Here is a 115,343-nt window from a genome sequence, read left to right on the forward strand (position 1 = left end):
CCAACTGCTCCACCCCGCAATATATTTTTGAACAAAATTGCTTTTTTCTTTTGAAAAAACAAGATTATGATCCTTCCGAATTGGAGTACAAAGATATATTTTGTTTCTTTGTAATCCTAATAAAATTTAGAAAAATGTCACACAAAGCAGGATTCGTAAGTATCATCGGAAAGCCAAATGCTGGTAAGTCCACCCTAATGAACGCTTTAGTGGGTGAAAAAATGTCTATCATTACACCCAAAGCGCAAACGACAAGACACCGCATTATCGGTATTGTAAACGATGAAGACCACCAAATTGTGTTTTCGGACACCCCTGGTGTTATCAAACCAAACTATTCTTTGCAAGAATCAATGATGAATTTTGTCCAAGGATCGTTGATCGATGCAGACATTATTTTATTTGTGACAGATATCCACGAAAAATACGATGAGAACGATGTCCTGGAGAAATTGCGTAAAACAAATTCCCCTGTTGCCGTGCTTATCAACAAAATTGATAAATCTTCGGAAGAAGAGGTCAAGGCTAAGATTGAATTTTGGCAGGAAAAATTAAATCCAGATACCGTTTTTGCGATTTCAGCAAAATTAAATCATAATGTCGCCGCCGTGATGCACTACATCAAGGACAAGTTACCGATTCACGAAGCCTATTATGAGAAAGATGAGCTAACGGATAAATCCATGCGTTTCTTCGTCTCTGAGATGATCCGTGAAAAAGTATTCAAACTATACGATAAGGAAATCCCCTACAGTACAGAGGTAATCGTCACATCATACAAAGAAGAAGCAAATATCACACGTATTGCTGCCGAAATTATTGTAGAGCGCGACTCTCAAAAAAATATTATCATCGGAAAAGCAGGTGCCATGATCAAAAAAGTCGGTACCTATGCCCGCCAGGATATTGAAGAGTTTATCGATGGAAAAGTATTCCTCGAACTTTTTGTTAAGGTGATTCCTGACTGGAGAAGTAAAAAGAACTACCTTAAACGTTTTGGTTACGATGATTAATTCGCTTTGAAAAGTTCGTACGGAGACCTTTTTTACAGACCTCTACTGCACGAACTATTCTTCTTTTAAATTTTTACGTTGCAAAATATTCACGAAGTGCTTTAATCTGTTTCAGATTAAGCACTTTTTTTAGTTCTTCATCGGAGGCTTCCTTCACTTTTTTTACCGATTTAAACTCAGTTAACACTTTCTCAACCGTTGTTTTTCCAATACCCGGAACATTTTCCAGCTCTGAAACGAAGGTTTTGCGGCTCCGTTGATTTCTGTGGAAGGTGATTCCGAAACGGTGTGCTTCATCCCGGAGATGTTGAATGACCTTGAGGGTTTCAGACTTCTTATCCAGATAAAGTGGATATTGATCACCCGGATAGAATAGCTCCTCCAGTCTTTTGGCAATGCCGATGACCGTGACTTTCCGTTCTATCCCCAACAAGCGCAGACTCTTTAAGGCTGCGCCCAGCTGCCCCTTTCCCCCATCGATAATGATCAATTGCGGCAAAGGCTGATCTTCATCCAATAATCGCCTATAGCGTCTAAAAACAGCCTCCTCCATCGTGGCAAAATCATTGGGACCCTCCACGGTTTTCACATTAAAGTGGCGGTAATCTTTCTTCGAAGGTTTTGCATCCTTAAAGACAACAATAGCCGATACGGGATAATTCCCCTGAATATTCGAGTTATCGAAACATTCAATATGTTGCGGGAGCACATTCATGCGCAGATCTTTTTGCATCTGCTTTAAGATGCGCTCCGTCCGAATATCCGGATTAAGCTTTTCATATTGCAACAGACGCTCTTTTCTAAAAAATGCCACGTTCTTTTGGGAAAGTTCCAGCAATTTTTTCTTTTCGCCCAACTTCGGAATCGTAAATCGAATCCGTTCGTTCTCTTCAATATCCAATTCAAAAGGTACGATAATTTCCCGCGAGAGGCTTTTGAAGCGCTCCCGAATCTCCGGTATCGCCAAGGCCAAAAGCTCCTGTTCACTCTCGTCCAAACGCCTTTTCATTTCGAGGGTCTGTGTCTGAATAATAACACCATTCATGACTTTCAGGTAATTGACAAAAGCGTAACCCTCGTCTGAAGCAATACTAAATACATCCACATTGGTAATGGATGAGTTGACCACCGTCGACTTGCTCTGGTAGTTGTCCAGCTTATCCAACTTGGCCTTCATTAACTGTGCCCTTTCAAAATCCAAAGCCGCTGCTGCTGTACCAATACTTTCCTTTAAACGATTGGTCACCACAGCAATCTTTCCGTTCAGAATATCCTTGATATCACTCAGGTTCTGATCGTAGTCGTCTTCGGACTGATACCCTTCGCAGGGCCCCTTACAATTTCCAATTTGATATTCAAGACAGATCTTAAACTTGCCTTTCCGTATGTTTTCCTGTGTGAGAGCCAAATTGCAGGTACGGAGGGGAAATAGTTCACGGATCAGATCCAATACAATATGCATCATCCCCACCGAAGGATAGGGGCCATAATAACGAGACCCATCCTTGATATATTGTCTGGTCCAAAAAACCCGCGGAAAAGGTTCGTTCTTGATGACAATCCATGGATAGGTTTTATCATCCTTCAACAGAACATTATACTTGGGCTTGTGTTTCTTGATTAATGAATTCTCAAGCAACCAAGCATCAATCTCTGTATCAACTATAGTAAAAGATATACGGTTGATCTTGCGAACCAAAACACGGGTTTTGCCATTCAGCTGATTTTCATTCACGAAATACGAACCGACCCGATTACGCAGATCCTTCGCTTTACCGATATAGATCAGCTCACTATTTTTATCAAAATACTGATAGACTCCCGGTCGATGTGGTATCTTTTTTAATTCTTCTCTATAATCAAATACGTCCATTACGTTCCAATATCAAACATGTTCAGCAAAAAGGCCAGACAACAAATCTCGAAAAAATTTATTATCTGGCCCAATGGTATTCGTCAAAATAACTTAGAAACCTAAGCGATCATCTTTTAGTTTAGTTGCATCTTTACCGCTTGAATCCGTAGATCCATCTTCGACATCAGAGCCACCACCGCCCCAATACTGATTACAGTCAATGACACGGGTAAGCCCACCCTGCGGTTGCTCAAAATCGCCCTTGGTATACTTCAGATTTGAATCTTTATATACTTTCTGCATATAGTACGCAAATACAGGCATCGCTGCTGCGGCCCCCTGTCCGTACTCCATCCTGTCGAAACTAATACCTCGATCTTCTGCACCGGTCCAAACCCCTGTAACCAGTTCCGGTGTGATACCAATAAACCAGGCATCTGAGTTATCGTTGGTTGTACCTGTTTTACCACCAATTGGATTGGTGAGCTTATACATCCATTGAATACGTCTCGCCGTACCTTGGGATACCACTTTTTTCAACATATCAACAATAATATAAGCAGATTCACTATTTAAGGCTTTTACGACCTTTGGTGCTTTATCGTAGATCGGTGTACCATTTTTATCTTCAATACGTAAGATCGCAGTTGGCTCAATCCAGGTTCCTTGATTCACAAATGCCGAATAAGCACCCACCATATCAAAGACCGACGCTTCATAAGCACCTAATGAGATCGAAGGATAATTAGGCACATCACTTGTTATACCCATCCGTTTAGTCAATGCGGCCACTTCTGCAGCACCAACTTCGTGTACCAAATAGGCCGTCGCATAGTTTTGCGAATAAGCCAATGCCTTCGCTAAAGTAATCGGGTTCCCACCTTGTGCATTTCCTCTTGGCGTCCACCCATTATAGGTTTGTTGGTAATTGGGAATACTGTAACATGGTGAATAACCGTTGTCAATCGCCACCGCGTACGTAAATGGTTTCGCCGTCGATCCGACCTGACGTGTACCCATTTTTACCTGATCATATTTGAAGTGGTCAAAATCAATACCACCAACCCAAGCTTTGATGTGTCCGGTCTTCGGCTCCATAGACATCATCGCATTGCGCAACATGAGTTTATTGTACTTAATGGAATCCATTGGCGTCATCATCGTATCAACACTTCCCTTCCACGTAAAAATATTCATCGGAACCTTTACATTGAAAGCCTTTTTGATTGCGTCTTCATTCAAGCCCTCTTCTTTCAAAATACGGTAACGGTCAGAGCGCTTCATTCCACTCATGAGCAGTTTGGCTTTGTCGCCTTTAAAAGGATCCCTATTTTTCCATTGTGCGGAAAATTTAGACTGCAATTGCTTCATCCATTCTTTTTGCGAATCCTCTGCATATTGCTGCATCGACATATTGATCGTCGTATAGATTTTCAATCCATCACGATCGAGGTCATACGGCGTACCATCTGGTTTGGTGATGGACAATTTTGCAAATTCTTTTTTGATTTCATCCTTTAATACCGCTCTAAAATAGGGTGCCAAACCTTCACCGTAATTTGCAATCTTCAGTTCTAAACCAAGTGGTTTCTCCTTCGCTTTGGTAGCTTCCTCTGCCGAAATAAAATTAGCGGCAACCATATTGTTCAATACTGTATTACGGCGCGTACGTGATTTTTCGGGGTACCGCACAGGAGAATATGCTCCCGGGCCTTTAAGCATTCCTACCAAAAGGGCTGCTTGTTCCGCCGTCAGTTTATCCGGAGTCGTATTGAAATAAGTCCGCGCAGCGGATTTGATTCCGTAGGTATTATAAGCACCAAAGTCTACCGTATTAAAATACATGGTAATAATCTCATCTTTGGTATAATTTCTTTCCAAACGAACAGCGGTAATCCATTCCTGAAATTTTTGGATGACACGCTTTAGAAAATTCTTTTGCCGTCCATCCGAAAATAGATTCAGAGCAAGCTGCTGTGTAATGGTACTTCCCCCCTGTTTGTTACCGGTCAAGGTGTGAAAGATAACTGTAAATGTCCGTGAGTAGTCTATCCCGGAGTGATCATAAAAGCGTTTATCCTCTGTAGAAACCAATGCTTTGATCAAATAAGGTGACAATTCACTATACTTTACATTGGAACGGTTTTGGACATAATACGTTCCCAATACCTTATGATCTTCCGTGATAACTTCAGACGCTAAATTACTTTTGGGGTTTTCCAAATCACTGAAGGAGGGTAATTTTCCAAATAGGCCAAGACGTATACTCAATATAAAGAGAAAACCTATCGCGACAATCCCGACGATAATTTTCCAAAAATTGAACGTATACCGCTTGACATCAGCCTCAGTAAGTTGATTTTTTTTTGATACTCGTTTCATCTATTTACTAAATTTCAGACGTAAATATTATTCATTGTAAAGACCGCAATGCAGAGACCATTTTTCCAACCGCAGTTGCATTTTGCAAACTTGGATAGGGCATCATTTTGATCTTTAAAGACTTCAATTAAGACATTAATGCACACTCTATCAGATAGTGTGCCAAGAATCCCTACTTTGGCAAAGGTATTACTAATTGGGCCAAAAGCAAGAATTTAAACGTGAAAATATTGTGGCGAACTACGCGCGTTCAATCAAGCAAACCGCATAGGCAACCACCCCTTCCTGACGACCGATAAATCCCATTGTTTCATTTGTTGTTGCTTTAATAGAGATGTCATCGATATCCAAACCCGTTGCTTCAGCCAGTTTAACCTTCATTTGTGGAATGTAGGGTTTTATCTTAGGAGCTTCCAGGCACAGCATCGCATCAATATTGCCAAGCGTATATCCCTTCGCAGCAATCAGCGCCATACATTCTTTTAATAACAATAAACTGCTAATGCCTTTCCAGCGCATATCTGTATTTGGGAAGTGGTAGCCAATATCTTCCAAATTGGCGGCGCCTAAAATGGCATCACATATCGCATGAACCAATACATCGGCATCAGAATGCCCAAAGGCTCCAGCATGATGCTCCAGTTGCACTCCACCAACAATAAACGGATGACCTTCTTTCATCTGATGGACATCAAATCCAAATCCTACCTTAATTTTCATTACACGAATTATAGCTATGCTGTCTGTTCACATCCTTAAGATATGCCCAAACACGCGGTTTATATACACTAAATCGGCCAATGTATGCTATTTGATAAGCTAGCATAGGTATAGATCAAAACCGATTCATCTTCGCTGAGATTCCCTGGTATGAACATCTAAAATCATTGACAGATTACTGCGAAGATAGCAATTCGCAGCTATATTTATTGCTACAAAAGGTTTCTGGCAGGTAGCGCAACGAAAATCATTGAAATAACGGTTCGACCAGAAGAAAAAGAGTCGCATAAAAAAAGGCTATCCTTGAGAATAGCCTTTTTCTATATTATTGTCTGTTTGTTTTTCGAAACGCTTCGAAAGGTAAAGCTTAAGCTTCTACTTCTTCTGGCGCAAACTGATCATATACTTCTCCAAAAGCATCGTAGTCCTGATCGCCATTAGGCTCAAAAACCTGAATATCTTTTGATCGAGCAAAATCAACTATTTCCGTGTTGACATTTTCGTCAGCGACAACCACCATATCGGTAAAATGCAAAGCACCTTTGTAGATCGCCTCATAACTACCATCGCCGTACACCTGCGCATCCGCAGCCTTAAAGGAGCCCTCGGGCGCCATTTCAGCATACTTTGTACCTAATGTACCTTTAAATTCTTCATTGAACAAAGAGTACATCACTTTTGCATCCTTGAATGTAGGATCGTCTTTATACGTTGTCTTCACGTAAGCCGGTACCAAAGCAGAGAACCATCCATGACAGTGTACTACATCAGGGGACCAACCTAATTTCTTCACAGTTTCCAATGCTCCTTTACAGAAGAACACCGAACGCTCATTATTGTCTGCAAAGAATTCGCCATGCTCATCACTAAAAACTTTTTTACGCTGAAAGTAGTCTTCATTATCCAAGAAATACACCTGCATACGGGCCGCAGGTAATGAAGCAACTTTAATAATTAGCGGATTATCATTATTATCCACAACAATGTTCAAGCCTGAAAGACGAATAACCTCATGTAATCTATTTCGACGTTCATTGATATTCCCAAAACGCGGCATTAAGATCCGGATCTCAAAACCCTTTTCTTGCATCGCTTGCGGAAGTTGACGTGTAATTTCAGAAATTTTAGTTAATTCGAGGAAAGGCGACATCTCGTGAGTAATAAACAATATCTTCGTTTTTGCCATCTCCAGTTATTTTTATTTATTATTTTCGAACAGTAAAATCGGTCTACAAAGGTACGAAAAAAATACTTACTATGCAATTTACTATTAATCATCGTTTTATATTCCCAAAATATTATGCAACTTTGCCAACAAAAACTAAATAGCAAAGTGGAAATTTTCAAAACGAAAGCATCTCTCCAAGCATACCTGCAACAAGCCCGATCAACAGGTCAAAAAATCGCTCTAATCCCTACGATGGGCGCTTTACATGAAGGACATTTATCCCTATTAAATTATGCAAAACCAATCAGCGATATTCGTGTTTGCAGCATTTTTGTTAACCCCACACAATTTAACGATCCGAAAGATCTCGAAAAATATCCAAGGCCCATCGAAAACGACATTAGATTACTGGAATCCGTCGATTGCGAAATTCTCTTTTTACCAAGTGTCGATGAAATGTATCCCGATAAAAATGAAGCCTGGCATCTTGACCTTGGCGAACTGGATCAGATTTGGGAAGGTGAAAAACGCCCCGGGCATTTCCAAGGTGTCACCCAGGTGGTCTATAAATTATTTACCTTAGTACAACCGGATATTGCTTGTTTCGGGCAAAAAGATTTTCAACAGGTCATGGTCATCAAACGCATGATAGCCATGAAGGATCTCGCGATTCAATTGGCGATATGTCCTATCATTCGAGATCAAGACGGCCTAGCACTGAGCTCTAGAAACGCGCGCTTAAGCGACGCTGGAAAAAGAACCGCTTTGGCACTCTCCCGCTCCCTGCAATATGTAAAAGATCATATACATGACGCTATCCCGCTAGCGGAAATAAAAGACAAAGCCTTGCAGATTTTAACAGACACCGAAGGACTAACCGTTGAATATTTTGCCCTATGTGAGAGTTCGACCTTAAAAGAAGTCAATCACATCGATTTCAGTAAGCAGCATGTCGCACTTGTCGCTGCCTGGGTTGAAGGTGTTCGTTTGATTGATAATATGATTCTGAATAATTTGTCAAATTAATTGACAAATCTTTCAAATTCAGTAGAAAGCCCTACCTTTGCGCCATGGTAATAGAAGTAATGAAATCCAAGATTCACCGCGTTAAAGTCACACAAGCGGAATTAAATTATGTGGGTAGTATCACGATAGATGAAGATTTGATGGATGCCGCAAATATCATCGCTAACGAGAAAGTTCAAATCGTAAACAACAATAATGGAGCCCGTCTTGAAACATACGTCATCCCAGGGCAACGTGGATCAGGCATTATCTGTTTGAATGGTGCTGCGGCTCGCCTGGTTCAGGTCGGCGACATCGTCATCATCATTTCCTACGCAAACATGGATTTTGAGGAAGCTAAGAAGTTTAAACCTTCCGTTGTATTTCCAGACGACAACAATCATCTGATTAAATAGTCAGGAAGCAAGTTAAGCTTAGCACATAGAAACTTTATAATTTTTTAATGAGTGGATCACGAATACTCACAAAATAAAATCGTATTTTTGAAGCGTTACCCTAAAAAGTAACGCTTTTTTATGTACCGAAAAACAACGAAATCCCCACGTCAGCTTATCGCATTTTGCCAATTGGTATTAATGTCGCTGATTATTATTTCGGGTGTTGTTTTTATGCACAAAGAGGTAAAATCAACCGGTGAGATTGTCATGCACACCCACCCTTATGATTTTACCAAGAAACAAAAGCCGCAAGAAACAGATGACCAAATCGAATACCTCAATGTCATCTATCACAATACCTACGTACAAACTGAATTTACCGTCCTTGAGCTTCCTATTCCGCGTGAAGTAAAAGATGAACGCTATCATTTATTTTGTCCGGAAGCATTCACCACAACCGTCGATCATTACCACTTACGTGGTCCCCCCAGCTTAGCATAAATCAAAAATCAAAGATTTCGAAGGTCTGAAGTCCAGGGTGGCCAAACTCGTGTTGTGCAAAAAACAATATGTTAGCCATGCGCTCAATTGATTGGTCCAGTTGCTATGGAATGTAGTACCTATCGATAAGTATCTTTTGATACCATCTTTTCGTTGCCTCCTTTTCGAGCATTGTCTTTTCACAATGGCGAAAACGTTTGCTGAATAACCTTGGCGGGAGTTCAGTACGTTGCCTGGTATAAAGCACCTTACTAAAAAACAAGCCATTCGCCTGTTTTCGAGAAGTTCACAATACCTCGAACGCCATTTATGCAATAGGAATAGACCTCGCTATACGAGGCTTAAATGTTTTAAATTTTTATCAAATTACGATGCTAAAGCAATACACATTATTGGCCACATTACTGGCTGGTACATCCACTATATACGCCCAGTCAAAACTTGAAGGCTACTTGTTCAATAAAAATCATGAAGCGGTTCCTTCCGGTACCCTGACCTTAAAAAACAGCAAGCTCGCGACAACATCCGATGCCGATGGCTACTTTAAGCTGTCTGCAATATCAACGCAAAAAGTAACCTTGAATATATCTGCAGTGGGCTATCGTTCCTTCAGCAAAGTCATCTCTTTAGACACGTTGAAGGCACCATTGCAAATCCAACTGGAGGAAGACAACCTCAATTTGGATGAGGTTGTGGTTTCAGCTACACGCTATGGCGTAAAACGTAAGGACGCTCCTGTGGTGGTCAATGTCATTGGTCCCAAATTATTTAATGCGACACAATCTGTCGCTATGTCGGAAACATTGAATTATCAACCGGGTGTACGGGTAGAAAACAATTGCCAGAATTGCGGTTTTTCACAAGTCCGGCTTAATGGTCTCGAGGGCCCCTATTCACAAATATTGATCAATAGTAGGGCGGTATTTTCCGCACTAAATAGCGTATACGGTTTGGATCAGATTCCAACCAGTATGATCGATCGTATTGAGGTTGTGCGTAGCGGCGGTTCGGCTTTATTTGGTGCCAATGCCATTGCAGGGACCATCAATATTATTACAAAAGATCCGGTAGAGAACGACTGGCAGGTCAAATCCACCAACTCACTTATTGGTGGCAAAAGCTGGGATAATACCGTTGATTTTAATACCTCAACCGTTTCGGAAGACCTCAAAAGAGGAGCCACATTCTACGGCATGCACCGTAATCGGGAAGCTTACGATGCGAATGGTGATGGTTTTTCGGAAATAACCAAACTTCGTAACACCACTTTCGGCACAAAATTATTTTACAAGCCGAGTGACCTGGATAAGATAACGGTTGACTTTAGCACCGTGAACGAGTTCCGCCGCGGTGGTGATCAACTCGATAAAGTACCCCATCTGACGCAAATCACCGAGCAATTGGAAACCAGTTCGCTTGTTGGCGGAATCACCTACGATCATTATTCCACCGATTATAAGCAAAAAATGTCCCTGTATGGCTCTGTACAGAAAACTGTTCGCGACAGCTACTATGGCGGTCTTGGAGGCGGAACAACACTTGCCGACAGCACATTAGCCGCAAATGCCTATGGAAAAACAAATGATATCGCGCTGGTTGCCGGGGGACAATATACCTACAACTTTGAAAGAGATGTATTTACTGCCGGAGTGGAGTTTTCATACAACGATACCCAGGATGAAATACCGGGGTATAAACGAACCATCGATCAGCAGAATAAAGGACTAGGCAGTTATGCCCAATACGAATGGAAACCTTTAAGTAATTTTAAAACGTTAATTGGAGCGCGATATGATTATACCTATGTAGACGGTAAATATAGTCTTGCAGGTATAAATAGGAACTCAGATCAGCGCTTCGGCACCTTTAGTCCACGGTTGACCATCTTATACGATATCACAAAAGACCTCCAATTTAGAGGGGGTTATGCACGTGGCTTCCGTGCGCCACAGGCATTTAATGAGGACATGCATGTCACTTCCATTGGCGGAAACCAAGTCTTTGTATTGATCGGTGAAAATCTGAAAACAGAATACTCCAATGCGTATACAGGTTCTTTTAGCTACAATAAAAATTTCGGAAATGTACAAACCAGTTTGCTCGTGGAGGGATTTTACACGGATCTAAATAATCAGTTTGTCAACGTCATGGCGTCTGAAAAAGACGGATTGATTATCCAGGAAATGCAAAATGGTGAAGGGGCCCGGGTGTATGGTTCTAATATTGAAATCAATATCGCGCCATCCTCCTGGTTTTCTATCCAAACCGGCGGGACGATCCAGCGCTCACGTTACAAGAAAGACCAAATCATCTATACAGGAAAAGAAGATGGGCAGGATATCCTCACCAAAAAATATGTCCGTACGCCCAACATTTATGGTTATTTGAATAGCAACCTGAAAGCAACCAAACAATTTGCGATCGATCTGACTGGAGTATATACGGGAAAAATGATTGTTCCACACATTCAAAATGATGTGATGACCCTCAAAAATGCCCGGGACTTTGTGGAATTAAATCTCCGCTTAGGCTACACCTTTCCAATACATAAGGATTTCAGCATCGAAATTTTTGGTGGAGTACAAAACATGTTCAATGCTTTTCAGAAGGACTTCGACAAGGGAGCGCTACGTGATTCAGACTATATCTATGGTCCAACACGCCCCCGTACTTACACGTTTGGACTTCGTGTTGGTCATTTTCATTAACATAAATTTGGGATATGAAGCATTTCCAAAAAATATATGTGCTCTTAATCCTATTCTTTTATCCGCTCTGCCACTATGGACAGGAGCGGATAAATTGGATTGATTTTGCGCAATTGGATTCACTCCTGGCCGTTTCACCACGCGAAACACTGCTCTTTATTCATACAGATTGGTGCAGCTACTGCCGAAAAATGGAACAGGAAATCTTTACAAAAAAAGAGATTGTCCAATTAATCAACAAGCGCTACTATGCGGTGAAGCTCGACGCAGAATCTATCGATGAGATTGCTTTTGATCGAAGCATATGGAAGCCCTTAAGCAAAAGAAAAAAAACAGGACAATTCCATCCTTTAGCTTTGCAATTGCTACAAGGGAGAAAAATGATTTTCCCAACTCTCCTACGTTTTGATAGTGAATTTCGGCTAAAAAACATACGACAAAAATACCTGAATTCAAAGGAGTTAGCTGTTTTTTTAGAATAATTTAACATTTACGTGTAGCGAACTCCATTATTCCTGCGTTTTGGATTTTATAATTAATACACACTTTAAGAAATTATGAAAAATATCACGAAATTATTAATGGCGTTTTTGTGTCTGGGAGTTCTATTTACGGCTTGTAATAAAGATAATTTTGATTGGGATGCCTATTACAAACAACAAGAAGAAGCGGTAAAAAAAGAAAAAGCAAGACAAGACTCGCTATACAAAATTCAAGCTCCAATTTTGGAAGCTTACGCAAGGCAAAAATGGGGTAACGATGCTATGCGTTCAGACTCTTCGCTTTCAAAAGGAATGTGGTACAAAATTGAATATGCCAAAGAGACCGCTACACCGTATACCTATGGTATCACGTTAACAAATAGTGGTGCTGCGATTACACCATTTGCTGCAACATTTAACTTTAAAGGAGAGCTCATGGACGGAACTGTTTTCGACAAAAGCGCTACAGGAACGCCGGCAAATTACACCAATATCTACAATGCATTCAGTATCTATAATGTTGCATGGATGAGAGCATTTACACCTCCTACTATTAAACAAGATGGAAGAGATTACTATCCACACGGTTTACTTCCAAAAGGATTACAAAAGGGAGATAAAATAACTTTTATTGCCCCCTCATATTATACGTTTGATCAAACTGAATATACCAAAGGCAGTGAGAAGGTGACAGTACCTAAAAATACACCTGTCGTATATACGATTGAATTGTTGACTATTGGAGCTGCTACTTCCAACTAAGAAACATAAACAATGCATTCATCAAAGCCATTTTCCTCGTGAGAATGGCTTTTTTGTAAGCAACCACCGCCGTAGTCCACGATCAGAAGTGTAAATTACTGTATCAAAATGTTAATTCTTACAGTGAAAACTTCTAACGAAGAAAAAATAATATACATTTGCAAAGCTACTTTTATAAAGAAAATAGCTTTTCCTTGAAAAACCAATAAAAAAATACAATGAAAAAACTGTTATCACCACTATTCATGGGAATTGCAGCAATCGCTTTCCTTATTGTAAGCTGTAACAAAAGTGACGATGCACCTGTTTATGATGCGAATGCACAATTTAAAACGGATTCTGTAACACTTAAAAATTACGTTAGCCAAAATTATCCTGCTGCACAATACAATAGCGAAACAGGAATTTGGTATGAAATTCTTGCCGAAGGAACCGGAAATTATGAATATAAAGTGGTTGACACATTAAATGGTAAATACTTAAAATTTAAACCGACTGTAAAATATGTTGGAAAGTTATTGAGTGGAAGTGTATTTGATAAAACTGATACGGCCAAAGAATTTGAAATCATCACAAACACGGGGTATCAATATCCATTTTATAGCACCATTATTCCTGCTTGGACCTTCGCATTTGCACCACAAAAAATCGGTGACATGAAATTGGGCGGCTTAACCGAAAAAGGTCTACAAAAAGGCAGTAAAATTCACATCATGGCACCTTCCCTTTATGGATACCAAAACCAGGCTGTCGGAACTATTCTGGCAAACTCACCATTGGATTTTGTCATTGAAGTTACAGATATCAAATAATTATCGCCCCTTCTGAAGCAATAAAGCATAAAAGCTCCTAAAATGAGATCATTTTAGGAGCTTTTTAGTTCAAAGAGGTTTTCAACATAAACCTTCACAGCATCATTGCCTCATATCGACCCCTCTCTACAGGGAAATATGCTCCCACAATCTCTTCAAACTAAGAAATAAGGATTGATCTGTTTATTGGACGATAGTTTTAGTGTTTCCAAAATTATCCAAAAACTCAAAAGTAAGATCGATATTAATACTGATATATCTTGATACCTACTTATACCTAATAATAATTTTTAATCAATTTTTAAACAGTGATCAGTCACTAGTAATTCAGTGCTCACTGAGCAATCACTGAACAAGCACTGAACGATCACTGAATAAGCACTGTCTAAAGAGTTAATTTCGTCACTATCTAATTCTAATTTTTCTGTAGAAAAAATGAAAGAGAAAAAAGAAAGGCGCTATACTTAAGTAACAAAAGGATCGCTGCTGTGCGGTAATGGTATGATCCGAAAACAACACTTTAAATTAATTAAACCAAGGAGGAAATTGAAACACCACTCGAAACAGGATTTTAGAAAAAATAAAAGCTCGAAGTGGGGAACTCCGAGCTTTACCTAACCAATTATTAACCTAAATTATGAAAAGTTCTTTATATATTATTTTTAATATCTTTCGTTTCTTTTGATATATCAAAGGTACTACAGATCTGCTTTCATGTCAAGAAATTTAACAGCATTTAACGTTGTTAAAATTATGTTAAAACAATTTAGCACTCCTTGTGTCTTAAAAGGGAGTCTACTAACCTTTCGACTTTCAATAACAAAATCTTCAGCCAAAGAGCTGTATAACCAATCGGTGCTCATTTGCAATTTCCCATACTGCTCCTTGTAAATAGCATATAAAAAAGTTATTCCTAACGTCGATTTGCTCCCAACTTGTAAAAAGCGTGCATCTACAATGACAGCAGTTTAAAAGGTGGACCCAACGTGGACTCACTGTGCACGCACTCCGCTTGCGAGCCGAAAGAGGCAATAAAATCTTAGCACTTTTATTCGCATAAGGGCGGGCAGAGTATCAAAAAAAAGAAATAAATTTGTGAGAAGATCCAACATCAATTGGTATCCTATTTAGTTAGACGATTAATAGCATATGAAAATAGCTTTAGCACAATTGAATTACCATATCGGTAATTTTGAAGCAAATACTAAAAAAATAATTAACGCGATCCAACAGGCCAAAGAAGCAACGGCCGATCTTATTATTTTTGCCGAACTCGCCATTGGTGGTTACCCTGCCAAGGATCTTTTGCGAAGTAAGGCCTTTAAACGTCAATGCGATGAAGCTATTCATCAAATCGCAGCCCATTGTCAGGATATCGCCTGTATCATTGGGGCACCAGTCAAAAACAGTGATCCTGAGGGCAAAGAGCTTTATAATACTGCTGTATTTATTGAGCATGGGGCAGTCAGAAACATTGTTAAAAAAGGCCTTTTGCCCGATTATGATGTATTTGATGAATATCGTTATTTTGAGCCCAGCAGACGTTTTGATTGTATCGAGTTGAACGGCGTAAAAATCGCCTTAACCATTTGCGAAGATTTGTGGGATGATGACGACGGGGGCAATTCTTACGTTGGTGATCCCATGGCGGAATTGAGAAATGAAAATCCAGACCTCCTCATCAACATTGCGGCCTCCCCTTTTTCCTATACCCATTTTGATGAACGGATCAAGGTCCTCAGCCAACAGGTAGCAAAGGCTGGTAGACCGCTCATTTATGTCAATCAAATTGGCGCTCACATGGATATTATCTTTGATGGACGCTCAATCGCCCTGAATAATGAAGGAACAAAAATTGCAGAACTAAAAAGCTTTGAAGAAGACCTTCAATTTGTCACCTACCATCAACAAAATATAACGTCCACCACGGCTTCTTCAAAGGAGTCTATAGCTGAGATGGCTCTTATACATGATGCACTGATCCTTGGCCTTCGTGATTATTTTCAAAAATCTGGTTTCAAAAAGGCGGTTTTAGGTCTGTCCGGGGGGCTCGATTCGGCCTTAGTCGCCGCCTTGGCCTGTGAGGCTCTGGGTGCCGATAATGTGTTAGCCATACTGATGCCATCGGTCTACTCTTCCGACCATTCGATAAAAGATGCGATGGATCTCGTCAACAATACCGGCTGTAAACATTATATCGTTCCGATAAAAGATATTGCCAATGCCTTCGAACATAGTTTAGCTCCTCTTTTTGAAGGGCTACAGCCAGATACGACTGAAGAGAATATTCAAGCACGTGCGCGTGCGGTAATTCTGATGGCCGCTTCCAATAAATTCGGCAATATTTTACTCAATACATCCAACAAAAGTGAGGCTGCTGTCGGATATGGCACACTCTATGGTGATATGGCAGGTTCCATCTCCGTGATCGGTGATGTTTACAAATCCAAAGCCTATGATTTAGCACGCTATATCAATCGAGAACGGGAGATCATTCCAATCAATACCATTGAAAAGGCACCTTCTGCGGAACTTCGACCAGATCAAAAAGATTCGGACTCCTTACCGGAATACGACTTATTGGATCAAATCCTTTTTGAGCTTATCGAAAATGAGAAAGCAGGATCTGAAGTTGTAGCAATGGGCTTTGAAAAATCGTTAGTAGAAAGGGTATGTAAATTGGTTAATAATGCGGAATTCAAACGTTTTCAAGCTCCTCCTATCCTGCGTGTTAGTCCAAAAGCTTTTGGTCCAGGAAGACAGATTCCGTTGGTGGCAAAATATCCTTATTAATTTTACAATTCGGATTAAACCATATTTATAGTTTTTTGTCTAAAGTAATAGATTGTAAAACCTAAAAGGATGGTAGCATCCCGGACGGTAAAAAAACAATTGCCATAAAGACCGTCAACTGTACTATTTTTACAATTGAAAGGTATGCGGATAAAGAATAAAAACAAATTAGTTAAATAAATATAAGTTCCATATAGGCCATGAACCATCATGAGTGTGGTTGTCCAATACGCCGACAAAATACTCATGGTAGATTCATCACAGTTGATAAATAAATTACTACGATGAAAAAGATTCTATTATTTTTGGTGCTTTGCGTTGCACTCGCATCATGTTCGTCTTATCAATACAATACCACTCGGGTAGAAAAGATGGATTTTACTCCTTTCAAGACCTATGCTTGGTTACCTCCGGTAGACTCGCTTTCGAAGTCTTATTTTGACAACGATATCGCCAAAGCCAATATCTTGGATGCCGCGAATACGGCGTTGGAGGCAAAGGGCCTGCAATATTCTAAAGATAATCCTGATCTACTATTTCGGTATATTACCATTGTCAACAATAAAAGCCGTTTAATTTATGGTGGCGGCGGTTATTACGGCTGGGGTGGTCCCTGGGGCTGGTACCGTCCATGGTTTTCACCTTACTACTATGGCGGCGGCTATTACCCCGTTGCAAAAGAACGCTATCGATATGGCCATTTGATTATCGAAGCCATCGATCGCAAAACAAACGCAGTAATCTGGCAGGCACGTGGTTCTGGCGATGTTGATAATCCTGAAAAGGCAATTAATAACATCAGCAAGGTTGCAAAAGGTGTTATTGACCTATTTCCTGTAAAAACTATAAAGAAATAAGAGATATTCTCATTTTAAAAAAGGCTGGTTTACAAAATAAATCAGCCTTTTTAGTGTAACTAGAATTATTAGATAGCATCATTGCCCCCCTGCGCTCCCACAGCAAAAATATAAGCTGATTTACCATCTTTCCTCGGCAAATTTTGACTATTTTTAATTATTAATTACCGACAATTCATTGAAAAAATATTTGCTATTCTTAGATACGGAAACATCTGGTTTACCGAAAAAATGGAACAAGAGTTATATGGACAGTGACAATTGGCCCCATATTTTACAATTGGCCTGGATCATATATGACGAAGACCAACAGGAAGTTAAACGAACCAATAAATATATTTACGAGCCGTTAATACCAATTAGCCCTGCATCCGAACAGATTCATGGATTGACACCACCTTTTCTAATGAAATATGGTGAGAAGAAAAAAGACGTATTACGGAAATTCAGTCATGACATCAAAAAATATAAGCCGCAGTTAATCGGCCATTTTCTATCATTCGACCTGCAGGTATTAGCAGCCGAATTCTATCGATCCAACTTGGCTATTCCATTTCATAACTTAGCATATTTTTGCACCTTGTTGCATAGCAAAAAATACGTTCGGAATCCGAATATGGTACATCTTCCACTTTCATCGCTACATGAAACGCTATTTTCGAGTCCAGCGACCGAAATGCATAATGCAGAAAAAGATGCCGAGATTACCGCTAAATGTTATTTTGAAATGATTCGAAAAGATGAATTATCCGAGCAGGACATACAAAATCAGCAAGCTGAATTCGAAAACATCTGTTAATGTAACTTCCATGAAAAACCCCGACGCTATACCACGCCTACTGAAATCGACTCAGCCATTTCAAATTCTGCCCGAAACCCTACAATTGAGTATCGTCGACAGATTCAATGAACATCGTTTTTCCAAAGATACCTTAGTTTATCGGCAGAACATTACGGATATGGATGGTGTTGATTTAATCCTCGAAGGTGAATATGAAACGTTCTTTCTGGATGTTTCCGATAATAAACGATTGGTCGAAATACACCATAAGCCGTATTGTTTTGGTGGAATATCAGTCTTATTAAACCGAACAAAAGCACTCAAGTCTGTTATTGCGAAAAAAGGTACAATTATTTATCGTTTACCCCGAAAAGACTTTATTGAGTTGTGTAATGCGAATGAAGAGTTTTTCCATTTTTTCACCAATTCCTTTGGAAAAAGAATGTTAGATGAGGAGTTTTCTCATTTTGTGAAGTCGCCAGCTTCCTTTGAGGAAAGCTACTTTGCGGCAGACCAACTCTATTCGCGCAAAATTGAGCATATTACCTATAAAGATATCGTATCCTGTACACCCGATACCCCCATCTTTGAGGCTGCACAGACCATGGCGAAACACAAGGTAAGCTGCATATTTATTAAAAAGGAGGAGCAGATTCTCGGCTATGCAACCGATATTACCTTAAGAGACAATGTCGTGGCCCAGCAGATTCCGGCAACGCGATCTATTGCGCAGGTAATGGATAATCCCATTGTCAGTATTTCCGATCAAGCCTATCTTTACGAGGCTGTACTAATGATGTTCCGCACGAAATCAAGGTACCTTCTTGTTGAGAAAGGGGGCAATTATATCGGCTTCCTTAGTCGAAATCGGCTATTGAGTGAACAAGGGCAGTCTCCGCTCGTATTCATTCAATCGGTTAAACTCGCCGAAACGCTGGATGAATTGCGTGAAAAATGGAACAATGTTCCCGAGATTATCCACCAATTGCTCGGTAGGGGTGTAAATGCCGAGATTGCGAACCAGGTCATCACGACCGTTGCCGACAGTATTGCCCTTAAAGTAATTGAAAAAGTGATCGGGGAAATGGGCGAGCCACCCGCAAAATTTGTGTTTATGGTAACGGGCAGCGAAGGAAGGAAAGAACAAACGCTAATGACCGACCAAGATAACGCCATTATTTATGAAGATAAAGCAAACGAACAACGGGAGCTCGTACGCGCGTATTTTCTCAATTTTGCCAGTCGCGTGTCGGATCATCTCAATACCATCGGTTTTAGCTACTGTACCGGTGGATATATGGCCAGTAATCCCGAATGGACACATTCGCTGTCGCATTGGAAGAAAAATTACAAGAAATGGATTGAAGAGAGTATCCCCGAGAATGCGATTAAATTTTCGACCTTCTTCGACTGTAGGCGATTATATGGTGACCAGGGCATTATTGATCAACTCAAAGAATTTCTCAATATTGAGCTACAAAAACCCAACGAGCGTTTTTTTACGTTCATTGCAAAGAATGCGCTGCAATATGAACCGCCGCTCACATTTTTCAAGGCAATAAAAACGCAAACAATAGGTTCTTCTGAAGTCTTCAATATCAAGAAAGCGATGACACCCATTGTTGACTTAGTCCGGGTTTACGCACTGCAAAACAGAATTTATGAAGAAAATACCGGTGGTAGGTTAAAACAGCTCCTTGAATTGGGCATCTTCACACAAGAACAGTACGAGGAATTAAATCAATCCTATTATTACCTGATGTCGATCCGTTTAAAAAATCAGGCCAACCAGATCCGTATCGCTAAACTGGCGCCCAACAATTACGTACCTATCGATAGCTTAACCAATATCGAAAAGGCGACAATTAAAGAGATCTTCAAAACAATCCATAATTTTCAACTCGGTATTAAGCTGAAATTCACTAGCAATTTATTTGGTTAAGTACCTTATTGCCATACAAAGGCAATAAGGTACGAAGATCAGCGCTAACGCGCTTCTATTTTTTTGGCAAAGACAAATCAAACTGCCAATGCTTTGCTAATCGCTGCAACTCTTGCTTTGTTATTGGGATGACAGCACCATGTTTGGGCGAAGTGAAATTAGTAGATTTCATTTTACCTGCATTAAAGTGTCCCAGATCAACAAAATTTTTAAAATCTGTGGTTTCACTGAAGCCAAAATTATGTGGTGATATCCCATAGATATCATACATTAACACCCATTTTTCTTCCCCTATCCTTTTCCACACATTCGGAGCTTCACAGGCTTCTGGCTCAGGGTCATAGAAACGATCATCATACTGATAGGGTCCATTCGGGTAGTCTGAAACAGCTTGCTTAATGCCTGGAGCACCATCATGGGCAACATAAAAAAGATGGTATTTATTACCTACTTTCGTCATGTCGCCATCGATGTAATTTTTATTTGATTTGGGGTATTGAAACAAGAGCTGTGGTTCTGATTCAAATGCTGTGAACTCCTTATTTAAGTAGGCATAGTAGAGCTGATTCAGTCCATTGCCAAACCGCATGGTAAAATAGATCATCATCTTACCAGTACGATCATCATAGATGAGTTCGGGAGCCCAAAAGGCGCCAACATTTTCCCAGCCTTTAAAGGCTTTTTCCAAGTATAGCTCCGTATGGGTCCACTGAATTAAATCAGCCGATTTCATTAAGACAATACCGCGGTTGTTACCCCATCCAAATGCTATGCCATCGCGCTCCCATTCCGTATTTCTATACCCTTGCTTTTGTCCGTAGATATGTAAATCCGTCATGACCATATAAAAATAGCCATCTTTTCCACGCATGATATAGGGATCGCGAATACCTTTCTGCTGTGCAATGCTATCGCCAGCAATGATCGGTTTTCCTTTATTGATATCGGTGAAAGAATAGCCATCCTGACTGACAGCAACATACAGACCATGGCTTTCATCCTTAAAATAAACCATGAGGTAAGCAGCCAGATCCGATTCCTTCACCTGTGCAAACAAGTTATGCACAAATAGCATCAGGGTTGTAAAAAAGAGTATGCGGATATTCATCTTATTTTACGGTCAATTTTATCAAGGTCAAGGAGTAAGGTTCAAATGTTTCAACAATTGTCTTCCCCTTATAAGTTATTGTATTTTGCTTTGGACGGATATTCAATGGTTCCTCGATACTGTTACTCTGGTTTAAGTTGGCGTTGGCCAAGGTGATTTTCTCTGCTGTCGCAGCAGGCTTTTTCTTCGAATTTATGGCAAGGTTCACTTTCATCGGCTTACTATTGTAATTGACGACTTTCACGATAAGCTGTTGCGCAACGGCATCAAATACTGCAGAAGCATATAGGCTATCTTTGCCCGCTACGAATTCACCATCCCGTTTGATCGGAACAATGCTTGTCCCTTTATTGGTCGCATATAATTTTTGCACTTGGTAGCTCGGTGTTCCATATACCTGCAAGTTATCCACCCAAATTAAATCAGGTGACCACTGCCAGCCATCGACATGACCGAATAATGGCGCGTAAGATGCCATTTCCACTACGTCGCCATTTCGTTCCAGGCCCGTCATGAAAGCGGCTTCCGAGAGGGCCGCCTCCCAGGTACTTTTGCCAGGACCGTTTGGTCGTGTGGTATGCGAAGCGTATTCCCCTGCGAAGATTTTCACCCCATTTCTAGGGTAATTATCATAACGATTGGCGCTCGACAGAAACCAGGATGGTGGGCGGTAATAATGTTCATCAATGATATCGATATTCATCGTCCGCAGTTTATCATCTAAGAAGTCAAAACGATCTCCTTCGGGATCGGTACCCGAACTGGCGATAATTTTGATCTCCGGATGTTTCTCGTTTAACGCTTTCTTGAAGACGGTTAACCGCTCGATATATTGCGGGCCCCAATTTTCATTTCCAACGCCCAACATGCTAAGGTGGAAAGGCTCAGGATGCCCCATATCCGCTCGTAATTTTCCCCATTTTGTAGCTGTTGTGCCGTTAGCAAATTCAATCAGATCCAAAGCGTCTTGAACATATGTATCTAACTCATCTAAGGGTACCACTTCACCGGTATTAAATTGGCAGGCCATACCGCAATTGAGAATTGGCACCGGAGATGCGCCAATATCTTCCGCCAGCAAAAAGTATTCATAAAATCCTAAACCGAAGGTCTGAAAATAATCAGGTGTCAGACGATGGCTAAACTCGGTATTCCAGCGGTTGATAATCAATTCCCTTTCCGTTATTGGTCCAACCGTTTTTTTCCATTGAAACCGATTGGCCAAATCTCTCCCTTCAACAATACAGCCGCCAGGAAAACGGATAAAGCCGGGTTTCATATCGGCAAGCATCTGAACCATATCTTTACGTAAACCCTTCGGTCTACCTTTCCAGGTGTCTACTGGAAATAACGAAAGCATATCGACGTCTAACGTACCTGTCCCTGTAAACCACACATTTAATTTGGCTTTATCTGTCGTTTGGTTGGCAGGAAATTTGACCGCAGCTTCAGACCATGATCCGACGGATTCAAGCGGAAGTTCAGCTGTTCCAATAACTTTATTCTGTTGATCGAGCAGTTCAACATGGATTTTCATTCCTTTAGCTGCACTTTGGTATTGTACTGAGAACTCATATGCTGCACCCGCTTTCACTCCCATTCCTCTAAAGCCTTCATTTTGTAGACCTAATTTCAGGTTAGCTGCACTATGTATCCTTAAATAACGTTTGTTCCCTTTACGTTTGCCATCGTTTAGTAGCAGGTAGCTTCCCTCAGGACCATTTTCGAGCTTTTTCCAGCCCATCCAAGGCTGATCAAACTCAAATGATCTATTCTTTACCAATTCTGCATAGATCCCCCCATCGGCACCAAGATTGATATCTTCAAAAAAGACGCCCCACATATGCGGCGATATGTTGCCTGTAGGTTTATCCAACGCAACATTTAATGTTATCGGTGACTGCGCCAATGCTGAAGAGCCCAAGCTCGCTAACAGTAACAGTGTTGACAGTACTCTTTTCATCCCTATATTTATTTTTTCAACAATAATTTATTATTTCAGGTTTTACACCAGCTTTAACAGCACAAATAGGGTAACACGACATGACAACCCTATCAAAATTAGCTGTTATATTAATTCCAATACAATAACTGAAAATGCAGGAATGTCCACTTCAATGGTACCATTTACAACCTTTGCCTTATTGTACACAACAGGTGCAATTGTTGCGGGTTTCTTAAAGGAATTATAATCGCGTAGGTTGTCCGCGGTAAGAATTCGACCTGTTACTTTTCCAGCTTTCACCGAACCCAAATCTACCTTTACCTTATTATTCTTTTTCGGATCAATATTTACTAAGGAGATATGTGTACGACCTTGCTGATCTTGAGAGGCTGAAACCGACACGGCCGGAATTTTTTCTTGGTTAAATTCAAAATCCGTTGATTGAAGGGAAATAGGAATTAACTTGGCATCCTGATGTACCTTATACATTTCCATCACATGATAAGTCGGCGTCAAAATCATATTCTTTCCTTCTGTCAGGATAACAGCTTGCAATACATTCACGGCTTGGGCAAGATTGGCCATCTTCACCCGGCGAGCATGATTGTTAAAGATATTGAGTGTCATTCCTGCAATCATGGCATCACGCATGGTATTTTGTTGGTAGAGAAAGCCCGGATTCGTACCAGGTTCTACCGCATACCAGCCGCCCCATTCGTCTACGATCAGATCCACCAGTCCTTTCGGATCATATTTGTCCATGATGGCGATATTCTTTTCCACGAGCTCATTCATAAACCAAGCTGATTTCATGGTTTTAAAATACTCCTCCTCCGAATATTGCGTTGCAGAGCCTTTGTCGTCCCAGTTGATCACGGCATAGTGATGAAGTCCCATGCCTTTCATCAAACCACTTGGAATTTTCTTCATCAAAGTCTCCGTCCAATTATAATCGGCACTATTGGCTCCCGAGGCGATTCGATACAAACCGCTTCCATTGGTCCAGTCCGACATAAACGTGGCGTATTTGCGGTAGATGTCTGTATAGTAATCGGCAGTCATATTTCCGCCACAGCCCCAGGCTTCATTTCCTACGCCCCAGAATTTCACCTTCCAAGGCTCTTGCCGACCATTTTTTCGTCGCCAATCCGACATGGGGCTCTCGCCTTTAAAATTCACATATTGAACCCAGTCGGCAAGTTCCTGCACCTCACCGCTCCCCACATTTCCCGCCAGATAAGGCTCTGCACCCAACAATTCACACATATTGAGAAAATCGTGTGTACCAAAAGAGTTATCCTCTGTCACGCCGCCCCACCAATTGTTTACGATAGCAGGACGCTGGGCTTTGGGGCCAACGCCATCCTTCCAATGATACGTATCGGCAAAACATCCTCCTGGCCAACGCAAATTGGGAATATTCAACTTCTTAAGAGCTTCGATGATATCTTTCCGGACGCCGTCAGCATGGGGAATCGAATCATTTTTCTCACCGACATAAAATCCATCATAAATACAGCGTCCCAAATGTTCGGCAAAATGTCCATAGATATGTCGACTTATAATCTGCTCCTGCTGTGGTGTTTCCAATCTTACACTACTCTGTCCATACAGTAATCCAGTGGCCAGCGTAAAAACAACGCCTAATTTTAATCTTAGCTTCATCATATCGATTTTATTATTTCACACTAAATTGATAGGTTGTCTTTGAACTATATTTTTCGCCAGGTTTTAACACCGTTGACGCAAAACTGGGGTGATTTGGTGCATCTGGAAAATGTTGTGTCTCCAAGCAGAAGGCAGAACGGAATGGATACACTTTTCCCTCTTTCCCTTTAGGATCCGAATCCTTCATAAAATTACCGCTGTAAAACTGCAAGCCTGGTTCGGTTGTGTAGATGTCCATTTCAATACCTGTCTTGGTAGCATACACCTGTGCGACCTTCTGGAAACCATCCTTCTTGTTGAGTTCAAAATTATGGTCATAGCCCTTTCCAATCTTCAGTTGAGCATTTTGATCTTCAATACGAGCGCCAATGCGTGTCGGTTTGGTAAAATCGAATGCGGTGCCCGCGACAGGCAAGCTCTTTCCTGTTGGGATCAAGGTATTATCAACTTCGGTAATTGCCTTTGCATCAATCTGAAGTTCATGATCCAAAATAGAAGAATCTCCGGCTCCATTGAGGTTAAAATACGCATGGTTGGTCAGATTTAAGACCGTCTCTTTATCTGTTGTCGCCTGATAGGCTATGGCCAAAGCACCATTGTCCTCCAGGGTGTAGGTAACCTCCATCTTGACCGTTCCTGGATACCCCGCTTCTTTATCAGGTGAGGTATAGGCTAATGTGATTGATGTATTAGTGCTACTAACGACATCCCACACCTTATTGTAAACGCCATTGGTACCGCCATGAAGTGAGTTCTCGCCATCATTCTTTTCCAACGTATACACCTCACCATTCAGTTTAAATGATGCTTTCCCGATCCGGTTACCATAACGCCCTACAATGGCGCCGTAAAAATTATTATAGTTATCCTTGTATTCTTTGGCCGAATCATAGCCCAAAATCACATCAGTCGCTTTACCGTTCTTATCCGGGACTTTTAAACTCACCAGACGTGCACCATAATTTGTCAACGTAATGGCGAGTTTGTCGTTCTTGAGCTGGAACAGTTTAACTTCTTTACCATCAATCTGACTGTCGAAAGCAGGGCTGGAAGTAGAATCAGCCATCGTTGCTGCTTGCTTATTTTGAGTTGATGAAGATTGGCAGCCATAGGCCAATGAAGCACAAGTCAACAAACCAATAATAATTTTCTTATTCATCTGTAATTAAGTTTTACCCCATCGGTCTGATGGAGGCTTCCTAATTTTCATTAGGAATGGTTCATAATTTTTTAATTATTCAAATGGCAACATTCTACCAAAAACGCACGTAGATAGCGGTCACCAACAATAAAGTCACAACAATTAATGCCAATACGGATGGTTCTACTTTAAACATCGACCGATCCAATACAAAAGCTTTTGGATTAACCTTTGGTCCAAATAAGCTCACAGCAATCATAGCAATCATTGTAAATACAAATGCGAGTCCCATACATATCTGGAATGGTATTTCATAAACGCCCGCTTTGTTGAGATATGCCGTATAGATCCATGTCTCTGGTCCGAAAACCTTTGTTGCAAACTCATTGAAAAATATAGACAACGCAAATCCCGTAACAAGGCCTGTAATGGCGGCTGCACCTGTCGTCCTTTTCCAAAACATCCCTAGCAAAAACATCGCAAAAACACCGGGGCTGATGAAGCCTGTATATTTTTGGATAAAAGTAAATCCGCCGGCACCACCGATGCCCAGCGCATCATTCCAGGTAAACAAAACAGAAAGTAGAATAGAGATCACGATGGTTATCTTTCCAACCCACACCATTTTTGCTTCGCTCGCATCTTTATTGATGTATTTTTTAAAGATATCCAATGTAAAGATCGTTGCGATACTATTGGCCTTTCCGGCCAATCCGGCCACAATAGCCGCTGTAAGCGCCGCCAGCGCAAGCCCTTTCATTCCATTGGGCAGATAGCCCAATATCGCTGAATATGCATTATCGGCGTGAAACACTCCTCCAGGAGCCATTTCGTGTTGTAACGCACCATTTTTGTATAGCACATAAGCGGCTATCCCTGGAAGCATAACGATAATTGGCATAAACAATTTTAGAAATCCCGCAAAAAGAATCCCTGTGCGTGCAGTCTTTAGATCGGCTCCCAAAGCGCGTTGTGTGATGTATTGATTACAACCCCAGTAATTTAGGTTGACAATCCAGATTCCAGCAAGGTACATTCCTATTCCAGGCAGCATCAGATACTTATTGATATCTTCCTGACTAGCTCCTGGCCCTGGTTTATCGACAAATAGGTTAAAATGCTCCGGCGAATCTTCCATCAATTTATTGAATCCAGCCAAGGCGTCTTGTCCCAAACCAAAATGTTCACTGACCAAGGTCAATGCCACATACGTCGTCGCTATACCGCCAATAATTAATACAACAACCTGAATAACATCTGTAAAACCAATAACACGCATTCCCCCCAGCGTAATGATGACGGCAAATACGGCTAAAGCAACTGTAATGGTGTGGAAGCTGTCGCCACCTCCGGCCATACTCGAAATGGCAATTGCCCCGAGATACAGGATAGATGTCAGATTGACAAAAACATACAAAAACAACCAGAAGATTGCCATGATGAGACTCGTCGTTTCATTGTATCGGTTGTTCAAAAACTGAGGCATCGTGAAAATCTTGTTTTTCAGATAGACCGGAATAAACCAAACCGCAACAATAATTAACGCTACCGCAGCAATGAGCTCGTAAGCAGCTACAGCAATACCAACCTCAAATCCATTGCCGCTCATGCCAATAAACTGTTCAGCAGAAATATTCGATGCGATCAATGAAGAGCCTATGGCCCACCAGGTCAGTGATCCTTCCGCCAGAAAGTAGTCCTTGCTGCTGCTTAAACTATTCGTCTTTTTACGATAAATCCAATAGCCATAGCCGGCTACAATAAAGAAGTAAATTACGAAGATGATGTAATCTACCGTTGCAAATTTTTCCATATTTCCCAAATTGGTTATTATCAATAAGCCATTTATACCGCGAAGAACAGGTATAAATGGCTTAGGTTATTATTTACCCAGTAAATAATAGAGTTCATTCCATTTCAATTGGTCTTCGAGTCTTGCTACCGTAGTGTCCTCGTCGATCAATACATATTCTAAACCCGCCATACGTGCAAAATCTTCCAGGTATTCGGGTGTTAAGCTCAAACTGTAGGCAGTATGGTGCGCACCCCCAGCCACAATCCAGGCACTGCAACCTGTTTTCATGTCGGGCAGCGGTTTCCATAACACCCGTGCGACAGGAAGCTTAGGGAGTTCTTCTTCTACAGCAACACCTTGTACTTTGTTCACGATCAAACGGAAACGCGTTCCCATATCGACCAAAGAAGCATTCAATGCATCACCACTTTGGCCATTAAAAACCAAGCGAGCAGGATCTGCCTTGCCGCCAATGCCTAGTGGATGCACTTCTATTCGTGGTTTTCCAATTGCCAATGCGGGGTCCACTTCCAACATATGTGAGCCAAGTACCATGGGATTCTGCGGATCAAAATGATAGGTGTAGTCTTCCATAAATGCCGTCGTACCCGGTAATCCTGCTCCCATTACTTTGCAAGCACGCACCAAAGCCGGCGTCTTCCAATCCCCTTCACCGGCAAAACCATAACCCTCAGCCATTAAACGCTGTACCGCCAGGCCCGGAAGTTGTACCATGCCATGCAGATCCTCAAAAGTATCCGTAAAACCTTTAAAGTCTCCTTGTTCCAAAAACTTCCGTAGGCCAATTTCTATCTTAGCAGCTTCGATGAGGTTAGCACGATATTCACCGCCAGCTTTCACATTTTCGGCTAGTTCATAAGTCGCTTCGTACTCCGCTAATAATGCCGCGATTTCCGCTTCAGTGCTCGCATTAATCACCTCCACTAGATCCCCAATGGCATAGGTGTTTACAGCGAAACCAAATTGCGCCTCTGCCTCCACTTTATCGCCATCTGTAACAGCCACATAACGCATATTGTCACCAAAGCGTGCAAATTTGGCTCCTTGCCAGTCATGCCAGCCTGCGGCTGCACGCGCCCAAACATTAATCCGTTCCAATACTTCCGCATCTTGCCAATGGCCAGTGACGACTTTACGCGCTATTTTTAAGCGGCTAACGATATGTCCAAATTCACGATCCCCATGCGCACTTTGGTTAAGGTTCATAAAATCCATATCGATACTATGCCACGGGATATCCTGGTTGTACTGCGTATGCAGATGCAACAATGGCTTTTGCAACGCTTTTAATCCTCGGATCCACATCTTTGCAGGTGAAAAGGTATGCATCCAAGTAATGACCCCAATACAATTTTTTTCACTATTGGCGGCTGCCAATGTTGCATAAATCTCGTCTGTATTTTTTACGATCGGTTTATATTTTACCGCTACCGGAATCACCGCTTGGGTATCTAAATAATGGGCTATTTCTTCAGCATGTAGGGCCACTTGTCGCAAGGTCTCTTCACCATAAAGGTCTTGGCTTCCCACGACAAACCAGACTTCAAGCTCTTTTAAATTGATATTCATGTAAATTGTAGTTTTTGCTATAGATTTTTTATTAAAATTATTGACCATAATAGGCATTGGCCCCATGCTTCCGCTCATAATGCTTTTTGACCAGCGCAGACTTTAATCGAGGTGCATTCGGGTTGATCTGTTCTGTCAACCAAGCCATTTTCGCCACCTGTTCCAACACCGCACTGTTATAGACAGACTTTATTCCGGTTTTACCCCAAGCAAACGGCGCGTGGTTGCCAACCAGAATCATTTCCACTTCTTTATAGTCCAGCTTATTTTCGACAAAGTGATTGATAATTTGAAACCCCGTTTCATGTTCGTAGTTTCCGACGATCATCTCATCGTGCATTGGTGGGGCACAAGGAATATCGACGGTCAAATGATCGGCATGTGTTGTTCCAAAAATGGGAATATCCCGCTGTGCCTGTGCCCATGCTGTCGCATAGGTGGAGTGTGTATGTGTTATACCGCCAATCTCTTTCCACTGTTTATACAATAGGGCATGGGTTTTCGTATCTGATGATGGCCGAAGATTACCCTCGACCACATGACCATCAAAATCTACAATCACCATATGTTCCGGTGTAAGCTCCTCATAAGGGACCCCACTGGGTTTAATGGCAAAAACTTCATGGTGACGGTCAACAACACTCACATTTCCAAATGTAAAAAGCACCAATCCCAGCTGGGGCAATTGCATATTGCAATGGTAGGCTTCTTCTTTAATTGAATTATACATGATTAAAATTTGAATGGTTAAACAGTAATGGCGAGCGATTCCTTTCCTTCGACAAAAGCACCCAGCGCTTTGTAATGTTCATAACGCTCGGCATAAATGGACACCCATTTTTCCTCAGGGATATAAGTCCGTTCAAAACCTTGCCCCATTGCCTTCATGGCATCCTCGACCCGGTTATATAAACCAGCTGCTGTTGCGGCAAACATGGCTGCGCCAATGGCACAAGTCTGTTCACTTTTATGAATACGAATAGGCATATTCATCACATTGGCCATCATTTGCATAATAAAAGGTGATTTTTTTGCAACTCCGCCTAAACCGATCAAGCCTTTTACAGGAATACCCTGCTCCACGAAACGGTCAACAATAGCCTTTGCACCGAAACAGGTCGCTTCGACAATCGCTCTGAAGATCCGCGGCGCATCTGTTCCGAGGTGTAAGCCTGTGATCGCCCCTTTCAAGGATTGATCCGCATCCGGAGTTCGGCGGCCATTGAGCCAATCTAAAGCTAATTCAGATGTTTCTGTTACGGGAAGTAACGCAGCCTGCTCACTTAGACTGACCAATAGTTTCTCTTCCAACGCTGCGATCAATTGTTCGCGCGTTCGTTCATCGATCTCTTCAACATCTTGTATCAAATTTTTCGTTGGCCATAGCAACACCTGTTTCAGCCAGGCGTAAGCATCTCCAAATGCCGACTGACCAGCTTCCATACCTATCATTCCCGGTATAATGGAACCGTCTACCTGACCACAGATTCCCCTAACCAACGTATGCTGTACCTCTTCTTTTGGAGCAACTAACATATCACAGGTTGATGTCCCCATCACCTTACTCAGATAATAGGGTTCAATTTGTCCTCCAACTGCGCCCATGTGGCAGTCAAATGCACCTACACCAACAACAACTGATGTTGTAAGACCTAATCGTTGCGCCCATTTTTCCGAAAGCTGACCTGCAGATTGATCAGCAGTGTATGTTTCTGAAAACAGGCGATCAACCAAACCATCCAACAATGGGTCAAGTGTCGAAAAGAAAGAATTTGGAGGTAGGCCGTCAAATTCTTCAGCCCAAAGTGATTTATGACCCGCTGAACAAACCCCACGCTTCATAGCAGATACCTGTGTTCCTCCAGTCAATAGAAAAGGAATATAATCACAATGCTCCACCCAGCTATAGGTGGCGGCACGGACCTTTTCATCAGCCCGAAATACATGGAGTAATTTGGCCCAGAACCATTCCGAAGAGTATACACCGCCTACATACTTCAGATAATCCACCGAACTATTTTGATTGTGCAGGTTAATTTCTTTGGCCTCTCTAACGGCTGTATGATCTTTCCATAAGACAAACATGGCATTGGGGTTGTCTTTAAACTCGTCCAACAGCGCCAATGGAACGCCGGCTGCGTTGACAGCAACTGGAGTAGATCCTGTTGTATCCACGGAAATTGCTTTTACAGCTTTGCCAATATTGTCGACTCCCGATTTGAGCAAGCAATCTTTAATTGTCGCTTCCAAGCCTTCGATATAATCCAACGGGTGTTGCCTAAACTGACTTAAAGCAGCATCACAATACGCCCCTCTTTTCCATCGCGGGTAGTAAAATACAGAAGAAGCTATCTCCTCGCCATTGTTAGCATCAACCAATACTGAACGGACCGAATCACTTCCATAGTCCACCCCAATGACATACGATTTATTCATTTTTGCTGAATTTGGTTTATAACTTATAATTGTCTCTAATGCCTTACTTTCCACTATCCCCCTTCCGAAGTTAGCCATGGAAAATAATTAGTGTCAAATAAACATTTATTTTTTTAAATATGAAAGAAAATTTTCATATTTAAAAAATAGAGCTAACTTCATAGCAGCAAATTATGGTTAACCCGAATTCCTGATATAGGGGTATAAATGCCTTTTAAAGGGATGTATCAGACAATTATTATACTTATTTTTAGCTATTTACTTTTTTACATAGTTTTGCTCGTGGAATAAATGGGGTGGTGTCAGATAAAAAGATAAAACGATAGACGATGGAATATTATAAAAAAGATTCAGGGATCCTTTTGGCAGTAGACTGCATCATATTTGGATTTAACGGCGAATCCCTTGAAGTACTTTTAATTAAACGTGATTTCGAACCAGAAAGAAATAAATGGAGTCTGATGGGTGGTTTCGTTCAATCCGACGAAAGTCCGGAAGAGGCCGCGAGCCGAGTACTCAAACAGCTAACAGGACTTGAAAATGTATACATGGAGCAATGTAGTGTATTCGGCGAACCTAATCGGGAACCTAGCGACCGGGTTGTCAGTATCTGTTATTTTGCATTGATTGACACACAGCAATATAAACATATCCTAAGCGACGATTACGAAGCCCAATGGTTTCCATTGCGGGAGCACCCAACACTGATCTTCGATCATGATCAAATGATCGCTTCGGCACAACACCGTCTACGCATGAAAGCGGCTTTGTATCCGATATTATTTGAACTGCTGCCCGAGAAATTCACGATTCCCCAAATTGCAGCACTTTATGAGGGTGTTTACAATATTGAGTTGGACAAGCGGAATTTCAGCCGAAAACTGCTTTCCTCAGACCTCATCATCAAACTGGAGGAAAAGGATAAGGAAAATTCAAAAAAAGGAGCCTACTATTTCAAACTAAACACGGCGATCTATAAGGAAAAGATCATGTCCTTTTTACGGTATTTGCCAAGTTGGTCGATCGAATCATAATAAAGTGACGGAAAATCAGGTATGTATTGGAATATATTTCACTTAACATTTTCGTTTTTTCAATAATTCCTTATATTTATCACAGGTATATCCTGGTTTTGCAATTTGGATAGGCTGGATTAACGCATTTTATAAAATAAACAACATGAGCAAATTGAGATTAGCATTTATATTCTTTACAATTTTATTTATTTCATCACATACATTACTGGAGGCACAAACTCCTACTGCGGCTCCCGCCACTACAGCAGCACAACAGGATAATGCTTTCAAGTACAGTCCGGATGGATTAAAAAAAGGAAGTTTGGCAAATCAATTTGACCACCTGAATTATATTTCGAAAAACAACTATGATTTCAAGATGGTGCGAAAAACCAATCTGGATATTGTGAAACGAAATGTCATAGATACCGTAGCAAAACTCCACAAGGAAATCAGCTCTTTAAAATCATCTTCAAGCAACTATACATCCAATACCAAAACTTTGCAAGATTCTATTCAGGTTTTAAAAGATCAGCTGGCGCAGGAGAAGGAAAAAACAGAAAGTTTTTCTTTCTTGGGCATCAATACCTCTAAAACTTTTTACAATACAGTTGTTTGGACGATCATTGCGGTATTGGCCGTAGCAGCATTTATCTTTTTATTTTCTTATCGGAAAGCGAAAGTGGACACGGTGGAATTCCAAAAGACAGCGGAGCAATCGCAAGAAGAATTCGCTACGTTCCGTAAAAAATCCATGGAAAAGGAACAGCTGCTCAAGCGCCAGTTGCAGGACGAACTAAATAAAAAAATATAGTCCTGCTTCTCATAAAATAGCATATTTATTTTGATCGACCTGTAACGACTCCTTGAGGTACTCCGTTACAGGTCGATTTTATTTCATCAGGTACCATTCCTCAAAACAAACAAAAGATTCAACGAAGTAATGCAGTAAACTTCAAAAATACCTAGCCGAATAAAAGAGAAAAACTATATTTGCAGGTATAGAAATCGAAACATACAGAATTACAATAGATAACATTTTGACCTACATTAATAAAATTGTAATTTAATTGCAAATTCTATTTGTTTTTAAAAACGAATAACCTTATTTTTGCTGACCAAAAAAGAGGCCTTTTATGTCTCTTATATAAAATTGATTAATAAATATTTAGTCCCTATAATATGCCCAAGATTGGTAAAATAGCGCAGATTATCGGCCCAGTTGTTGACGTCAACTTCGCCGACAGTGAAAATCTACCTAAAATTTACGATGCATTGTACATTCAAAAAGAAAATGGACAACGTGTTGTATTAGAAGTTCAACAACACTTAGGTCAGGATCGTGTACGTACAATTGCCATGGACGCAACTGAAGGTTTAGTTCGCGGAATGGAAGTTGTCGATACTGGTGCTCCTATCAAAATGCCTGTTGGTGAAGAAATCAAAGGTCGTGTATTCAATGTAGTTGGTGATGCCATAGACGGGATCCAAAATTTGAATAAAGAGAATGGTCGTCCTATCCACAACGTACCTCCTAAATTCGAAGATTTGTCAACTGAATCCGAAGTACTTTTTACTGGTATCAAAGTTATTGACCTTTTAGAGCCATATGCTAAAGGTGGTAAAATTGGTTTATTCGGTGGTGCCGGTGTAGGTAAAACTGTATTAATCCAAGAATTAATCAACAATATCGCAAAAGGTCACGGTGGTCTTTCTGTATTCGCCGGTGTAGGTGAACGTACACGTGAGGGTAATGACTTATTGCGCGAGATGTTGGAGTCTGGTATCATCAAATATGGTGAGCACTTTATGGAAGGCATGGAAAAAGGCGAATGGCCTTTGGAAACTGTTGACCACGAACTGATGAAAGATTCAAAATGTACTTTCGTATTCGGTCAAATGAACGAGCCTCCTGGGGCACGTGCACGTGTTGCTTTATCAGGTTTGACAGTAGCGGAATACTTCCGTGACGGTGATGGCGAAGGTCAAGGCCGTGACGTATTATTCTTCATTGATAACATCTTCCGTTTTACACAAGCAGGTTCTGAAGTATCTGCCCTATTGGGTCGTATGCCTTCAGCCGTAGGTTACCAACCAACATTGGCAACTGAGATGGGTTTAATGCAAGAGCGCATCACTTCAACTAAAAACGGTTCAATCACTTCGGTTCAAGCCGTATATGTACCTGCCGATGACTTAACTGACCCTGCTCCAGCGACAACTTTCGCTCACTTGGATGCAACGACAGTATTGTCTCGTAAAATTGCTGAGTTAGGTATCTACCCTGCTGTGGATCCTTTGGATTCTACATCACGTATCCTTTCTCCTGCCGTTTTAGGTAACGAACACTATAATACTGCACAACGTGTAAAAGAAATTCTTCAACGTTATAAAGAATTACAAGATATCATCGCCATTTTAGGTATGGACGAATTATCGGAAGAAGATAAATTAACAGTACACCGCGCACGTCGTGTACAACGTTTCTTATCTCAACCTTTCCACGTTGCAGAACAATTTACAGGTTTAAAAGGTGTATTGGTAGACATCAAAGATACCATCAAAGGTTTCAATATGATCATTGACGGTGAAGTAGATGAGTACCCTGAAGCTGCCTTCAACTTAGTCGGTAACATTGATGATGCTATCGAAAAAGGTAAAAAATTATTAGCAGAAGCAGTTTAATCTAGATTATATCTAAGAATAATGAAGTTAACAATTATCACTCCAGACAAATTAGCATTCGAAGGCGAAGTAACTTCAGTTACTGTACCGGGCTCTGCGGGTTCTTTTCAAATTTTAAAAGATCACGCTGCCATTGTTTCTACTTTGGAAGATGGAAAAGTAATTATTCAACAAGGTAAAGGTGAACAGGAAGTGTTCATTAAAGGTGGTGTTGTGGAAGCAAAAAACAATGTCATTACCGTGCTTGCTGAAGGAATTATCGGAGATTAAATCAAATCGATTTTATAAAATCTAAAAAGCTTCCGATAGAAATATCGGAAGCTTTTTTTTTAAAGTTTTTTTGACATTTTCTTCATTTTAGGAAGAAAATCAACCATTGTAACAAAAAATAATTTTTCAACCGTGTAGACCAATTTTAAATATGGTATGCGACTAACAAAATATAAAACCGAATAAAAGGCATTATTAAAAAATAAAATTTCATAAAAACACACTTAATGAAATTTTATTCTAAATACAAAATTAGCACTTTACCTATTGCCAATTATTGTAATTCCTGCTACCTTGAGGAAATGAAAATCGAAAGTTTTTATAGAAGCTCGAGATAGCATGATTTACCACCAATATTACAACAAAGGGAACTACTATCATCAGGTAAATTTTGGGTTATGAAATATTACGATAAAAACACATTGATCTATTTAGATGGAGCTTTTGTAAAAGCTTCCGAGGCTGCATTGGATCCCTTTGCACAGTCATTGCATTATGGGTATGCGGTGTTCGATGGTTTACGTGCGTATAACACCCACAATGGACCACGTATCTTTAAAGCTGACAAGCATTTCGATCGCTTAAAGAGATCATGTGAAGCCGTTAATATCCCCTATCGCTGGAGCAACCGAGAGCTGATCGACATCTGTTATGAGCTCTTGGCCAACAACAACCTAAGAGAAGCTTATATACGTCCTTTGGTATTGACTGGTTCAAATATGCATCTCACCTCATCAACCGAAGCAACCCTCATGATGGCAGCATGGGAATGGGGTCCATATCTTGGTCAAAACCTATTAAAGGTATGTATCTCTGATATCAAAAGACCCAATCCAAAATCCTTTAAAATTGACTCGAAGATCTCTGGGCAGTATGTTAACTCCATCCTTGCGACAACAGAAGCCATCAGGAAAGGCTACGACGAAGCTTTGATGCTCGACCACGAAGGCTACGTTGCCCAAGCATCCAGTGAAAATATTTTCATCGAAAAGGATTTCAAAATCTATACGCCGCCAGCGAAGAATATCTTTCCGGGCATTACACGCCAGACGGTAAAAAACATTTGTAAAAAATTAAACTTCGAAGTCATTGAAAAGCAATTGACGGTAGAGGATATTTACACTGCTGACAGCGCTTTCTTATGTGGAACTGCGGCAGAAATTATCGGAATCAAACAAGTCGATGATGTCATCTACAAAGAAGCCTGGGAACACAGCATAGGTGCATCAATCCAAAGAAGATATAAAAATTTAGTATTAGAGAACGAAAATTATGAAGTCATCATCTAACGGCGAAAACACAATGAACAAATACAGCCGTACATTTACACAAGACGAAACGCAACCTGCTGCAAAAGCAATGCTTTATGGTATCGGTCTTACAGATGCCGACATGGACAAAGCACAGGTCGGTATTGCCAGCATGGGATATGATGGTAATACGTGTAATATGCACTTAAATGATTTGGCACAAATCGTCAAGAAGGGCGTTTGGAACAATGAGTTAGTGGGTTTGACCTTTGGAACTATTGGCGTCAGTGACGGTATGAGCAATGGTACCGATGGAATGCGTTATTCGTTGGTAAGCCGTGATGTGATCGCTGATAGTATCGAAACGATCTGTGGCGGACAATATTATGATGGCTTGATCTCTATTCCTGGCTGTGACAAAAACATGCCTGGTGCTATTATGGCCATGGCCCGTTTGGATCGTCCTTCTCTAATGGTATATGGCGGTACCATCGCTCCAGGACACTATAAAGGTGAAGAATTAAACATTGTGTCTGCATTTGAAGCATTGGGACAACGCATCTGCGGAAATCTTTCCGATGAAGACTATGAAGGCATTATCAAACATACCTGCCCTGGTGCTGGTGCTTGTGGCGGAATGTATACCGCAAATACCATGGCTTCGGCAATTGAAGCCTTGGGAATGAGTTTACCCTACTCATCTTCCAATCCGGCGATCTCGGAAGAAAAGAAAAATGAATGTTTAGAAGCAGGTCGACATATCCGCACGCTGCTTGAGAAAGATATCAAACCCTCTGATATCATGACACGTAAAGCATTTGAGAACGCGCTACGTACCATCGTTATCTTGGGTGGTAGTACCAATGCTGTACTTCACTTTATTGCAATAGGCAAAGCCGTAGGCGTAGACATCACGCAAGACGACTTCCAACGCATGAGTGATGAAACCCCTGTATTAGCTGACTTTAAACCGTCGGGTAAATACTTGATGCAAGATCTTCAGCAATTTGGCGGAACACCTGCTGTCATGAAATATCTTTTAAATGAAGGTTTATTGCATGGTGACTGTATCACGGTAACAGGAAAAACGGTCGCTGAGAACTTGGCGGATGTTAAATCAATCATGGAATATGATCAACCGATTATCAAACCCTTGAGCGATCCAATCAAAGCTACAGGACACTTACAAATTCTTTACGGGAACTTAGCAGAGAAAGGTTCTGTTGCTAAGATCTCCGGCAAAGAAGGTGAAAAATTCACTGGTCCTGCACGCGTATTCGATGGAGAGCATGATTTAGTAGCGGGCATCGCATCTGGTAGAATCAAACCAGGAGATGTAGTGGTGATCAAAAATGAAGGTCCTGTTGGAGCGCCAGGCATGCCTGAAATGCTTAAACCAACCTCCTTGATCATTGGTGCTGGCCTTGGTAAATCTGTTGCTTTAATCACCGATGGCCGTTTCTCGGGTGGTACACATGGTTTTGTCGTCGGACATATCACACCAGAATCTTACAAAGGCGGATTGATCGGTCTTGTAAATGATGATGACATTATCGAGATCGATGCGGTAAATAACAGCATCAATGTGCTGCTTTCCGATGAAGAGATTGCGCAACGCCGTGCCGCTTGGGTACAACCAGCGTTAAAAGTTAGCAAAGGAGTTTTATACAAATACGCTAAAACTGTTGCCGATGCATCAGAAGGCTGTGTAACGGATCAGTAGAAAATAAAAAACAGAGACATTAAGCAAATACAGACCTAAACAATCGACGCTTAATGTCTCAGATCTAATATCTAAATACTAAAAGACTGAATAATCAACAATAAAAAAATCAACGTAATGAGTACACTGGAAATAACAGAAAATAAGGCCGCTACAGCGCAGCAAACTCCGACACAAATTTCGGGATCGAAAGCTGTATTGGAGGCCTTATTGAGCGAAGGAGTTGATACCGTATTTGGTTATCCTGGAGGCGCAATTATGCCGATCTATGATGCCCTTTATGATTATACGGATCGTCTGAAGCATATTTTAGTGCGCCATGAACAAGGTGGAATCCACGCGGCGCAAGGTTATGCAAGAACTTCAGGTCGTACAGGCGTCGTCTTTGCGACAAGTGGCCCTGGAGCAACAAACCTAGTTACTGGACTGGCTGATGCCATGATCGATAGTAACCCTATCGTCTGTGTCACAGGCCAGGTCTTTGCTTCACTTTTGGGAACAGATGCTTTTCAGGAAACAGATGTCATCAATATCACGGCACCTGTCACCAAATGGAACTACCAAGTCACCGACGCAACTGAAATTCCAGCCGCACTCGCAAAAGCATTTTATATTGCCAGCACAGGTCGTCCAGGACCGGTATTGATCGATATTACCAAAAATGCACAGCTACAATTGTTCGATTACTTCGGTTACGAAAAATGCAGCCATGTACGCAGTTACAGACCTGCACCACAAGTTCGTAAAGAGTATGTTGAGCAAGCTGCAGCGTTAATCAACGATGCAAAAAAACCATTTGTTCTTTTTGGACAAGGCATCATTCTTGGAAAAGCAGAGGAAGAATTCAAAGCTTTTATCGAGAAAACTGGCATTCCTTCGGCATCGACTGTCATGGGGTTAAGTGCACTTCCAACGGATCATAAACTTCACGTCGGGATGCTGGGTATGCATGGCAACTATGCGCCAAATGTCATGACCAATGAATGTGATGTTTTAATAGCCATCGGCATGCGTTTCGATGACCGTGTGACAGGTCGTTTGGACAAATATGCCAAACAGGCAAAAGTAATCCATTTGGATATAGATCCCGCAGAGATTGACAAAAACGTACAAACAACCGTACCTGTATGGGGCGATTGTAAGGAATCACTTCCCATGCTGACGGAATTGGTAAATGCCGCAGATCACTCCGCTTGGTTGGAACAATTCCGTGAACTTGAAAAAGAAGAAATCAAGGAAGTCATCCAAAACGAACTTCACCCACAAACCGATATTATGACCATGGGTGAGGTCATCCATGTGTTGAATGAATTGACAGGCGGTGATGCGATCATTACAACAGACGTCGGTCAACATCAAATGGTCACTTGTCGCTATGCTAAGTTCAACAACAGCAAATCGAATGTAACCTCCGGGGGTTTAGGAACGATGGGCTTTGGTCTTCCGGCAGCAATCGGTGCCTGGTATGGCGCGCCAGAGAAAACTGTCGTAGCAATCATCGGTGATGGTGGTATACAAATGACGATCCAGGAGCTGGGAACAATTATGCAATTTGGTGCAAAAGTCAAAATCATGATCCTCAACAATGAGTTCTTGGGCATGGTACGCCAGTGGCAGCAATTGTTTCATGACAAACGTTATTCATTCGTGAATATCACGAGTCCTGACTTTGTTGCTGTTGCGAAAGGCTATTACATCGACGGTCAGAAGATTTCGGAACGTAAAGACTTACGTAATGCACTGAAAACCATGATTGATCACGACGGAGCATATCTATTGGAAGTGATGGTAGGTAAGGAAAACAATGTATTTCCAATGGTTGCACAAGGAACATCGGTATCTGAGATACGTTTAAAGTAGAATTTGACATGGAAAAACAAGAATATACCATCACCCTATATACAGAGAATTCAATCGGTCTTATCGGTCGAATCTCAACCATTTTTTCAAGAAGAAAAATCAATATTGAAAGCTTGAATACTTCCCCTTCTGAAGTAGAAGGGATACATCGTTTTACCATCGTCATCACGGAGGCTGAAGATGTTCTGCGTAAGCTTTGTCGTCAACTGGAAAAACAGATTGATATCCTCAAGGCCTATTACAATACCAATGATGAAGTGATCTGGCAAGAACAGGCGCTCTATAAAGTGCCTGCGGATGTTGTGAATGAAAAGGTATACGTAGAACGTTTATTGCGTCAATATGGTGCCAATGTTGTTGTGATCCGCAACGACTATATCGTCTTTGAAACTGCAGGTCACCGTGAGGAGATCGATAAGTTGACAGAAGAATTGACCAAATATGGTTTGATCGAATTTGTCCGTGGCGCACGTATCGCCATCATTAAAGATAGCGCAGGTTTCCACTCCAAATTGGTTCAGTTTGAAGCCAAGGAACCATCGATAGAAATTGTAGAGAACGAGTATCTCGACAAAAGAGATGATGTATTTACAATGTAAGCTTTAAAAGTATTATGCAAGAGACATTTAAATTTATCTTAAAGTCACGTCAAAAATTCATTGAATTACTTGACGGTCTTTCCATTGAACAGCTTAACAAAATTCCCACGGGATTTAACAACAATATCATCTGGAATTTTGCCCACATTGTCGTCAGTACACAGACCTTAGTCTATGTCCGTACAGGTATTAAAGCCGACACGACCTGGGTAAAATATAATGAAGACTATAAAAAAGACACCAAGCCAACCCGCTTTGTTGAACAAGCAGAGGTTGATGAATTGAAAGAAATCGCAATCCGCAGTATTGAGCAAATTGCTGCTGACTATGAACACGGTGTTTTCAGAGAAATCACCTCCTTTTCAACAGCAACCTATGGCTATCCAATGGATACCATCGAAGAAGTTATTGCCCTGACAGCAGGTCACGATAACGTTCATTTCGGTTACGCCATGGCGCAACGCAGATTAGTACAATAATTAAAATAAATAATCAACAACCCATAACAGAAAGAAAGTAAAACAATGGCAAATTATTTCAACACCTTACCGCTTAGAGAGCAGTTAGAACAATTAAGTCACGCTGAATTCATGGACAACACTGAATTCACAGATGGTGTAAATGCTTTAAAAGGTAAAAAAATCGTAATCGTAGGATGTGGTGCGCAAGGCTTGAACCAAGGTTTAAACCTAAGAGATAGCGGACTGGACGTTTCTTATGCTTTGCGTAAAGAAGCTATTGAACAAAAAAGAGATTCTTGGAAAAACGCTACGGACAATAACTTTAACGTAGGCACTTACGAAGAATTGATCCCATCTGCGGATTTAGTTATCAACTTGACTCCAGATAAACAACATACGTCAGTAATCAACGCTGTCATGCCGTTGATGAAAGAAGGCGCTACATTATCGTATTCACACGGTTTCAACATCGTTGAAGAAGGTATGCAAATCCGTAAAGATATTACTGTCATCATGGTTGCTCCAAAATGTCCAGGTTCTGAGGTTCGCGCAGAATATCTTCGTGGTTTTGGTGTACCTACCTTAATCGCTGTTCACCCAGAGAATGATCCGCAAGGAAAAGGCTGGGCTGAAGCAAAAGCATACTGCGTAGGAACAGGTGGACATAAAGCCGGTGTATTGAAATCTTCATTTGTAGCCGAGGTAAAATCAGATTTAATGGGTGAGCAAACGATTCTTTGTGGATTGTTGCAAACAGGTTCGATCTTATCTTTCGACAAAATGATCGAGAAAGGTATCGAAGCTGGTTACGCATCAAAATTGGTACAGTACGGTGTAGAAGTAATCACGGAAGCCTTGAAACATGGTGGTGTGAGCGGAATGATGGACCGTTTGAGCAATCCAGCAAAAGTAAAAGCCTTTGAGATCTCTGAAGAATTGAAGGATATTATGCGTCCTTTATTCCAAAAACACCAAGATGATATCATGTCAGGTCACTTTAGCAAGACCATGATGGAAGACTGGGCAAATGGTGATGCGAATTTATTGAAATGGAGAGCTGAAACAGGTGAAACTGCGTTCGAAAAAACACCTGCTGGTGATGTTAAAATCAACGAACAAGAATACTTCGACAACTATACACTGATGGTTGCTTTCATCCGTGCAGGTGTTGAATTGGCATTTGAAACAATGGTTGAAGCAGGTATCAAACCAGAATCAGCATATTATGAATCATTGCACGAAACACCATTGATCGCTAACACAATCGCTCGCAAGAAATTGTTCGAAATGAACCGTGTTATCTCTGATACAGCAGAATACGGTTGTTACCTATTCGACCAAGCTTGTAAACCTTTGTTGGCCGACTTCATGAAAACTGTTGATACTGATCTCGTAGGTAAAAACTTCAATGAAGGTAGAGATGCTGCAGTTGATAACGCACAATTAGTTGTCATCAATGAAATTCTACGCGATCACCCTGTAGAAATCGTCGGTCGCAAATTGCGCAAAGCGATGACTGCAATGAAAGCGATCAAAACTGTTTAAAAGTCCATACGAAATTATACATGCTCCAAAAATCATGAATATTTCGTAATTTAGTATATCGAAATCAAGGTGATATTGAGACATTTGCAATATCACCTTGGTTCATATAAAAATAACATAAGAGAGATTAAAAAATGTCAAAAACATTAGTAGAAAAGATTTGGGATGCGCACGTCGTCAAGCGTGAAGAAGGGTTTCCGGATATTATATATATCGACACCCACTTGATTCATGAAGTTACTTCCCCTCAAGCTTTCGATGGCTTGCGTAAAAGAGGAATCCCAGTTTTTCGTCCAAAGCAAACGGTAGCTACTGCCGACCACAACGTACCGACACTCAATCAACATTTACCGATCAAAGAAGAGCTATCCCGTTATCAAGTTGATATGCTCACCAAAAATTGTGCTGAATTTGGTATTGAATTATATGGTTTAGGGCATCCATACCAAGGGATTGTACACGTTATTGGTCCGGAGCTGGGTATCACCCTACCAGGTAAAACGATGGTCTGTGGCGATAGCCATACCTCAACACATGGTGCTTTTGGAGCTATTGCTTTTGGTATTGGAACCTCTCAGGTTGAACAGGTCTTCGCAACACAATGTTTGTTGCAGTCGAAGCCAAAAACAATGAAAATTGAAGTCAACGGTACCCTTCAAAAAGGTGTTGGAGCAAAAGATATCATCCTATATATCATCTCTAAAATCTCTGCTGCGGGCGGTACAGGTTACTTTATTGAATATGCTGGTTCAGCAATCCGTTCTTTAAGCATGGAAGCACGTATGACCATTTGTAATATGAGTATAGAAATGGGTGCACGTGGAGGCTTAATTGCTCCAGATCAGATCACTTTCGACTACGTAGAAGGCCGTGAATTCGCACCGAAAGGTGAGGAATGGGATCAAGCCCTAGCATACTGGAAAACATTATATTCTGACGAAGATGCCATCTTTGATAAAGTGTTGACTTTTGATGCTGCAGATATTGCACCAATGATTACTTATGGCACCAACCCAGGCATGGGTATGGGTATCGCGGAACATATTCCAGCAACTAACGCACAACCAGAATCAGAACGGCCATCGTACCAAAAAGCATTGGATTACATGGGTTTTAAAGATGATTCAACAGTCTTAGGCAACCGTGTTGATTATGTGTTTATCGGAAGTTGTACCAATTCCCGTATTGAAGATTTACGTGAAGTAGCTTCATTCGTTAAAGGCAAGCAAAAAGCACAAGACGTTGAAGTATGGATTGTACCGGGCTCAAAACAAGTAGAAAAACAAGCGAAAGAAGAAGGCTTGGATAAAATATTTGAAGCGGCAGGATTCCAGCTACGTGAACCAGGATGTTCGGCATGTTTAGGGATGAACGAAGATAAAATCCCTGCTGGTAAATATTGTGTTTCGACTTCAAATAGAAATTTCGAAGGCCGTCAGGGACCGAATGCCCGCACCATGCTGGTATCTCCTTTGACAGCAGCAGCTGCGGCAGTAACAGGTAAAGTAACAGATGTAAGAGAGTTGATCTAAGCAGAAAAAAATGAAAAAATTTGAAACTTTAACGTCACAGGTAGTCCCACTACCTATCGAAAATATTGATACTGATCAAATTATTCCCGCACGCTTTCTAAAAGCGACCACGCGTGAAGGTTTTGGTGATAATTTATTCCGCGACTGGCGTTTTGACACAGACAATCAGCCTAAAACTGATTTTGTGTTGAACAACCCGACCTATACTGGAAAAATATTGGTTGCCGGTAAAAACTTTGGTTGTGGTTCAAGCCGCGAACATGCCGCTTGGGCTATTCAAGACTATGGTTTTGATGTGGTTATCAGCTCATTCTTTGCCGATATATTCAAAGGAAATGCCCTTAACAATGGTGTATTACCGATTCAGGTACCCGAAGAGTTTTTGGCGAAAATTTTCGAATTGGTGCACCAAAATCCGGCAACGGCGATTATCGTTGATCTTGAAAAACAAACAGTCATGTTGACAGAGACGGGTGATCAATTTGAGTTTGAAATCAATCCATACAAAAAATCATGTTTGATCAATGGCTATGATGACATTGATTTTATCCTTAACCAAAAAGATTCAATCGAAGCATTTGAAGCAAACAGACAATGGTAGATCCTGTCGTCCATATTGCCAATTTAACCATTCAGTACGGTAAAGATACCGTACTGCAAGACTTAAATTGGCAAATTTTTCCTGGCGAGCAATGGATCTTAGGCGGTCCGAGCGGTACAGGAAAAACCACGCTGGCAAAAGCGATTGCCGGGCAATTGAAGTATGAAGGCCAGATTACATTCCATCTTGACCCAACGAGCCTATTGCCGGCAAAAATTCATTACGTTTCCAATTGGTTTCAGTTTACCAATCTTGAAGGCGATCGCAATTTCTATTACCAACAGCGCTACAACAAATTTGCAAAAAACGATACATTAACGGTTTTTGCCGAGTTGAAACATTTTGCAAAAGAAGAACAGCTTTCTTTTGAAAACGTACGTTCTTACCTGAACATTTTTGGATTCGAGAATTTCAAAGATCAGCAGTTGATTGAACTTTCGAGTGGCGAACACAAAAGACTGCAATTGATCAAGGCCTTGTGGCTTCAACCTCAGGTGCTCATTATCGACCAGCCTTATACAGGACTGGATGCACAGTCCAGAAAAGATCTCAATCAGATTTTCGATCAGCTTGCGGATAAAGGGGTCACCTTGTTGTTGATCAGTAATGATGACGAACAACCGGATTGTATCAATCGTTTTGCGGAAATTCAGGAAGGTAAAATCAGGATTCGCCAACGGAGTGAAGAGCTATCCAAAGGCTTGCCCCGAACAAGAAAGGCGCTGCCTTATTTTCTACAACAGGCACCTCAGGTATCTGCCCAGGTCATGGTAAAAATGAACAAAATCAATATTTCATACGGCGAAAAACAAGTCTTAAAGAATATTGACTGGGAAGTAAAAGCCGGTGAAAAATGGTTGCTACAAGGGCATAATGGTTCAGGAAAATCAACTTTGCTTAGTCTCATCAACGGCGATCATCCACAGGCTTACGCTAATGACATCCATCTTTTTGGCAAAAAAAGAGGATCTGGAGAAAGTATTTGGGATATCAAAGAACATTTGGGTATTATATCTCCAGAATTACATTGGTACTATGATATGAATGCCAACGTTGGGCAGACGATTGCTTCTGGATTTTTTGACTCCATGAGCCTATACCAACGCTTAGGATTTGAACAACAGCAAAAGCTCGAGCAAATTCTCCATTTTTTTGACCTCAAAGAGGTTAAACACAAAACATTGGGATCATTGCCTTTAGGTCAACAACGTTTGGTCCTATTGGCCCGCACGATCGTGAAACATCCAGAATTGCTGATTTTGGACGAACCTTGTCAGGGTTTAGACCAAGAGCAGACCCAGTATTTCAACGACGTCATCGATGACCTCAGTAAAAGTGGCCAGACGCTCATTTATGTAGGTCACTTCCAAACCCAGCTACCAACGTGCATTGACAATAAAATCGTGTTGGAAAAGGGAGAAGTAAAGGCTATATCCGAAGTTATCCACAAAAAAGAAACTTTATCAACATAAAAATTGTGGAAAACTTCAATTAATTCGAAAATAAGAACAAAAAAATAAAAAGAGAATCAAGATATCGGAAAACACTGGAAATCAAAAGTCAAAAATAAAGATAACTCAATAGGTTTTAGGCCTATTTTCCAAAGTTTCATTAGACCTATCTCTGATAGCTCAATATTAAAAATACAATGAAGAAAAATATTTTAATCATACCTGGAGATGGCATCGGCCAAGAAGTAACAACTTGGGGTAAAAAAGTTTTAGAAAAAATAGGTGAAAATTATGGTCATGAGTTCAGCTTTGATGAAGCTATCATGGGCCATACTGCAATTGAAGCGACAGGCAACCCGCTTCCTGATGAGACATTAGCTAAAGCAAAAGCTTCTGATGCGATCCTTTTCGGCGCCATTGGCCATATTAAGTATGATAATGATCCTTCTGCTAAGGTAAGACCTGAACAAGGCTTGTTGAAAATCCGTAAAGAACTAGGTCTTTACGCAAATCTTCGTCCAATCCTTTTATTCGATGAGTTATTGGATGCTTCGAGTTTAAAGCCCGAAATTCTTCAAGGTACAGATATTCTTTTCTTCCGTGAACTGACAGGTGATGTCTATTTTGGTGAGAAAAATCGCAATGAGGATAATACCTTTGCTTCAGACTTGATGAATTATCACCGTTACGAGGTTGAGCGTATCGCACGTAAAGCTTATGATGCAGCACGCACGCGTAACAAAAGACTATGCTCTGTTGATAAAGCCAATGTATTGGAAACATCCCGCCTGTGGAGAGAAGTTGTCCAGGAAATCGCAAAAGAATATCCGGATGTTGAAACCGAGCACATGTTTATCGATAATGCGGCCATGCAATTGGTGAAAAATCCAAAGAAATTCGATGTGGTATTGACAGCCAATCTTTTTGGTGATATCCTGACAGACGAAGCGTCACAGATCGCAGGCTCGATGGGTATGTTGGCTTCTGCTTCCGTAGGTGATGGCACAGGCTTCTTCGAACCTATCCACGGCTCTGCACACGATATCGCTGGTCAAAATAAAGCAAATCCATTGGCTTCAATTTTATCTGCTGCCTTGATGCTTGATATTAGCTTTGGTCTACAGGAGGAAGCTAAAGCGGTTACCAATGCTGTTGCAGAAACATTAAAAGCTGGTTGGAGAACCGGTGATATTGCCAACAGCAGCATAGAAGCTTCAAAAATCTTAGGTACTCAGGAAATGGGTGAAAAAGTATTGGAGTTTATTAAATAGTATACCCTTTTTAATTTGTAAATCTTTTGAATTAAGAAATTATGTTACACGATCCTAATCATCTTTACATTTTCGACACCACTTTACGTGATGGCGAACAGGTACCAGGCTGCCAATTAACTACTCCAGAGAAAATTGAGATTGCTAAAGACCTGGAAAAACTAGGGGTGGATATTATCGAAGCCGGTTTCCCAGTGTCTAGCCCTGGTGATTTTCAATCGGTCGTCGAATTATCTAAAGCGGTAAACGATGTCATTATATGTGCATTGACCCGTGCCAATCAAAACGATATTGACGTAGCTGCCGAGGCATTAAAATATGCCAAACGCCCACGTATCCATACGGGTATTGGTTCTTCGGACATGCATATCAAATATAAATTCAACAGCACAAGAGAAGAAATTTTAGAACGTGCCGTTGCGGCTGTAAAACATGCCAAATCCTATGTGGAAGATGTCGAGTTTTATGCAGAAGATGCGGGTCGCGCAGACTTGGCATTTCTAGCTAAAATGGTTGAATCGGTGATTGCTGCCGGTGCTACGGTAGTCAATATCCCCGATACAAACGGTTATTGTCTGCCAGACCAATATGGCTCAAAAATCAATTACCTCAAGGAGAATGTACGCAATATCGATCAGGCCATTATTTCGGCACATTGTCACAATGACTTGGGACTTGCAACAGCAAATTCTATCGCTGCGATTCAAAATGGAGCCCGTCAGGTGGAATGTACCATCAACGGTATCGGTGAGCGTGCCGGAAACACGTCACTTGAAGAAGTAGCCATGATCCTTAAAGTGCACAACCAGTCGTTTGGAAGCTTGACATCAAACATCGATAGCCGCATGTTTACGTACTTATCGCGCAAGGTAAGTGAAATGATGAACATGCCTGTACAACCGAATAAAGCGATCGTTGGTCGCAACGCCTTCGCACACAGCTCGGGGATTCACCAAGATGGTTTCCTAAAACACCGTGAGAACTATGAGATCATCAGACCAGAAGATGTTGGTTTGGTTGAAGCTGATATTATCTTAACTGCACGTTCAGGAAGACATGCCCTTAAGCACCATTTGGAGCGTTTAGGGTTCCATCTTGAAAAAGATGATTTAGCTGATTGCTATCAACGTTTCTTGGTTTTGGCCGACGAAAAGAAAAATATTTGTGATGATGACCTAAAAAGCCTCATCCAAGAAAAAATATAAAAAAAGGAAGGCTGCAGATGCAGCCTTTTTTTATCATAAATACATTTTTTTAAAAGGATCCAAATGATACGTTGCTAATTATTATTTTATCATACGTACAAACGATCTTCCATTTAAAATCAACTAAATTTAAATACTGTATAGGTAGAATCTCTCATATAACAGCGAATATCTGCGTTTTATTTGCTACCTTAACTAGGCAATCATCTAACAATGAATCTATCAACCTTAAACATCAATTCAGAAGCTACACTTGACCGCATCAAGTCTGTGGTCAACAGAACACCGCTTCAATATAATCGGCATCTATCCGAAAAATATGGCGCTGAAGTCTATCTCAAACGGGAAGATTTACAAGTCGTACGTTCCTATAAATTACGCGGTGCCTACAATAAAATTATTTCCTTAACAGCGGAAGAGCGACAACGTGGCGTTGTATGTGCCAGCGCAGGCAACCACGCTCAGGGCGTTGCTTTCTCCTGCAATAAACTCGACATCAAAGGCGTGATATTTATGCCGGGGCCGACACCACGCCAAAAGATTTCACAAACGGAAATGTGGGGTAACGGCAATGTAGAAATTATCTTGACCGGAGACACTTTTGATGACTGCCAAAAAGCAGCGCTGGCTTATACAGCAGAGCATGGCATGACTTTCATTCCGCCATTTGATGATCTCAAAGTTGTGGAAGGACAGGGTACTGTAGCCGTTGAAGCTTTACAAGATCTTCCCGATATGGACGCCATATTTATCCCAATTGGTGGCGGTGGACTTGCCGCGGGAGCGAGCTATTACCTAAAAAGTAAAAACAACGCAATCAAATGCTATGGTGTTGAACCCGAAGGAGCCCCCTCCATGCAAGCGGCCTTGACTCACGGCGCACCGATCGAGCTCGAGCATATCAACAAATTTGTTGATGGGGCAGCTGTTAAAAAAATCGGTGCAACGACATTTGAAATTGCCAAACAATTGTTGGATGATACACGCTCTATTCCCGAAGGAAAGATCTGTACCTGTATCCTAGAGCTGTACAATAAGGATGCAATTGTCGTTGAGCCTGCAGGCGCTCTATCCGTGGCCGCTCTTGAATTTCACAAAGATGAAATTAAAGGTAAGAAAGTCGTCTGCATCATATCCGGTGGAAACAACGATATCGACCGCATGAGTGAAATCAAAGAATTGTCTCTACTTTACGAAGGGTACAAGCATTATTTTATCGTTCGTTTCCCACAACGTCCAGGCGCCTTAAAACTCTTCGTTTCCGAAGTATTGGGGCCTAAGGATGATATTACCCGTTTTGAGTTTATCAAAAAAACAGAACGCGAAAGAGGTCCAGCGCTAGTCGGCATTGAGCTCAACAAGCCTGAGGATTACGAAACACTGATTGAACGCATGAAAGAATATAAGTTTGATGTCATTGAAATCAATAAAGACCAGACACTATTTGAATATCTTGTATAAATAATAGGTATAAACGAGAAAAGCCAGGATATGAATCACTGGCTTTTCTCGTTTATATAACCAAAATATCCCACTCAAAGCCTTCAAAAAAACGAACAATTCCATAACCTAAAAAATCGTATATTTCCGTTATTAAAAGATATTCAATAGCTTAGGAGAGAGCGATAAATTATTTTTATTTGACCAAAGGCATATTGCATATAAAAAGTAATTTATCTAAGTTTAATTGTTTAATCAATACTATACGAAAAATGAGAGTACTAATTTTAACGATTCTGACCTTAATAGGTCAACTTACTTTTGCTCAGACCGACAAAAGTAAACGCCCAAGTCCTCCAGACAACACTAAGGTAACCACCACCGATGGTGTCACGATTGACATTAATTATAGCCGCCCTTCATTGAAAGGTCGTCAGCTTGGTGTTGATATCGCCCCTATCGGTATTGTATGGCGTACTGGAGCAAATGAAGCGACCACCATCGAATTTAATAAAGATGTATTGGTTGAAGGCAAGAAATTAGCTGCTGGTAAATATGGCCTTTACAGCATCCCTGGAGAACACGAAACAACAATTATGTTCAATAAAGTGTGGAATCAGTGGGGAACAAAATATGATGCCAACGAAGATGCTTTACGTGTTTCAGTCAACAATGCCACAGCAAGCAATTCGCAGGAACAGTTTAAGATCAATGCAACGCCGCAAGGAACCGTTTCCTTGGAGTGGGGACAGTATGTCGTTCCTTTTACGGTAAAAGCGAGCAACTAAACGCAAAAACACATTATCACGGTAATCGGTACGGTACGATCGGTTTTTAATCAAACAACAGGCCGTTCGATTACCTGATTCTTCTCTTCTCTCAGCCCCATTTTAAAAACTTATTTGTTTATCGATCCGCTTTATTCATTCTATATTTTGTCATAAAAGCGTCGTATTCAGCCTCATCGCGACACATCTTGTCGTACCAGTTCTTTTTAAGAATCAGTGTTGTAATCCCTAAGATCAATATACTAGTCAGTAAGCCCTGTCCCTGTTGAATAACAATATACATCGGGATCAATGTCAAACAACATTGCCATATAATTCCCACGCCAACATTAAATAAATCGCGCTTAAAGTGATTGTTTCTTTTAAGATCAGGGTATTTCTGCAACGCTTTCTGGTGAATTGGTCCCCAAAAGCCCCATGGACGAACACGGACATAAAAATCGACAAGCACATCCTCTTCAGTAGGTTTGGACAGCCAGGTCCCCATCAGACAGCCTAGCAGCGATAGGACAAACAAAAATGGGAAATAATATAGCGGCAAAGTATGCGGGAAAAACTGGGGCAGAATAATCGCCCCGAATATACCGGTCAACATCCCCCAGAAAAATCCAGCCCCGTTAAATCGCCACCAATGCCATTTGAGCACATTCGCGGCAATATACCCGCCATAGAGTGCTGAAACGATCCACTGCAGCACCGAATTGATGTTTTGAACATACAATCCGATGATCGTGCTGCAGACAACCACAGAAACAGAAACAATATAGCTCAACCGAATCTGTTTTTTTGGCGAAGCCGAACGATAAAAATATTTCAGCAAGACATCATTGACCAAGTATGCTTGCGCCGCATTTATCGTTGAAGCAAAAGAAGACATAAAAGCAGCCAGAAGTCCCGCCAACAATAAACCTGTCAATCCAACCTTCCCAAACCGACTAATTGCCTTGGGCAAGATGATCTCAAAATCCATATGGCTTCCCATTGCTGTAAACTCGTCCCGAAAGAATACAAGAGCCAATACCGTAAAGCCCATGATCATCAGATAACGTGGGATAAGCAAGATAACAGATACCGATCCGCTCATTAATGCGGCCTCTTTTGGAGATCTACAAGCCAGAATCTTTTGCATGTCATAGTTGGCCGCGGGCCCAGCCATGCTCATAAAAATACCTTTGAAAAGCATCATCATCACAAATACGGTAAACAGGTTGTATTGATCATCGGCTATTCGGTCCATAATAGAAGGGAGTAAATTGCTCCAATCCATATCCAGGTGCCAGCCAAAGAAGGGAGAGTCCCAACCCTCAGGTGTATTGGCGGCCAACAATTCGGGACTTACCTGCTGCATGGCAATCACGGCAATTGCAATACCAGATACAATCATGATTCCGAACTTCACCATATCGGCCCACACAATACTATGCATGCCGCCAAGCATCACATAAAAAGTCGTGATTGCCGTGAAAAATATGCCATAGAGCTGGGGAACATGCATCGGGTCAATGGTCAATGGAATAAAGCGCGACAGCTGTTCCCAGGGGAAGAATACCTCCATAAATTTACCGATTCCGATAAATCCATAACATAGAAAACCCAATACCGCTACAATGGCGTATAAAATGACGATGGTGTAAGCTCCATCTGCACCCTTACCATGTCCAAAACGGGTTCGGATCCATTCAGCTCCCGTCAAGACATTTGAACGCCGCAGCCATACCGAAAGGTAAACCATCAAAAAAATCTGATTGAAGACAGGCCATAACCAAGGAATCCACATGCTCTTGAGGCCATAAACAAAGGCAAGATAAACCATCCACATCGTGCCCGAAATATCGAACATCCCCGAAGCATCAGAAATACCAAGCATATAGTAAGGAAGTGACTTCCCTCCCAAGAAATAAGAGTCGAGATCCTTAGAAGCTCGCTTTTTAAGAATCAGGCCAATGACAATCATCGTCAGCAAATAACAGACAATGATAACTATATCTATTACGGAAAGTTCCATGAATATTCTTCTCGTGGTCAACCGCAATCTACAATTATATTTCTACTTCTCCAATTGGCCAATCACGACCGAAACTGGATAATGATCTGATATTCCTTCGAGATCAGGACCATTGTGCACTTCGACCTGCTGAACCAAAGGCGACAATCGCTCCGACAATAAGATATAATCAAGTCTCTCCGACACTTCAGCTAATCGGCTGTCGCCCCAATTCCAGCCATAAAGCGTGGCTGTTGGAAAACTGACTCGCTTATTTTCCGGAAATACGGTACGTCCGATACAATCATCAAAACCTGCAGCAATAAAAGTCGACAGCACACTATAGTCAAAATGCTGGCCACGCATATTGCCATACTCGGGATGCGCTTGATCCCAATTCGATAAATTCTTTCTCAATGGTGCTTTGTGTTCCAGCCAAATTGCATCCAATGGAGAATACGCATTGAGATCTCCCATGATCATACAGTTATTCAAGGAATTACTTTTGATATAATCCACAATCTGTTGCGCTTCTTTTAATCGATACTTCCAGGAAAAAGGGCTGAGATGTGTGACTATAATATCAATATCTTTAATTTTAACATGCAGCATGCCATGCCAGAACTCATCCACCTGGGCTTTGATTAGCGTAATCGGATAGCGAGACGTGATTCCTACCGGATAGCCCTTCTCTTTGAGTAAAATGCTATAATGATGTCCATAGGATTTGGCAAGCTGTTGAAGATCGGCCTGTTTAAAATCGACCAGTTCTTCTAAAGCAACAATATCCGGTTGTTGTCGTTCCATCCAATGGACAAATTTATCCGATCTTGCTTTCGTACGCTCAAACCCATTCCAGATATTATAAGATATTATCTTTAGCGGTTGATCGGCCTGAGATTTCACTGTCAAACACAGAGAAAGTAAAGCGATCACCCCATAAAACTTGATCAGATTTTTCATTTGTATACTCCTAAATATCGATTTTAAAACGAACAGTAAGCCTTATATAACGAACAACAAGCCGGGCTATGCGATTTAAAATAGGAGACCGGCTTTCAATTTTCACCTCCTACTGTCAGGCTCTTTTCACATCATTAGGTAAACAAATTCCAGATTCCGTGGCATATAGCGCATTGCGGCTAATAAGCTGGAGGATATTGTCTACCGAGGTTGACGAGAGAAGGCCGTCGGGTGCTGTATTTAGACAGTAATCCAAAAGTCGGTCGACTGGAGATACAGCAACATGCATTCGTGTGTCACTCGATGCGTAATAGATATAAACCATACCGTTGGCATTCATGATCCAACCGTTGGAAAACAACACATTGGAAACATCACCGATCCGTTCTTCTCCCTCTGGCGCCATCAGATAACCTGCCGGCTCGGCGATCAATTGACTTGGATCATCCAGACTGGTCAGATAAATATAGAGCACATAACGTAAGCCAGCAGCAGTGCCACGCACGCCATGGGCGAGGTGTAGCCAACCTTTCGCTGTTTTTAAGGGCGCAGGTCCCTCACCATTTTTCAGTTCTTTAATGGTATGATAAAAACGTTTGTTGATAATTTGTTCTTCAACAACAACAGCATTTTTAATATCATCAATCAATGACCATCCAATTCCGCCACCACGTTTTGCCAGGATAAAATCATCCTGTGGCCGTGTATACAAAGCATATTTCCCCTGAACGAATTCGGGGTGCAATACGACATTCCGCTGTTGACTACTCGCTTTCAAATTGGGTAATCGCTCCCAGTGCTTCAAATCTTTTGATCGAATGATGCCTGCTGCGGCAACGGCACTGGAGAGATCTCCAGGAGCAGCAGCTGCATCGCGTTTTTCACTGCAAAAAATACCATATACCCAACCGTCTTCATGCGCAGTTAGACGGATATCATATACATTTGTTTCCTCCTCATCTAATTCCGGGAGAGCCAATGGCTGATCCCAAAAGCGGAAATTATCCACCCCATTTTCACTTTCCGCTATCGCAAAAAAAGATTTCCGGTCAGCCCCTTCAACACGAACGAACAACAGATACTTTCCTTGCCAGTAGAGTGCCCCTGCATTCATTGTTGAATTGAAGGTGATTCGCTCTAGAAAAAGAGGGTTTGTTAATGGATTAAAATCATAACGCCAGGTCAAGGGGATATGCTCTTTGGTAACAACAGGATATAAATAACGCTTAACAATTTTTCCTGGATTAGACAGTTCAACATTGGCTCTTTCCAATAATAAGCGTTGTGATTCGATAATATAAGCTTGCTGACATTCAAATGATTCGGCCATAAATTTAGTTCAGTTCAAAAAAATAGTTACTTTACAAGTTTTCCGGATAAAGCGGCATACGCGTCACACGATGGAATGCAGTGCCGCTACCCGTAGCGACCTCAAGGTCGAATATCACTTCCTTTGTTTTGGGATCAATCTCCACAACACGTCCGCCCGAACCAATAGAGGTTGCTACACCCATCCCTGGACAAAATAAGACATGTCCCGTTTGCCCCAAGTATTGCACGCCCGATATGGCTTGTGAAAAGCCTTGCGTTCCGCGATCTTTTCCATAAGACCAAACTTGCTGCACCGTTCTATTGGCCATGTCAATTTTATATTCCACTACCCTGCTATAGCTGTTCACCCCGGGAGCAAAATTTGATTTCCATTGCCGATTATACCCATTGTCAAAAACCAAAATCCGATCCTTGCTCAAGGCGACAGGTGTATGTGGACCCCAGGGCCAATCAAAGCCTGCCAGCGCAGCATCTCCATTGATCACTGCTGGGTCCGTAATTGCTGTACCATCTTCGGCAATTGGCTTTAACAACAAGGGCTGATATTTGGCTCCCCAATTTTTATGGGGCGATATAATCCATTGTGTTATTCCCGAATGGTTGAAGCTAAAAATCCCCTGATAACGTGCTGTAGCCAATAAATCTTCGCCAATTACTGTAATGGAATTGTTGTGAGCCCAGTTATTTGGGCTTTGCGAAAAGGCGGGCGGTGTTACGCCATCAGGCTTGATATAACGCGTTGTATCGAGTTGCTTGGCAAGATCCCACTCATTAGCCAAAACGCCCGTCTGCGGATTCAATTCGATGATAAAGTCGTTAATACGCGGTTGGCCATTGTTTAAACGGGCCGCAGCTTTGGTTACATTGATCAAGAAATTACCATTGGCAGCCTCGGTAATTTCATGATGAAATCCGTACCCCAGTTTGGCCAGATCCCATTGATTAATCAAATTACCAAACATGTCCATTTCAACTACACGTTGCTGCGATTGATCACCAGAAATAAAAGTTCCTTTTTTTGTTCGTTTAAGACCTATCGATCCTGAAAACTTCTGTAAATCAGGTGATTTCTTCAATAGCAACAACCAACGCAATTCACCCTCGTTATCAATCATATAAGGTAGAGAAGTATCTATCTCACTCTGACCGGGATAACTCACCAAATTAACTCCAGATTCCATTTTGTCGGTTTGTCCTTTGACGATCTTCCATTTGGGAAAGTCTTGCACAGTCACTGCCTGCGTACGGATATGAATAGTTGTACTTCCGCGTTCTTTGCCTTCAAGATCAGTAAAAGCGAGATCGACTACATTATCATAATCAGCATACAAGCCTAATATGGGCACACTTTGACGTGGTGTCTCATCACTGCATAGATGCGTGATCGTACCAAATTGGCCATGCTTGCCACGCACAGTTACACGAACACGTCCATAAGTGGGTAGCACAACATTCACCAATGCTGCCAATGGATTGTAACCTGAAGGATCAAGCTTTATTCCTTCGACCATGAAATCGAGTGAAGTTCCTTTTGTGGGCACGATCAACTCCGAACCATCACTGAATATCAGATTAGTGACCCACCGATCCAAGTTGGGCGTTACCTTTACAATATCCGGAACAGGAATATTTACGGTTCCTTTCTCAAAGTTGAAGACATAATCCTGTGAATTCTGCTTGACGTCAAGCAACAATTCTCCGGCATCGATCTTCGATGTTAACGCCAGTTTGGAGGGCAATTGATTCGCAGTTTCCCGATCTTTCTTACAGGAAAATAACAACAACACCAGGCATACCCCCGGTAAAATGGAAGTGGTGAAAAATCTGCACATTCGTTGTACTGCAATCATACTTACTATTGTTTAAAAGAATTTTTAAAAAGTATTCCGGCAGAGGCATCTACTCCCCTACCGGAAAAAACTAACACTCAACTGTGGAATCGAGAATAAATTTTTATCTGTGTATCAAGATATTAATGATTTGTACAGAAGAAAAAACCTTCACTGGCCAGCGCACATATTATAGAAAATTGATCATAATCGTTCAGTTTATAAGTTCCAAAATTTGATTCTGGCCCCCCGCATTTAGATCCCTTCATAGGCAATCCATAAATATAATTACCAGAATTCGAGCCTGAAAAGAAACCTTCAACTTCATAAGTCCCCGCAGGAATATTCGTATAAAAATTTACTCCTGGTAAAGTAGGATAATATAGAGTCATTATAATACTTCCGTTTTGTTTAAGATAAACGCCAGAACTAGGTAATGCCCCACCTGTTGAATTATTGAGATTTATAGAAACGGTATTAGCAAACACGACTTTCTTCGCTTTTTCATAACCCTTACTATTTGGATTTATTTTAGTTTCAGTTGGTTTAGAAACAGAATAGCTACTGGCAACAAAGGCCATACAGCACAACAAACATAATGTTAAATAATTCTTCATAATTCTATACAATTTAATGGGAACGCGCCCTCCATATTACCCTACCTCCACAACGGATTTTGCTGAATCTTTGTATTGGTATTGATTTCACTTTCAGGCAATGGGAGGTAATAATGCTTAGCTTGAAAATTTTCAGCACCTTGTTTTTTATTGTCCACAAAGATTTTTTTCATGTCAGCATACTGATACCAGCGTTTTAAATCAAAGAAACGATGACCTTCAAAGAAAAACTCAAGTTCGTTCTGGTGAATAATCTCTTTCATCAAATCATCCGCATTAGTCCAAGTTTTATTGGCTAATCCTGCACGATCACGAACGCGTTTTAAACTAGAAGCTGCCCCAGCAGTGTTACCATTCTTAGCACATGCCTCGGCATGCAGTAGCAATACTTCGGCAAAGCGCAACAAACGGAAGTTATTATTAGTATTTGCAGCATCATACATACTGTTTGCACCGCTTACATTTCTAAAGAAGTTAGTGTATTTCTTAATCAAAAAACGGCCTTCTTTACCATTAATAGTTGGATAGACAAGTCCAGGGTTTACGGAAATTTTAGCTAAGGATTCTGTCCACAACTTATCGAAAGAAAGATTACCATACCAAGCACCATCGGTCAAACCAGTTTCATAGTCTGAATATTTCCAGTAAAAACTCGTATACATACGTTTATCAAAACGGGTATCTGATCCTGTTGGACGCTCTTCCGAAATAAAGTCACGAACTACAGAAATACCTGGTACTAATTTAAACCAAGCACCCGTTCCAGCAGGACCTGCAAAATTGGGGATAATAAATCCTTGGCGACTATTAGGACTCTCTGATCCCCAGATACCGTCCGAACCATATTTACCATCGTATACTAATTCCCACACAGACTCCTTGTTTAATTTCGTATTGTCCTTGAAATTATCTTCAAAATTTTCGACCAAATCATAATTATAGGGTGCGGTTAAGAGTGCCTTTAACTCAGTTTCAGCTTCTCCATATTGTTTGGTATATACCAAGGATTTTCCCAAAAAAGCTATTGCAGCCCCTTTAGTAACGCGTCCTGCCTCTGCTGCCGGCCGAGTAACAGGTAAATTCTCTTTTGCAGCCTTGAAATCTGCGATCACCTGTTTCCAGATATCTGCTTCTGGTGTTGATGGCTTGTTTTCTGGATCAACATCTGCAGGAATCAACAACAGCGGGACGTCGCCATAATTGGAAGCAAGTAAGAAGTAATATACTCCCCGTAAAAAACTTGCCTCAGAAATCAGTTCCTTCTTTTTATTTTCATCCATCGGAACTTTTCCGATATTGTAAAGAAGCACATTAGCCCGATTGATTCCACTATATAAACTTCCAAAATCACTTTCAGCTGTTCCAGGTGTATTGAGAAAGGTAACATATTCCCATGTATGTCTTTCTTCACCAACCAGAAACCAAACATCATCTGCACGGTTCATCGTCTGATAACCTGTGTAAGCACCATAATAACCATACATTTGTCCGCGAATGGGTGAATAGACTGTAGCCATTGCAGCCTGTACTTCGCCTTCATTTGACCAAAAAATCTCCGACACCGGCTTATTGGGATTGATGCGGTCGAGAAAATCCTTGCTACAGCTTCCCATTAACAAAAGAACTGCTGCGGCCGCTGTATATTTTTTAATTGAAATCTTCATTTTTGTCATTTTAAATTTTAATTGTAAAACCCCTGCAACCCATTAGAAATTTGCCTGCAAACCAAACATAATCGTGCGGGCCAGCGGATATCGTCCATGATCTGTACCTGCTGTCATTACACCCGTTTGACCGACTCCATTATCGTTATTGCTAGGGCCTAAATCAGGACTATAACCTTTGTATTTCGTTACAGTAAACAGGTTGTCAGCGGCCAAATAGATCCGTGCGTTTTTCAAAGTCACCTTGTTCAACCAAGTATTGGGTAGCGTATAACCCAATTCTATTGTTTTTAAACGGAAGAACGCACCGCTTTCCAACCAGCGATCACTTACCCGACGTCCGTTACTATTTGGATCTGTTCGAGTATAACGTGGGATCTCGGTATTGTTATTTGTTGGTGTCCAAGAATTTAAAAGATCAATAGAATAATTATTTATATCACCGGTAGTCTCCATCCGAGCACGGGTATAATTATAAATTTTATTACCATACATACCATCAAAGAAGAAGGCAAAATCGACGCCTTTGTAATCCAATCCACCACGAATACCGTAAGCTAGCGAAGGAAAAGGACTCCCCATATATTGACGATCGTTATTATCAATCTGCCCATCCCCATTGTAATCTATAAATTTGATATCCCCTGCTTTCGCTGTCGGTTGGATTACGGTACCTTTTGCCGATTTATAGGCCTGTACTTCGGCATCTGACTGGAACAACCCGTCCGTTTGGATCAGCCAAAAACCGCCTATCGGATAACCAACTTTAGCCCAGCTGATCACACCTTCACCTTGCGGATTATAACCACCAAACTCTTGCGTATTTCCCACCGTAATCGCATTCATTTTATTCTTAACGGCAGAGGCATTCACCCCAATATTATAATTTACTTCGCCAATGGCATCACGATAGCTCGCTAAAAACTCAAAGCCTTTATTTTGAATGGTACCTGCATTCATTACAGGTGAACCCGATTTCCCTGCAGAAGGAGGTTGGTTGATCGATAACAAAATATCTTTCGTATTTCGTACGTAATAATCTGCACTAATACGCAGCTTACTTTCCAAGAAGGCAAGGTCTACACCAATATTGCTCGTCTCTGTCTCTTCCCAGGTTAAATTAGATGGTGAAACCCAACTCGTTCCAGGAATTGCCCCTTGCCACCATGCTCCGCCTTGGATATAATTAATTCCGTATTGAGTAACGTTTTGGGTCGTATAATTGGCAATTTCTTGATTACCCAAACGACCGTATGACGCACGTATCTTCAGTTCATTGACTGTATTTTTTGCCTTTTCAAAAAATCCTTCATTCATTACATTCCAGCCTAATGCGATTGAAGGAAATACCCCGTAACGATGTCCATTTCCAAACTTTGAAGATCCATCTCGACGTACCGTTGCAGTAAACAAATATCGATTATCATAGCTATACATTGCGCGGCCGAATTGTGATATCATGGCTGCTTCCTGCAGGCTACCTGAAGTCGATTGTTCCGCTGGTGAAGCTGCATCAATAGCATCCGTTCCTGGTGGAATATCAAGTCTTTTGGCTCCAAAACCTCTATTGGAATTTTCTTGCGAAGAGTAGCCCGCTAATAAGGAAATAGTATGCTTATCGAAAGTATTGTCATAATGCAAGGTATTCTCGATCAACCATTGATTATTGAAGAAAGCACTTTCATTGAGCGAAGATTTCAATACTGCAGTACCGTCGGGGCGTCGGTCAGCTTTATTATAATTTCTTCCTGTTGTTCGGTTAATACCAACATTTAATCGATATTTCAACCCTTTAATAAATAAATCTGCTTCCGCATATCCATTCAGCATAATGTCTGTTTGGTAGACATGGTTATTATTCAAGTTCAAATTACCTACAGGGTTATCCAAATTTTTCATCCAAGGGGCCCAAGTAGAGTACCCTCCCACAACATTTTCGTCATAGATCGGTAACAGTGGATTTTGACGTAGGATATCCGTAATGACCAAATTAGCGTATTTTCGGTCACCTGATTTAATTAAGAAGGTATTCCCGACGCGAACATGGTCGTTGAAAAAATTAAACGTATTTTTGCTGCGTACATTGAACGATTCATACCCCGTTGTTTTCAAGATACCTTTCTGATTCAGATAACCAGCCGACACGCTATAAGTAGATTTTTCTCCACCGCCAGCGATGTCCAAATTGATCTTATTGACTGGAGCTGTTTCAAACACCTCGTCTTGCCAGTTGGTATTTGCATTAAAACTCTCCGCTTGAGGTGGTAGCTCTTTCTGATTCCGCATAAATTCTTTCCATTGCGGTCCATCCATCAAACCCATTTTTTTTGGAAGACTTTGCACTCCAGTATAGGCATTTAAACTCAAAGTGGCTGGGCTTGCCCTTTTACCACCTTTCGTTGTAATAATCACCACCCCATTAGCAGCACGAGAACCATAAATAGCTGCTGCTGATGCATCTTTTAACACTTCCAATGAAGCGATATCGTTTGGGTCTACTGTATTGATATCGCCAAATACACCATCAATTACATATAAAGGATTCGTGCTGCCCATCGAGCCTATACCCCGTATATTGATGTTCATCCCTGCACCTGGCGACCCGCCGGCATTTGAAACACTAACCCCGGCAACACGCCCCTGCAAGGCACCCGCAGCACTTTTTGCTAAATTGGATTGTAGATCTTTTCCAGTTACAGATGCAACCGCACCAGTCAAATCACTTTTTTTCACCGTACCATAACCAATCACCACGACTTCATCCAACTCATTGCCCGATTGAAGTACAATACTATAGGTTGAAGCATCATTCACAACAACCTCTTGCTCTTTCATTCCTACATAGGTAATTTTTAAGGTTTTGCCTTTCGCAACATCAAGTATAAAAGAACCATCGGCATCGGTTTTAGTTCCGTTGGCGCTGCCCTTGATATTGACCGTAGCTCCTGCCACTGGCTTATTATCCGCGTCGAGGACTTTGCCTCTCACCTTTTGGGATTGCTGTGCAAAGGCTAAGCTCCCACAAGTGGAAAGTAAGAGTAGTAAAGCTGTTTTTCTCATATTTTGTGTATTTAAGGTTTACAATAAATAGATGATTTGTATAATATGTCTATACTTAATTGGTATTCTAATATTGGTTTGTCTGACGAAATTAGAGAAAAGGAGAAGCCGTAAATAGCAAAATCAACTCATTTGTATTGTACTTTTCATTCATATTTCTGTCGGAAAAATCAGAAAAAAGCTAGCACAAACGATTGCGTAAACTAGAAATGACTACAAAATAGAAAAAATAGCATTGCATTAAACCGAAACAATAAACAACTGTAAAACAGCTAATTAAATAATATATTAAGTTATTTTATTGAACTTTGGACTCACTTGTATTGAATTATCATATAGCGGATAGACAGGATTTTATCGAATATCTTCGTATCCTGAAAAAACCTTCATGACTTCGCAGACACCAACAGCAATGAAAGCAAACTGAACGTTCTTTCTGGCCAATTGAAACAAACACTTTCAGAAAAAATAGACATAGGAGATCTTCCCGCTTGCTGGAAAAGCGAAATGGGAAATGAAAAAGGAAAAAACTAGATAATCATTTGCTGTTTACGTAAGCTATTCCTATACTCGACTGGAGTGAGGTCTTTTTTCTTTTTAAATACACGGTAGAAATACGAAACGCTGTTAAAGCCACATTGTTCGACGATATCGGCAATCAGTGTTTCTTCTTTCAGTAATCGCACCGCCATATTGATCCTAAAGTCGAGCAGATAATCGGTAAAATTCATCCCTGTAGTCGATTTCAGAAAACGGGAAAATGTTGATTTGCTCATGTTCATCACCGCGGCAACCATTGGAAGACTCAGTTCCCGGTTTACATGGGCAACGATATATTCCTGCAATCGTCCCATCATCAATTCGCTATTGCTCAGCACCGTATTGGTCGCAGTAGATAAGACACGGATATCTTCACCCTTGGACAATTCATACAGCAACACCAAAAGTTTCATAACCGAATAGAATCCATCCCTTTCCAAAGTCAGTATGCGTAATAGCGGTAATACCCGATCTACTGTGTCTTTCCCAAAAACTACACCACGTGAAGCTTTGGATAATAATTGCTGTATACTTGCAAACTGCTTTTTATCCAGATATTGTTCAATCAAGGAAGGATGAAATTGAATGGTGATCTCATGGATATCATTCGATTGGCAATCGCCATCTTTCCAGGCGTGTTCAAGCTCGGGGCTTGCAATGAGTACCAGATCCCGCTCTCCAATAGACTCCATCGAATTGCCAATGATACGTTGTGCCCCCACTGCCCCCTCAACATAATTGAGCTCATATTCAGGGTGAATATGTACAGGAAACGTAAAGGAAGACTTTCTCCGATCGAAGACCACAAAGCAGTCATCGGAAGATAATGGCGATTTCTCTCTAAATATATCAGGTCTCATAATTGGATTTTTCCTTCCAGTAAATTACCCAAACTTAAAAAATAATCTGTATAATCCATTGGTGCTTCAGCACATTTGCGCGCGGTCAAGCAGAAGCTTTCCAGAGGTGACCCCTTACTTCATGGTTCCCGCATCAAGTTAATGCAAATCCAATGGGGGCTGTTGCCCATCAAAAACGAATGAGCCCGATAAAATATCGAGCTCATCATCTGAACAATTAATTTCTAACTTTGTCCAACTTTTTGGCTGCAATTCATTTTTGCAACCTTTTGTTATTTTTTTCGATGTTCACCTTAATTTTTGAGGTATTTCTCCAAAAATTGATCCTGTTCCCAAAGTAAGTGGAAGATATTTTCTTTGGCGACATATCCATGCGCTTCACGTGGTAAAATGACCATACGCACAGGAGCTCCCAAGTTTTTCAGGGCCTGGAAATAGCGTTCTGTCTGCAGGGTGAATGTTCCGGGATTATTATCGGCTCCGCCATGAACCAACAAAAGTGGGGTTTTCATCCGATCAGCACTCACAAATGGAGACATGGTCATATACAAGGCAGGATCATCCCAGAAATTACGTTGCTCACTCTGAAAACCAAATGGTGTTAAGGTCCGATTGTATGCTCCAGAACGCGCTATTCCTGCGGCAAACAATTTTGAATTGGACAACAGATGTGCTGTCATAAACGCACCATAGGAATGTCCACCCACAGCAACTTTTTTTCGATCGATATAACCCAAATGATCTACTGCATCAATTGCGGCTTCGGCATTGGACACAAGTTGTTCAATAAAGTTATCATTCGGTTCTTTAGTTCCCTCTCCAACAATAGGGAAGGCCGCATTATCCAATACAGCATAGCCTTTCGATACCCAGTAGATAAAAGAGCCATAACTTGGGAAGGTAAACTCCTTCGGATTGGCCGTGCTTTGTCCGGCTGTATTCTTGTCCTTATATTCCCGTGGATAAGCCCACATTAGCAGAGGCAACTTCTCTTTCTTCGTAAAATCATAACCGGCAGGTAAATATAACGTTCCGGAAAGTTCGACTCCATCCTTGCGCTTGTATTTTAAAATCTCTTTATGGACTTTTTCCAACGATTTAAACGGGTTTTCCAACGTGGTGAGCGTCACCTGTTTCCCCGATTTCATATTTTTCATGAAATAATTCGGATAAATCGATGCTGACTGAAGCGAAATCAACAGATCACCAGTTTTAGGGTTCACTAGTTGGGCGATACGTTCTTGCATTTCAGATGCTGGAGCAGTGTAGATGCGTTTTTTCTTCAATGAATGCAGATCAAGCTCATCCACAAAAGGAAACTCACCATTTTTAGTAAAACCCTTACCTACAAACAACACCTTATCCTTATCTATATACATCGAATAAGTGCCTAAACTATTTTTTTCCATGTACACATCTCCTGGATCATTATACACATCCTGACTGTTCCGCTCTTGCAACAGTTTGGATTCTCCAGTAGAAGGATTCACCACAAAAGTTTTTGCATTTCTCGTATCGTACCATTGCGAATTGATCAATGCATATTTATCATTTCCCCATGTTACACCAGCATAACGGTCTTTGGTTTTAAAAATAAGTTTCCCCGCACCGTTGTAAGGGTAAGATAAAGTATATAAGGCATCACGAAACTCAGCAGGTTTATTCGCGTCCCCACCATCCAAAGCTTCTACATAGGCCAACGTAGCTGGCTGATCACTCCGCCAATGCCAGGCCCGTTTTCCCGATCGTGTCGACGAAAAACCCTTTGGCATTACCTCTGTCAAGGGGGTCTCATTCACAAGCGCTATTTCCTTGCCCGATCGATCATAAATACGAATCTGCTGTGGAAAAGACGAGACGGGAACTACATAGGAATAAGGTTTTGTGATGGTCGTGATCATCACGTACTCGCCATCCGGAGAGAAGCTGATTCCCGTATAAATGGCTTTATCTTTAAAGGAAGAAATCTTACCGTCAAGGTCCACAAGTTCAAGATTGGATTGCACCAATGTTTCGAAATTCGCTTCGTCCTGCGGATTTTTAAGCAGATCTTGGTACGTTCTCAATTGGGACACCTTCCCATCACTCGTTGAGACAATAGGTCCTGTCGGCAAATCTTTTGAAGGATCCAACAGTGCAGCCCTATCCTTTGGCAGGCTTGTAATCAGTAAACCGGAAGAATTTCTCAGCCACTGAAATGGCGCTGTTAATGTTCCATTCAGATTGTAGGCAGTCAACTGTTTGACATTTCGCGTTGCAAGATCAATGACAAATAAGGCCGTTCCGCTTTCATTTGTATTGCTAAATGCCAAAAGCTTATTGTCTGGAGAGAATACAAAATTGGCCATCGCCGCTTTTTCGGGTATCCCCGTGAAGTCGGAAAATTCCACATTTTGCCCTATTTTTTTCAAGGCAATCTTATCGAAAAAGATTGTTGAACTTTCCATGTTCGTCTTCGGATTAATCCGCAATCCAGCCAGTTTCATTTCTTCTTGGCCTAAGTCGGTCAGGCTTTTATACGTAGGTCGAAACGTAAATAACATCCAATTTTTATCGCTTGAAATCTTTATTTGAGGTGGGCGCACATAATCGGCTAAGGCCAAAATTTCAGTAGAGGGTTTTTGAAAGGTAATGTTTTCCTGCGCTTGCGTCTGTAGCGATGCTAGAAGCAAGAGACCATAGAATAGTTTCTTCATAAATTTATTTTTCAAATTAGGGCAAAATAAGGTATTAAAAATTTCATAAAAAAGCAAGCTTTGTAGCTTTTTTATGACACTAAAATTAAACTTAAATCATTTGTAAAATAGCGGTAAAAATTACTAATTTAAAGTTATCCACATTTACAAAATACAGAAAACCAGCAATTTACAAACACGAATCTTCAGCAAACGCATTCTCTGACAAACTTTTGCCCAAAATGTGGAAAAGTCAAACTACCGCATCGAAAGAAAATATAAGATATTTGTTAAGCTAATGAAAGAATTGGCAACTCAACGAAGTTTTTAAGTATCGAAATACAGACTTTTCTTTTTGACGAATTGTCTATTTTAAATGGCTAGATTAACCTTCAATCTAGTCTCCCCGATTAAAATTGATACCATTAACTTCGTACCGGGTTTTTCTATAAAGATTGGAGTAAAAAAATAAACAAGTAAACATGGCAAGAATTATCAAATTTGAGAAAAACGATTGTGCTCCTTGTGCGCAAGTATCGGCTTATTTGGATCAAAAAGGTATCCAATATGAAACGGTTAATCCTTTTGATGAACCAGACTTGGCCGCAAGATTCAAAATCCGCACTGTTCCTACGGTAATTGTGTTGGAAAATGAAGAGATTCAACACCGTATCATTGGCTTTAAACCAGAGGAATTGGCTGCCATTGCACTTTAATAAATTCAGCGTATCATTAAAATTAAACAGTGACATGATACACATTTATTATGATTCCAGAACGGGGAACGTACAACGTTTTATGGATAAAGTAGCTCAGATAACGGGTTGGCAAATCCATAAAATCACCGCCGATTTAACGGTAAAAGATCCCGGTCATTTGGTCACTTTCACCACAAATTTTGGTCAGGTGCCCGAAAACACAAAAGAATTCATGAAACGCGAAGCTAAAAATATTTATTCTGTTACTTCCAGTGGCAACCGCAACTGGGGGCCGAATTTTGGTCTAGCAGCTGATCGCATTTCACAGGATTTCGACATTCCACTGGCGTTCAAATTTGAACTGTCCGGAACAATGGAAGATATTAATCAATTTATTGACATCTTAAAGAACTTTTGCGATGGTAGCAAACGAAGTAGCAAAAAACTGGATATTGCTTAATAATGAAATCATGATTAAGCATGATGACGAATTCAGCTTACATAAAGATAAGGAAGCGGTTCGTGCATATTTCTTGGAATATGTAAATAAGAACACAGTGTTCTTTTATACATTAAAAGAAAAAATAGACTATTTGGTAGAAAACAACTATTACATTGACTTTTACCAATGGTTTACATTTGAAGAAATGGAAACGGTCTTCAACTATGTGTATGCGAAGAAATTCCGTTTCGAATCTTTTATGGCGGCATTCAAATTCTTCCAGAGCTACGCTTTACGTGACGATTCTGGCGAGAAGTTTTTAGAGCGTTATGAAGACCGTGTAGTTGCTGTTTCCTTGTTCTTGGCAAGAGAAGAGGGTGTTCAAAAAGCGATCGAATATGCTGAAATCATGATCAATCAAGAATACCAGCCAGCGACACCTACATTCTTGAATGCAGGAAAGAAACGCTCGGGTGAATTGGTATCTTGTTTCTTGGATGAAATCGGCGACAACTTAAATGGTATCGGTTATGCTGTTGATTCCGCCATGAAGCTGTCTTCTATCGGTGGTGGTGTATCGTTCAATATCTCCAAAATCCGTGCTCGCGGAGAAGCGATTAAAGGTGTTGAAGGCCGTGCTGGCGGTGTGCTTCCAATCATGAAGATTATGGAAGATACATTTTCATATGCGAACCAGTTGGGACAACGTCCGGGTGCTGGGGCAGTATACCTCAATATTTTCCACTCTGACATCGAAGAATTTTTGGATTGTAAAAAAATCAACGTTGACGAGAAAGTACGTATCAAATCATTGTCGATCGGTATCATCGTTCCGGATAAATTCATGGAATTGGCAGAAAAAGATGAACCATGCTATTTGATCTACCCACATACGGTAATGCAAGAGTATGGACAATTCTTGGATGAAATGGATATGGACAAGATGTACGACGAATTGATCACGAATCCAAACGTGAAAAAGAAAAAAATCAATGCCCGTCACCTCTTAGTTAAAATTGCACAGACACAAAAAGAATCAGGATATCCTTATATTTTCTTCAAAGAGAACACCAACCGTGTCCATGCATTGAATGAAATCGGTCAAGTGAAATTCTCGAACTTGTGTACTGAAATCATGCAAGTATCTCAAGTATCCGATATTGAGATCTATGGCAAACAGGACACGATCCGTTATGGTATTTCCTGTAACTTAGGCTCTTTAAATATTGCAACTGTAATGGACAACAAACGTATCAAAGAGACCGTAAAAACGGCGATGCGTGCTTTGACTGTCGTTACAGACGTGACCAATATCGATATGGTTCCATCTATTGCAAAAGCAAACCGTGAGTTACATTCTGTAGGGCTAGGTGCAATGAACCTCCATGGTTACCTTGCAAAAAGCTTCATTATGTATGAATCTAACGAAGCGCTCGATTTTGCCAATACCTTCTTTATGATGATGAACTATTATTCATTGGAAGCATCGATGGAAATTGCCAAAGAACGTGGTAAAACATTTGTTGGATTTGAAAAATCAGCCTATGCCGATGGTACGTATTTCAACAATTACGTAAACCGCGATTATATGCCTAAAACTGCTAAGGTAGCGGAGTTATTTGAAGGGATACATATCCCAACGGTAGAAGATTGGTTGGAATTAAAAGCAAAAATCAAAGAACATGGTATTTACCATGCTTACCGTTTGGCCATTGCTCCAAATCAATCGACTTCGTATATCATGAATGCAACTGCATCAGTTATGCCAATCGTTGATATCATTGAAGTGCGTGAATATGGAGATAGTACAACTTACTATCCAATGCCATATTTGACAAACGATAATTATTTCTACTTCAAATCGGCTTATGATATGGATCAATTCAAAGTCTTGAAATTGATTTCGGTCATCCAACGCCATATTGATCAGGGGGTATCTACTATTTTGCATACAAACTCAAAGGATTCGACACGAGATTTGTCAAGATATTATATCTATGCACATAAATTGGGATTGAAATCCCTTTATTATACACGGACAAGAAAATCGACCATCGACGAATGTGTTTCTTGTTCAGCTTAATTTTGAGATTTTAGTATTTGGATATATAATGGGAGAAAGTCAAAAGTTGCCTACGCCATTGGCGGCTTTTGGCTTATCTAAAATCAACAATCCAAATACGTGATAATAAATGCCTAATACTTTAAACTAAAAATGAGTAAAACATATAAAGCTGTCAACTGGAATACCCCTGAGAACGATTATGTATTGATGTTCTGGGAACAAAATATCCGTCAATTCTGGATCGACACGGAATACATTCCATCAAAAGATATCGATAGCTGGAAACGTATCAGTCCAGAAATGAAAGATGCGTATAAAAAAGCTTTAGGAGGATTGACCCTATTGGATACCCTTCAAAGCCATACAGGTATGCCTAAAATCATCGATCATATCGACACCTTACAGAATAAAGCGGTATTGTCGTATATGTGTATGATGGAAGCTATCCATGCAAAATCGTATTCCACCATTTTCACGACAGTTTCTACGACCGCCGAAATCAATGATATTTTCGAATGGGTTCAACAAAATAAATATCTTCAATACAAAGCAGAAACGATTGATGGCTACTACCGCGCGATCGATAAAGAAGATGCTTCCGAAGAGGAGATTTATATGGCAATGGCTGCATCCGTATTATTGGAGTCATTCTTATTCTATTCTGGATTCTTCTTGCCATTATGGTTATGTGGGCAGGGCGAAATGGTTGCTTCTGCCGATATCATTAAGAAAATTATCGCAGACGAATCTATCCACGGTGTATTCGTTGGATTAATAGCCCAAGATCAATTCAAAAAATTAAAAAATCAAGATCAGGTAAAAGCTCGTTTCCTGGCCTTGCTTTACAATTTGTATGAAAATGAGCTGAAATATACAGAAGAGATCTATACTGAAGTTGGTTTAACTGCAGAGGTAAAAGAATATGTTCGTTACAATGCCAACAAAGCATTGATGAATTTGGGCTTTGATCCGATCTTCGAAGTAAAACAAGTCAACCCAATCGTATTGAATGGATTGAATACTGAAACGACACAACATGACTTCTTCTCCAAGAAATCAACTAACTACGAAAAAGCAACGGAAATTGTTCATCTAAAAGATGATGATTTTAAAATGGATGTGGTCGTAGATATATAATATTGACAATTTGTCAAACAAAAAGCCCCAAAGNNCTTTGGGGCTTTTTGTTTGACGGGCAACAACTATTGTTGGAATGCTTTGATCGCCTTTCCGCGCCAAGCGGCATCGAGCGGTGCACCAAGCAACCATGTTAACGTAGGTGCGATATCGTAAATCATTAGAGTTTCCTTAATTTCTTTCCCTTTGGGTACACCAGGTCCGGTCATTACCCAGGGAATCTCCACCTCCGCCAGCGATTTACCACCGTGTCCTTTTCCGGTACCGCCGTGATCCGCAGCAATAACAAAAATTGTTTCATCCGCTATTCCCGCATCTTTTACCGCCTGCTGCAAAGTGCCTATGCGTCTGTCGACCTGTTTTAGCTCGGCATAGTATTCCGGGGTATTATGTCCAATATTGTGCCCTACACCATCAGGTTGATCGAAATGCACAAAAGTAATGGTCGGTTTCTCTTTCTTTATAATGTCCACGGTGGTATTCAAAGCCGCTTCATCATCATCTTTGGTATTAATGACCTTTTGAACGACTTTGTTATCGATCAAATAACCTATACCTGGCCAGCTATGTACCACTGCAAACTGTGCTTTAGGGTTTTTGCTGGCAACCGCATTAAATAAGGAAGGGAACATGCCGTTTGCTGTTTTGGCTGTAGAAGGAATCTCAGGTGTTTTACTATCCCACTCTGTATATCCATGGGCTGTAGGACCAGCTCCCATGAGCATAGAAGCCCAATTCACGGCACTTGAAGAAGGTAAAACGGTACGTACATGTGTACTATAGGTTCCCTCCTGCATTATTTTTTTAAGATTTGGCATTTCCGCTTTTGGTAAAGCATACGCTCCAAAACCGTCAAAACCAACTAAAACAACATGTTTGATCTTTTTGCTCTGTGCCGACACAGCACTTGTGGATAGCCCCAGTACGATCAATGGTAATAATAGATTTTTAATTTTCATCTGTATAAATTAGTTTTTCAATTGCGATGAAGCTATCAGATTTATTCATTCCCTAATGTGATTGAATAAATCATGATGGTTTCATAATAAAATAACTTGGTATCCAATGAGTACGCAACCTATTCAAGCTTTCTTGTATCCAGAATAGATAACCTGATGTCCATCCTATCCAATGAATCGCTCACATGTTAGATCAAGGTTTATCGATCATATTTTACAAGTCACGCTTGTAATAAGTTGACCTAACTCAAAAATAAAAATTTTACAGCATCTATTATGTTAAGTAAACATTATTTAATCTCTCTAACCAATATGTTACAGAACAAAAAAAGACGCTGAAAAATTATTTTCAGCGCCTTAACCTTATACCGTTTTACATCGATTTTAATACCCAGCTTTTGCCAACCGTGCGTACATTTCGACAAAAGCACATTGATCGAGCAGCCATTTCGATTTATGCTGATCTTTCAGGGTCCAGTCTGCACTAAATAATCCATCTTTATCGCGCATATGCTGCCAGGCAAATTCAAGGTTTTTCGCAAACACGGTGAGGTACTTTTGGTCGCCATTCACTACAGCGAGCTCTATGTAACCACGCATCATTACGGCATGAAACCACAAATTGCTATTTTTCAATTTTGGGAAATTCAATTTCGCATCCGTTTCGAAAAAATAGCCTAAACAGGCCTCAGCCAGCTGTTGCGCATCTTCGAGGTACTGTTTATTTTTCGTTAACTTATAAAGCAATGCAGCGGCCTGCAACATTTGTCCGGCGTTGTACGAAAACTTAGCTTTTCCAATCTTTCCATTGAGCTGCATATTGTCCCAGTATAACTTATCTTCGGGATCCTGAAGATTTCTTTTTGTCCATTCATAAAGACGCTCCCCTTCCTGCAGATAGGACTTATCATTGGTTGCCATAAATAACTTAAGTGCAAATACACTTGCTGGTGCATTCGAACAGGTATTTTTAGATTCCTTTTTCTGTTCACACCAATAAACGCCGCCGCCTAATTTATCATCTTCCCCACTCTTTACAAAATTCCAGATCTCTTTGGCCGAAGTCAGGTAGTTTGTTTTTTTTGTATGAATATAGCTATCGGTAAAATCGATCCCCAACCAGATATTATCGTCATAAAAACGATCCGAGGGAGGAGCTGTATTTAAATAAGAAGCATAACCAACCGGCGACCGACTTTCATCCCTATATTCCTGTAGCCCAACCAGGACTTTTTTGTCGAGTATGAACTGAAATGCCTTTTTTGTTTTTGGCAATTCCATCAAGGCATTTACAGCCGAGAAACTACCCGAGAAAGGCCATAGATAAGCATATTTCTTTTGCTGCTCGGCCTGTTGATTATTATCCAGATAATCAGCTTTAAAGTTTTCATCAAAGGGATATTTTTCAGCCAAGAGCTGATTCTTGGTATTTCCAAACTTGCTATAGATGCTATCTAAAGTTTGGACAGCATAGTTTTGAAAATTATTTTTCTGTGCAAATAAGATTGCACCGATAAAGTTCAGAAGAAACAACGTAAAATATCTTTTCATATGTTTTAGGTAAAGGAATAGTAGACACCCGCATGGGCATCTACTATTCCCGAACATTAATATCCAGGGTTTTGTTTTAAATTGGGATTAATAGCCAATTGATCCATCGGTACCGCATAAAGTTCTTTATTCTTATCGTTCGTCGCTTTATGATCCCACCAAGATCCGGATATATATTTCCCAAATCGGATTAAATCTGTCCGGCGCTTTCCTTCAAAAATAAATTCGCGTCCCCGTTCCGCCAATAGCTCCTCCAATGTCAATGTAGCTATCGTGTACTGTGCCGCAGGCCAATCGGCTGTGCTGAATGCCCTTTTTCTGGATTCATTGACCAATTCAACCGCCTCACTGCTGGCTTTACCTCCATTCTTGCGCATCAATGCTTCGGCTTTATCAAAATAAATCTCCGTTAAACGATAAATAATATAATCGTTCTCCCAATAGTTGGCATCGTCTAAGGTACCTGATTTATATTTATTAAAACGAGCTCCAGAATTCTCCTCTCCTTTTGTCATACCACCTTCTGAAGTCTTATCACCTTCGCTTTCTCTGCGAATTGAGTTGACAAACACCAGTGGTTTACCTGAATACTCTTCCGTTCCCAATACAGGTGTAGTCGTCCCATATTTATATTGTGGTCCAAACAAAAACCATTCTTTCTTCCGCAAATCATTTTCAGCATACGCACTAAATGCAGTAGGAATAACAACAAATGCATTCCATCCACCGTAGCCAACTTTGAGCACTTCCTTCATATAGTCGTAGCTCATATAGAATCCCGACCAGTCAAATGTAAAACCCGCCTGCCGGCTGTACTGAAATTGAAATAGCGATTCGGGATTCGCCGAATTGGTATTACTGAACAATGCATTCAAATCAGGGCTCAATTTAGGAGCCCCCCCGATGCCGCCAGCTTGCCCAGAAATGATTTTGTCACATGCAGCGATACATTCATCATTCATCGCTTTACCCGACCATTTTTCTGCATTAAGATAGAGTTCAGCCAGCATGGCATAACCAGCAGCCATAGACACTTGACCAATGTTACTTGCTGAAGTTTTAGGTAATTTTCCTACATTTTCTTCCAGCTCCTTCTGTACAAATGCAAAGACCTCTGTTCTCGGCCTGGTTTCAGGGTTAATTGGATCGGCTACCTTTGTCACGATAGGAACGTTGCCCCAAAGATCCATTATCTTAATGTAGTGAAATGCCCGCATTACTTTTAATTGCACAAGTATTTGCGTGCGCTCATCCTCCGTCAGATCGGCGATTTTAGTGATATCAAGTTTCTCAATATCCTGAATAGCATTATTGACATAGCCAACGCCGCCCCACATCAACTCCCAGGCCCCACGCATTCGGCTTTCATTGCTTGTCCAGGTGTGATAGTGCTGCCGGATATGATCTCCACCGTCATATCCATGGCGTCCCTTTTGTGGCCAAGCCACCTGATCGGCACTTAATTCGGAATGATAATAAAAGCCATTTCCGCCTGTGGGTGCAAGCCAGGCCTGCATATGCGTAAAAGGGCGGAGCGCAGCTTGCATAACTTCCCGTTTATTTTTGTAAAAATTATCATCTTTGATCTGACTATACACTGTCTCATCCAACTTGGTGCAGGAAGAAAAAGAGAGACCTAAGATAACAGTGCTCAGGATGGCGAATAAATATTTATTTGTTTTTTTCATAACCTTACTATTTTAAAATCCAACATTTAAACCAATTGTCCAAGATCTTGTTCTTGGATAGAAACTGCGCGAATCAATCCCTGCTTCAAAACCTGTGTCCTGCAACTCTGGATCAATCCCCGTATATTTGGTCATTGTCACGATATTTCTTCCTGTCGCATATACATATAGACTTTTGATATAATCAGTTTTTAATTTAAAGTTGTATCCCAATGTAATATTATCCAGCTTCACAAAGCTTCCGTTCTCGAGATAGTAATCAGAATATTGTGGATCCTGTTTAAGATCGGCATGTTTGGTAAAAGCACTTTCAAATACATTATTAGGCAACCATTTTTGATTACCAAAGAACATATCCGCTGTATTTAAGATATCATACTTAAATTTACCTCTGAAAAACACGGTCAGATCGAAGCCCTTATAGGCAAACCGGTTACCTAGCGACGCATTGAATTTGGGAACACCATTTCCAATATAGGCGCGATCATTATCATTTATATCGGCAATGGTAGCCTTGGAACCGTCGGCTTTATAGAAGAGCCATTCTCCAGCATCATTCAGACCCGCATAGCGTTTTCCATAGAAGGAACCAATTTCACCGCCTTCTTCAAGACGAATGGCATCTCCAAGATTACCAGGAGAAGGCAGACCGCCAAAAGTCATCCAATTACTTTTAAAAATATCATTGGACATGGTAACGAGTTTATTCTTTTGATAACTTCCGGCAAAATCCACCGTCCATTTAAAATCTTCTTTTTGAATTGGAACTCCAGACAATTGCAATTCAACACCTTTATTCGAAACCTCGCCTACATTGTACCAAATGTTTGTACTCACATAGGCTGGCTGTTGCGCCTTATATTGGTATAATAAATCTTTGGTTTTACGATTATAGACATCCAGAGATCCTGTTAGTCGGTTATTCCACAAACCAAAATCAAGCCCGATATTCAATTCGGCTTTTTGTTCCCATTTTAAGTCTGGATTGGGGTTCTGTGTCGGTCCATACGTTTGATAATAGATGCCATCCTGTGGATACACCCCGCCTGTTCCCAATAAGATCAACGAATTGTAATTTGGGAAGCCCTGATTACCGGTTACCCCATACCCCACACGGAGCTTCAGGTTGTTGACAAGGTCTTTATTGGAGAAAAAGTCTTCGTTGGTAATGGTCCATCCCGCAGAAATCGCTGGGAAATTACCCCATTTATGATTAGCTCCAAATCGTGAGGAGCCCTCCCGACGCAGAATTGCACTCACAAAGTACTTTTGGTCATAATTATAATTTACCCGTCCAAAAAAAGCAATCAGTTTATTGTCTTCCTTAAATGAGCCCATCGATGGTCTTGGCAATTTGGTATTTGTCAGAGCTGTACCACTTCCCATGTCCCAGTCTTGAAAAGCATCTGTTGTAAAGCCATTATTGGACATCTCAAACCGCTCATAACCATTATATTGAAAACTGTAACCGAGTAAACCCGTTATATTATGCTTTTCATTGAATGTCTGGTTGTAATCAATGGTTGTTTCAAAGGTCTTGGACCAATTTAATTCATTTCTTTTCCAGGCATAGCCCATACCCTGATACTCAGAATTTTGGCGTTGGTCCCAATCTTTGATCGACCGATATTGACGATCGTTCCAATTATTTCTAAGATAGGATCCGAAAGCTGAGATGCTCAATGGTTCTATAATCTTGAGTTTCATACGCGCATCTCCTGAGAATGTTTCCTGATTGCGTTGATCTACACGGTTGGCCATACGGTCCAGCGGATTAAAATTATTATAACCTTGGGTTTGGTAAAAACTCCCATCAGGATTGTATAACGGAGCAGTTGGATTGCGCTGGATTGCCTGTTCGAAATATTCCGTTTTTCCACCTAAAAGATCTGCTTTATTGAAATTGGCCGCAATATTACCGGAGAAAGTCAATCGATCTTTTAATCCAGTTTGCGAAAAATTGACACGACCGCCGAATTGCTGACGTCCATTCTGTTTAGCAATACCTTCGGCATTTTCATAGTTAATTGAAGCACGGTAGTTGGATTTATCGCCACCACCGCTGGCAACAAAATTATGGAATGTTGAAAAATTACCTTTATTGATCAATTCATCGTATAAATCCGTTGATGCACCCAGGTCAAGATCCGGTTTATTCTGCCCCTTGACCACATAGTCTCTAAATTGCTGTGCATTCAGCATGGAAGGTTTCTTTGCCACAGACTCATGTTGACCATAGGTATAATATTCAAATCGCGGCTCTCCGGATTTGCCTTTTTTAGTGGTCACTAAAATTACACCACCATTACCACGCGTCCCATAAATAGCGGCGGCAGATCCGTCCTTTAAAACATCAATGGATTCAATATCTCCTTGCTTGATCAAATCTAGATTTCCACCAGGAATACCATCAATGACAATCAGCGGGGAGTTGCCACCTTTCATGGAAGCCATCCCCCGCAATTGGATATCCGAACCAGCATTTGGATTGCTGCCCTGGGTTCTCGTCACGTTTAGCCCGGCAACTTTACCTTGCACCAGATCCATTGGGTTGCGCATACCCCCTTGATTGAAATCCTTTTCTTTTACAGAGGCCACTGCTGAAGTCACTTCACTTTTCTTTTGTGTACCATAACCTACGACAATAACCTCCTCCAATTGGTCTTCTGTCGCGGATAGTCGAATATCAATCGGGGCATTTCCGATTACTTTGACTTCGTTTGTTCGATAACCGATGGACGACACGACCAGGACATCTCCTATCTTGGCTTGCAGGGCAAAATTACCCTGTCCATCCGATGTTGTACCTTTTGCGGATCCCTTGACGGTAACCGAAACGCCGGAGACCCCTTCTCCAGTCTTTGCGTCCTGTACCTTTCCCTTAATTAAATCCTGAAGCTTAGTGACCTTATGGGTAATGGTCTCTTTTGGGTCTTCCCCCTTGGTGATGACATGTGCATTTGCCTGATGTATCGTCCCAGCGATAATAGCCAACGAAAAAAACAGCTTGGTATTTTTCGTTAAGCGGGCAAATGATTCTAAATCGATTCTGCTCATATAACTAGTGATTTTGGTTTATAAAACGTTTTAGCTTTGATAAGCTAAGACGATCATGTTTAATTAGTATCATCTTCAATAATTAATAGGAATACCTGATCCCCATCTCTATCGTAATAGATTAAATCTGGCAGCCTATTAATTATTTATTATTAAAAAAAACATAAAAATGCACCTAAGCTGGAACAACTCAGCATATAATCAGTGTAAAAAACAAAGCAAAAGCGGTTTTGCTATTTAAAGAAAAAAAAGCGAATGTGATTTTATCTAAATTATATGTTTGTTGATTTTTCTCTTTTTGGTTATTGTTTTTAGTTTAAGTGTTTGATTGTGGATTCAAGATAGGATTTTAATTTTAAAGGGAAAAGGTTTTTTTAAAATTTTAAACAGTATCGCTATAGATGTTACCTAAACACCTAATTTCCCCGTTTATTGTCACTAGATTCCATTGCGTTAGGCGTTTTTTATAAAAAAAAATGGCCATCGATTGATGGCCATTTTAAACTCAGATTTTGAAGACTATTGATAGCCTGCATTTTGTGTCAACTTATTATTTCGCTGAATTTCATCCGGAGAAATCGGCCATAATAAGTCTGTTTCTTTGAATGTTGCACCAGATCCGTTCTTAGCTCCAATCAATGGTACGAAATCGACTTTACCAGCCTCAGTCGTTGAAATTACAGGGAACATTTTCGTTCTAACAATATCGTCCCACATTTTAAATTCCAACGGGAACTCGCGGAGACGCTCTTTCCAGCATTCTTTCACAAAATTGTCTGCTGATAAGGTTAGTAATTCGGCTGTATACGCAGCTACTGATTTCCCTTCGGTATTGGCACGTGCTTTTACCTGAGCTAAATAACCTGCAGCCTCAGCACTCACGCCAGATGTTTTGGCAATTCCTTCTGCAGCGATAAGCAAAGCTTCAGGGTAACGATAGAAGTTCCAGTCTTTAGTTGCTTTTCCTGTTGTCAATAGCGCCTCTTCATCCACAAAATACCATATTCCCGCATCCGTTGATTCCCACACTTTTCCATTTTTTGGATTCGTATACTTCCAATGATAGAACTGATTCGGCTGGATACGAAGATCCTTGCTCTCGTAGACATTCAAAAATTGTTTGGTTGGTCCATAGATTCTTTCAAAGATCGAATAGGATGTAAATAACGATACGGCTGACGAATTGAAAGCATAAGTTGGCCACCAGCTACCATCGCGGATAGTCGCATTATACTCCTGTGCATAAATTACTTCATCCAGATCATCCGTCGTACGTAATTTATTATAGGCACTATTCATCCCAAGATTGGTGTTTGTGGTCATACTATGACCTGAGCCAATGACAATCTTTGCTGCCGCTGCAGCATCAGCATATTTACCCTGTTGTAGGTAAACATTGGCCAAAGTCATTGCCGCCGCGTATTTGGTTATCCGGTGTCCATTTGCAGCAAATGTTGCAGCAGGAAGGAGTTCCACAGCAGACTTCAAATCGGACTCAATTAATTCATATACTTTCGCAGCATCCGTACGTTCCAAGTATAGATTGTCTTTTAAAGACTCATTTGGCGTCGTATAAAAAGGGATAGCACCAAAAGTCTTTACCAGATAAAAATAGTTAAATGCGCGAAAGAACTTTGCTTCTCCAACCAAGCTATTCTTAACAGCATCCGCCATGTTGATTTGAGGAATGTATTGGATAGCGGCATTGGATACGTTGATTGCCTTATAGCTTTCATCCCAAATGGTATTCATTGTGTTGGAGATGATACTGGTATTGCTTTGACGAGTCAATTCTCTGGCAAATAAACAGATCCGTTCTTGTCCTTCATAGCTGCTTGTAAAATAGCCCGTCAACATGGAATTGATAGAAGCTGTGGGGCCGAGGTAAGCGCTTGACGCGTATGAATAACGTTGAGGTGCACCATTACGGTACAGATAATTGACATTCTCTCTAGCCTGAGACTCAGTTTTATAAAAGCTTCCCAAAACAACCCCTGATTTGGGGTCTTCTTCCAAAAATTTATTACAAGAAGTTGTCAATGCCAACCCGGCCAATAACAACATACATAATTTATTCTTCATTTTGTTAAATTCTAAGAGTTAAAAGGTTACATTCACACCTACAGAAAAAGTTTTCGCTCTAGGATAAGAGAAGAAAGTCATGTTCTGACCGAACTTACTTTCTCCTTGAGAAGTACTTTCGGGATCATAACCTAAGAACTCCTTCGATGTAAATAAGAATGGATTATTCGCAGATGCATAAACACGTAATCTAGACATACCGACACGTTTCAGCACGTCAGGATTAAAGGTGTATCCCAACTGGATCAAATTGACACGAAGGTAAGACCCATCAGCTACCCAAGCATCGTCTACGTTCGTATCTTGTCCAGCATGTCCACCATTCGTTAGATAGATAGCCTGTTGCATCGTATTCGGATTCGAGCCATTATACGCATCTGTCAGGATATTCTTCAAACCATTGGTAATACCAAAACGGTCGTAGGTCGAATGGAAGAACTGTTGCATTACATCTACCCCCTTTACAAACTGCATATCCAACGTAAAATCGAAGTTTTTGTAGCGTAAGTTATTGATAAAACTACCGGTCCAATCTGGCAACCCTTTTCCTATGATCTCTTTCTCTGCCGATCTCTTCGCACGTCCAATCTGACTTGTCGTTGCATTGCCGGCATCGACATCCGCCTGTGTATATACACCTAGCCGACGGTAGCCATAGAAGCTATTCAGGTTCTCGCCCACACGAATAATACTATTGGCACCACCTACCCAAAAGTTCATTTGGATATCTTCATTATTCTCACCAAGTTTTACGACTTTGTTTTGGTTATAGTTGGCATTTAAGGATGCTTTCCAACTAAAATCTTCGTGATTGAAGATGGTTCCATTGATCATCAAATCCAAACCTTGGTTCTTTACAGATCCAATATTTTTATAGACTGAACTAAAACCAGAAGAGTGAGGTAATGGGGCTTCTAATAGGAGGTCATTGGTCTTTTTATGGTAGTAAGAGACATCAAAATTCAATCGATTTTGAAACAAACCCAATTCGACTCCGACGTCATATTGGGCAGTTTTCTCCCATTTTAAATCCGGATTTGCGATAGACTCGACATAAGACCACGTTGCTCGTTGACCATTTAGTAAAGTTGTTCCAGTAGCAACATTCGCAAGTGAACTATACGGATCAATCTCCGAGTTACCTGTTAGACCATAACTTGTATGTAGTTTCAAATTGCTGATCTTATCATTTCCTTTTAGGAAATCTTCATTTCCCACATTCCATGCTAAACCTGCGGATGGGAAGAAAGCGTATTTCTTGTCTAAACCAAATTTGGAAGCTCCATCATAACGGCTTGTAAATACCACCGAATAACGGTCATCATACGAATAATTAGCGCGTAAAAAATAGGAGTTCATTGCCCACTTGTCATATGCTGAATACGGTGGATCAGGGATTGTTCCGGCTCCCATATTATTGTATTCATAGAAATCGTCAGCAAAGCCTGTCGTACGACTTCCATCATAATCATTGGTCCGTGCCTGCCACGAGAGACCTGCCATCGCATTGATCCGATGCTTGTCAATTTTTTTATTATAAGTCAGGTAAGTTTCTTCTTGCCAGTAAAGTGTGTTACGGTGATTAATTTCCGCCCAACCATTTGGTCTGGAAATATTATTTAGAGTTACAGAAGAATAGCCACGGTAAGTCTTCTGATGATTATCAATACCCAATTGGGTTTTTAAGTCCAAACCTTCTGCCAAGTGAAAGGTCAATGCTGCATTTCCAAAAATCTGCGTATTGTAACGCATGCGTTTTTGCTTGTCTAAAATAGCGACCGGATTAGACATACCTTCAAAACCCAATGTTTCTGCTACTTTTGAAGAAGAGGAATTGGTATAAGTACCGTCCTTTTCGTAGACTGGATACCAAGGAATCATCTCGATCATGGTACGACGCGCTTCCTGTCCACCACCATCTTCTGGTGTATAACGTCCCCAAGTATGATTAACGGTTAAGTTAATTGCTGTAGAAAGCCATGAAGTTGGTTTGGCGTCATAAGCTAGCTTTCCATTGATACGCTTATTCCAGGTGTTATTAACAACACCTTGCTGATCGGTATAATTCAAAAATGCACCGACAGAAGATTTGTCATCTCCCTGTTGTACATTCAACTGATGATTATGCGAAATAGCTGTACGAGTTGCTTCACGCTGCCAATCTGTATTATAAAGCGGATTACCATTGGCATCGAAATAATTGGCATCATTAAACCAGGTCTTTTTATCCAAAGACCAGGATTTCCCCTGATACTTATTTTCATTTTGTAAGCCGATCATAAAGGCATCTACCCATTCCTGTGCATTCAATACATCCATGTAGCGTTGAACCGAGCTCACACCAGCAGATCCTTGATAACTAATTGTTTTGGACCCATCTTTGTTTCCACGTTTTGTCGTTACTAAGATAACCCCGTTTGCACCACGTGCACCGTAGATTGCTGCCGAAGAAGCATCTTTCAATACCTCAATATTCTCGATATCATTCGGATTCAACAACTGAAAATCTTCCATCACAACCCCGTCCACAACATAGAGTGGATTGGATGATGAATTGATCGTAGCCACACCACGAATGACCACACGGTTCGCATAAGCACCTGGTTGGCTCGAGTTGGAAAAAATATTCACCCCAGAAGCCTTACCTCTTAAGTTATCCAGCGGACTAAAATTCTGATCTTTGATCATATCGGCTCCTTTAACCATCGCAATAGAACCTGTTACATCCGATTTACGCATGGTACCGTAACCAACAACGACAACTTCGTCCAATTGGCTTTGATCATCGTCCAATTGTACAGAAACAGTTGCACCGGAAACAGTGACTTCTTTGGCTTTGTAACCAATGGAAGAAACCACCAATACATCCCCCGATTTAGCATCCAAAGTAAAATTACCCGAGGCATCAGATTGTGTGCCCTTCGAAGTTCCTTTTACAGCGATGTTAACTCCTGAAATTGGTTTTCCAGCAGCATCCAATACTTTTCCTTTAACTTGCTGCTGCACATGGTTTACTTCTTTTACAAAGGATTTTCCTTCGTAATTGACTGAAGTTCCGACAGCGGCATTGACTTGTTGGAAAGTACCAGCAATGACAGCCAATGAGAAAAATAACTTTGATTTTTTCCCAAGCTGCGCAAATGATTTTACGTCAACTTTGCTCATATTAATAGTGATTTGGTTTATAAAAACGTTTTAGCAAAAGATGCTTAAAACGTCTAGTTTAATTTAGTTTCCCTTAATTGATGTTTTTAAAATCGATCCGCTCTCTTAAAAATTTGTACATCCAATTCCTTTTTTGTTTTCATTCTTTCATTTAACATAAAAGAGAAAACAGTAGGTTTAGACTACCTCCGGGCTCATTAACCCAAAGGGTTAATAATAAATTGAGCTAAATCGCTTTTGCTTTTTTTGTAAAATTTTTTGGTTTCCCTATTTTGGTTTTTTAATTGTTTATTACTTTTTATCTTTCCTTTTTGGTTATTATTTCTTGGTTTTAACGTGCTATTCTTTGGAAAGATAGCACTTTAATTTTACTGGGGAAAGATTTATTTTCAAAACCTTTCCCCGGTAAAATTAGATATTTCCCTTCTTCATCTCGCTAACCGCATAATCGACAGATCGAGCCGAAAATGCCATATAGGTCAATGAAGGATTTTGTGTTGATGTGGAGGTCATACTTGCACCATCTGTGACAAAAACATTTTTCACAGCATGCATCTGATTCCATTTATTCAATACCGAAGTTTTCGGATCGTGGCCCATACGTGCTCCGCCCATTTCATGGATATCCAAACCTGGAGCCTGCCAGTGTGTATCCGGGCGAATGTTTGTGAAACCAGCATCCGTAAACATCTCCGTCATGACGGCAATGTAATCCTTTTTCATTTTTTCATCGTTCTCATCATAATCGACAGCAATTTTTAACAACGGAATACCCCAGTCATCTTTCTTACTGCTATCCAATGAAACCATTCCCGATTCTTTTGGTATTGTTTCACCCATCATGTGAGATCCAACCTGCCAAACACCTAATTTAGGATTCAACAAATTGTTCTTCAGATCTAACCCTAAACCCGAACGATCAGATTCTTTACTACGTGAAGCACCGAAGCCTGCGGCATAGCCTCTTAAAAAGTCCGTTTCCTGTTTGTGCAAGTTTCTGAAGCGTGGAATATACCCTCCACCTGCGGGATTCCGCCCTTCGGCCGTAAAATCCAACATCCCTTCATACTCCGCGTAAATGCGTGCACTATAGTTGTGAAAGGCAACATATTTTCCTAACACACCACTATCATTGCCCAAACCATTTGGAAAACGGTTGGATTTAGAATTCAATAAGATTAAATTCGTATTGATTGCCGCCGCATTGACAAAAATCAACTTGGCATAAAAATCAATTTCCTCTTTTGTATTGGTATCAATAACACGTACACCCACTGCCTTTCCTTTTTGTTCATCATAGAGGATTGAATGAACAACCGAAAATGGACGTAAGGTCATATTCCCGGTCTTCGCAGCCCAAGGGATTGTCGTTGCATTGGAACTAAAATATCCACCAAAAGGACATCCTCGTTGACACAGTACGCGATTCTGACACTGTACACGTCCTTGTTCGATGTGAATCTGATTTGGTTTGGATAAGTGTGCACAACGTGCTGAAATAACTTTGCGCTCCGGAAATTTCTTTTGGACGCTTTCTTTAAAATACTTCTCGACAATATTTAATGGGTAGCCTGGCAAAAACTCGCCGTCCGGCAATTCAGGAAGTCCATCGTGATTTCCTGCAATACCGGCAAATTTTTCGACATAAGCGTACCAAGGGGCTAAATCAGCATAACGGATGGGCCAATCTACTGCAAAACCATCTCTAGCCGGCCCTTCGAAATCAAAGTCAGACCAACGTTGCGTTTGTCTCGCCCATAATAACGACTTGCCGCCAACCTGATAGCCTCTGATCCAGTCAAAAGGTTTCTCCTGAATATAAGGATGTTCCTTGTCTTTTACGAAAAAATGGGCCGCATCTTCATGGAATGCATAACATTTGCTGACAATCGGATTCTCTTCTTTTACTTTGAAAGGCATTTCGTTCCGATGTTCAAACTCCCAAGGCATCATATTGGTGGTCGGGTAATCCTTGATATGTTGTACATCACGTCCACGTTCCAAAACCAATGTTTTCAATCCCTTCTCGCACAACTCTTTTGCGGACCAACCGCCACTAATTCCCGAACCGATCACGATTGCATCGTAGGTTCTGTTTTTTTCACTGTCAATATTTAGATTTGCCATGTGCTATTTATGCCTTAACTTTTACCGCACCATTGTACGGACCCGGAATAAGTTTATAGATCACCTTATTCTTCATCACGTATTCTGAGTTCATATACCCCTGAATTGCACGCGATTTGAAGGTCTCAAAAAAAGCCTTCTCGTCGGTTTTGTCTTTTAACCCCGCCAAAGTGGTCTCCGTCTCTTTGCTATTTTTTAAATTCAACTGTTTTCTCAATTTATTGAAACCAGCGACAAATTTAGCCTGATTTTCTGGCGACTCACAGTCATCGACCATTTTAATGACGAAAAGATGTAAGTTCAGATCCTTCCCTCCTGGTGTATCCGATTTCGGAATCAGGATGTCAGCCAGATCGCCCAAAAATTGCTCATCTTCTGCCGAAATCTTCAGCTTATTCAATACAATTGATGCACCTCCATCATTCAGACAGGACGACAAAATTGTCAGTCCGCCAGCTATTATGAAAAATTGCTTTATTGCGGTTCTACGGTTCATAATCAGAGTTCCCTTTACAATTCGGTAATATTACATATATCCGAATAAAAATACAAATGCTAAAACGATTAAATTATTTTACAACCCTTAAATCCATTGCGCCAACAGGGCTTTTGCCTCAGACAAGTTTTCCACAATGTTATCAACAGCTGTTAGTCTAGCACGTTCCACCTCCTGTTTCGTAACTGCAATCAACTGCGTCCCTGCTCCCAACGCCGATGTACTTCCTGTCGATGTATCCTCAATAGCCACACAGCAGTCAGCTGGTAGATCCAGATTTGTCAATGCCAAACGATAAGGTTCCGGATTGGGTTTTGGCAACTCCACACACTCTCGCGTGACAAAAAACTCAAAATAATCCAAGAGCTCGTGCTTGCCCAAAACAGTATCGACTGTGCTTCTATAACTCGAAGTCACAAGCCCAATACGGATATCTTCTGCTTTCAAAAAAGCTAAAATTTCTCGCGCTCCAGGCATTAATTCAATATCGCTCATGTTAGAATCGGCATAAGCCGCACGTGTACGCTTCCACATATGTTCTTCCGTCACGTCGTAGCCATAGTCCTCGGTAAGACGCTTAACATTATGTGCTAAAGTATGTCCAGCAAAATCGCGAATCCAATCTTCATAGTTGATCAGAAGGTTAAATTCCTGTTTTAATATAGGTGCCCAATTTTTGAAATAGAAATATTCCGAATCAATTAACGTACCATCCAGATCGAACAATACCGCCTGTATTTTATTCATAGTGTTAAAGATACACAAGTAGACTGAATTATCCTATTAAATGACACCGCAATAGGTCGAATTTGAGAATGTACCATGATAGGTATCCCAAAAACCGATGTAGACATGATATTCAAATTTATCCTTTCTAAATGTCGCGATATCAACCGTACATTCCCCTTGCGCCGCATCCGCTACGGCCATTTTGAGGTCGCCCTCCCTATCTAAACTGACTAAGGCCAGATTTAATTTAAACATGCTATCCCTGTATTTTGGATTCGGTATCCAGGATAATTTCAGCAGACCGTCTTCCCAACGAGCCTGAACACCTTCGGGAGACACGAGATCCCCGACAAATACCTGCACTTTTTCCATACTAATAACTGGTTTATTTTCGACATCCACATCAATGGCATTTTTGAAAACTAAACCCTATATAAAAGCTTGCTTTGGTAGTAGGTACAGATGTTGTTGTTTTCCTTCATTTTTGGATAAGCCTTGGACATTTATTAAGTTTGTTGTGGTAAAGGAAAACTAGGGTATACCGAGTAGGGATGCACGACAAGCTTTTAGAAGATAGCCATATCGTTCCTCACATGACGTTCGTTAGGATAGCGCATTCCGGCCTAGTGTAGTTCCCTCACGAATAGCATATAGTACTTTCGAATACCGCCTCAAACGTACACGCAATGAAAACCGAGCTCATGAATTCGCAAGAAATCTGGAAGCTTCATTGCCTAAAAAATTTATATCATGAAAATAATTGCAATCGGTCGCAATTACATCGACCACGCGAAAGAACTCAATAATCCAGTCCCTGAAAACCCCATTATATTTTTAAAACCCGATACTGCGGTATTAAAGGATAACAAAGATTTCTACTACCCGGAATTCTCCAAAAATATTCAGTTCGAAACCGAAGTTGTCCTCCGGATCTGTAAAGAGGGAAAACATGTCACACCAAAATTTGCATCAACATACTTTGATGCCGTCGGTTTGGGAATTGATTTCACAGCGCGGGATGTACAGCAAGAACTAAAAGCAAAAAGCCTTCCCTGGGAATTGGCAAAAGCATTTGACCATTCCGCAGTAATCAGCAACTTGATCCCTAAAGAGGAGCTAACAGATGTGAATTCGATTGATTTCTCCCTGCAGCAAAATGGGCAAACAGTTCAGCAGGGAAATACCAAGGACATGATTTTCTCCTACGAAGATCTGATTGTGTATACCTCCAAATTTATTACCCTCCGCAAAGGGGATCTTATTTACACGGGCACGCCTGTTGGCGTTGGCTCTGTAGCCATCGGCGATTTATTGGAAGGTTTCATCGGCGACCAGAAAATGTTTAGCTGTAAAATTAAATAGTAGGGGAAATAGCATGATAAAAAAAACGACAGCATTGCTCTCTCTGCTAACCTGCATAACAGGTCTAAGCCAGGGACAAGATATTATCAAAAGCCGCAGTTATCCACAAAACTATTTTGTACGTCCGATGGACATTGCTCCACAGGCTTCGGGATCATTCGGCGAATTGCGGGCAACACATTTCCATGGTGGGGACGATTATCGGACACAACAACGCATCAATATTCCGGTGCATGCAGCCGCGGAAGGTTTTGTATCCCGTGTCAGGGTACAAATAGGCGGTGGTGGTAATTATGTTTATATTGATCACCCCAATGGTTACACCTCGGTGTACATGCACTTGGAAAGTTTCAATTCGGACCTTGCTAAAATCGTCAAAGATGAGCAGTACAAGCAAAAACGTTTTGATGTAGATGTATTCCTGAAACCAAATCAGGTTCCTGTAAAAAAAGGTGAGTTTATTGCAAATTCGGGCAATACCGGCGGCTCTGCCGGTCCGCATCTTCATTTTGAAATCCGCGATACAAAGGCACAACTGCCACTCAATCCCCAATTGTTTGGACTACTCTTTCCGGATGGTGTCAAGCCGATCATTCGCGGCATGACAGTCTATGATTTAGGCTCCGAACTGTTTGATGAAAATACACCCCGCAGGCATCAAACTATTAAGTCCGTTGGTAGCGGCAATTATAGTTTAGCAACAAACGCCCCTATCTCTGTGAACGGCACCTTCGGATTAGGCATTAACACGGTAGATAAACGCAGTGGTATCTCATTTACGTATGGTGTCTACTCGATCGAACTTTTTTTGGACAACAAAAACATCAGTACGGTGCTGTTTGAATCAATCCCTTTTGATCAGACCCGTGCGATCCAGTCTTACGTAGACTACCCCTACTTAAAAAAATCCGGTGTACGGGTTCAGAAAAGTTTTAAAGATCCAAACAATCCGATCAACATCTATAAACACCTGGACAACCTGGGGAAAATCGAATTGAAAGACAATGAGGTCCATGAGGTAAAATATGTCGTCAAGGATGCTCAAGGGAATACGAGCGAATTGAATTTTAAGGTGCAAAATAACCCTTCGCTTTCGATCAGTCGCGCCAATGCTGCCGGCTTAAAAATGTTCCACTACGCAGACGAGAACAAATACGAAGCAGAGAATGCGCGTGTTTATATGGGTAAAAATGTATTGTACGACGATCTTTACTTCAATTATTCACAAGGAGCAAAACCTGCAAAAGGCTACTCGGCAATGCACTATATCCACAATGCTTATACACCGGTCTTCGGATACTACAAGCTCATGATCAAACCAGACTACAGCTTATCTGAAAATCTTTATGACAAAGCTTTGATTGTTTCTTCCGATGGTGGAGCACAGGGCGGTAAATATGAGAACGGTTGGGTGGTGGCCAATGTACGCGAATTTGGCGGTTTTTATGTTGCTGTTGACACCATTGCACCGAATATTGTAGCACGTAACCTGACCGACGGAAAGAATGTGAGCGGACAGCAATCCATTGACTTTACAATCAGTGACAATCTCTCTGGAATAGATACTTTTAATGCTTACATTGATGGGAAATGGGCTTTGATGAAATATGACCCGAAAACAAGACATATTTGGCATGACTTCGAACCCGACTTAAGCAGTGGCCGACATGAGTTTAAACTCGAAGTGAAAGACAACAAAGGAAATTTAAAGACATACGAAGCTTCTTTTACAAGGTAAACACCTGATTTTGGGTGATAAATCAGCGGTTTCAAGAGATTAATCGTATCTTAATGACTAAATACAAGATAATATGGCAACACTAGAAATAGGACAGAAAGCACCGGATTTCAGTGCAAAAAATCAACATGGTGAAACAGTCCATCTTTCAGATTTTAAAGGGAAAAAAGTTATTTTATATTTTTATCCAAAAGACAATACACCAGGCTGCACCACGGAGGCCTGCAATTTCAGGGACAACTATCAGTCTTTGAAAAAAGATGGTTTTGAAATCATCGGTGTAAGTATAGATGGGGAGAAGTCGCATCAAAAATTCATCAGTAAGCATGAGCTACCTTTTCAATTGCTTGTAGATGAAGACAAGAGCCTTGTCGAGGCCTATGGCGTATGGGTTGAGAAAAACATGTATGGCAAAAAGTATATGGGCACAGCACGCACCACTTTTGTGATTGATGCAGATGGCATTATCCAACATATCATCAAAAAAGTAGATAACAAAAATGCGTCCCAGCAGATCCGTGATTTAGGCATTTAAAGAATACCTCTTATCAAGAATCTTATATCTAAAATCTAAATACTAATATCTATATTTGCCACTTATGAGCAAACAGACAGACGACTTTTTCAAAAGTGTAGTATCACACGCGAAGGAATACGGTTTTGTATTTCAATCGAGCGAAATATATGACGGATTAAGTGCCGTCTACGATTACGGTCAATTAGGTTCGGAATTAAAAAACAACCTAAAGACTTATTGGTGGAAATCCATGGTGCAATTGCACGAAAACATTGTTGGTATTGATGCAGCAATTTTCATGCACCCGACAACATGGAAAGCATCGGGTCACGTTGATGGTTTTAACGATCCAATGATCGACAATAAGGATTCAAAAAAACGTTACCGTGCCGATCAATTGATCGAAGACAAGATTGCACGTTATGAAGCAGACGGTAAGACAGCAGAAGCTGCTGCCCTATTAGACGCTTTGAATACCGCATTGAATGCTGACGATTTAGCTGGCCTAAAAACCATCATTGAAGAACATAATATCGTGTGTCCGGTTTCAGGTACCAAAAATTGGACTGAAGTACGTCAATTTAATTTGATGTTTGCCACTCAGATGGGCGCTATGGCAGATGGAGCAGATCAGGTTTACCTTCGTCCTGAAACGGCACAAGGTATTTTCGTCAACTTTCTGAATGTTCAAAAGACAGGACGCATGAAAATACCTTTTGGTATAGCCCAAATTGGTAAAGCTTTCCGTAACGAAGTAATTGCCCGTCAGTTTATCATGCGTATGCGCGAATTCGAGCAAATGGAAATGCAATTTTTCTGCCGCCCGGGTACTGAATTGGAATGGTATAACAAATGGAAAGAGACACGCTTGAAATGGCATTTAGCATTGGGTTTCGATCCTTCAAACTATCGTTACCACGACCACGATAAATTAGCACATTACGCAAATGCTGCAGTTGATATTGAATTCAACTTTCCATTCGGATTCAAAGAAGTTGAAGGTATCCACTCGCGTACAGATTTTGACTTGAAACAACATCAGGAATTTTCTAAAAAGAAAATGCAATATTTTGATCCTGAAATCAATCAAAACTATATTCCGTATGTCATTGAAACTTCAATTGGATTGGACCGACTTTTCTTGACTGTATTATGTAACGCTCTGGTAACGGAAGATCTTTCTACAGCAGAAAAACAAGATTCTCGTGTTGTATTGAAATTTCCACCAGCGTTGGCACCGGTAAAAGCGGCAATTTTACCATTGACCAAAAAAGATGGTTTACCAGAAAAAGCTCGCGAGATCCTAAATACGCTAAAATTGGATTACAACGTCCAATATGACGAAAAAGATGCTATTGGAAAACGTTACCGTCGTCAGGACGCAATCGGAACACCAATCTGTATCACAGTCGATTACGATTCGCTAGAAGACAACACCGTTACCATCCGTCACCGTGATACGATGGCACAGGAACGTGTTGCCATTGCCGATCTTGAAAAAATATTGAATGACTTGGCTGGTTGGAACACCCTACTTAAAAAATTAATATAGTCGAATCGCTATAACAGAAAAGGTGTCCATTGCTGGACACCTTTTTGTTTTTAATAGATGTAGGGCGGCTAGATGCTAAGTACAACAACTGTGCTAGTATTCTATCACAATATTGTCGTCCCACTGTTCGTTCTTCACGACCTGAAATCCCAGATTCCCATTGGCGGTCTCCAGCAATTTGCCCTTAAACTGTATTTGAACATTATTTCGGATTTCGCTTCCCAGTTCAAATGTACGCAACAGTTGGCCGCCTTTGAAAACTCGGAACTGATATCTAATAACCTTGTTATCGCGATAATAGCCCATAAATTGGTTGAACGAAAAACTTTGATCAGCTACCGTAAAATGTGGGACAACCGTCAACACACTTTTATCGAACTGATCGCTACTTCGCGTCATAAAAGGATAATAATGAAATACAGGATGAAGTTGCTCCACCTGAATACTATCAATTGCGCTCAGATCTTCGCTGTCTGTAAAAGTCAACTTGACCTCGCTGTAGATCCGGTTTAAGTTTAGGACCCGTTCTAGTGCGCCCTTAACCTCAAAGGTATCCCGACCTGCAAACAACTCCGCAGATTGTTCAGAAAAAGCATTCGTAGCATAAAAGTGTTCAAAATCCACAGCCTCTGCCATAATCAGCGGCAATGTTGAATTTTTAGCAATCAGACTCAGGTAATAGGTTCCAATCGGCAATTCAACATCGAAAGTTTCCTGCGAATTAAGCACTCCCGATTTGATCATGGCCTTCGTTTTCGCATCAAACACATGGTAGTAAAACTTGCTGGGTAAAGCCTCTGGCTTTACTTGCCCATAAATCATCAAGTTATCCATCTTAAACGTACCTGTCGTTGGACTGTAGCCCATCCCACCGTCTCTGCTCCCGGCAAATAATGAGATTTTCAACCATAGCTCTTTGCTGTTGCCAAGAGAAATATCTGCTAACGGTGTACTCATGGGAATTTTAGCAGAAATTGACACATTTGGAGGATACCTAATGGTGTCTGAGAGCACCGAAAAGCTATTTCCTTTATCCAGAGAATAACTCAACAATAACGCCCTTGGCCCTGAACTCGAACTATTGCCATCAAACGTCCAGTTGCCTAAGGATTGAATACCCTTGGTGGGGATTTTGATTAGGATCTCTTTCCCGCCTTTAAAACTTAAGGCTTTTCCCGTTGCGGGCCAACCGGCCAGGAAATCATAGTCTGTCTTTTCATTGTTGTAATCGATCAAAACAGCAGCATCGAGTGCCATATCAGGAATAGTGTTGCTGTTATCAAATGTCCAGTGGTACAGCAATTCGTTTTCGGAAGCAGCTCCGCTTAGCGCAGCCCGTTTTGCTTTGGTTGATTGTTTTTTTAGCGGAGTAACAATCGCTTCAAAATCCTTGACTTTGAATTTTACAGCATGAATTGTTTCATCGTTTTCATCGGGAAGTTTTGCATGCTTTTTGCACGAAGGCATCGCGGCTAAAACCAAGATGAATACACATGAAAGAATTCCCCAAGTTGACTTGGATTTTCGTTTCATAAATATAAATGATTTATAAGTTAATTAACCGGCAGATTAAAATTAACTTATAAATCATTTCATTCCAAGAATACAACTAAAAAGTTACAATTGTTTTCTCACTTTTACACGTTGTCTCTTTATCTATTTTTTGAACATATATCTTTCCAGAGGAGGTTGGTAATTTCATTGTGAGCACATTATTTACCCCCGTTGGGCGTACATACTCCCCATTAAATTCATCCCATTCATAGATCGGACTGCCATCTTCATTCGACCAGATGTAGTTATAACGCCCATCGACTTTATCCTTTACCGTCAACTGTACTGTATTCTTCTTCTTATCGATTTTTACCTCAATACGCTTTGGTTTATCGATTTTACCCAGTGTATGGATATGAATTTTTGTCGTCTCGGAGGTGCGGTCATCCCAAATACCACGGACGAAGTATACTTTTGATTCCACAATATTTTGTAACACAATATTATTGCCTGTCTCTTCCCAAAATCCTGTAGCGGCATCATACCAACGATATTCAAGTCCGGCAACAGGATGCTTTACCGTGAGCACCTGAGCACCACCATAACAGGTTTCCAATGTATCGCCCCATGTGGTCGATGGTTTCGCTAAATCAATCAATTTTACCTGATTAAAGGTCCACACAACCGAGTCCCGGTGGTTGACATAGGATGGATTACGCACTAGATTTGTCGTATCTTGAATCATGACCTTCAACGTATTTGCTCCAACGCTTAGCATTCCTGGATCAAGGTAAATCGAATCAATGTCGGTCGCAATTGTTTGATCATTCAACAACCAGGACATTTTAAAGGTGTTCGGAGAAGGTTTTGCCAAACGTAGCGAAAACTTCTGAACACTATCTAAAGTAATCGGCTTATCGAGTGCAGGTTTTACCTGAATAAATGGACTTGACTTTTTCTTGATGGAAGCAACAAATTGCTCTTGACAAACGGGACAAAATGGAGCTACTAGATATTGCATTTTACAATATTCATGTGGTCTAAACCAGTTAGAGGGCGAACCTTTACCACCATAAGAGTAAATACCAACTCCGTCTTTTCCAAGCCAGTATTTCCAGGGGACCTGCTTTGCATCTGCCGATTGTGAGCGGTTTACAGATTCAATGGCATATTGATTTCCAGCCCAATATTCATCAGCAAGCTGGGCAAAAGAATGTCCAATTTCGTGTACCGCGATATCATTGCTCTTAAAATTAACCGTAGAAGTTGCCCATTTTCCTCCTGAACCACCATAAAACGGGGAATTCACCAATACAACGACCTGTGTATAATTTGGGGTATGCATTTTCAATACCTCTTCAATACGATCATTTTTTTGCGGTACAACCAAACGATGTAAACCACCATTGTCAAAGCTGCTTCCAAAAATCGTGTTTGGATGGGCAACCGGAACAGCATGATCTCGTGTAAACTTGTTGTAACGTGGTGGATATTTACTTAAATCGGTCTCACCATGCACACAATCACCCGCTTTGCAATCATGCGCTGCACCAGATTCCTCGGAAATCGTACGGACTGCAAACACATTAAAAAAACTGCTGTACTGTTTGAAGGGTTCGATCGAGAAAAAATAGTTGGTAAACTGCCTGGCATCAGCAGCGTAATCATCCAGCTGCACTTTCGTATAACCGTCCCCCAAAATCACCAGATTGACAATATGCTTATCCGTCCCTTGGTATTGCAGTGTATCGATCTTAAAAAGAGAATTTTGGGCCCGCAGCTGCAGCACAGATATACATAAAATTATAAGTGCAATAAATAGATTTTTATTCATCGGAATGGTTATCGTTAGAACTCAAAAATAACATTTTAGCACCTGCTATCTTTAAATTTTATTGACGAGTCTTTCTCCGATATTGTCAATAAAACCATTCTTCAGATCTCCGCAGGGCGCCTACCAAAAATCAATGGGATAAGGTTCCCGCATCGTAACATCCGACAAACAGCTTAGTCACGCATACGATGTTCCTGTACATATTCACTCGGCGAAAGCTTGGTTATTTTTTTGAACACCCGATTGAAATTGACAACATTGTTAAACCCTGTTTTAAAAGCGATATTAGAAACACTTTCTGAAGATTCGTCAATCAACATTTTACAGGCGCGTTCAATCCGGATTTCATTGAGGAAGGTCACATAGGTTTTACGTGTATGCTTCTTAAAATACTTGCAAAACGCGTGTGGGGTCATGTGTGCCACCGCTGCTATATCTTCTAAAGAAATCTTGTCTCCAAAATGCTGGAAAGTATATTGGAATATTTCATTGATTCGCAATCCTTCGGCATCGGAGAACTTCTTTTGTGGAATGCCTGTATACAGCGAAGTCCATTGATCTACTTTTTTACTTAAAAAATTAATCAGCTTCACAAACGAGAGGAGGCGATCTATGCCCGCACTCACGTTAATCTGTACAAACTTCTCTTTCAACGCAACGGAGTGCTCCGCATCCAATTTTTTACTGACGTTGATGTGTTCCAGAAAATATTTAACATCATCAAATTCAGGGAAATCCAGAAAAGGTTTAAAATGCTCGTAGTCGAAAAAAATATGGATGGCATGAATACCATCCTTTATATCCTCCCCTGTTTTGAACATATGCGGTTCATCCGCATCAACGATATAGATCTCGTCCTCTTCAAAATTGTGGGTAAAGTTGCCAATCATAAAGGTTCCTCGCCCCTTCAAAATATAGGTCAGCTGGATTTCCTTGTGTCGGTGGTAGTTGCTATAGAATGAAGGCAGAATATCTTCCTGCACACAAATAGATCCTTGGTAAACTACCGGAACTGTAAATTGAACGACTTTCATTACGTATTGAAATAACAAATATTAAACAGTTAATTCAAATGTAAGATTTTTTAAGACAATAATCGTTAATTTTTAGCAAGAAATTCCTTTACCTTCCCTAAAAACTGTGGCATCGCTGGGTCCTCACCACTCAAGGATAAAATTTGGAAAGTCTGTGGATTTATCCATAGATAACTTGGCGTACGATCTATACCAAAATCATTTTCCATCGTTGCTTGGTCGTTATAATTCAAAAAATAGCTCTGCTTGCCCAGGGCAAGCTCTTTACTTGATTTGATCCATTTATCCAGATCCTTATCCAGCGAAAAATAGATAACCCTTACCCCCATTGCGTTCAACTGAGATTCTTTTTTCCGTAACATCTCTATATCCGCCTTACTATTTGTATTGGAAGTTCTCCAAAACGCGGCAATCAGCATTTTAGCTTTTGAAAAATCCTTCAAATTCAAACTATCCCGTTCTACATTCATGGGGCTAATAGCAGGAAATACAGGCATATTTTCATAGAAGTCTTTCACCTTATCGACCTTTTCACGTGCAAACTTAAAATAAGGATGTTTCTGTAAATCTGCATTAAAACTCAGCAATGCGGCATCGAATTTTTTATAGTTCGTCTGATCCAAGGAGATGTATTTAAAAAAATAAGGCAATACCAAGGATGAACGATGGGTACTATCGAGAATAAAATCGGCGTATAGTGTGCGTGGATTAAATGCTGTATTGCCACTTAAGCGCTGTATTTCATCTACTGTTTTTTCATAGGAACCGTCATTTCTTGCAGCCATCGAAGGCAACTGGCTCTCCAGTTGCCTTACCCTTTGACTTTTATTTGCCGTTTTATTTTTTTCCTCCTGTTCACGCTTTTGGTAGGCTGCATTGAACTGCACAAAATCGTTCGCATTCTGTGAAGAGGTTGTCAAGGTAAACTTGCCCTGATTTTCACTCAAATCATATTCACTCCCGCCTTCGACAAATAACGTATAGGGCTCCATACCCTTTATCTGAATATCATAAAATCCGGCCATAGCCAATTCACCTTCCAGAACAAATTGCCCATTGGCAACCTGTGTTTTTACAAATTGCTGCAATTTATTATCGTGATCGACGAGGCTCACCTGAGTCCCGTCCCCGGCGGTAGTTTTTCCGGTTATTTTATAGCTAAAGCTATTCAACAAGGCGGCTGTCTTCGCCGATTCGGACTTTTGGGTACAAGCTGTCGTCCCCAAGGCCAGCACAGACACCAAACAAAAATATTTAACGAACTTCATAATCTTTATAGTTTCCGTTTTCAAATAGACGAAGCTTTCCTTTTTTACCTTTAATCTGCAAGGCGGAAACCTTTCCATTTTCCCATTTGATGTCTACGGTATAGTTTCCACGGGTTCTAAGTCCCTTAACTTCACCCTTTGACCAAGCTTTGGGTAGAGCAGGTAATAGATGGATATAACCATTGTGGCTCTGTATCAACATCTCGGCAATCCCGGCTGCACCGCCAAAGTTTCCATCAATCTGAAAAGGCGGATGCGCACAGAATAAATTAGGGTAGGTACCTGCCCCGATTCCCTGATAGGTTGTTTCATTGGTAAAAGCAGGTTTAAGCAACTGCCTTAGAATTTCGAGTGCATGATCACCGTCCTGTAATCTCGCCCAAAACAATATTTTCCAGGCTCTCGACCAGCCCGTTCCTTCATCGCCGCGCACAGCTAAAGTCTTACGTGCAGCTTCAGCCCATTCAGGTGTCGTCTGTGGCGAGATAAATGCCGCAGGATACAAACCATATAAATGCGATACATGTCGGTGTTTAGGTTCAACTTCCTGATAGTCTTCGAGCCATTCCATGACACGCCCCGATGGGCTAACGACTACAGGCGGAGGGATATCCTTCAGCTTCGATTTCAAGGCACTGGCAAAACTATCGTTCGTCGCCAGGATAGAATCCGCTTGGATCACCGCCTGGTATAATTCCCGTACGATCTGATTATCAATGGTAGGTCCCATCACAACCGCAGCAACTTTTCCATTGGCCATTCGGAAAGCATTTTCCGGCGACACCGACGGTGAAGTGACCCACCATCCTGTCTTAGGGTCCTGCACGAGCGTATGATCGTAAAACTCTGCTGCTCCTTTGAGTATCGGGTAAATCTCCTTGAGATAATTTTTATCCTCAGTAAACTGATAATGTTCCCAGAGATGATTACATAGCCAGCCCGATGCCGTACTCGCTCCCCAGGAAGCCTGCTCACCCGGAGCGGAATAGCCCCAGATATTCGTCATCATATAGACCACCCACCCCGGTGCATTATAGTATGCCTTTGCAGTCTGCTCACCTGTCTTTGCAATCCGTTTTATCATTTCGATGAAAGGCTCATGATACTCGTTCAGATTATTAACCTCCACGCCCCAATGATTCATCTGTGCATTGATGTTGAGATGATAATCACCATTCCAAGGCGTATTGATCTGATTAGCCCATAGTCCCTGAAGGTTTGGCGGGAGCGCTTTTGTATTTTTCGGGGCAGCACTTGAAATATTCAAATACCTTCCATATTGGTAATAAACCGTTGCCAAATCGGGATCAGCAACCGGATTTTTATAAAAATTAGCAATGCGTTCATTGGTCGGAATAGCGTTATTCGCTGTATTTCCATACAGATTAAGACTTACCCGATCGAAGACCTTTTGATACGCAGCGAGATGATTCCGATATACCTTTTGTTCGTCAGCAGTTTTTGCTGCTGTAACCGCTGCTTTGACAACAGGTAAGGGGTCCTTTCCATAATAGGAAGTACTTGCTGAGAAATAGATCGTAAGACCACCATTTGCCGACACCTCTAAGGTTTTATCCTTTTTGTTGATCTGCAGATTTTTACCTTTAACCTGAATAAATCCAACGAATTTCAGATTTTTACCACCTTTTCCATCAGGCAAAGATCCCTCAACCAGAATCCCATCGTCCAACAAGGTATAACGGTCAATATTTTCCTGGCGCTGGAATGATATGCCTAACTGCTGTACCACATCTTTGCCTTGGCTTAATTGGATAACACCGACATTGTTGTCAAAAGAAGTATAATAACGGCGTTGGACTTGCTGTCCATTGATCTTGAATGAAGTTTGTGCAGAGGCCGTCGCTAAGTCCAGGGAACGCTTGTAACCTTCGATCGTTCCAGCAGGCAATTTATAATCGAGTATAAGGTCGCCGAACAGCTGATAACAGCCGTAGGGAACCGTTGCCCCATTACCAAAACCAGACCCCTTGCCTTTGGTCACAAAAGTTTCATTGACCAATTTTTCGGCTTCATCATTTTTACCGGCCTTAAGCAGCGCCTGAATAGCTTCAACATTTTTATAGGCTTCATAATTATTGGGATCCTCTGGACTGCCCGACCACATACTAATCTCGTTGAGTACGATCTTTTCATGACTAGGATTTCCATCTGGCATCATGCCGATGAGTCCGTTTCCTAATGGCAAGGTCTCTTCCCAAACCTTCGCAGGCTTATTATACCAAAGTACGCGTGGATTTTGTTGAGCAAAAAGTATCGTGGTATGACATATACATACCACGATAAGCATTAAAAATCTATTTACCATACAATTCAAATTCCGCTATGGCTAATTCATTGCCATCAATAAATTGTTTTGGTTCAAATTTGATAAACTTGGTTGCGCTGTTCGTATCGAAAAACACCTGTTGCAAAATCGGATTCGCCTTAATATTGGAAAACTCACCCTCTTTAACAAGGGTCCATGTTTTCCCGTCAGTACTAGTTGATATTTTGTAATGTGTTGGTGTCCCTACGTTCTTTCCATCCTGACGAGGAAGGAAGCCGATACCAGAAACAGGTTTGTCTGTAGCGACAACGATTACACCTTGATCGGCAACAGTCGCAAAAGTACTTGGTTTTCCGTCAGATAAATAAGCATTATTATTGGATCTACCTGTCGAAATCTTGAACCCTGTCAGCTTTTTCACCTCTTTGGTATTAAATGCAAAGGGTTCGTTGTACTCCTTGAACAGTCCAAAATCACTGAGCGTGATTGCTACCGGAGCATAAACATGAAGACGTAGTTTACTTGCAGTTTGAGGTTGCTCGAGTTTGATGAGGCGGTTTGCGCCGATACTTGTTGCTTTGGCCAAAGGTTTCCAGCTGTTATTTTCCCAACGTTCAATGGAGACACTATCTATACGTTGTCCCAACTTAATATTCTCCCGCAACTGAATTAGGTCGAACTTAGCAGGGGATTTTAATTTTATTTCCAATGTAGCCGATGTTTTGGAATCGTCTGTTGCCCAATAGCTATAGCGGTCGTTATCTGTAATAAAGGAAGTACCATAGGATTTCGAATCACTATTACGAGTATTGGATGCCGTGATGGTCGCTCCTTTGGCTAAATTGGTACGGAAAGTTTCCTTCACTTTTTTTCCAAAAGCCTGCAGCGACTTCACATCATTCTCATGTAATGTACCAGAAGGCATCGGTGCTAAGCCAAGATTCATACATGCTCCCCTTCCCACTGATTTTAAATAGATCTCAAAAAGCTGATTGGGTGTTTTTACACGGCTATCTTGTTCTTCATGATAAAACCATCCCGGACGTTGTGGTACGTCACATTCAGCAGGTATCCAATATTTACCGTTACGGTCGCCCGTTTCGGCATTGTGTGATTCTGTCGCTCCAGGTACAGCGATTTTTCCATTTAAGCCAATCGGCGTAAATGTTGCCCATGATGTTTCAGCAGCAAATCCTTTTTCATTGCCCACCCAACGCATATCCGGACCGATATCTGAGAAAATAACGGCTTCAGGCTGTAATTTTCTTACAATAGGCCATGTTTTCTCATGCCACTCATAGTATGTTGTTCGATCGATGATACGCTTCCCTTCATGTCCGCCATAAAAGCCATCACCGCCATTTGCTCCGTCGTGCCATGACGTAAACAATGGGCCATAATTGCTCATCAGTTCGGTCAGCTGCTGTCTGTAGGCATCGGCATAGGCCGGTGTGCCGTAACGCTCATCGTGACGGTCCCAAGCAGAAAGATATACACCAAATTTCATCCCATTGCGATGGGTCGCTTGCATAAAATCTTTGACCATATCACCTTTCCCGTTTTCCCACGGTGAAGAAGCGATACTATAGGATGTTGTCTTGGTTGGCCACAAACAGAATCCGTCATGGTGCTTTGCTACACTAATTAAACCCCTGAAACCACCTGCTGCAGCTGCCTTAGCAATTTGATTTGCATCAAAAGCCGAAGGGTTAAACAATGAGGGTTGTGCATCACCATAGCCCCACTCCTTATTTTGGAAAGTCGTCGGCGTATAATGAATCAAACAATACGTTTCCATCTCCTGCCACTTTAATTGACGCTCGTTTGGCAAGGCCCCGTAAGCTTTTAAAGTATCTGATTTGGCTACAGGCCCGCTGGAAAGTAAAATGGAGGATAACAAGATTGTCAACATAGTCTATATTTATGTGCTAGAAAATTAGGTTGTAAAGCCCTAAGATAAGAAGTTTTGCAAAATGCTGTATGTAACATTTGCGTACAAAACCGAGCGATGCTCAGCTCCATTAGGATGTATTCCTGGGGCAAATCGTATTTTTTGATCAAATCAATCGATTGATTAAAATAAGTCTTCCAATCTATCCATGCTGCTTTTTACAGCCAATCTTTTAATTTTTCATCCTTTTTTCACGCTAATTCCCTGAAAAATCGGATTCTTTCGCTTATTGATCAAACAAAAATCATCCATCCTTTATTAATAGAGGATAAGGTAGTTAGCAGCGTTCGACTAGATGCTCGCTTAGGCTATCCTTGAGATTGGCATGATAATTATAAGTATAGGGCAGAAAAAGGAATGTTTTTTCTGAACGTATCTGTCTTTACGGATTTGTATTTTTTCATTAAGGTATCAATGAGCTTGCTACGCTAGCGTATTGACCAGAAAGGAGTTTCGGATTGCTTTCATGGATATAGATACTGACGAAATAACAAAAGTTTTATATTATTAAAAATGATTATGAGAGGAAATTTAATGATTTTAGCGGTTGCATTGGCGTTTTCAACAATCGCATGTAACACAACTGGAAAAAAAGCTGAGGCAACAGGTTCCGGCGACACGGCTACTACCGTCCAAAAACCGAGCACAGTGGACAATGCATCTTTGGAAGGCACCTGGGAACTTAAATCCCTGACCACAGCAGAGACAGCAGGAAAACAACTTAAGGATTTATTTAAGGACAAAATTCCAACATTGACTTTCAATACGAAAGACCACAAAGTAGATGGTAACAATGGTTGTAATGGTATTGGTGGAACCTACGAAAGTGAAAAAGGCAATTCGATCAAAATTGGTGATAAATTGGTTTCAACTATGATGCACTGTGAGAATGCAGCTTACAACGAATTTATGAATGGTTTGAAGTCTACGACAAACTTCGATGTACGGGATAATGAATTAACATTTATTTCTGGCGACATCGTCGTCATGCAGTTTGTTAAAAAATAGGTTAGTTTAAGGTAAAAGAGGAGGCCGGTACATGTACCGGCCTTTTTTGTTCAAGAGCCTGTCATCTTCTTCACCTCCTCTTCGCATCGTGTCTACGTCCTTTGAATAGGAAAAATAAGGCAAAAGGAATATAATAGAGGGCGATAGTCTTTTTTTTTATAAAAAGGGGTTATTTCATTGCTAATTATATGAATATAAAATTTTCATCTCGTACCTTTACACATCATGAAACAAGATCAATCTAAAATCATACGTGAACAGGTCGATCGTTCAGCACTTCGCGAACATTCGACTCCTTTATACCTTACATCAAGTTTTATCTTCGACAGCGCTGAACAAGGTCGGGCGGTCTTTGCTGGCGAAGAGGATGCAATGATTTATTCCCGCTATGCCAATCCAAATACTTCAGAATTCATCAACAAAGTTTGTATTCTTGAAGGCGCAGAGGCAGGGTTGTCTTTTGCATCAGGTATGGCAGCAGTATTTGCCTCCTTTGCGGGCATTATCGAAAGTGGAGACCATATCGTTTCTTCACGCGCGATATTCGGTTCTACGCATCAGTTATTTACGGAACTCTTCCCACGTTGGGGTGTTACCACAACTTACGTAGACGCTGCTAATCCTGAAGAATGGGAAAAAGCGATTCAACCCAATACGAAAATCATCTTTTTGGAATCGCCATCCAATCCTGGTTTGGAACTGGTTGATTTGGAATGGTTGGGTAAATTCAAGGAGAAATATCCCCATATCATTCTGTCGATCGACAACTGCTTTGCTACGCCTTATCTTCAGAAACCGATTCAATATGGATTTGACCTAGTTATCCATTCGGCCACCAAATATATGGATGGGCAAGGTCGTGTCTTAGGTGGAATTGTGGTTGGAAAACAAGAGCTAATCGACAAATTGATGTTCTTCATTCGTCATACAGGTCCAGCACTCTCCCCATTCAATGCATGGATCATATCAAAAAGTTTAGACACGCTGGGCATTCGTATGGACCGTCATTGTTCCAACGCATTGGCTTTGGCCGAAGCCTTAGAAAATCATGCGGAAATTGAGGATGTAAAATATCCATTTTTACCAAGCCACCCACAATATGAGCTGGCCAAGAAACAAATGAAAGCTGGTGGCGGTATTGTAACCTTTGTTGTCAAAGGTGGTTTTGAGCGAGCAAAAGCCTTTGTGGATCATTTGGAAATGATTTTATACACCTCTAATCTAGGAGATTCAAGATCAATCGCGACGCATCCAGCCTCTACTACCCACTCAAAATTGTCAGAAGATGAACGCTTGAACTTAGGCATCAAACCGGGCAGCATCCGCCTCTCTGTAGGTTTGGAAGATCAACAAGATATCATTAACGACATCTTACAAGCATTAGAAAAAACAAGATAAACATTCGCTTTGTTATAGTTAGCGAATATAGATCAACTAAAAAAGCCTTTGCATAAGCAAAGGCTTTTTAGATTATTCCAAAGTTATTCTTAATTCAAAGATGCGATCGCTGCCGCATAGTTTGGCTCGTCAGCAATTTCTGCAACTTGCTCTTCATACAACACTTTTCCAGTTTCATCCAGTGTAATGACAACACGGCTCAACAAACCTGCCAACGGTCCATCGGCGATAGCCAGTTGATAAGCATCTGAAAAGTTTGAATCTTTATACTCCGATAATGTCACCACATTATTTAGACCTTCTGCTGCACAAAAACGACCTTGTGCAAAAGGTAGATCTTTCGATATACATAACACAACAGTATTATCTAACTGCGATGCTTCTTTATTAAATGCACGTACGGAAGCGGCACAAGTTCCGGTGTCTACACTAGGGAAAATATTTAATACAATTTTTTTTCCTTTGAAATCCGCTAGAGATTTATCGGAAAGATCGCCTGCAGTTAATTTAAAATCAGGAGCTTGCTCGCCAACTTGTGGTAAACTGCCTTTTGTGTTTACTGGATTGCCTTTAAAAGTGATTGTAGCCATATAATATGATCGTTTAATTTTTAGTATCCTTGCACTTAAAGGTACGAGCAAAAAAAATATTACACAACATTTATTAATTTTAGTCAAACATTTATTATGTTAGCATTGTATTTGATAGAGGAATGTTAACCAAACAATAAACACTAGTATGAAGAAACTACTATTCTCAATACTTTGTGCAAGTCCGTCACTCCTGTTTGCACAAGGATCACAAGTGAATCTACAAAGTCCCAAGGCAGTGGGAATGGGGGGAGCAGGCTCTGCTTACTTTTTAGATGAATCTTCCATTTTCTATAGTCCGGGCGCCTTAGCAAAAATGGATCATAATGCCATTTCGATTGCTGGTAATGCCGTCATGTATAAATCTGCATTTCAAGAGGTTGGGAGTACAGTTGTTTATCATACTAGAAATCAGATTTCAACTCCTTTTTCATTATTTGCCGCATTCGGTCCTAAAAACTCCTGGTGGAAAGCGGGTATTGGCGTCTACACACCTTATGGTGGAGCCGTCGATTGGGGAAAAGATTGGGTAGGTAAATTCAGTTTGGTTAGCCTTTCGCTTCGTGCAATCTATATTCAGCCTACATTAAGTTTCAAACTGACTGAAAATTTTAGTGTCGGTGGCGGTTTTGTATACAACATTGGTACGGTAGACCTCGAGAATTCTGTTCCAGTATTTTACCCAGATGGTCACGCCGGATTAGCGACCCTAAAAGGAACCGGAACTGGCACAGGTTATAACGTTGGCATCCATTATAACCTAGAAGACGAATTTGCAATATCGGTAAGTTACCGATCTAAAGTTGTCACTAAACTTAAAAATGGTGATGCAACTTTTGACGTGCCTGAATCGGTGGCTAGCAATTTTCCTGCAGGTAACAAATTCAGTGCTGAGCTACCGCTTCCTTCGACATTTGCCGCGGGCATCGCCTTCCCTATTTCGGAGAAATTGAAGATGGCTCTTGATGCAACGCTCATTAACTACGACATATATAAAGCCCTAGATTTCGATTACAAAGAAAACACACCTGTATTGCAAGATACCCATTCACCAAAAAAATACGACAAAGCAGGATCTATTAAAGCAGGATTGGAATATATTGCTTCCGACCGCCTGCAATTACGTATAGGTGGCGGTGTGATCGCAACACCGGTACAACAGAGCGCCTATGTCTATCCTGAGACACCCGATAACACGAGATATTTGATATCTGGAGGTTTTACGGTAAAACCATCACCAAAAATTGACGTCACAGGTTCGTTTGCTTACCAACGCATTGTGGCTCGTCCGTCAACTAATGTGGAGAGCCATCTTTCAGGTACATATGTGACAAATATTTTTGCTCCCGGTATTGGTGTAAGCTATAAATGGTAATTAACAGCCAAATTTGACTAAGATGAAAAAAAACAAACTTTATATAGCTGCGGCGTTAGCACTTTTTGCGATCTCCTCATGTAAACCTACATTGGACGAATATACGCCTTCGGCAGGATCGCTCAATTTTTCAAAATATGTTGCCATCGGAAATTCATTGACTGCTGGGTATGCGGATGGTGGACTGTATCTGGAAGGTCAAAAGGTAGCCTATCCAAATTTAATTGCCGAACAGTTAAAGCAAGTCGGTGGTGGTGAATTCAAATCGCCGTTTTTCAGTGAAGATCAAGCCAATGGTTCTGGTTATATTACACTTACAGCGCTCGTCAATGGCCAGCCGGTAACGGCACAGGTAACGGATAAATTGGCCTACCGCTCAGCTTCACCAAAATTATTGACAAAATATACCGATCCGATCAACAACCTTGGTGTACCGGGCATGCGTATGGATATGGCTTTTGTAGCTGGAATAGGATCACAGGCTGGAAATATGTATTTCGAACGCTTGCTGCCTGATGCTGATGCAATGAAAACGTATTTTGCTTATTCCACAGCGCAAAATCACACATTTTTTAGTTTCGCCCTAGGTAACAACGATGCATTAGGCTGGGCTACAAATGGTGGTGTAGAAGATGGACCTACATCAACATTAACCTCCACTGCGCTATTCACATCATTACTGGGCAACTATGTGACGACATTAACCGCTGGCGGACAAAAAGGAGTACTAGCAACAATTCCAGATGTAACAGCAACACCCTATTTTACAACGGTAACCCGTGCTGCGTTATTGGCAGCTGTCAATGCAACAAATCCGCCGACACCGGTAACAAATATCTACATAGCAACCAAGTCAGGCCCCCGTGCAGCTAACGATCAAGATTATTTTGTCCTTCCTTTCTCCTCAACAGGATTATTGGGAAAACCAAATGCTGCACAAATTCCATACGGCTTACACCCGCTGAATCCCGTCGAAGACAAATACGTACTTGATGTAAGCGAAACAGCAACGGTCGTACAACGTATCAACGAGTATAATGCTGCTATCAAAGCTGCTGCAAATTCAAAAGGTCTAGCTTTAGCTGATGTGCATGAATTCTTGAATAATGTAAAAGGAGGTGTTCGTATCAACGGACTAGCGGTGAGTGCAAAATACATTACCGGAAATGCATTCTCTTTAGATGGTATTCACTTAACACCAATTGGAAACGCCCTAATGGCGAACATCTTTATCAGCGCCATCAATTCTAAATATGGCTCAAAGATTCCACAGGTTGATGTAGCGAAATATCGCGGTGTCAAACTACCCGATACCGTCACAAAATAAAGAGTGATCTACATACTGACAAAAGGCAGACGAATAATCGTCTGCCTTTTTTGTATATTTCCTCTATAAATAAGTTCCTCAATAGGCAGAGGAGAGATCGATAAATTACTTTTATATACTACGCAATTATATTGCATATAAAAGGTAATTTATCTAAGTTTGTTTAGTGTAGATTGAACAACAAAACCCTCGTATGGATTGAAAAAGGAGTCTAAACGAGCAAAAAAGAATAAAATAAAATAAGATGAAAATCAAATTAAACCGTGTCAACCAAGCTGTGCATTTCGAAGCCAGCAGTGAATTATCTCCTGTCAAAGTCAACATCGATGGCTCGGAAGCTATCGGCGGCGAAGGAAAAGGTGTTCGTCCAATGGAATTGGTTTTAATGGCACTGGGTTCTTGTAGCGTCTTTGACCTCCATAGCATACTAGTAAAACAACGCCAGCAAATTGACGATATCCAGGTCGAAGTGGAAGGAAAACGACGCGAAGAAATCCCGCAGGTATTTACAGATATCCACATCAATTTTTTCCTAAAAGGCGAAATTGATGAGCTAAAAGCAGCTAAAGCGGCTGAACTGGCCGTTAAAAAATATTGCTCAGTACATGATATGCTTGCCGCTGGCGGTATCAATATCACGTATTCACTGAAAATAAACTAAGAAAATACTTTCCTGGCATCTGATAATCCTCCACATTCGATGTGGAGGATTATTGCTTTTGATCCATGCGGTATTTATTCTCTTTACCGGCGCATGGAGATATACCAAGTAAATAGCGTCTGCAGCAGGATTTGACTTCGTCAAAATTAACTGATTTACAAGCGATTCTGCTCTTCTGTTCTTGTTGGCTGATTGCTGCTCTTGACCTTCTGGTTTCCAAAATGATACCGCAGCGTCAGATTCACCTTTCTAGTATCGCGGTAATCTTTATAAAAGTTATTTTGGTCGCCATACTTGGATGATATCGTCATTTTTTCCGTTTTGAAAATGTCCATAAATGATAGATTCACTTCAAATTTCTTCTTAAAGAACTTTCGATTTGTCGTCACATAGGTACTTGAATATCCTGTGATTTTAAATGGCCCTTGTATCGTCGGGGATGTAAATGTGTTACCCAGCTCAAAGTTCCAGCCAGCATCTTTATGCAGTACATAGTTGGTACTTACGTTTCCGTTGCCGATATACACATCATTCTTGTGCAATACATCATCAGTCCCCATAAAGTAATTCTCGTTATACATTCCTTCCAACTGGAGATTCAATCCCCAGCGTCCTGTCAGCTGAAAACTCTTACCCAGGTCTATACCCGCCCCTTGTCCTTTCTTGATATTGGTATATTGGAAAATCAGCTGGTGATTGTTGTTATCTTGACGGGAAATTTCCATATTCGGCCACTTCTCAAATCGGTAAAATAGATCGATATTCCAGTTGTTTTTGGTCCAGGTCAGATTGAGGTTATGGACGATCGTCGCCCTTAAACGTGGATCTCCCTGAAAGTAGGAAAAGCGATTATAGTAGGACTTAGCAGGATTAAGCCAAGAGTATGCTGGGCGACTAATACGCTTTCCATAAGAAAAGCCGAACTGCTGATCGTCAGCCAAGGCATATTGCATGTAAAATGTCGGGAAGAGCACAAAATAATCACGCTTATTAATATCAGCTGGTTCGGACACAATACCTTCCAAATTGGTATATTCCCCCCTTAAACCAGCTTTCCAGCTCCATTTCTTCCAAGCATAATCGAATGAGGTATATACAGCTATATTCCGTTCTTTGTAATCAAACACACTGCTCTTGTCGAGCCGGTGCTGAAGAGTACCGGATTCATCATCAGAAAAAGCAAGGGTGCTTGTTGTTTTCACATCACTAAATTTCCCACCAAACTCCAGCCCCAGTTTCTTTATTTTCCCGGTGAAATCTATCTGTGAAGAAAAAAGCCGGTTTTTATTTTCATTATTACTGATAAATCGAGTGTCTGTAGGTTCCTCCCCCTTAAATCGCAGTGCCGTCAAAACATCCTGATCGTTGGTAGAATGGTTATCTGTAAAATAGGATGACCAGTTTATGCTCCATTTGGGATTAATTTTCTTAGTTACCTGAAGATAGAGGTTATTCGTTTTTGCCGATCGTTGATGATCATTAGTAGTGAGATAAGAGGATTCCTGCACATGATTTTTATCGTATATGATCGTGGGTACCTCATAGATACCATAGGTTTTCGGTCCGTAATATCCATTTAGTCCGGCGTTGACTGTCCAGGTTGTATCGGGTGTATAATCTATCGAAAACACATAGCTGTTCTGACTGTTGTTGGTATCAAATCTATCCATTACACCTTCCCATGAGGTTTGCTCGTTCGGATAATACACATAATTCGTTTCATAGCGGGCGTAAGTCCCTCTTCCGAAATTATAGGTACCACGAAGATTGATTTTTTCATTTTTATAATACTGGGTCAGTCCAAGCAGTTGCTTCCAAGTACTGCTTTTTTCGGCCAATGCAACCGCTGAGCCTCTGTAGCCATATAGGTTCGATTTAGAAAGTTTAATATTGATAATCGTACTTCCCTCAGCTTCATATTTTGCTGGTGGATTGGTAATAACCTCTATCGATTGCACGTCGCTACCTGCTGTATTCTCCAGATAGGTTTTCAGTTCATCCCCCGTGAGCATCACTTTTCGCTCATTAATGAGGACAACAATATTTTTGCTTCCACGAACCATTAAATCCGCACCATTCACCATCACCAATGGCGTACGCTTCAAAATGTCCCAGCTGTTAAGCGCTGAAAGATTTGAATTCTGAACGTTAAATTCCAAGCGGTCCAACTTGCGGATCAATCTAGGAGCGCGAGCGACGACTTGTGCTTCTTCGAGTACCTTTGCTTCGGGAAGAAGTTCAAGCAAGAAAGGGCGTGAAATGGTATCGCTGTGAAAAAAAAGTTCCTGAGACTTGAAGTTTAGATAGGTTGTTCGTAGATAGTAGCCACTAGGATGATCCAGCATAAGTATAAATTTTCCAAAATGGTCCGTCTTTACTTCCCGGATCTCCTGATAGTTGCTATCCAATAGCATAACGGTCGCTCCCGCCAGCACAATTTTGTTTGCATCCTGTACTTGCCCCCCGATTTGTTTGGTCTGTGCCGAAAGCAACAAGGGGAAAGCCAGAAAAAATAGGATCAATTTCATGTACAAATAATTAGTCTTTTAATTCTAGTATAGCTTATCCGCATTATTCTATTTGTTAGAATTTATGTTTTGTAACACATAGGCCAGTTTGTGGTCATCCGTATTTGACAACCGCGGCCATTTAATACGCTGATATTCTATGCTTCAAAAGTGCCTATAGTTGAAGCAAATGATAGTTAACAAAGGGTTAATGCTGCGTTAAGGTATATTATCTTAGCCGTCAGCAGTTATATTTGTGTATGGAATTGAAGCCCAAAAGTTATATCGTCCTCTTTACGCTGTTTTTTGCTGTACTTATCGGCATACAGGGGTATCAATTGTATAATACCTATCAGCTCAAACAGCGTGATATTTTTGCCACTGTGAAGAGTAAGCTTGGCAAGCTTCATGACAATGACAAGCTTTTTGATGATGATTTAATGAGTAAGGACATTGCCAGAGACTATTATATCAAATTGGTTAAAAATGAGATTACGGCTGAAAAACTGAAAGGACTTTACAGTGCAAATGCACATAAAACATCCCAGAGGCTAACGCAATATGTCGACAGTCTATTTCAGCCACTTGGAATGGATGTCATCCTGAAAAAAGAAATTTTGGGCATCTATTTCAAGAGCTTAGAAAAACAGATCGCAGCGGGTCCCATTACCATCTACACAACGTCTGGAGCTTTTCGGCAGCCCGTTGAACTTTCCTCAAGCGAGTGGATAACAGAAAAAACAGAAACACAGAAAATCGAAAACAGCATCCAGAGCAAAGAAGTCTTATATACCTTTCTTGTACATAGGAAGACATCGTTTGAGGTGACGAATCTCAACTGGATATTATTCAAAGAACTTACTTCGCTTCTGTTGAGCACCCTTTTTATTCTTGTCGCCTTCCTTTGGCTTTTTTATAGAACCATTCAGAATCTCAGAAAACAGCAGAAACAGATCAGCGTGCTACACGATGTCGTTGACAATATTTCTCATGAGCTCAAAACGCCAATCGCAACCTTGAAGATTGCAGCTAAAACACTACGGAAATCAACAGACGACAATATCATAACAGTCATTGAACGTCAGGCAAACCGTCTCGAACAAACCCTCAACCCACTGAGCGAGAATCTTCAGACAAGGGATCAGCGCCCTATTACCAACAGAGAACTACACGCTATTTTCGAAGACTTTCAATTGACCAATCCGGCTATCGCATTCCAATTAAGCCCCTTGCCTGACGGTAAATTATGCCTGAGCCTAAATGATGCGACAACACTATTTCAAAACCTGATGAACAATGCCGTAAAATATGGTGCAACTTGGATTAATATCTCTTTTGAGGATCAGAAAGGTAAACTCTCGATTTATATACAGGATAATGGTTACGGCATGGCGGAGTCCGAGTTACCTTATATTTTCGACAAGTTTTACCGCATCCAGAAAGACAATATTCACGACAGCAAAGGTTTGGGAATCGGTCTTTTTCTTGTTAAGACAATCGTGGATCGTTATCACGGACAGCTTACCGTAACCAGCAAGCCCGATGTAGGCACTACGTTTAAAATTCAGCTGCCCCTCGTTGCTATTCAATCACAGACATCATAATCAGCAGCAGGGATGATCAGCGAAAAAAAAATAGGGAATAGACAATCAATACATTAACGACTGAAAATAGCATATGAACAAAATACTACTCGTGGAAGATGACCCAGATTTTGGTTTTATGCTCAAGCAATACCTTGAGCTATCCACATTTAACATAGACTGGATAGCGCAGCCCAATGATCTTACGGAAAATTTCCAGCAGCTAGCCGATTATGATCTGGTTATACTGGATGTTATGCTGCCTCAAATTAGTGGTTTTAGCCTTGCCAAAGAAATCAACGCCCTATACCCCACGTTGCCATTTATCTTTTTAACAGCCAAGGAGCAAAAAATAGATAAGCTCACGGGACTAAAAATCGGTGCCGATGATTATATCACCAAACCTTGTGATCCTGAAGAACTGTTACTTCGCATACAGAATATATTAAAGCGAAATCAGAAAAATAGTACCCCAAAATCGATTGCCATAGGTACGTATATTTTCTATCCCGAACAGTTATTATTAAGCCATGCTTCGAAACAATATAAGCTTACTGAACGTGAATCGCAACTTCTCCTATTTCTGTCGCAACACAATGGTCAACTTGTCACACGCGAAGAAATTCTTGAAAAGGTCTGGGGAAACGCAGATTTCTTTACCGGAAGGAGTATGGATGTCTTTATTACCCGAATCCGAAAATACTTAAGCCTGGATCCCAAGCTTAGTATCAGTTCACATAGAGCAGTCGGATTTACGATTCAATTTTAAGGATTATCCGGCAATCTCTTCTTTCCGCTTGTTCCATAATTTCTCTGCCCAACGACCGACAAACCAAAAGGACACCGCTAAAATTAAAAAGAATACGGCTCTATTGATATTATCCCAGAGATACTCCACATATCGGGTATAGATATTAAGTACTAAAAATACAAATCCCACTTCCCTGCTTACATTATCTTTAGCCTTTAAGCCGTAGACAACCAAGAATGCCGACACGGCAGTGGATAAAATACCCCAATAGAACATATGGTATTGACGTACTGTCGTCCATTCATAGAAATCAGCATAATTCCCAAAAATAGATAGGGTCCACAAGGAGACCATCAGGTAGATCAACCCTACAATATAACTGATAGGCTGAAAGATTTGCAGGCGTTCGAACCGCGGTTGAACCCAAACGGCCAAAGCGGTGAGCAGCGCTCCGAAGATGGTAAAACGAAGTGGGTAATTCATTCCCCAAAACTTAAAGCCCCAATTGCTATGGTAGGCCGTCTCGGTCGCAAACCATACCCCCAAAGCCAAAAGCATAAAGGTCCAAATCAGTTTACTGTCTAGCTTAACAGCAAGAAAGCCATAAATTGCAACAGAGAGTAAAAATAACAAGGAATAATGCATCGTATCTTTATCCAATACTTTACCCATAAATCCGATGCAGGCTGCTGTTCCAAAAACCCCAATCAGCATCATCGTTTCAGTGGATAGATTTTTATAAGGATATCGTTTCTTATACCGAAAACCCAGCGTATAGAATAATACGGCCACAGCAGCAAAAAAGAAGCAAAATAGGATATTAGGCGCTTCGTAAAGTGTATCGACAAAGGCCAAGAATGATGCATCTGTAAACAACGAAAAAACAGCAAAGACCAAAGAAGCCAAGGCAATCCAAAAAGCATATCTCGCCAGTTGTCCCCAGTCAAAACTTTTTACGTCCAAACTATCCATCAGCTCGTTCGCTTTTTGTTCATCCAACAGGTTTTCTTTCTTCCAAAATTGGACAATATCGTCGATCGATTGTTTCTCTTGTTTGCTGACGTCGTATTTTCGCATAAATTTAGATTTACTGTGCAAGGTACATTATTTTTTTAAATCACTTGTATATCACATTTTATTCCAAAAGTCAGATTGGCTCGCATAATTCCTTTAAAATCTGTAATTTTGCATGTTTTGCATTTTATCCCTCAACAGGGACTTTAAGGAGTTTTCATGGCAGTAAAAAGAAGCCCAGATTTGGGCGAACAAAGTGAAGTTCAGGTATTTGGAGCGCGTGCGCATAATCTAAAAAATATAGATGTTTCTTTTCCGAGAAATGAATTGGTTGTTATTACAGGTTTAAGTGGCAGCGGAAAGTCTTCTTTGGCTTTTGACACCATTTATGCTGAAGGACAACGTCGGTATATGGAGACATTCAGTGCCTACAGCCGTCAATTTTTGGGCGGCATGGAACGTCCGGATGTGGACAAGATCTCGGGCTTAAGTCCAGTGATCTCCATTGAGCAGAAAACCACCAGCAAAAACCCCAGGTCCACTGTTGGAACCATTACCGAGGTGTATGATTTTATGCGTCTACTATTTGCCCGAGCGGGGGAAGCTTTCTCCTATGTGACCGGTAAGAAAATGGAGCGTATGTCGGACGATCAGGTTATCGAACGTATTTTGACTGAATTTGAAGGGCAGGCTTTAAATATCTTGGCTCCAGTGGTTAAAGGCCGTAAAGGTCACTACCGGGAATTGTTTGAGCAAATCCGTAAACAAGGTTATGTGAAGGTGCGCGTGGATGGAGAGATCTTGGACCTTGTT

85 protein-coding genes (1 of these 85 running past the window's edge) are annotated in these 115,343 nt (G+C 40.9%); 45 read left to right on the forward strand and 40 right to left on the reverse strand.

Features of this window, described 5'->3' with window-relative positions; translation table 11 throughout:
* Positions 1 to 134: 134 nt before the first annotated feature.
* A complete protein-coding gene (gene era, locus B3P16_RS12720) occupies positions 135 to 1,013 on the forward strand; it encodes a GTPase Era (protein ID WP_070570335.1) in 879 nt (292 codons plus the stop codon).
* A gap of 73 nt (positions 1,014 to 1,086) precedes the next feature.
* Here the strand turns inward: era and uvrC are convergent, their stop codons facing one another.
* The 4 genes from uvrC to B3P16_RS12740 all read right to left on the reverse strand — a co-directional run bounded on the left by uvrC (position 1,087) and on the right by B3P16_RS12740 (position 7,156).
* Entirely contained in the window at positions 1,087 to 2,886 is a 1,800-nt protein-coding gene (gene uvrC, locus B3P16_RS12725; protein WP_115046553.1) for an excinuclease ABC subunit UvrC, read from the reverse strand.
* 93 nt (positions 2,887 to 2,979) lie between these two features.
* The gene (locus tag B3P16_RS12730) at positions 2,980 to 5,250 is read right to left on the reverse strand and encodes a penicillin-binding protein 1A (protein ID WP_286843175.1); all 2,271 of its coding nucleotides are present in this window, start codon (positions 5,248 to 5,250) and stop codon (positions 2,980 to 2,982) included.
* 240 nt (positions 5,251 to 5,490) lie between these two features.
* Positions 5,491 to 5,970 carry a 2-C-methyl-D-erythritol 2,4-cyclodiphosphate synthase gene (gene ispF, locus B3P16_RS12735; RefSeq protein ID WP_070570337.1) on the reverse strand — a complete coding sequence of 160 codons (480 nt, stop codon included), beginning with the start codon at positions 5,968 to 5,970 and terminating at the stop codon, positions 5,491 to 5,493.
* A gap of 367 nt (positions 5,971 to 6,337) precedes the next feature.
* Positions 6,338 to 7,156: a glycogen/starch synthase gene (locus B3P16_RS12740; RefSeq protein ID WP_070570107.1), complete on the reverse strand. Its 819-nt coding sequence runs from the start codon at positions 7,154 to 7,156 to the stop codon at positions 6,338 to 6,340.
* 147 nt (positions 7,157 to 7,303) lie between these two features.
* Between B3P16_RS12740 and panC the strand changes: the two genes are divergently transcribed.
* The 11 genes from panC to B3P16_RS12795 all read left to right on the forward strand — a co-directional run bounded on the left by panC (position 7,304) and on the right by B3P16_RS12795 (position 20,179).
* On the forward strand, positions 7,304 to 8,164 hold the full coding sequence (gene panC / locus B3P16_RS12745) for a pantoate--beta-alanine ligase (protein ID WP_286843176.1): 861 nt from the start codon (positions 7,304 to 7,306) through the stop codon (positions 8,162 to 8,164).
* Between the two features lie 44 nt (positions 8,165 to 8,208).
* Positions 8,209 to 8,559 carry an aspartate 1-decarboxylase gene (gene panD, locus B3P16_RS12750; RefSeq protein ID WP_115046550.1) on the forward strand — a complete coding sequence of 117 codons (351 nt, stop codon included), beginning with the start codon at positions 8,209 to 8,211 and terminating at the stop codon, positions 8,557 to 8,559.
* A 120-nt stretch (positions 8,560 to 8,679) separates the two neighbouring features.
* A complete protein-coding gene (locus tag B3P16_RS12755; RefSeq protein WP_286843178.1) occupies positions 8,680 to 9,042 on the forward strand; it encodes a hypothetical protein in 363 nt (120 codons plus the stop codon).
* A gap of 371 nt (positions 9,043 to 9,413) precedes the next feature.
* The gene (locus B3P16_RS12760) at positions 9,414 to 11,750 is read left to right on the forward strand and encodes a TonB-dependent receptor (protein WP_115046546.1); all 2,337 of its coding nucleotides are present in this window, start codon (positions 9,414 to 9,416) and stop codon (positions 11,748 to 11,750) included.
* A gap of 14 nt (positions 11,751 to 11,764) precedes the next feature.
* Positions 11,765 to 12,232 carry a thioredoxin family protein gene (locus B3P16_RS12765; RefSeq protein ID WP_286843179.1) on the forward strand — a complete coding sequence of 156 codons (468 nt, stop codon included), beginning with the start codon at positions 11,765 to 11,767 and terminating at the stop codon, positions 12,230 to 12,232.
* A gap of 75 nt (positions 12,233 to 12,307) precedes the next feature.
* Complete coding sequence (locus B3P16_RS12770; RefSeq protein ID WP_046672036.1) at positions 12,308 to 12,994, forward strand: FKBP-type peptidyl-prolyl cis-trans isomerase; 687 nt, start codon at positions 12,308 to 12,310, stop codon at positions 12,992 to 12,994.
* A 218-nt stretch (positions 12,995 to 13,212) separates the two neighbouring features.
* Positions 13,213 to 13,806 (forward strand): FKBP-type peptidyl-prolyl cis-trans isomerase, encoded by a 594-nt coding sequence (locus B3P16_RS12775; protein ID WP_286843180.1) that lies wholly within the window; start codon positions 13,213 to 13,215, stop codon positions 13,804 to 13,806.
* 1,149 nt (positions 13,807 to 14,955) lie between these two features.
* Complete coding sequence (locus B3P16_RS12780; protein WP_286843181.1) at positions 14,956 to 16,599, forward strand: NAD+ synthase; 1,644 nt, start codon at positions 14,956 to 14,958, stop codon at positions 16,597 to 16,599.
* 284 nt (positions 16,600 to 16,883) lie between these two features.
* Entirely contained in the window at positions 16,884 to 17,456 is a 573-nt protein-coding gene (locus B3P16_RS12785) for a DUF4136 domain-containing protein (protein ID WP_046672038.1), read from the forward strand.
* Between the two features lie 178 nt (positions 17,457 to 17,634).
* On the forward strand, positions 17,635 to 18,255 hold the full coding sequence (locus B3P16_RS12790) for a 3'-5' exonuclease (protein WP_172462409.1): 621 nt from the start codon (positions 17,635 to 17,637) through the stop codon (positions 18,253 to 18,255).
* A 10-nt stretch (positions 18,256 to 18,265) separates the two neighbouring features.
* A complete protein-coding gene (locus tag B3P16_RS12795) occupies positions 18,266 to 20,179 on the forward strand; it encodes a DUF294 nucleotidyltransferase-like domain-containing protein (RefSeq protein WP_286843183.1) in 1,914 nt (637 codons plus the stop codon).
* 55 nt (positions 20,180 to 20,234) lie between these two features.
* Here the strand turns inward: B3P16_RS12795 and B3P16_RS12800 are convergent, their stop codons facing one another.
* The 8 genes from B3P16_RS12800 to B3P16_RS12835 all read right to left on the reverse strand — a co-directional run bounded on the left by B3P16_RS12800 (position 20,235) and on the right by B3P16_RS12835 (position 31,862).
* Positions 20,235 to 21,287, reverse strand: a complete 1,053-nt coding sequence (locus tag B3P16_RS12800; RefSeq protein WP_286843185.1) for a glycoside hydrolase family 43 protein — start codon at positions 21,285 to 21,287, stop codon at positions 20,235 to 20,237.
* Between the two features lies 1 nt (position 21,288).
* Positions 21,289 to 23,250, reverse strand: coding sequence for an alpha-L-arabinofuranosidase C-terminal domain-containing protein (locus B3P16_RS12805; RefSeq protein ID WP_286843187.1), 1,962 nt, complete (start codon positions 23,248 to 23,250; stop codon positions 21,289 to 21,291).
* 105 nt (positions 23,251 to 23,355) lie between these two features.
* Entirely contained in the window at positions 23,356 to 24,900 is a 1,545-nt protein-coding gene (locus tag B3P16_RS12810) for an alpha-N-arabinofuranosidase (RefSeq protein WP_236560294.1), read from the reverse strand.
* A 10-nt stretch (positions 24,901 to 24,910) separates the two neighbouring features.
* Positions 24,911 to 26,059, reverse strand: coding sequence for an aldose epimerase family protein (locus B3P16_RS12815; RefSeq protein WP_112374964.1), 1,149 nt, complete (start codon positions 26,057 to 26,059; stop codon positions 24,911 to 24,913).
* Positions 26,060 to 26,153: 94 nt separating this feature from the next.
* A complete protein-coding gene (locus B3P16_RS12820) occupies positions 26,154 to 27,854 on the reverse strand; it encodes a sodium:solute symporter family transporter (RefSeq protein ID WP_112374965.1) in 1,701 nt (566 codons plus the stop codon).
* Between the two features lie 69 nt (positions 27,855 to 27,923).
* Positions 27,924 to 29,426 (reverse strand): L-arabinose isomerase, encoded by a 1,503-nt coding sequence (araA, locus tag B3P16_RS12825; RefSeq protein ID WP_286843189.1) that lies wholly within the window; start codon positions 29,424 to 29,426, stop codon positions 27,924 to 27,926.
* A gap of 37 nt (positions 29,427 to 29,463) precedes the next feature.
* Positions 29,464 to 30,156 carry an L-ribulose-5-phosphate 4-epimerase gene (locus B3P16_RS12830; RefSeq protein WP_286843191.1) on the reverse strand — a complete coding sequence of 231 codons (693 nt, stop codon included), beginning with the start codon at positions 30,154 to 30,156 and terminating at the stop codon, positions 29,464 to 29,466.
* A 17-nt stretch (positions 30,157 to 30,173) separates the two neighbouring features.
* Positions 30,174 to 31,862 carry a ribulokinase gene (locus B3P16_RS12835; protein WP_286843193.1) on the reverse strand — a complete coding sequence of 563 codons (1,689 nt, stop codon included), beginning with the start codon at positions 31,860 to 31,862 and terminating at the stop codon, positions 30,174 to 30,176.
* A gap of 329 nt (positions 31,863 to 32,191) precedes the next feature.
* Between B3P16_RS12835 and B3P16_RS12840 the strand changes: the two genes are divergently transcribed.
* The 17 genes from B3P16_RS12840 (at position 32,192) to B3P16_RS12920 (ending at position 51,559) form a co-directional block, all read left to right on the forward strand.
* On the forward strand, positions 32,192 to 32,896 hold the full coding sequence (locus B3P16_RS12840; protein ID WP_070570142.1) for an NUDIX hydrolase: 705 nt from the start codon (positions 32,192 to 32,194) through the stop codon (positions 32,894 to 32,896).
* 145 nt (positions 32,897 to 33,041) lie between these two features.
* A complete protein-coding gene (locus tag B3P16_RS12845) occupies positions 33,042 to 33,692 on the forward strand; it encodes a hypothetical protein (protein ID WP_070570144.1) in 651 nt (216 codons plus the stop codon).
* A gap of 368 nt (positions 33,693 to 34,060) precedes the next feature.
* Complete coding sequence (gene atpD, locus B3P16_RS12850; RefSeq protein ID WP_070570146.1) at positions 34,061 to 35,563, forward strand: F0F1 ATP synthase subunit beta; 1,503 nt, start codon at positions 34,061 to 34,063, stop codon at positions 35,561 to 35,563.
* 21 nt (positions 35,564 to 35,584) lie between these two features.
* On the forward strand, positions 35,585 to 35,833 hold the full coding sequence (gene atpC / locus B3P16_RS12855) for an ATP synthase F1 subunit epsilon (protein ID WP_145327530.1): 249 nt from the start codon (positions 35,585 to 35,587) through the stop codon (positions 35,831 to 35,833).
* 398 nt (positions 35,834 to 36,231) lie between these two features.
* Positions 36,232 to 37,122, forward strand: coding sequence for a branched-chain amino acid transaminase (locus tag B3P16_RS12860; protein WP_112374967.1), 891 nt, complete (start codon positions 36,232 to 36,234; stop codon positions 37,120 to 37,122).
* Entirely contained in the window at positions 37,106 to 38,806 is a 1,701-nt protein-coding gene (gene ilvD / locus B3P16_RS12865) for a dihydroxy-acid dehydratase (RefSeq protein ID WP_070570151.1), read from the forward strand. The genes B3P16_RS12860 and ilvD overlap by 17 nt, the downstream gene beginning before the upstream one ends.
* Before the next feature lie 117 nt (positions 38,807 to 38,923).
* On the forward strand, positions 38,924 to 40,666 hold the full coding sequence (gene ilvB / locus B3P16_RS12870) for a biosynthetic-type acetolactate synthase large subunit (RefSeq protein WP_070570153.1): 1,743 nt from the start codon (positions 38,924 to 38,926) through the stop codon (positions 40,664 to 40,666).
* An 8-nt stretch (positions 40,667 to 40,674) separates the two neighbouring features.
* Complete coding sequence (gene ilvN, locus B3P16_RS12875; protein ID WP_070570155.1) at positions 40,675 to 41,265, forward strand: acetolactate synthase small subunit; 591 nt, start codon at positions 40,675 to 40,677, stop codon at positions 41,263 to 41,265.
* Positions 41,266 to 41,279: 14 nt separating this feature from the next.
* Positions 41,280 to 41,744 carry a DinB family protein gene (locus tag B3P16_RS12880; protein ID WP_286843195.1) on the forward strand — a complete coding sequence of 155 codons (465 nt, stop codon included), beginning with the start codon at positions 41,280 to 41,282 and terminating at the stop codon, positions 41,742 to 41,744.
* Positions 41,745 to 41,789: 45 nt separating this feature from the next.
* Complete coding sequence (gene ilvC, locus B3P16_RS12885) at positions 41,790 to 43,271, forward strand: ketol-acid reductoisomerase (RefSeq protein ID WP_075994367.1); 1,482 nt, start codon at positions 41,790 to 41,792, stop codon at positions 43,269 to 43,271.
* Positions 43,272 to 43,405: 134 nt separating this feature from the next.
* Positions 43,406 to 44,803, forward strand: a complete 1,398-nt coding sequence (leuC, locus tag B3P16_RS12890) for a 3-isopropylmalate dehydratase large subunit (protein ID WP_104383784.1) — start codon at positions 43,406 to 43,408, stop codon at positions 44,801 to 44,803.
* 10 nt (positions 44,804 to 44,813) lie between these two features.
* Entirely contained in the window at positions 44,814 to 45,404 is a 591-nt protein-coding gene (gene leuD, locus B3P16_RS12895) for a 3-isopropylmalate dehydratase small subunit (protein ID WP_286752670.1), read from the forward strand.
* On the forward strand, positions 45,398 to 46,876 hold the full coding sequence (locus B3P16_RS12900) for an ATP-binding cassette domain-containing protein (protein ID WP_286752671.1): 1,479 nt from the start codon (positions 45,398 to 45,400) through the stop codon (positions 46,874 to 46,876). Before leuD ends, B3P16_RS12900 begins: the two co-directional genes overlap by 7 nt.
* A gap of 176 nt (positions 46,877 to 47,052) precedes the next feature.
* Positions 47,053 to 48,126 carry a 3-isopropylmalate dehydrogenase gene (leuB, locus tag B3P16_RS12905; protein WP_286843196.1) on the forward strand — a complete coding sequence of 358 codons (1,074 nt, stop codon included), beginning with the start codon at positions 47,053 to 47,055 and terminating at the stop codon, positions 48,124 to 48,126.
* Between the two features lie 41 nt (positions 48,127 to 48,167).
* The gene (locus tag B3P16_RS12910) at positions 48,168 to 49,331 is read left to right on the forward strand and encodes a 2-isopropylmalate synthase (protein ID WP_083296124.1); all 1,164 of its coding nucleotides are present in this window, start codon (positions 48,168 to 48,170) and stop codon (positions 49,329 to 49,331) included.
* Positions 49,332 to 49,544: 213 nt separating this feature from the next.
* Positions 49,545 to 50,792, forward strand: coding sequence for a threonine ammonia-lyase IlvA (ilvA, locus tag B3P16_RS12915; RefSeq protein ID WP_070570170.1), 1,248 nt, complete (start codon positions 49,545 to 49,547; stop codon positions 50,790 to 50,792).
* A 251-nt stretch (positions 50,793 to 51,043) separates the two neighbouring features.
* Positions 51,044 to 51,559, forward strand: a complete 516-nt coding sequence (locus tag B3P16_RS12920; protein ID WP_286752672.1) for a DUF2911 domain-containing protein — start codon at positions 51,044 to 51,046, stop codon at positions 51,557 to 51,559.
* A gap of 118 nt (positions 51,560 to 51,677) precedes the next feature.
* On the opposite strand, the gene B3P16_RS12925 is transcribed toward B3P16_RS12920, so the two are convergent.
* The 9 genes from B3P16_RS12925 to B3P16_RS12965 all read right to left on the reverse strand — a co-directional run bounded on the left by B3P16_RS12925 (position 51,678) and on the right by B3P16_RS12965 (position 67,104).
* Complete coding sequence (locus B3P16_RS12925) at positions 51,678 to 53,564, reverse strand: sodium:solute symporter family protein (protein ID WP_286843198.1); 1,887 nt, start codon at positions 53,562 to 53,564, stop codon at positions 51,678 to 51,680.
* A gap of 42 nt (positions 53,565 to 53,606) precedes the next feature.
* The gene (locus tag B3P16_RS12930) at positions 53,607 to 54,506 is read right to left on the reverse strand and encodes an endonuclease/exonuclease/phosphatase family protein (protein WP_286752674.1); all 900 of its coding nucleotides are present in this window, start codon (positions 54,504 to 54,506) and stop codon (positions 53,607 to 53,609) included.
* Positions 54,507 to 54,621: 115 nt separating this feature from the next.
* Entirely contained in the window at positions 54,622 to 55,836 is a 1,215-nt protein-coding gene (locus B3P16_RS12935; protein WP_286752675.1) for a glycosidase, read from the reverse strand.
* A gap of 31 nt (positions 55,837 to 55,867) precedes the next feature.
* Positions 55,868 to 57,688, reverse strand: coding sequence for an aryl-sulfate sulfotransferase (locus B3P16_RS12940; protein ID WP_286843200.1), 1,821 nt, complete (start codon positions 57,686 to 57,688; stop codon positions 55,868 to 55,870).
* A 122-nt stretch (positions 57,689 to 57,810) separates the two neighbouring features.
* On the reverse strand, positions 57,811 to 58,284 hold the full coding sequence (locus tag B3P16_RS12945) for a hypothetical protein (RefSeq protein WP_286843201.1): 474 nt from the start codon (positions 58,282 to 58,284) through the stop codon (positions 57,811 to 57,813).
* A 41-nt stretch (positions 58,285 to 58,325) separates the two neighbouring features.
* On the reverse strand, positions 58,326 to 59,948 hold the full coding sequence (locus tag B3P16_RS12950) for a RagB/SusD family nutrient uptake outer membrane protein (RefSeq protein WP_286752678.1): 1,623 nt from the start codon (positions 59,946 to 59,948) through the stop codon (positions 58,326 to 58,328).
* A gap of 42 nt (positions 59,949 to 59,990) precedes the next feature.
* On the reverse strand, positions 59,991 to 63,008 hold the full coding sequence (locus B3P16_RS12955; protein ID WP_286843202.1) for a SusC/RagA family TonB-linked outer membrane protein: 3,018 nt from the start codon (positions 63,006 to 63,008) through the stop codon (positions 59,991 to 59,993).
* Between the two features lie 530 nt (positions 63,009 to 63,538).
* On the reverse strand, positions 63,539 to 64,408 hold the full coding sequence (locus tag B3P16_RS12960) for an AraC family transcriptional regulator (protein WP_286843204.1): 870 nt from the start codon (positions 64,406 to 64,408) through the stop codon (positions 63,539 to 63,541).
* Between the two features lie 293 nt (positions 64,409 to 64,701).
* Positions 64,702 to 67,104: a S9 family peptidase gene (locus B3P16_RS12965; RefSeq protein ID WP_286752681.1), complete on the reverse strand. Its 2,403-nt coding sequence runs from the start codon at positions 67,102 to 67,104 to the stop codon at positions 64,702 to 64,704.
* Positions 67,105 to 67,565: 461 nt separating this feature from the next.
* Here B3P16_RS12965 and B3P16_RS12970 point away from each other — a divergent pair, with 461 nt between their 5' ends.
* The 4 genes from B3P16_RS12970 (at position 67,566) to nrdF (ending at position 71,425) form a co-directional block, all read left to right on the forward strand.
* A complete protein-coding gene (locus B3P16_RS12970; protein ID WP_046673718.1) occupies positions 67,566 to 67,799 on the forward strand; it encodes a thioredoxin family protein in 234 nt (77 codons plus the stop codon).
* Positions 67,800 to 67,833: 34 nt separating this feature from the next.
* Positions 67,834 to 68,241 (forward strand): class Ib ribonucleoside-diphosphate reductase assembly flavoprotein NrdI, encoded by a 408-nt coding sequence (gene nrdI / locus B3P16_RS12975; RefSeq protein WP_053003630.1) that lies wholly within the window; start codon positions 67,834 to 67,836, stop codon positions 68,239 to 68,241.
* 10 nt (positions 68,242 to 68,251) lie between these two features.
* Positions 68,252 to 70,306, forward strand: a complete 2,055-nt coding sequence (gene nrdE, locus B3P16_RS12980) for a class 1b ribonucleoside-diphosphate reductase subunit alpha (protein ID WP_286752682.1) — start codon at positions 68,252 to 68,254, stop codon at positions 70,304 to 70,306.
* Positions 70,307 to 70,438: 132 nt separating this feature from the next.
* Positions 70,439 to 71,425, forward strand: coding sequence for a class 1b ribonucleoside-diphosphate reductase subunit beta (gene nrdF / locus B3P16_RS12985; protein ID WP_046673716.1), 987 nt, complete (start codon positions 70,439 to 70,441; stop codon positions 71,423 to 71,425).
* Positions 71,426 to 71,490: 65 nt separating this feature from the next.
* On the opposite strand, the gene B3P16_RS12990 is transcribed toward nrdF, so the two are convergent.
* The 10 genes from B3P16_RS12990 to B3P16_RS13035 form a co-directional block, all read right to left on the reverse strand.
* Positions 71,491 to 72,384: an alkaline phosphatase gene (locus B3P16_RS12990; RefSeq protein WP_286843207.1), complete on the reverse strand. Its 894-nt coding sequence runs from the start codon at positions 72,382 to 72,384 to the stop codon at positions 71,491 to 71,493.
* 384 nt (positions 72,385 to 72,768) lie between these two features.
* Positions 72,769 to 73,935, reverse strand: a complete 1,167-nt coding sequence (locus B3P16_RS12995) for a glycoside hydrolase family 76 protein (RefSeq protein WP_286843209.1) — start codon at positions 73,933 to 73,935, stop codon at positions 72,769 to 72,771.
* A 56-nt stretch (positions 73,936 to 73,991) separates the two neighbouring features.
* Positions 73,992 to 75,623, reverse strand: coding sequence for a RagB/SusD family nutrient uptake outer membrane protein (locus B3P16_RS13000; RefSeq protein WP_286843211.1), 1,632 nt, complete (start codon positions 75,621 to 75,623; stop codon positions 73,992 to 73,994).
* A gap of 12 nt (positions 75,624 to 75,635) precedes the next feature.
* On the reverse strand, positions 75,636 to 78,680 hold the full coding sequence (locus B3P16_RS13005) for a SusC/RagA family TonB-linked outer membrane protein (protein ID WP_286843213.1): 3,045 nt from the start codon (positions 78,678 to 78,680) through the stop codon (positions 75,636 to 75,638).
* 519 nt (positions 78,681 to 79,199) lie between these two features.
* Positions 79,200 to 80,762 carry a RagB/SusD family nutrient uptake outer membrane protein gene (locus B3P16_RS13010; RefSeq protein WP_046673713.1) on the reverse strand — a complete coding sequence of 521 codons (1,563 nt, stop codon included), beginning with the start codon at positions 80,760 to 80,762 and terminating at the stop codon, positions 79,200 to 79,202.
* A gap of 18 nt (positions 80,763 to 80,780) precedes the next feature.
* On the reverse strand, positions 80,781 to 83,927 hold the full coding sequence (locus B3P16_RS13015) for a SusC/RagA family TonB-linked outer membrane protein (protein ID WP_286843214.1): 3,147 nt from the start codon (positions 83,925 to 83,927) through the stop codon (positions 80,781 to 80,783).
* Positions 83,928 to 84,338: 411 nt separating this feature from the next.
* The gene (locus tag B3P16_RS13020; RefSeq protein ID WP_046673712.1) at positions 84,339 to 86,054 is read right to left on the reverse strand and encodes a GMC oxidoreductase; all 1,716 of its coding nucleotides are present in this window, start codon (positions 86,052 to 86,054) and stop codon (positions 84,339 to 84,341) included.
* 7 nt (positions 86,055 to 86,061) lie between these two features.
* Positions 86,062 to 86,550, reverse strand: a complete 489-nt coding sequence (locus tag B3P16_RS13025; protein WP_046673711.1) for a gluconate 2-dehydrogenase subunit 3 family protein — start codon at positions 86,548 to 86,550, stop codon at positions 86,062 to 86,064.
* A gap of 87 nt (positions 86,551 to 86,637) precedes the next feature.
* Complete coding sequence (locus tag B3P16_RS13030; protein WP_046673710.1) at positions 86,638 to 87,297, reverse strand: HAD family hydrolase; 660 nt, start codon at positions 87,295 to 87,297, stop codon at positions 86,638 to 86,640.
* A gap of 36 nt (positions 87,298 to 87,333) precedes the next feature.
* The gene (locus tag B3P16_RS13035) at positions 87,334 to 87,651 is read right to left on the reverse strand and encodes a hypothetical protein (protein WP_286843217.1); all 318 of its coding nucleotides are present in this window, start codon (positions 87,649 to 87,651) and stop codon (positions 87,334 to 87,336) included.
* A 378-nt stretch (positions 87,652 to 88,029) separates the two neighbouring features.
* Here B3P16_RS13035 and B3P16_RS13040 point away from each other — a divergent pair, with 378 nt between their 5' ends.
* The 4 genes from B3P16_RS13040 (at position 88,030) to B3P16_RS13055 (ending at position 92,448) form a co-directional block, all read left to right on the forward strand.
* Positions 88,030 to 88,641, forward strand: a complete 612-nt coding sequence (locus B3P16_RS13040; RefSeq protein WP_046673709.1) for a fumarylacetoacetate hydrolase family protein — start codon at positions 88,030 to 88,032, stop codon at positions 88,639 to 88,641.
* Between the two features lie 13 nt (positions 88,642 to 88,654).
* Positions 88,655 to 90,379 (forward strand): M23 family metallopeptidase, encoded by a 1,725-nt coding sequence (locus B3P16_RS13045; RefSeq protein WP_286843219.1) that lies wholly within the window; start codon positions 88,655 to 88,657, stop codon positions 90,377 to 90,379.
* Positions 90,380 to 90,452: 73 nt separating this feature from the next.
* Positions 90,453 to 90,914 carry a thioredoxin-dependent thiol peroxidase gene (gene bcp, locus B3P16_RS13050; RefSeq protein WP_286843220.1) on the forward strand — a complete coding sequence of 154 codons (462 nt, stop codon included), beginning with the start codon at positions 90,453 to 90,455 and terminating at the stop codon, positions 90,912 to 90,914.
* 64 nt (positions 90,915 to 90,978) lie between these two features.
* The gene (locus tag B3P16_RS13055) at positions 90,979 to 92,448 is read left to right on the forward strand and encodes a glycine--tRNA ligase (protein ID WP_201640057.1); all 1,470 of its coding nucleotides are present in this window, start codon (positions 90,979 to 90,981) and stop codon (positions 92,446 to 92,448) included.
* A gap of 93 nt (positions 92,449 to 92,541) precedes the next feature.
* Here the strand turns inward: B3P16_RS13055 and B3P16_RS13060 are convergent, their stop codons facing one another.
* The 6 genes from B3P16_RS13060 to B3P16_RS13085 form a co-directional block, all read right to left on the reverse strand.
* A complete protein-coding gene (locus B3P16_RS13060) occupies positions 92,542 to 93,981 on the reverse strand; it encodes a hypothetical protein (RefSeq protein WP_286752693.1) in 1,440 nt (479 codons plus the stop codon).
* Between the two features lie 76 nt (positions 93,982 to 94,057).
* Positions 94,058 to 95,776, reverse strand: a complete 1,719-nt coding sequence (locus B3P16_RS13065) for a M64 family metallopeptidase (RefSeq protein WP_286843222.1) — start codon at positions 95,774 to 95,776, stop codon at positions 94,058 to 94,060.
* 173 nt (positions 95,777 to 95,949) lie between these two features.
* Positions 95,950 to 96,810: a helix-turn-helix domain-containing protein gene (locus tag B3P16_RS13070; RefSeq protein WP_112374998.1), complete on the reverse strand. Its 861-nt coding sequence runs from the start codon at positions 96,808 to 96,810 to the stop codon at positions 95,950 to 95,952.
* Positions 96,811 to 96,875: 65 nt separating this feature from the next.
* Positions 96,876 to 98,078 carry a DUF4369 domain-containing protein gene (locus B3P16_RS13075; protein ID WP_286843223.1) on the reverse strand — a complete coding sequence of 401 codons (1,203 nt, stop codon included), beginning with the start codon at positions 98,076 to 98,078 and terminating at the stop codon, positions 96,876 to 96,878.
* Positions 98,065 to 100,404: a glycoside hydrolase family 95 protein gene (locus B3P16_RS13080; RefSeq protein WP_286843225.1), complete on the reverse strand. Its 2,340-nt coding sequence runs from the start codon at positions 100,402 to 100,404 to the stop codon at positions 98,065 to 98,067. The genes B3P16_RS13075 and B3P16_RS13080 overlap by 14 nt, the downstream gene beginning before the upstream one ends.
* Positions 100,394 to 102,277 carry an alpha-L-fucosidase gene (locus B3P16_RS13085; protein WP_286843227.1) on the reverse strand — a complete coding sequence of 628 codons (1,884 nt, stop codon included), beginning with the start codon at positions 102,275 to 102,277 and terminating at the stop codon, positions 100,394 to 100,396. The genes B3P16_RS13080 and B3P16_RS13085 overlap by 11 nt, the downstream gene beginning before the upstream one ends.
* Positions 102,278 to 102,835: 558 nt before the next feature.
* Between B3P16_RS13085 and B3P16_RS13090 the strand changes: the two genes are divergently transcribed.
* Positions 102,836 to 103,324, forward strand: coding sequence for an META domain-containing protein (locus tag B3P16_RS13090; protein WP_046673701.1), 489 nt, complete (start codon positions 102,836 to 102,838; stop codon positions 103,322 to 103,324).
* Between the two features lie 225 nt (positions 103,325 to 103,549).
* A complete protein-coding gene (locus B3P16_RS13095; protein WP_286752698.1) occupies positions 103,550 to 104,722 on the forward strand; it encodes a trans-sulfuration enzyme family protein in 1,173 nt (390 codons plus the stop codon).
* An 89-nt stretch (positions 104,723 to 104,811) separates the two neighbouring features.
* Here B3P16_RS13095 and tpx read toward each other — a convergent pair whose 3' ends face one another.
* A complete protein-coding gene (gene tpx, locus B3P16_RS13100) occupies positions 104,812 to 105,312 on the reverse strand; it encodes a thiol peroxidase (protein WP_046673694.1) in 501 nt (166 codons plus the stop codon).
* A gap of 148 nt (positions 105,313 to 105,460) precedes the next feature.
* Here tpx and B3P16_RS13105 point away from each other — a divergent pair, with 148 nt between their 5' ends.
* The 3 genes from B3P16_RS13105 (at position 105,461) to B3P16_RS13115 (ending at position 108,675) form a co-directional block, all read left to right on the forward strand.
* Complete coding sequence (locus B3P16_RS13105) at positions 105,461 to 106,687, forward strand: OmpP1/FadL family transporter (RefSeq protein WP_286843229.1); 1,227 nt, start codon at positions 105,461 to 105,463, stop codon at positions 106,685 to 106,687.
* Between the two features lie 22 nt (positions 106,688 to 106,709).
* A complete protein-coding gene (locus tag B3P16_RS13110; protein ID WP_286843231.1) occupies positions 106,710 to 108,014 on the forward strand; it encodes an SGNH/GDSL hydrolase family protein in 1,305 nt (434 codons plus the stop codon).
* A 244-nt stretch (positions 108,015 to 108,258) separates the two neighbouring features.
* Positions 108,259 to 108,675 carry an OsmC family protein gene (locus B3P16_RS13115; protein WP_046673691.1) on the forward strand — a complete coding sequence of 139 codons (417 nt, stop codon included), beginning with the start codon at positions 108,259 to 108,261 and terminating at the stop codon, positions 108,673 to 108,675.
* Positions 108,676 to 108,830: 155 nt separating this feature from the next.
* On the opposite strand, the gene B3P16_RS13120 is transcribed toward B3P16_RS13115, so the two are convergent.
* Positions 108,831 to 111,203: an outer membrane beta-barrel family protein gene (locus B3P16_RS13120; protein ID WP_286843233.1), complete on the reverse strand. Its 2,373-nt coding sequence runs from the start codon at positions 111,201 to 111,203 to the stop codon at positions 108,831 to 108,833.
* A gap of 239 nt (positions 111,204 to 111,442) precedes the next feature.
* Here B3P16_RS13120 and B3P16_RS13125 point away from each other — a divergent pair, with 239 nt between their 5' ends.
* Together B3P16_RS13125 and B3P16_RS13130 are read left to right on the forward strand one after the other, a co-directional pair.
* Positions 111,443 to 112,786, forward strand: a complete 1,344-nt coding sequence (locus B3P16_RS13125) for a sensor histidine kinase (RefSeq protein WP_286843235.1) — start codon at positions 111,443 to 111,445, stop codon at positions 112,784 to 112,786.
* Positions 112,787 to 112,859: 73 nt separating this feature from the next.
* The gene (locus B3P16_RS13130; protein ID WP_046673688.1) at positions 112,860 to 113,534 is read left to right on the forward strand and encodes a response regulator transcription factor; all 675 of its coding nucleotides are present in this window, start codon (positions 112,860 to 112,862) and stop codon (positions 113,532 to 113,534) included.
* Positions 113,535 to 113,537: 3 nt separating this feature from the next.
* Here B3P16_RS13130 and B3P16_RS13135 read toward each other — a convergent pair whose 3' ends face one another.
* Positions 113,538 to 114,593: a hypothetical protein gene (locus tag B3P16_RS13135; RefSeq protein WP_046673687.1), complete on the reverse strand. Its 1,056-nt coding sequence runs from the start codon at positions 114,591 to 114,593 to the stop codon at positions 113,538 to 113,540.
* A gap of 156 nt (positions 114,594 to 114,749) precedes the next feature.
* On the opposite strand from B3P16_RS13135, the gene uvrA reads away from it, so the two are divergent.
* On the forward strand, positions 114,750 to 115,343 hold the start of the coding sequence (gene uvrA / locus B3P16_RS13140; RefSeq protein WP_286843237.1) for an excinuclease ABC subunit UvrA. It continues 2,247 nt past the right edge of the window; 594 of the gene's 2,841 nt are visible here — the first part of the coding sequence; the start codon lies at positions 114,750 to 114,752; its stop codon lies off the right edge, out of view.

This window comes from Sphingobacterium sp. UBA7631, from assembly GCF_002483935.1.
In the GTDB taxonomy this organism is placed as follows: Bacteria; Bacteroidota; Bacteroidia; order Sphingobacteriales; family Sphingobacteriaceae; genus Sphingobacterium; species Sphingobacterium multivorum.

Coding starts and splice junctions, on each gene's coding strand:
- B3P16_RS12740 (WP_070570107.1), bottom strand. CDS start 7,156: ATGGCAAAAACGAAGATATTGTTTATTACTCACGAGATGTCGCCTTTC.
- B3P16_RS12840 (WP_070570142.1), top strand. CDS start 32,192: ATGGAATATTATAAAAAAGATTCAGGGATCCTTTTGGCAGTAGACTGC.
- nrdI (WP_053003630.1), top strand. CDS start 67,834: ATGATACACATTTATTATGATTCCAGAACGGGGAACGTACAACGTTTT.
- B3P16_RS13025 (WP_046673711.1), bottom strand. CDS start 86,550: ATGAACCGTAGAACCGCAATAAAGCAATTTTTCATAATAGCTGGCGGA.
- B3P16_RS12860 (WP_112374967.1), top strand. CDS start 36,232: ATGAAATATTACGATAAAAACACATTGATCTATTTAGATGGAGCTTTT.
- B3P16_RS13045 (WP_286843219.1), top strand. CDS start 88,655: ATGATAAAAAAAACGACAGCATTGCTCTCTCTGCTAACCTGCATAACA.
- B3P16_RS12940 (WP_286843200.1), bottom strand. CDS start 57,688: ATGATTGCAGTACAACGAATGTGCAGATTTTTCACCACTTCCATTTTA.
- B3P16_RS13005 (WP_286843213.1), bottom strand. CDS start 78,680: ATGAGCAGAATCGATTTAGAATCATTTGCCCGCTTAACGAAAAATACC.
- atpD (WP_070570146.1), top strand. CDS start 34,061: ATGCCCAAGATTGGTAAAATAGCGCAGATTATCGGCCCAGTTGTTGAC.
- B3P16_RS12880 (WP_286843195.1), top strand. CDS start 41,280: ATGCAAGAGACATTTAAATTTATCTTAAAGTCACGTCAAAAATTCATT.
- B3P16_RS12780 (WP_286843181.1), top strand. CDS start 14,956: ATGAAAATAGCTTTAGCACAATTGAATTACCATATCGGTAATTTTGAA.
- atpC (WP_145327530.1), top strand. CDS start 35,585: ATGAAGTTAACAATTATCACTCCAGACAAATTAGCATTCGAAGGCGAA.
- ilvD (WP_070570151.1), top strand. CDS start 37,106: ATGAAGTCATCATCTAACGGCGAAAACACAATGAACAAATACAGCCGT.
- ilvB (WP_070570153.1), top strand. CDS start 38,924: ATGAGTACACTGGAAATAACAGAAAATAAGGCCGCTACAGCGCAGCAA.
- B3P16_RS12845 (WP_070570144.1), top strand. CDS start 33,042: ATGAGCAAATTGAGATTAGCATTTATATTCTTTACAATTTTATTTATT.
- B3P16_RS12925 (WP_286843198.1), bottom strand. CDS start 53,564: ATGGAACTTTCCGTAATAGATATAGTTATCATTGTCTGTTATTTGCTG.
- B3P16_RS13090 (WP_046673701.1), top strand. CDS start 102,836: ATGAGAGGAAATTTAATGATTTTAGCGGTTGCATTGGCGTTTTCAACA.
- B3P16_RS13000 (WP_286843211.1), bottom strand. CDS start 75,623: ATGAAAAAAACAAATAAATATTTATTCGCCATCCTGAGCACTGTTATC.
- tpx (WP_046673694.1), bottom strand. CDS start 105,312: ATGGCTACAATCACTTTTAAAGGCAATCCAGTAAACACAAAAGGCAGT.
- era (WP_070570335.1), top strand. CDS start 135: ATGTCACACAAAGCAGGATTCGTAAGTATCATCGGAAAGCCAAATGCT.
- B3P16_RS12775 (WP_286843180.1), top strand. CDS start 13,213: ATGAAAAAACTGTTATCACCACTATTCATGGGAATTGCAGCAATCGCT.
- B3P16_RS12755 (WP_286843178.1), top strand. CDS start 8,680: ATGTACCGAAAAACAACGAAATCCCCACGTCAGCTTATCGCATTTTGC.
- B3P16_RS13060 (WP_286752693.1), bottom strand. CDS start 93,981: ATGAAACGAAAATCCAAGTCAACTTGGGGAATTCTTTCATGTGTATTC.
- B3P16_RS13110 (WP_286843231.1), top strand. CDS start 106,710: ATGAAAAAAAACAAACTTTATATAGCTGCGGCGTTAGCACTTTTTGCG.
- ilvA (WP_070570170.1), top strand. CDS start 49,545: ATGAATCTATCAACCTTAAACATCAATTCAGAAGCTACACTTGACCGC.
- B3P16_RS12770 (WP_046672036.1), top strand. CDS start 12,308: ATGAAAAATATCACGAAATTATTAATGGCGTTTTTGTGTCTGGGAGTT.
- B3P16_RS12910 (WP_083296124.1), top strand. CDS start 48,168: ATGTTACACGATCCTAATCATCTTTACATTTTCGACACCACTTTACGT.
- B3P16_RS13080 (WP_286843225.1), bottom strand. CDS start 100,404: ATGGTAAATAGATTTTTAATGCTTATCGTGGTATGTATATGTCATACC.
- B3P16_RS12835 (WP_286843193.1), bottom strand. CDS start 31,862: ATGAATAAATCGTATGTCATTGGGGTGGACTATGGAAGTGATTCGGTC.
- B3P16_RS12945 (WP_286843201.1), bottom strand. CDS start 58,284: ATGAAGAATTATTTAACATTATGTTTGTTGTGCTGTATGGCCTTTGTT.
- B3P16_RS13055 (WP_201640057.1), top strand. CDS start 90,979: ATGAGCAAACAGACAGACGACTTTTTCAAAAGTGTAGTATCACACGCG.
- B3P16_RS12960 (WP_286843204.1), bottom strand. CDS start 64,408: ATGAGACCTGATATATTTAGAGAGAAATCGCCATTATCTTCCGATGAC.
- B3P16_RS12930 (WP_286752674.1), bottom strand. CDS start 54,506: ATGAAAAATCTGATCAAGTTTTATGGGGTGATCGCTTTACTTTCTCTG.
- araA (WP_286843189.1), bottom strand. CDS start 29,426: ATGAATATCAATTTAAAAGAGCTTGAAGTCTGGTTTGTCGTGGGAAGC.
- B3P16_RS13040 (WP_046673709.1), top strand. CDS start 88,030: ATGAAAATAATTGCAATCGGTCGCAATTACATCGACCACGCGAAAGAA.
- leuB (WP_286843196.1), top strand. CDS start 47,053: ATGAAGAAAAATATTTTAATCATACCTGGAGATGGCATCGGCCAAGAA.
- B3P16_RS12955 (WP_286843202.1), bottom strand. CDS start 63,008: ATGAGAAAAACAGCTTTACTACTCTTACTTTCCACTTGTGGGAGCTTA.
- ilvN (WP_070570155.1), top strand. CDS start 40,675: ATGGAAAAACAAGAATATACCATCACCCTATATACAGAGAATTCAATC.
- B3P16_RS12785 (WP_046672038.1), top strand. CDS start 16,884: ATGAAAAAGATTCTATTATTTTTGGTGCTTTGCGTTGCACTCGCATCA.
- B3P16_RS13125 (WP_286843235.1), top strand. CDS start 111,443: ATGGAATTGAAGCCCAAAAGTTATATCGTCCTCTTTACGCTGTTTTTT.
- B3P16_RS12830 (WP_286843191.1), bottom strand. CDS start 30,156: ATGTATAATTCAATTAAAGAAGAAGCCTACCATTGCAATATGCAATTG.
- B3P16_RS13020 (WP_046673712.1), bottom strand. CDS start 86,054: ATGGCAAATCTAAATATTGACAGTGAAAAAAACAGAACCTACGATGCA.
- uvrC (WP_115046553.1), bottom strand. CDS start 2,886: ATGGACGTATTTGATTATAGAGAAGAATTAAAAAAGATACCACATCGA.
- panD (WP_115046550.1), top strand. CDS start 8,209: ATGGTAATAGAAGTAATGAAATCCAAGATTCACCGCGTTAAAGTCACA.
- B3P16_RS12935 (WP_286752675.1), bottom strand. CDS start 55,836: ATGGCCGAATCATTTGAATGTCAGCAAGCTTATATTATCGAATCACAA.
- leuD (WP_286752670.1), top strand. CDS start 44,814: ATGAAAAAATTTGAAACTTTAACGTCACAGGTAGTCCCACTACCTATC.
- B3P16_RS13095 (WP_286752698.1), top strand. CDS start 103,550: ATGAAACAAGATCAATCTAAAATCATACGTGAACAGGTCGATCGTTCA.
- B3P16_RS12795 (WP_286843183.1), top strand. CDS start 18,266: ATGAAAAACCCCGACGCTATACCACGCCTACTGAAATCGACTCAGCCA.
- B3P16_RS12815 (WP_112374964.1), bottom strand. CDS start 26,059: ATGAATAAGAAAATTATTATTGGTTTGTTGACTTGTGCTTCATTGGCC.
- B3P16_RS12765 (WP_286843179.1), top strand. CDS start 11,765: ATGAAGCATTTCCAAAAAATATATGTGCTCTTAATCCTATTCTTTTAT.
- B3P16_RS12810 (WP_236560294.1), bottom strand. CDS start 24,900: ATGATGAAGCTAAGATTAAAATTAGGCGTTGTTTTTACGCTGGCCACT.
- B3P16_RS13030 (WP_046673710.1), bottom strand. CDS start 87,297: ATGAATAAAATACAGGCGGTATTGTTCGATCTGGATGGTACGTTAATT.
- B3P16_RS13115 (WP_046673691.1), top strand. CDS start 108,259: ATGAAAATCAAATTAAACCGTGTCAACCAAGCTGTGCATTTCGAAGCC.
- B3P16_RS13035 (WP_286843217.1), bottom strand. CDS start 87,651: ATGGAAAAAGTGCAGGTATTTGTCGGGGATCTCGTGTCTCCCGAAGGT.
- B3P16_RS13010 (WP_046673713.1), bottom strand. CDS start 80,762: ATGAAGAATAAATTATGTATGTTGTTATTGGCCGGGTTGGCATTGACA.
- B3P16_RS12900 (WP_286752671.1), top strand. CDS start 45,398: ATGGTAGATCCTGTCGTCCATATTGCCAATTTAACCATTCAGTACGGT.
- B3P16_RS12800 (WP_286843185.1), bottom strand. CDS start 21,287: ATGAATATCCGCATACTCTTTTTTACAACCCTGATGCTATTTGTGCAT.
- B3P16_RS12920 (WP_286752672.1), top strand. CDS start 51,044: ATGAGAGTACTAATTTTAACGATTCTGACCTTAATAGGTCAACTTACT.
- nrdF (WP_046673716.1), top strand. CDS start 70,439: ATGAGTAAAACATATAAAGCTGTCAACTGGAATACCCCTGAGAACGAT.
- B3P16_RS13130 (WP_046673688.1), top strand. CDS start 112,860: ATGAACAAAATACTACTCGTGGAAGATGACCCAGATTTTGGTTTTATG.
- B3P16_RS13085 (WP_286843227.1), bottom strand. CDS start 102,277: ATGTTGACAATCTTGTTATCCTCCATTTTACTTTCCAGCGGGCCTGTA.
- leuC (WP_104383784.1), top strand. CDS start 43,406: ATGTCAAAAACATTAGTAGAAAAGATTTGGGATGCGCACGTCGTCAAG.
- B3P16_RS12995 (WP_286843209.1), bottom strand. CDS start 73,935: ATGAAAAGATATTTTACGTTGTTTCTTCTGAACTTTATCGGTGCAATC.
- B3P16_RS12805 (WP_286843187.1), bottom strand. CDS start 23,250: ATGAAAAGAGTACTGTCAACACTGTTACTGTTAGCGAGCTTGGGCTCT.
- nrdE (WP_286752682.1), top strand. CDS start 68,252: ATGATTAAGCATGATGACGAATTCAGCTTACATAAAGATAAGGAAGCG.
- B3P16_RS13105 (WP_286843229.1), top strand. CDS start 105,461: ATGAAGAAACTACTATTCTCAATACTTTGTGCAAGTCCGTCACTCCTG.
- B3P16_RS12970 (WP_046673718.1), top strand. CDS start 67,566: ATGGCAAGAATTATCAAATTTGAGAAAAACGATTGTGCTCCTTGTGCG.
- B3P16_RS13070 (WP_112374998.1), bottom strand. CDS start 96,810: ATGAAAGTCGTTCAATTTACAGTTCCGGTAGTTTACCAAGGATCTATT.
- B3P16_RS12820 (WP_112374965.1), bottom strand. CDS start 27,854: ATGGAAAAATTTGCAACGGTAGATTACATCATCTTCGTAATTTACTTC.
- B3P16_RS13065 (WP_286843222.1), bottom strand. CDS start 95,776: ATGAATAAAAATCTATTTATTGCACTTATAATTTTATGTATATCTGTG.
- B3P16_RS12730 (WP_286843175.1), bottom strand. CDS start 5,250: ATGAAACGAGTATCAAAAAAAAATCAACTTACTGAGGCTGATGTCAAG.
- B3P16_RS13135 (WP_046673687.1), bottom strand. CDS start 114,593: ATGCGAAAATACGACGTCAGCAAACAAGAGAAACAATCGATCGACGAT.
- ilvC (WP_075994367.1), top strand. CDS start 41,790: ATGGCAAATTATTTCAACACCTTACCGCTTAGAGAGCAGTTAGAACAA.
- B3P16_RS13015 (WP_286843214.1), bottom strand. CDS start 83,927: ATGAGCAAAGTTGACGTAAAATCATTTGCGCAGCTTGGGAAAAAATCA.
- bcp (WP_286843220.1), top strand. CDS start 90,453: ATGGCAACACTAGAAATAGGACAGAAAGCACCGGATTTCAGTGCAAAA.
- ispF (WP_070570337.1), bottom strand. CDS start 5,970: ATGAAAATTAAGGTAGGATTTGGATTTGATGTCCATCAGATGAAAGAA.
- B3P16_RS13120 (WP_286843233.1), bottom strand. CDS start 111,203: ATGAAATTGATCCTATTTTTTCTGGCTTTCCCCTTGTTGCTTTCGGCA.
- B3P16_RS12760 (WP_115046546.1), top strand. CDS start 9,414: ATGCTAAAGCAATACACATTATTGGCCACATTACTGGCTGGTACATCC.
- B3P16_RS12950 (WP_286752678.1), bottom strand. CDS start 59,948: ATGAAGATTTCAATTAAAAAATATACAGCGGCCGCAGCAGTTCTTTTG.
- B3P16_RS13075 (WP_286843223.1), bottom strand. CDS start 98,078: ATGAAGTTCGTTAAATATTTTTGTTTGGTGTCTGTGCTGGCCTTGGGG.
- B3P16_RS12965 (WP_286752681.1), bottom strand. CDS start 67,104: ATGAAGAAACTATTCTATGGTCTCTTGCTTCTAGCATCGCTACAGACG.
- B3P16_RS12990 (WP_286843207.1), bottom strand. CDS start 72,384: ATGAAAATTAAAAATCTATTATTACCATTGATCGTACTGGGGCTATCC.